This window comes from Vibrio methylphosphonaticus, assembly GCF_023634655.1.
Taxonomy (GTDB): domain Bacteria; phylum Pseudomonadota; class Gammaproteobacteria; order Enterobacterales; family Vibrionaceae; genus Vibrio; species Vibrio methylphosphonaticus.
Map to the genome: position 1 here is coordinate 57,672 of NZ_JAMKMS010000004.1, position 115,343 is coordinate 173,014.

Sequence of the window (115,343 nt, forward strand, 5' to 3'; positions counted from 1 at the left end):
ATTACGATCTTGCTGCAGATGTTCAGCTCCCGTTATCTTGTAATCTATCGCACCGGTCTGTTTCATCAAGCGGCAAAAAAGGTGGAATGAGCGTTGAATGAGCGCCTGAACACGGTATTCCCTGATCGCGGGTTCAGATGTGACTCGACTGATAATTGGGATGAGAATAAAACTAAGAATGAGCCCGCCGAAGCCAAATACACTAAAGCAAAACCCGGTGGCGAAAATACGCCAAACTTGATTTATTTTTAGATAGAGCGGTTTCAATTCCATGAGTGCTGCGGGTCCTTGTTACTATTAAAGTCGCTAGTGAAGTTGTTATTTAGCTCGCTATAGCGTTTTTTATGTTGTCGTAGAAGTTAACCAATGCTGCAAGAAAGATAATGCCTGTGGCAAATCACAATGTGTCTGGTTGGCGTTTAGAGGCGGAATTGATAACGCATCGCCATGAGTGAGCACCAGTCCCAAGCTGTAACTGCAAAATTGTTTATCTTCATATTGTTGATAAATTTCGGGTACTGGCTCATCAAAATCGACCAATAGTACTCGATGGCTTGGGTATTCTGCGAGGTAACTCCACGCCTCAATCATAGCACTGTGAAAGGTGTTGCTTGACGCCGCTATCGAAGTGACAGGGATGGGCTGCTTCGTCGCAATGGTCGTTAAACCCGCTGCAGTGTTGTGCACAGATTGAGAAAATGCCATCGGCGAGGCGTCATCACCACGAATAATATCTTTGATGAGTTCAGAACTGCGTAGTAACTCACCATGTCGGCTGGAAAAAACAATATAATCGATAGATTGATGTTCCATCAATTCAATAGCGCATTGCACCGCAAGCTTGCTCAATGAGCTCATTCTGCGGCGCATCATCGCGGGAATTCGATTGACTTCTAAGGAGCCTTCTACAGGCCACTGACCAGTATGGGACCAAGCTAACCAGTCTGCTTGGGTATGGAGACCTTTAGACTTAGCACACCAAGTCTCGATATTAACAGAAATTATAGGCAGTGGATGAGGCATAAGATATTGATTTATTGGCAGGCGACTGGATAATCATATCGTTTTACAAGAAAAAATGTAAGGGAATAGTATGAAAGCATTAAAGTTCGTGGTAGCAACCGTTATAACCTTAGTACTTGTTGGTTGTGGGCGAGTACATCCAGTATTGAATTTTGAAAATGAGCCTGTCGCTTATGATTTAACAGCAACGCAGGTTAAGTCAGTAATCACCGCAGCCGCTGAAAATCGTGGTTGGGTGGTTTCAGAGTCAAAAGCAGGCGTGTTAAACGCGACGATTTCAGTTCGCAGCCATGAAGCTGAAATAGATATCCCTTATACAAAAAAATATTATTCAATCACTTACGTTGATTCAAAAAACTTAAAAGCGGCAGATGGTGAAATTCATCGTAATTACAACCGCTGGATCAATAATTTGAATACTGATATAAAAACGCAACTCGCCGCGACAGCAGCATCAAAATAATTAATTAAATAGTAATCGGGATTTTACGTGTCAGAACAAAATATTGATCCATACAATGCGTTTGAAGCAAAGACCGCCGCTCAAGAGCTGTCTTTTGCTCCGATTGTGTTTCAAGCCGCTCGTACCCTAAGAGACTTAGGCATTTTAGCTGAACTCGATAAAGCGGGTGATAAAGGTCTTTGTGCCGAGGACATCGCTCAAGCGACGGGTGTTTCGGAGTACGGGGTAAAAGTACTGCTCGATATGGCAATCAGCGCGCATATTGTGTTGTGGAATAAACCAAACTACTCATTGGCTAATATGGGGCACTTCTTGCTTCATGACGGCATGACACAAGCGAACATGGATTTTACCGCAGACGTTTGTTACGCCGCGATGATGCATTTAACTGAATCCATCAAAGAAGGTAAGCCAGCAGGGTTGAAGGAGCTGGGAGAGTGGGAAACCATTTATCAAGGCTTATCTCAACTCCCTGAAAAAGCGAAAGAGAGTTGGTTTAAATTTGACCACTTTTATTCTGACCGCTCATTCCCGATATTGCTAAAAGAAGTGTTTAGTCTTGAGCCGAAACATATCGTAGATATTGGCGGTAATACGGGTAAGTGGGCGTTGCAGTGTTGCGGTTACAATGATGACGTTGAAGTGACCATTGTTGATTTACCCCAGCAACTTAACGTCGCGATGAAGAATGTCGCTGATAACGGCTTTGCTGAGCGCGTTCATCCATTCCCTGCCAATATGCTAGATAAATCTCAGGCATTACCCGCACATGCCGATGTGTGGTGGATGAGTCAATTCCTTGATTGTTTTTCGCCGATGGAGATCCTGACCATTTTGAAAAACGTCCGAGCTCAGCTTGCGCCCGGTTCAACGGTGTATATCTTAGAATTATTCTGGGATGCACAAAAATACGATGCCGCCTCGTTTAGTCTAAACGCCACATCATTGTATTTTACTTGCCTTGCCAACGGGAATAGCCGTTTCTACCGCAGTGAAGATTTCCTAGAAATCGTTGAAGCTGCAGGCCTAGAGGTGACAGAGCGTACCGATAATATTGGTTTGGGTCATACCTTGTTGAAGCTAAAGGCGTGCGATTAACTTACAACGCCTAAATGTGAGCTTTCAGCTTTGGAGGAACTCAGTGATTTGTTAATAGGTTAGGTTTGCTAATTGATCACTGAATTATTATAGTCCCCCCGAAATTTTGTTATAGCTAGGCTTGAAATGTTTAAAGTTGTTTGTACTGCGCTCTTAGCGCTTACCACCATTGTCACTACTGGATGTGTTACTCGAAAAATACCGGTTGACCCTGAAGCTGCTAAAGTGATGGCGTTATCTGAATTTACTAAGAAGAATATGAATTGTGAGCAGGTAGAAATGTTCACATTTGAAGATGGACACCCGAATAATTTTTATCCGTACATAAAAAACACAACTTACATGTTGGGTGGGACTCATTTTCATGTAGATGACATTATTAAAACGCGCAGAGATCGACCAGCCGGGGCTGACGTTTCGGTTTATTATTGCCAAGATAAATAGTGTTGTATTGAGTTAAAAAACCCGGTATTGGTGATTCAATACCGGGTTTTTTATTTGAGCTGTTGTTTTAAACTTATTGGCTTAAATGATCAATGATCGCGTCAAAAGCATTGATGTTGTAACCATCAAAATAATCGTTTGCTGATACCGGTTGTGAGGATTGCTTAATAATAGCGATGTTACGTTCGCGATCGATATAGATCCATTGTCCGTGAACACCAATGGCGTTAAATGACTCTTTACCTGCCGTATGACGAACCCACCATTGCGCTCGATAACTCCAATCACCATTTGCCATAGGGCCATGGGCTTCAGTACCGTTACTAAAGGCATCGATGTTTCCGCCTTTGGCGAGCGTATCAACGATAGATTTTGCCACGACTTGCTCACCATTGAATTGACCGTTGTTCAGCATCATTGTGGCAAAGCGTGCGAGATCAGTGGGTGTGGCGTTTAATCCACCTCCTGCAAATAAAGTCCCGTTTTTATCAAGCAATACATAAGTTTCGCCATCCGTTCCTAGTTTTGACCAAAGCTTATCGCTGAGGCTTTTTTGGAAAGATTGGCCAGTAACGCGATTAGTGTACCAATTGACGACGTCAGTTTTTGGTGTTTGATAATGAAAAATATCGCCATGGTTGTGGTTCATGTCACGTGGCAGACTGGGTAAAAATTCGTAAATGCTATTTGCGTACGTTTTCCCTTCTTCTGGTTCCATTAGCCCTAAGACGATTCCGTATTGCACAATCCCTGAGTTGGGGTCTGCATAATCCTCAGAAAAATCCATCGCGTTCGTCATATTCAGAACTTGACCAAACGTCGCGTCTTTAAATGCGCCAGATGTTTTTAGCTCAGGAAGTTGTGACGATACTTTGTCTTCTTCCGTTGCTTGCCCGTTCTCAACGGCCATCAATCCAAGCAGTCCAGCAAATGATTTCGTGACCGACATCATTAGGTGAGGGTGATTTGCATCCATTCCGTTGTCATAGTGTTCAAAGACAATTTGGTTGCCTTTTACCACGACAAAAGCGTCGGTGTAGGTTTCTTTGAAATAAGTATTCATATCAACCGACTGTTCGGTCATCTTGCCTGCTTCATCTACCTTCTGCACGCGTAGTTCGTTAATGGCTGTATCGAGATGGCGGGGCATCGCTATCGCAACGTCGGCGTTATCTATCCCTGTTGTAGGATAAATGGTGCGCATGTTGAGATAAGACCAACGGTTGTAGGGGCCACTAAATAGTGCGTTAGACTTATCAACTCGTTTTTCAATCGCTGGAGGGAAGCCTTCCATTAATCCAAGCGCTTTGGCCGTGACGTATTGGTCGTCTGCAAATGAGCTAAAGGTGGTAAAAGAGGCGAGTGTTGCGATGGCGCTAACGGCAATTTTAAAGTGTCGTGGACTGAAAGAAATGAGCATATGCGAATACCTAATTGGTGGATATAGGGCAATTATACTTATCCCGTTGTGGCGCTCGAATTAGCAGGTGTAAGTATAACTTACAGGTAGCAGGAGGATGTGAGGCTCACTCAGTGACACTTAAAAATGACAGTGCGACTGAGTGAGTGGGACGATACCGTAGTGTAGGGTGCTTATTAAGTGATGCAGAACTACGCGAGTGATTGTTTTGCTTGAACAATTAACGCGGCAAGTTCAGCAAACCCGTACCCTCCGTTATTCACGGTGACATAACTTGGCTTTGCACTGAGCTCTGGCAGCCATCGAGTGATATTGTTGACGCCAAATGTCATAGGAAGCCATTCGAACATCGATTCGTCATTGAGGGAGTCCCCAATATAGGTAATGTGTTCGATAGGTAAGGAGTCCAGTGATAGCTGTTGGCGAAGTAACTGCTCACTTGTTGCTCGCTTACTATGTTCGCCTATCCAGACATTAATATGAATCGAACTTTGTGTGGCTTTGACGTTATGACCTTCAATCGACAGTTGACGGATACGCGCCAGTAATTCTTGGCACGTGTCGCTATCAACTGCATCACGATCTTGGCCAATATTAATCGCCACATCGCAGTATCGGAATGCTTGATCATTAGCAAAATCAATATCGGGGTAGTCACGTAGAAGCTGTTTTAACGCCTGCAGTAATTCCCCTTGCTGATGTTTCATTACGGATATGGGCAAAGCGGACTGAATATGAAACCCATGATCGTCCTTTTGCATTGAAAAAGCCCCATTTTCACCGATAACACCATGAACAGGCCATAATTTAGCGATTTGATCACACCAACCGGCACAGGCCCCGGTGACGGCAATAACATGAACCCCCACTTCTTTTAGTTGCGTAAGTGCTTCAAGGGTTTGCGTGGGTAGCGTGCCTTGCCATGTTAACGTGTCATCAACATCGGTGAGTAACCATTGAATACGTTTCAGTGCCTCAGGTGGTGCCGCGGCCAATGGCTGCGGGTGTTTCAGCGATTGAGGCGTATTAGCGGGTGCTGATGACAACATGTCGTACGCGTTGCTAGGCATTGATAACCTCTGGGTTATTTGCGGCATGAGCATCGAATTCAATGCGTTTTTCAGTCTTAGAATCAAATAAGTGGACATGATTGAGGTCGATATCCAAACCAAGAATATCACCGATGTTGATGTGACTGTGTCCTTCAACTCGCACGACCAGCTTCTGTGCTTGGTTGTCTTGAGTTTGGCAGTAAAGAAGTAAATCAGCGCCAAGTGACTCAACCAATTCTACTTCCACTTCAAACCATGGGTTGTCTAAAGCAATGGTGAGGTGTTCAGGGCGTAAGCCCAACTTGATCTCTCCTAGGTCGAGTGATTGAGTTTGGCTTGGCAGCAACGCGTGTCCAAGCTGTAGGCCCTCTGCGGTGACGTTGGCATCGAGTATGTTCATTGATGGTGAACCGATGAACGTGGCCACAAACATGGAGGCGGGGTTGTCATAAATCTCCAGCGGCGTACCAACTTGTTCGACGTTACCTTTGTTGAGCACCACTAGCTTGTCAGCAAGCGTCATGGCTTCAACTTGATCGTGAGTCACGTAAACCGATGTCGTTGCCAGTCGGCGCTGCAGTTTTTTAATCTCAAGGCGCATTTGCACACGTAGCTTGGCATCAAGGTTTGATAAAGGTTCATCAAATAAGAATACCTTAGGTTCTCGTACGATAGCTCGACCCATAGCCACTCGCTGCCTTTGCCCACCGGAAAGCTCTTTGGGCTTGCGATCTAATAGATGTGATAGCTCGAGCATTTCCGCTGCTTCATCCACCAAACGCTGGATGTCGGCTTTTGGGGTTTTACGATTGCGAAGCCCATATGCCATATTATTGAACACCGACATATGAGGGTAGAGCGCATAGTTTTGGAACACCATGGCAATGTCTCTTTCACCCGGTTCAAGATGATTGACAACGTTATTATCGATGGTGAGCTCACCAGAGGTAATTTCTTCCAATCCCGCGATCATGCGCAGCAGCGTCGATTTTCCGCAACCACTAGGGCCAACAAGTACAACCATTTCGCCATCATTGATATCTAGGTTTAGTTTTTGGACGGCTTGGTAACCATTTGGGTACGATTTCGCAATGTTTTTAAGAGTGAGCGTTGACATTTATTTCTCCGAATCCACTAGGCCTTTGACGAATGCTTTTTGCATGCCAATAACAACGATGACAGGGGGTAGCATGGCGATAATGGTGGTTGCCATGATTTTGTTCCATTCGACGACGCCATCAACGACGCCTAGCATTTGTTTGATACCCATAACGATGGTGAAGTATTGAGTATCGGTGGTGATCAATAATGGCCAAAGGTATTGGTTCCAGCCATAGATAAAGGTAATAACAAATAGTGCAGCGATATTGGTTCGCGACAGCGGCAGCAAGATGTCGATAAAGAACTTAATAGGTCCTGCGCCATCGATGCGGGCTGCTTCAACTAACTCATGCGGTACGGTCAAAAAGAACTGACGAAACAAGAAAGTCGCAGTAGCACTGGCAATTAACGGAATCGTTAAGCCTGAAAATGAATTAAGCATATTGAGATTAGTAATAACCTCAAATGTCGGCATGATGCGTACTTCAACGGGCAGCATTAGCGTGAAGAAAATCATCCAAAACGCCAACATACGACCGGGAAATCGGAAAAACACCACAGCATAGGCGGATAAAATGGAAATGGTGAGCTTGCCGATTGTAATGCATAGCGCCATGATGAATGAATTAAACAGCATGTGCGTAATGGGTAATGCTGAGTTGTTGTAAGTACTTTCGTTGCTCCACAATTCTCTAAATACACTAAACCCTAGATCGCCGAACCAGAGCGGAGTACCCGTGGCAAAGGCGGTGTTGTCGTGAGTGGTCGCAACTAGCGCCACCCAGACTGGCAGGGCAATAGAAAGAATGCCAAGGATTAAGATGACATGACAAAAAATTGCAAACAGGGGTCTTCGTTCAACCATTAGTACGCCACCTTTTTTTCAACATATTTAAATTGGAACACGGTGAGCAGCGCGACTAATACCATTAAAATAACGGATTGCGCCGCGGATGAGCCGAGATCAAGCCCGATGAAACCATCGTTATACACTTTATAAACTAGGGTAGAGGTACTGTTGCTTGGTCCACCCTGTGTCATTGCATGGATGACCGCAAACGTATCAAAAAAGGCGTAGACAAAGTTTACGACTAATAGGAAAAAACTGGTGGGTGAAATTAAAGGGAAGCTGATGGTCATAAAGCGTTTAATTGGACCGCTTCCGTCAATCGCTGCGGCTTCGTGCAAGGATTTAGGCACCGACTGCAACGCCGCGAGGAAAAATAGAAAGTTGTAGCTGATTTGTTTCCATGTCGAGGTGATGATAACCATCCACATCGCATGACTACCATTCAATGTCGGGTTCCAGTCGACACCAAACCAGCCTAACATTTCCGTTACGACACCAATGGTTGGGTCAAAGAGAAAGAGCCATAGCGAGCCAGCAACAACGGGCGCAACGGCATATGGCCAGATAAGGAAAGTGCGGTAAAAAGTTGAACCACGCACGATTTGCTCTGCAAATGCCGACAGAATCAGCGCGCTAATCAAAGCGAGAAATGCCACGCTGATACTAAATTGTAACGTGGTAAGAAACGCATCAAGGTAATAGCTGTCGTTGAAGAGAGTGATGAAGTTTTCTAGCCCAACGAATTCTTTGCTCAACCCAAACGCGTCTTCAAGTTGCGAGGATTGGAAAATAGCCTGACCTGCAGGCCAGATAAAAAAGACTAATGTGATAAATAACTGAGGCGCGATCAGCGCAACAGGTAACCACTTATTTTTAAATACAACAGGAGATGACATACAAGTGTTCCAAGGTACTACGGCAAAGCAAAATATCGCCACCGATAACGGTGGCGACTAATTATGTTTTGTTATTTTTGCGTACGTTCAAAGCGACGAAGTTGTTCGTCACCGCGACGAACGGCGTTGTTAAGCGCTGATTTGGCCGATGCTTTTCCTGCCCAAACGGCTTCGAGTTCTTCATTGATAATGTCACGAGTTTGCAAGAAGTTACCAAAACGGATCCCTTTAGAATTCGCCGTTGGCGTCGTTGACGTCATCTGAACAACCGCCGTATCAGTGCCCGGGTTAGACTGATAAAAGCCTTGTTGCTTGGTCAATTCGTAGGCTTCTTTAGTGATCGGAAGATAACCTGTGAACTGGTGCCAGTCGGCTTGTACTTCAGGGCTTGAAAGGTAGCTAAAGAACTTGGCAACCCCTTTGTATTCTTCATTGGAGTGACCACGAAGTACCCAAAGCGACGCACCACCAATGATAGTGTTTTGTGGCTTTTCAATCAGAGTATCGTCATAGGGTAGCTGGGCGACGCCGACATCAATACCTTTCATGTTCTCTTGGATACCAGCAAGACCCGCTGAAGAACCCATTGTCATACCACACTCTTGCGTATAGAACAGAGGCATACCGTCGGACTGACGGCCACCATATTTAAAAATGCCCGCTTTTGACCATTCGCCCATCTGTTCGATGTGCTTAACAAATGGTGCTGCGTTGAATTCGAACTGAGTATCTACGCCGCTAAAACCATTGTTGTTGTTGGCAACGGCAATATTGTTTCGAGCGCCAAAGTTTTCGATTTGTGTCCAAGACTGCCATGTGGTCGTAAATCCACACTGCGCGCCAGATTCCATGAGCTTACGTGAAACGGATTCCATCTCTTTCCATGTTTTTGGCGCGGCGTTAATGCCCGCCTTTTTAAACATGTCTTTGTTGTAGTACATAACAGGCGTTGAGCTGTTAAACGGCATGGAGAGCATTTCACCGTCATTTGTCGTGTAGTAACCCGTAACTGCAGCTAGATAGTCGTCCGTATCAAAGGGTTCTTTGGTATCTTCCATAAGCTCGTAGACAGGATAGATTGCCTGCTTCGCCCCCATCATAGTGGCCGTACCCACTTCAAAGACTTGCACGATCGCAGGTTGTTCGTTTGCTCTAAATGCAGCAATAGCGCTTGTCATTGTTTCTGCGTAGCTGCCTTTATAAACGGGTTTTATCTCGTATTCTGATTGGCTGGCATTAAAGTCTGCGGCAATTTCATTAACCTTTTGACCTAGCGCACCGCCCATTGCGTGCCACCATTCTACTTCTGTTTTAGCGTGAACTTGTGTGCTTAATAGTGCTGTTGTTAGTGCTAAACCAGTAAATGTCTTAATTGACATGAGATCTTCCTTATCTGAGGACATCGATATTGTGGTAATAGGAATTGATGGGAATAATATATCGCCACCAAAATGTTCACTTGAAAGTTAAATGAACTTAATGACGCTTTAGTGACAATAAAATGAAGTTAATTTTTCGGTTATGTTCACTATTGCTCATTTTTATGAAATAAAATCGTAACGTTAATCTGAGATTCTTCGATTAAATTATTGAGCCAGAGAAGAGTATTCATGAAGTTAACCGCACATCGAGGCGTGTCCAGTATGGCACCAGAAAATACATTGGCAGCGTTTAATTTAGCCAAGCAATATAATTGCGATTGGGTTGAACTTGATGTTCAGCTGAGCGCGGATAATATTCCCATGGTCATCCATGATAAAACGGTTGATCGGTGCAGTGATGGAAGCGGATTAGTATCCCAAATGACACGACAAGAACTTCAACAATTAGACGTGGGATCTTGGTTCGATAGTCAATATAATAATGAGAAAATTCCAACACTTAGTGAAGTGTTAACGTTGGCTAAAGAAAATGGTACTAAGGTCAATATTGAAATAAAGCGCTACCCTGGTGATGAAGTGTTTGAACTTTGCGACCAAATAAAAAACGTTATAGATTCGCATGAAATCGCTTTGTCGGATCTACTTTTTTCTAGTTTTGATAATAGTATATTAAAGTATCTTGGTGTCATATTACCAGACATCAAACGTGGTCAATTGTGGCAGAGTATTCCTGATAATGCCGTTGATCAGTTATTAGAAATAGAAGCGTATAGTGTACATTGCGATTATAGATATTTATCAAAAGAACAAGCGGTAGATATTAAGCGTTTAGGTTACGAGTTATATTGCTATACACCAAATATACCATCTGAGGTGGCTGAATATTGGGGGTGGGGTGTCGATATGATGATTACTGATAAACCACAGACTTACTGTTCCTCCATTATTAATACACCGAATACTGCCGAATGTGAGATCTTATAATAATGCATAAATTAAGCCTTCGTCAGCAATCTATTGTAGATAAAGTTCATCTTCAGGAATATTGTTCCATTGATGATTTAGCGCGCTGCTTTGACGTAACCACTCAAACAATCAGGCGAGATATAAATGAGTTGTGTCGCCTAGGTTTAGCCTGTCGCCACCATGGGGGGGTAGGATTACCCGCGATGTTGGCCAATCGTAGTTATGTGTCGCGTCAAACGACCAATAAAGATGAAAAGTTGAGCATTGCTAAGCAAGTCGCTCAAGATATCCCGAATGGTAGCACCATTTTCTTGGGGATTGGGACTACCATCGCAATGATTGCAGAGCAACTAGTGACTCATCAAGAGCTAAGAGTGGTTACAAATAATTTTGAAGCAGCGCATGTTCTGTCTCAGTGTGAACACATTGAAACCTGGGTGCCTGGTGGACGGGTTCGCACCAATGATAGGGATGTGGTCGGTGATCACGTGGTGCCGTTTTTCGATCAGTTTTCCGCCGATATTGGGATTGTGAGTTGCGCTTCTATTCGTGCCGTCGATGTGTCGGCGGCGTCGCTGTCTAACACCGTTATGACAACGTCTGGCCAGCAACAAGATTATGCTTTTGAGCATGAACTTAGGGAGGCTGCAGTCAGTCAGCAAATTATCGCTGGTGCACGTGAGAAATGGTTGGTGGCAAATAGTTCTAAATGGCAAGGTAAGGCTAACGCTAAAATCGCATCACTGAGTTATTTTGATCGTATATTTAGGGGAGAACACTCTGCGCAACTCAAACCAGCTATGTCATTGAATACGGATAATCTTACGTATAGTTAACCGCGATAAATATGTTGGCAATAAAATAGTTTTAATGATTCTAATGGTAGATAAAATATGAATTAAGTGGCGTATTTTTCTTGCGGCACTTAACGTACTGGAATAAGAAAGTTAACTTGTTGATTATAAATGAATCGGTTGAATAACCTTTGGGTATGATATGATTTGTTTCAAGTTTTCGCTCAAAAACCCTACGATTATATTCAATTCACATGCGAATTAGCGTAATATCCCAACAATTGTAAGTGCGTTATTGAACGCATAAATTGGTTTATTGAGCTAACTTGTTGTAGTAATGATTAAAAATATTATCTCCCCGCTATGGATATTTACGTTCATAGCTATTTTAGTAGTTTCATATAATGCACGCAGTGAAACGGAATTATCACCATATCAGGCTCAAAAAAAGTTAGAGGCTCCCACAACATTGGTTGAGCGTATCTATGACAGAGCAGCACTCGATGGTGTGGTGGATTTTCAACTATTTAAAAATGCCTATATTGCTTATAGCAAAACACCGGAAAAAAAGAAGCCGCTGCTGACTATTATTGATTATTCAAAGCCTTCAACAGACAAGCGTTTTTATGTGATTGATTTGGCTAAAAAGTCTTTGGTGTATAACACCTATGTTTCTCATGGTGTGAATAGTGGTGCTAAGCAAGCGACTGCATTTTCCAATGTGATTAATTCTAGAAAAACATCGTTAGGGACGTTTGTGACCGATACAACTTACTACGGCTCTAACGGCTATTCGTTAAGGTTAGATGGTTTGAGTCGCGGTGTTAACGATAATGCGAGAGAGCGTTATATTGTCGTCCACGGTGCGGATTACGCGAATGAGTCTTTTATTAAAAAGAATGGCTATCTTGGCCGCAGTTGGGGCTGTCCAGCACTACCGCAGTCCGTATCTAAAGAGATTATTGACACCATCAAAGGTGGCAGCGTGATTTATGCAAGTTCCTAACGCATAAATTGCTCACATCGGGCTATGAAGCTCAATAAAAATACCGAGACTAATACACGCTTCGTGATTAGCTCGGTATTTTTTATCTATTATTTCTAATGGATATCTTTTAATTCAATAGATTACGCGTATTACCTCACACTATGGATTGAGTTTAAAGCGATACGCTTGCTTTCAATCTATGCGCTAAGTTTAAAGGCAGACACTTCGTTTACTAGCTCCGACATTCTCGACTTCACAGTACTCATTTCGTTGTGAAGGTTAGCAACGGTTTGATTGCTACTTTCCACAAGAGACAATAAATTATCGATATCAGAATCAACCGATAGCGTAGTTTGTGATTGCTCTTCTGACGCGGTGGCAATACTGGTGTTGAAATCGGTGATTTCTTTTACTGTCACCGTGAGTGCGTCCATCATCTCGTTGGTTTCAGATACCATCGTTTGCGTGGTGTAACTGGCATCTCGGCTACGCTGCATATTGCCAAAAGAGGTTTTGGCATTGTCACTGATGTTATCAAGTAAGTGTCTAATGTCTTCTGTAGACTGTTTACTGCGCTGTGCTAGCGTTCTCACTTCGTCGGCAACCACGGCAAAGCCTCGTCCTTGCTCACCGGCTCTGGCTGCTTCAATCGCGGCGTTTAGGGCAAGAAGGTTAGTTTGCTCTGAAATGGCATTGATACTGTCGAGAATTTCAGTGACATTTGCCATTTGCTGCTCAAGGCTTTCTAAGCAGGTATAAGTGTCGTTGACACTTTCAATAAGACCCGTTGTCGTCGCGAGCGATTGTTCTCCATGTCGGTGGCATTCTATGGCTTTATCTTTAACACTATCGGCACTGTGTTGCGCGTCCACAGTGATACTCGCGACTTCTTGGCTAGTTTGTGCCATTTCAGTCATTGCAGTAGCGATGTTGTCACAGCGAAGATGCGTTTGCTGGCTGGCTTCTTGTGCTTGGCTAACTAGGTCTGTCATGGTCTTCATTTCTTGTTCGGTGCGATTGGCTACATCCAGTGACTTGCGCAGCGCTTGGCTTAGACTGTCGGTCAGATGATTAAAATGAAGGGCAATCTCACCCAACTCATCATTTTTGTTGCTTGTGAGTTTGACGGTTAGATCTTTGTTTTTCGCCATGTGGTCAAGTTGCTGACTAAATTGGCGTACACGTTGACGAATAGTACGTACGGAGTAGATGGCAAGCAAAGTCAGTGGCACAACGACAAAGAGTGCAAGAGCAATATAAGAAAAGCGAGCACGGCTTGCTTGCGCTTTAAGTTCAGCGGCGGACTGAGAAATATCGAGAGTAAACGTGTCACGCAGAGCTTTGACTAAGCCAATTCGTTTGGTGGCTAACGAGAACCAAATTTGAGGCGTAGGACCCGTTAACGTGGCAAGGCTGTCTTTTTGGCTAAGGTACTGTTGTTGGATGTTGTTAACGTCTTTCCAAGTTTGAGTGCGAGTAATCGCTAGGAGTTGTTGTTTTATCTCTCCTTGCAGTAAAAGCTCGGCTTGTCTTAACGCTTGCTGTTCTGTGGCGATATAGGTGCTGATGTTGCTGAAAGCGTCTAACGAAGAGCGCTGCGCTGCAAAGGCGCCATTGAGTGCCCCACGCGCTTTCCCAGCTTCCTCTTTAATCACCAATAATTCCAGCAAGCCCTGCATTTTTAATTTGAGCTGTGAGTCGCTAATTTGAGTGAGTAGTACGGACAGGTTATCAAGGGCGAGGCTATTGATGTTGGTGTAGAAAGCAAACGGTGAATCCTTAATAGCGAGACTGTCGACTTGGGCGCGTATTTCAGCTCGTCGCTCGAGCTGTGGCTTAATATCCCTCATCAGGTTGCTAAATAGCGCTGAGTCGATATGCATAGGCTGGAAGGCAATGAGGTTTTGATACGCGAGGTCAGCATTTTTGCGCTGCTTTTTAAGCGCAGCAACTTGTGTACCTTGCCCTTTTGTTGCGATGACACCCGCAGTGAGTCCTCGCTCGACCGCAAATTGGTGTGCCACTTCGTCATAAAGGTGGAATAACTGAACCGATTCCTCAGAGGTGTCAGCGGCAGAGACTTGCTGGCTGGTTTGGTTTATTTGCATTCCAATTAAAAAGATTAACAATGATGTGGGAATTAGAAACACAATGAGAATGGTATTTTTAATATTGAGCGAACGTAGCGACCTGAGCATGAATATAACCCTATGCAATATGTTTGCGATGAAGTTAACAAAATTTGTTGCAGAGTGAAAAGAGGTTGCATAGTTATTTTATAGAATAATGATGTGGCGCAAGCGTTGTCAAAACATTGACTTAGTGTCAAAAAACGATCTAACCATTAAGTGGTATTTTGGCGTGAGTCTCGGCAGTGCTGTTAGTGCCAATAAAAAAGCCATCTTGCGATGGCTTTTGCGATTTAACTTTTCTAATCAATAACAAACCGTGTCTAATACCGCTTGGTTATTGTGACTTAGCAACCGTATTGGTTGGTTTTGGCTTACGTCTTCTAGGCGCATTACCTGAACGAGTATTTGCTTTGCTGCCATTTTTGTTTTTTGAGTCTGTACTACCAGAGTCAGATTTACCAAACTGTCTCTGCTTGGTTTTTTGATGGCTGTTTGTTGGGCGCTGACCGTCAGCATGCTCTGTTTTTGGTTTCTTAGGCTTTTTAGGTTTAGCTGCACGAGTGTCTGTTCTTGAGGCAGGCAGTGCATGAACAGGCTTGAAGCCTTCCATTTCATGTCGCGTTAGCACTTCGCCAATCAGTCTTTCGATAGAGAACAGCTCTTTCGCTTCGTCTGCACACACGAGTGAGTACGCTTTACCGGTTTCACCAGCACGACCAGTACGGCCGATACGGTGCACATAATCTTCAGAGACATGCGGCAAGTCAAAGTTGACCACCTGTGGCAACTGAGGAATATCTAAACCACGAGCAGCGATGTCGGTAGCTACTAACACGCGGATTTGCCCAGTTTTAAATTGTTCCAGAGCCTTGGTTCTTGCGCCTTGGCTCTTGTTACCGTGGATCGCCATCGCAGAGATGTTTTTGCCTTCTAGAAAGCGAGCCAAGCGGTTGGCACCGTGTTTGGTTTTGCTAAATACCAGTACTTGTTTCCAGTCACCTTGCTCGATGAGTTTCGCCAAGATCGCTGACTTTTGGTTTTTGTCGGAAACATAGATGCTTTGCTCAACCAATTTAGTGGTTGAGTTAGGCGGGTTTACCGAGATTTCGACAGGATTGTGCACTAAGCCTTTTGCTAAAGAGCGAATTTCTGGCGAGAAGGTTGCTGAGAAAAGCAGGTTTTGACGCTCTTTTGGTAATAGGTCGAGGATCTTTTTAATATCACGGAAGAAGCCCATATCAAGCATACGATCGGCTTCATCAAGTACCAGTACTTCAAGTTGTGAGAATTTCACTGCATTCTGGCTGTAAAGATCAAGCAGACGCCCCGGTGTTGCTACAAGGACATCGCAACCTTTACGAAGCTTTTGCATTTGTGGGTTTGCTTTTACGCCACCAAATATAACATTCGACGTGGTCGGTAAATGAGCGCCATACTTAACCACACTATCATGAACCTGAGCGGCAAGTTCACGGGTTGGCGTAAGGATAAGGGCGCGTACGTGATTGCTTTTTGCTCTTTGCCCAGAGCTCAACTTCTCAAGTAGTGGTAGCGTGAATCCTGCAGTTTTGCCTGTTCCTGTTTGAGCGGCAGCCATGACGTCTTTGCCTTCGATAATGGCAGGAATGGCTTTTTCTTGAATTGGCGATGCTTTGGTGTAGCCAAGCTCGTCGATAGCGCGAAGAAGTGGAACAGATAATCCTAAGGATTCAAAACTCATAGTGGTACTCAGTAAGTGGGATAGGAGAGTGGGATCTCAAAGTGGATACTACCGGGGTAGGTGTATCCTTTTTTGCACCCATATACCCTAAGATAGGGCAAGGCGCGCTATTTTGCGTGCTTTCGAGTCGAACATCAATACAATTCTCAGTTATTGGTGGCTTGAAATTGACCATGATGACGTTTATATTGTCGCCGCCCACAGGGCACACCCTAAAATGCACACCGCCATCCCGCCATTATTGGTGCATTTATATTGGTGTTTTGAACCCCCATGCAAACTACAGTTCGTCCTTTTTTACCTCGTTTTACCCGCGAATCGGGAGCGTTAATGACGTTGTCGACGCCAATTATTTTGACTCAACTTGCTACCCAAGCGATGGGTTTCGTTGATACGACAATGGCTGGGCAGGTGAGCCCTGCTGATCTCGCCGCTATCGCACTGGGGACCAGTCTTTGGATCCCGGTTTTGTTATTACTGCGCGGCATTATTATGGCGTTAACGCCAGTGGTGGCTTTTCACCGTGGCGCCCGTGATTTCGACAGTATTTCTGTTGAATTTGTGCAAATGCTTTGGCTAGCTCTTGCCTCAAGTGTATTGCTGATTGGCTATTTATTAAGTGCAAAACCTATCTTGCAGTGGATTGGTGTCGCCGCTGAAATCATCCCAATTGCCAGTGACTATGCGTATGCGCTAGCCTTTGGTGTGCCGGGAATTGCTCTGTTTTACACCTTAAACGGTTTTTGCGAGGGGATGAATAACACCAAAGCGCCGATGATCATTTCGGTTTTGGGGTTGTTGGTAAATATTCCAGTGAACTATGTCCTTATTTACGGCAAGTTTGGCTTGCCAGAAATGGGCGCAGTAGGCTGTGGTTGGGCGACAAGTCTTGTATATTGGATGATGTCGGCGCTGTTGTACTCTTATATTAAAGGGCACCATCATTTTAAAACGATTTTGCGTTTTAAAGACACTAAGCCGCGAGCAAAAGAAATTGGTCATTTAGTTAAGTTGGGGCTACCGATTGGGATGAATATTGCCGTGTGTGGCAGTATTTTTGCTGTGATCGCGTTGTTGATTGCACGGATTGGTGCAGAAAACGTGGCAGCTGCGCAGATTGCCTTGAATATCTCCAGCATGACGTACGTGATTCCAATGAGTATCTCATTTGGTATTACGATTCGAGTGGGTCATGCTCTCGGGGCGAAAGATCATGCGGGCGCTGTTGAGCGTAGCCAGTTCGGCATTTTAGTGGCAGCACTAATGTCATTGTTGTCGGTGGCGATGTTTTTATTGTTCCCAGAAGTGATCATTAGGCTCTACACGACAGACCCTGCAATTAGTGCGACCGCCGCAACGCTATTAATCTTTACTGCCATGTATCAATTTAGTGATGCCCTGCAAACATCGGCAAACGGCGCATTGCGTGGCTATAAAGATACGAAAGTACCGATGTTTCTTGCCATTGCGTCTTACTGGGGACTCGCGCTGCCTATAGGTGTGGTATTGGGATTAACTGACCATATTGTTCCGGCAATGGGGGAGGAAGGTTTCTGGATTGGTATATTGACAGGACTCACCGTTGCCGCGTCCTTGATGTTGTTTCGCCTACGAATTGTTATTCGTAGGCACCGTCACTTAGACGACAGCAGTGCTTCAACCGTATAATTGTCTAAGTGAGGACTTCCTCTTCAGTAAGCACTGCTTGTCAGTGATAACTGATGTTTAAATGATGATTTAGGCAGTTCGAACATTGATGCTCGTACTGCCTTCTCATTCATTGCTGCACTCTCTATCACAACATAATTGCGCCATTTCGGTACGTCAATTTATCCGCTGTGTCACAGCTAAAAAAACGGGTCTATCCATCAAGATATCAGTTTGACTCTTGGGTTTAAAACGTGGACGGAACCCACTCTCATTAAGTGCTTTTTAAAGTGCATACCGTGACGGTTGTTCCTATCCCGACGCTTAGCCGTTCATCGTAGAGCGGATGACTAGCTCGGAAAGAGCAAGGCAAGCATGAATATAATAACGAAGAGAATGGCGATAAGTTTGAGCAACTTACCTATTTGATTTGTGCCACCGTTGGGTGGACGATTGCAGCAACCCATGACTTGACCTTAGTGTTAGTGTGTTTAGATAAAACTAAGGCTTGACCCATGGGTAAGGTCAAGCCTTAATGACGATTAATTCCGGCTTATTAACTCGAGCATTTTACATAAAACAGCGCCATAAGATGCTTGCCCACACTAGCAAGGCTAAGCCAATTGCGACAAACACGGCAGCAGAACCCAGGTCTTTCGCACGCCCAGACAGTTCGTGACGCTCTAGGCCAATTCTATCGACAACGGCTTCAACGGCTGAGTTCATCAACTCAACGGTGATGACAAACAGTACACTACCAACTAAAGCGGCTTTTTCTACGAGAGAAATATCCAGCAATAAAGCGACGGCGACCGCGATCACGAGACCAACGATTTCTTGTCTAAATGCGGCTTCGTGCTTCCAAGCCGCCATTAAGCCAAACCAAGAGTATTTAGCGGCGAGGAGTATACGTTTGATACCGGTGTTTTTTTGCATCTCAGTCATGGCTATTGTTCAACTTCATCGATAATGCGTCATTGCGGTTATTTTCGTGCTTATCGTCTTCGGCTTTCGTGACATCGGCAAGCGATTGGAAATCACTCGCAGTCCATATTTCTTTTGACTTCAAAGCGACGGGGAGTATATCAAACGATTCGATATTGTCAGCTTTTACTAGTTGAAATTCGGCGTATTTCTCTAGCTCTGAAAACTCGCTGAGTGCTAACTGTGTGCCGTTTTCTACGCCATTGGGCAACAACGCTAGGCTAAAATGGTAGTCGCGAGTTTTTACGACCCACTTATTAGGTAGACGATTATTGCTATCCCACCAAATCCCATCTAATTCTTTAAGTTGTGCAACCGTAATATCTTCGTCTTGTGCATCCAATTGTTTTAGGTGTTTTCGGAAGTATTGTGGGAACAGCAGCACAAAGTTCTTTTGAGAAATGTCAGGGTTAATTTTGAACATTTCTAACGCGATCAGAGCACCTAGCATATTGGAATAAAGATCCTCTGGTGAAAATGCCGAAGCGTACTCTTTGAAACCCCCGACAGAAACTAATCCATACCATTGGGCGACCTCGTGCCATTGGGCTAATCGGAATGCCAATAGAGCGGCTAATTTTGCTTCTTCGAGTTTTTCTGAATTGAGTGCATCAAGGTTTGTCATCTCAATACGGCGCTCGCGCAGCTCCGCAGTGAGGTGAATTGACAATGAATCTTCTTTACGGTTTTTGATAGCACGATAGAGATAAAACGCAAAATCGGCGGTATCTCGCACGTGCGCCGTATCTATGAATCCCCCTTTATTAGTGAAAATCAGACCATTCGTTTCTTCCGATGTACCAAATAAGCTGCTGACAACATTAGAAGATCCATCATTAAATACGTGTGTTTGAACATCTTCAGGGCTTAAAACATTATCAATGGAGAAAAAAGGCACCGGTACGCTTCCTAGCTCTGCTTTTAAGCCCGTTCCAAAGGCGCAACATGGTCGAATTCCAACGGGTACGGTATCGGTTGATGCAAAACTCGGTTGTAGTGATGCAAACAGTAGGCTGATGAACAAGAAAGCAACTTTCATAGGAAACCAAATGTTGAGGGTAAAAAATAAAGCCGCGTAGTGTGGGGGTTACGCAGGCCAGAAATGTCAGGGAAATGCAAAAACATAGGCGTCAATAATGACAATATATGCTATTGATACTTACCATTTTATGCCTTTGTCGGCGAATTTCCCAGATCATAAATTGATTAGTCGTTTTTCTGTAAATATGGGTCGACAGGATTACTGAGTAGATCAATGGCGTTAAAGTCGATGTCTTGCCACTGCTTATCTAACAATAGGCGATAAAGGGGGGTGTCAGGTTCAATTAAATGAAATAGCGTGAATTTGGTGCGTTGTGGCCATGCGCGTCCAATATTGCGTTGATGTATCTTGACTAAAGCCAGACCAATCGCCGTAAAATGGCCACCGCCGAGAATGGAAATGTCGCCTTGTTTGAGTTGCTTGAGTGCGCGCTCAGAAGTGTTTATCGTGCTGATAAAGACATTCTCGCCTATGACTTTTTTGCCTTCTTGCAGTGCACGTTGGGCGCCATACGCCATATGGTCGTTTGCCGTCCATATATAACGAATATTGGGATAGTAAGAAAGCAGCTTATGGGCTTCGGCATAAGCACGCTCTTCTTGCCACTGACCAACGCTATGATGGACGCCGTACTGTCCATCGACTTGTTCGATGAAGGCGAGCGCCCCTGCTTTACGCTGCAGAGAGGCGGGCGTAGTCTGATCGCCAGACAGCAATAAGGCATCCGCGTAGTGATGGTTTCCTTGACGATATAATGCTTGAGCGGTGAGGTAACCGATTCGAAAGTTATTTGGGAAAACGCCAGGGAGCAAACGTTGCTGCCATTCGGTGTCCTGTTGGATGTCAACTTTTTCATCAGGAGTAAGATCGTTCAGCGCAAATAAAACGCGTGATGATGTGCCGGCAACAATATCCAATAGGGCACGGCCACTTTGAGCTTCGTTAACGAGGATTATATAATCTGGTATCGGTTGATTCTGTATTCTGTCTGATAGTCGCTGCAGGGTAAGGTCGACGTCACGCTCTCCGTAAATAATATCTAAGTCAATATTGAGCGTCTTAGCGGCGGCCTTTGCGTAAAGATCGACATCGTGCCAAAAGCTTTCTTCTGCATGACCTGGATTGACAAACAATACCTGTGAGTTAGGGCTCGAGCTGGCAAAGAGTCCCGAGTGGAAAACCCCGCTCCCTATTAAAAGAGCAGTAGCGAATAGCGATGTCCATTTCATTCTACTCTCCTTAGGCTTTTTGAAATTATGTAAAGTGTTTGCGCCTATGTCGATAGTGAATGGGGGGAAATGGCTTGTTTCGTTTGTCCGTCTCAGTTCTAAAACGTTGTCTCTCTTATAAGAGCATTTAAGCCTTCGGCTTGCGGGTCTTTCGAACCAAGCGCTCGGATAGAGAAGCTAGAGCATGGTAATGCTCTAGCTTGGCAGAGTCAGTAGGGAGAGGGCGGGTTAGTTTTCTTCGCTCAACGGATCAGCCAAATAACGGGCGTGATTTCTTGATTCGTCGAATCCATGTTCGGCTAGGATGGATACCAGAAAGTAAGTCCACGGGCATTGGGAGTGGGTCTCCACAAATTTGCGATACTAATACTTCTCCAATCAGTGGAGCAGAGCTTAAACCACGAGAACCCAAACCTAGCATACAAAATAAGTTGTGGTGTTCAGGCACTGAAGATATCGCCTTAGGTGATGTCTCATGCAAAGTGCGAAGTTGCTCATAGTCAGTGACCTGACCGACAAACGGTAAATGGTCGCGACTGACACTACGTACCCCTTGTCTTGCTTGGTTCGTGGAGGTGTCAACGTCATTGACCCATGAGGTATCGGGTAAGCAACGTTTTAACTTGTCTTGATTATCAAGCTGCGCAGCAGCATCAAATTCGTTATTAATATTGTCTTTGTCGTAGCTCGCTCCAATACAATGCGTATCCGTGTTGCTGTTGCAGGGCGTGAGATACCCGTCGTAACACAACACGGTATTAAGCTTTGTTAGTTGCTGTGTGGTAGGGATGTGACTGACTTGTCCTTTGACGGCAGACAAATGCAGGTGCTGAGTTTGCTCTAATTGAGTAAACTCATGACCATTGGCGATGATGACAACATCAAATACTTGCTCGCTATTACTGGTGTTTGTCGTTGAACTCGTCATAGTTGAACTAGACGTAGGTGAACTACAAATACGCCATTTTCCATTGCTGTCTGGTGCGATGGCCGAGACGATGGTGGAGAAGTGACAAGTTAGATGTCCCTCTCGCTCCGCTTTTTGGATAAGTCCTTGAGTTAACTGTGCTGGGCATAACCAACCACCAAGTGGGTAGCTAACACTCGCAAACGGTGAGCTAAGACCAAGGGTATTTGAGGTTTCTTGGGCGGATAAGCCGTGTACCAATTCTGCAGGAAATTGACCATGAAGCATTTTATCAAGTTTGACGCTTGATTTTTCATCCCACTTTAATTGAGTCACACCACACCAACCATGATCATAATGAAAGTATGTTGCGGCCTGTTCAGCAAATTGTCGAGCGTATAAAAAAGAGGGGGCAAAGACTCTTGATACTCCTTTATGCTCACCGTTAAGCAGTGGGTAGACAGCGCCTTGGCGGTTACCTGATGCGCCTTCCGCGGCTTGTGCATCCTTACAAAACAGCGTGGACGAGATACCGCGTCGAGATAGCGCGGTGATCAAGCTTGCACTGGCAATACCGCCCCCCACAACCGCAATACGGCCGATTGAGGATGGGGTCGCACGCTGATAGAACGAATCAAAATTACTGTAGGACTGTTTGTGACTAACATGACCGGCAATCATTTCTCGCTTGGTGCCGAACCCTTTGGTTTTTTTCATATCAAAACCAGCGTCATTAAGCCCCCGTCTAACAAATCCTGCGGCAGTAAAAGTCGCACATGTTGCGTCTTGTTTCGCAAGTTTAACCATGTTATCGAATAAGGTTTGATTCCACATTTCAGGATTTTTGCTTGGCGCAAATCCATCTAAAAACCAGCAATCTACAATGCCTTGCTCGGGTGTGGGCACTAAAGGCATGCAATCTTTTATGTCACCAAACCAAAGGTCTAAGGTAATCATGCCATTCGCCAGCACAATTCGATGACATTCAGGCACAGCTATGGGATAGTGCGCTTGCAGTTGTTCAGCGTACTTTTTGAGTTCAGGCCACGCTTGATGGGCTTTTTCAAGGTCGTGTTTTGTTAGCGGGTACTTTTCAAAGCTAATAAAGTGCAGCTCTTGCATCGCAGCAGCAGGATTTTGCTCTCGAAATTGCTCGAATTGTTGCCAAGCTGCGAGGAAGTTTAGCCCAGTGCCAAAGCCAGTTTCAGCAATAACAAAGCGTCGGTTTGTTAGTTCATGCCAGCGTTGAGGAAGGCGGTTTTTCTCTAAAAAAACGTAGCGCGTTTCTTCAAGACCATTGACGTTTGAAAAGTAAACGTCATCAAATTGGTCCGAAACTGGCGTTCCCGCTTCGTTCCAATCGAGTTGAGCGTGAGTGATAGAAGTCATAATATTGACACTTAACTTGTGTTATACCCATGCTACGGCCGTTATCATGGCTACAGTTATGGGGCATCAGTTGCAGTAATTGATGTGAATTGTACGAATTTATAGGAAAGCTGACCACTTTTATCCAGTAACTTCGTTATTATTTAGCAGTTTTGAAATTTATAGGAATGTCACATGAAACGAGTCGTAATTACCGGTATGGGTATTGTTTCGAGCATCGGTAACAACGTTGAAGAAGTTTTAGCGTCTCTAAAAGCAGGCCGTTCTGGTATTAACGCCTCTGAGCAGTTCAAAGAAATGGGCCTTCGTTCTCAAGTATGGGGTGATCTAAAAATTAAACCTGCGGAACACATTGATCGTAAAAAAATGCGTTTTATGGGTGATGCTGCCGCGTACGCATACCTTTCAATGGAGCAGGCCATTGCCGATGCTGGGTTGTCAGAAGAACACGTTTCAAATGATCGCACTGGTATTGTTGCAGGTTCTGGTGGTGCATCAGCACTGAACCAAACAGTCGCAGTGGATACTATCCGTGAGAAAGGCGTTAAGCGCGTTGGTCCATATATGGTGCCTCGTACTATGTCTTCAACGGTTTCAGCTTGTTTGGCTACACCATTCAAGATTCGTGGCGTTAACTACACAATGAGTTCAGCATGTGCGACATCAGCACACTGTATCGGTCACGCGATGGAGCTGATTCAACTAGGCAAACAAGACATCGTATTTGCTGGTGGCGGTGAAGAGCTTGATTGGACGCAAACCATGATGTTTGACGCAATGGGCGCGCTATCTACGAAATACAACGACGATCCAACGAAAGCATCACGTACTTATGATGCCAATCGTGATGGCTTTGTTATTTCTGGTGGCGGCGGCATGGTTGTTGTCGAAGAGCTTGAGCACGCATTGGCGCGTGGCGCAACTATCTACGGTGAAGTGGTAGGTTACGGTGCAACATCCGATGGCTACGACATGGTAGCGCCATCAGGTGAAGGCGCAGTGCGTTGTATGAAAATGGCAATGCAAGATGTTGATAGCATCGATTATGTTAATACTCACGGTACGTCTACGCCAGTAGGTGATGTGAAAGAGCTTGGCGCTATTCAAGAAGTCTTCGGTGGCAACAGCCCAGCGATTTCAGCGACTAAAGCGATGACTGGTCACGCACTGGGCGCGGCAGGTGTTCATGAAGCCATTTACTCAATGCTTATGCTTCACCATAGCTTTATTGCACCGAGCATTAACGTTGATACCCTTGATGAAGCGGCTGAAGGTCTAGACATCGTGAAAGAAACTCGCGAACAAGAGCTGAACACCGTCATGTCAAACAGCTTCGGCTTTGGTGGCACAAACGCGACGTTGGTCATCAAAAAATACCAAGCGTAAGCGTTGAATCTCGTATCATGGATAGATGCCAGGGTAGATTAACTCGCTGGCATTGAATGTAACGAGAGACAATTTAGAAGTTTCCAGAGCTGACTGACGAGAATGTCAGTCGCAGACGCAAATTTTGATCCCTGGAGAGCGGGTCAGAATCCTTTTGTTCTGGATTATTGCCCGGCCTTTTTTAGGACGGGCATTTTTCTATCTAGCGCGCGGGAAATTGTTGTGATGCAGAGGGCAACAAGCCAGTGAGGCTATCGCGGGTAAATCGGAGCCAAACCTTTCTCGACAGCCTGCCGTTTATCTTGCACAATTCAGACATATTTGAAAGATCCCACCAGGAACTAGGTAATGAAGATTATTGTAGATGAGGCGATGCCTTATGCCGTTGAGCTATTTCAACAACTTGGTGAGGTTGTTGCCATGCCGGGTCGAGAGTTGAGCGCAGCGGACCTCGTTGATGTTGATGCTTTAATGATTCGCTCTATCACTAAAGTAAACGCGACATTGTTAGAGAAAGCGAATCGCTTGAAATTTGTTGGCACAGCCACGGCGGGCATGGACCATGTTGACCAAGCATTGCTGAAAGAGAAAGGCATCTTTTTTACCGCAGCTCCTGGGTGCAACAAAGTTGGCGTTGCTGAATATGTGATGAGTAGCCTAATGGTGATTGGTCAACAACAAGGCTTCTCTATCTTTGATAAAACGGTGGGAATTGTTGGCTGTGGTCAGGTGGGCAGTTACCTACAAAAATGTTTAGAAGGTATCGGGGTTAACGTTTTAATTAATGACCCTCTCAAGCAGCAAGAAGGGGATGAGCGTACATTCACTGAATTGGATACTTTGTTAGAACAAGCCGACGTGATTACGACTCATACGCCAATTACGACTGATGGCCAGTTTCCAACCCATCACTTGATCAATGAACAGCGTTTAGCGCTCTTGCGCGCCGATCAAATATTGATTAACGCCGCTCGAGGTCCAGTGGTCGATAACCAGGCGTTGAAGCGTCGTCTACAGAAAAATGATGGTTTTACCGCCGTGCTTGATGTGTTTGAATTTGAACCTAAGGTTGATTTCGAACTGCTTCCTCTGCTAACGTTTGCGACCCCTCATATTGCAGGCTATGGTCTAGAAGGGAAAGCACGTGGAACGACGATGATTTTTAATCGTTTCTGTGAGTTTATGGAATTGGAAAATCGTGCCAATCCAGATGCATTATTACCGGTTGCGCCGATCCCTGAGATCACACTAGATCGAGAGTGGGATGAGGCGGTACTGCACAGTTTAACGCAAGTGATCTATGACGTCCGTAAGGATGACGCCGTTTTCCGTCGTGAAATTCGCACAGAAAATGGTTTTGACAGTATGCGCAAACATTATTGGGACAGACGCGAATACGGCGCTGTTCGAGTCAAAGGTCGTGCCGATTGTAATTTGGCACCTTTGGCTGAGTTAGGATTTAAAATAGAGGTAAACCAATGAGCCAACAATTTAATATCGCTGTATTCGGAGCCACCGGTGCTGTAGGTGAAACTATGGTTGAGGTGCTTCAAGAGCGTGAGTTTCCTATGGGCGATGTTTACCTTCTAGCAAGTGAGCGCAGTGAAGGAAAAACGTATCGTGTAAATGGTAAAACGGTACGAGTACAAAATGTTGAGGACTTCGATTGGTCTCAAGTTCACATCGCATTATTTTCTGCTGGTGGTGAGCTATCTGAAAAGTATGCGCCAATCGCTGCAGATGAAGGTGTGGTAGTTATCGACAACTCGTCGCACTTTCGTTACGACTTTGATGTGCCTTTAGTGGTACCAGAAGTTAACCCAGAGGCGATTGCTGAGTTCCGCAACCGCAATATCATTGCTAACCCAAACTGTTCAACTATCCAAATGCTAGTGGCGTTAAAACCAATCCACGATGCGGTAGGGATTGAGCGTATTAACGTGTCCACCTATCAGTCTGTTTCAGGTGCTGGTAAAGCGGGTATTGATGAGTTAGCGGGACAAACGGCATCACTTCTAAATGGTCGACCGGCAGAAACGAGTACTTTTGATCAACAGATCGCGTTTAACTGTATCCCACAAATTGATCAATTTATGGATAACGGCTACACCAAAGAAGAAATGAAAATGGTGTGGGAAACGCAAAAGATTTTTAACGACCCTAGCATTATGGTCAACGCAACATGTGTGCGTGTCCCTGTCTTCTATGGCCACGCCGAGTCGGTCAGCGTCGAAACTCGTGCCCCGATTGATGCGGACGAAGTGACTCGCTTGCTTGAGCAAACTGATGGTATTGAAGTCTTCCATGGTCAAGAAATGCCAACGCAAGTTCGTGATGCTGGCGGTAAAGATCACGTCTTGGTTGGACGTATCCGTAATGATATTAGCCACCATAGTGGTATCAATATGTGGGTTGTTGCTGACAACGTGCGTAAAGGGGCTGCAACAAACGCAGTTCAAATTGCTGAAGTACTGATTCGAGATTACTTCTAAATCCGCGTCATTTTTAACCAAAGGCCTCTTTATGAGGCCTTTGTGCTATCTAAGCATGTGAACTTGATGCGATTATCTTGCTTGATTCGAGTTTTTTCCCACAGAACCTATAGTTTTGGAGCAAATATCCGATATAGTAAAGAGATAAGTATTGTATTTGTAATCGCAGACAGCTGAGCCTTCCATGCATCATTTTTTCAAGCGTCTACTAGTGGCCTTAGCACTAGTTGGAGCCACAACGTCATCATCATTTAGCGCTGATACTATTCGCCTCTCTGGTCCGAATGGGGAATTATTGGATGCTCCTCAGTATTCTGAGCAGATTCGACGCCCGATATTAGCCTCTGTAGGAGATGAGCCTTCTCAATACTATGGTCCGACCCAGCGCGCAGAGACATTATGGTCTATAGCTTCTAAATTCAAGCCAGCAGGTACGACCGTACAACAAACCATCTACGCTTTTTACGAACTCAATCCGGGTGTGTTTGAAAACGAAAATATTCATCAACTGATCCCAGGTAATCGCCTACGCGTTCCTTCGCCAACACAAATTAATCAAGTTGATCGTCAAGAAGCGCTATCGGTATTAGCTTCGCACCAGCAGCGGCTAACCTCGAATAAATCGACGGTTGAACCTAAAAGCGCCGCAACACCAGCGGCAAAAGTTACGCCTGTAGTTGAAAAACCTGTAATTGAAAAACCTAAAGTCAAAACACCGGTAGTACCACTACCGGCTAGCGATGTTATTGAGAATAAGAATGCTATAGAGAATAAGATCGCGGATACGCCGGCCGCAGATAAAAAAGCCATTGCAGATGTCGTGGAGACATCACTGACCAATAAACTGAAGCAAGAGCTTACGCGTTCAGAAGACGAACTTATTTCACTAGAGGAACGCAATCATCAATTGCGGCTTATGCTGTCTGAAGTTCAGCAGCAGGTGAATACGTTACAAGACGAAGTGAGCAACGAAGAGCGAATTCGTAGTGAAGTCGAGCGTCAACTGCTTGATGAAAAACGCAAACAAGAAGAATTACAACGTTTAGCGCCAACAACCATGGATACTTGGTTATCTAATCCTTGGATTGTGGGTCTTCTTGCCTTTGTACCAGCATTATTAGTGGGTCTTATTGTGATGCTCGTGATGAGAACACGCAAGAACAAGACCCGCGACGAAACGTCGCCAGCCGATAGCAATGAGAGTAATGATGCAGCAAGTGTCGCAGCGATGGGAGCAGCAGGTGCAGCTGCATTGGCGGCGGACACGGCAGACGCTATGCAAGACGATGACGACTTGTTCTCTGATGAGTTGTTTGGCGACTTCGAAACCGCAGATACGGAAGACGCAACCGCTACGCAAGAAAAAGAGGCAGATAATGATATCTTTGCCGACCTTAATGAAGGTGAGTTAGATTTTAATCTAGATGATGAGGATGACCCTTTTGCGAGCATCGGCGACGATGGTGAATTGGATATTGGCTTTGTTGATCTCGATGCAAGTAATAATGGCATTAGTGTTAAAGATGGAGAGAAAGCGCTAGGTCTTGAGGAAATGGAACGTGCGCTTAATGACGTTACTGCGCCAGAGTCTGATTTAGATGAGCTCGACTTAAACTTATCGGATGACGAGGACGAAACGGATCCGGTTTCTCAGCAAGACTTGGACGACTTGTTTGCTGAAATAAACATGAAGGCCCCGAGCGTTGATGAACAATTTGAAATAGATGAGCCGCGAGAGTCTGATGAAGGTGCGATCAACCAAGCACAGATGGATGAGCTGTTGTCTAGTGGGTTTGATCTTGACGAGTCAGAAGCTGATGCTCTGGACGATATCTTTGCTGAGGAAGCGCCAACGAGTGATATATCGTCACAAGCCGCAGCTGAAACCAATACCAATGTCGAGGTTGGGAATGATGATATTGACGATCTTTTTGCACAATTTTCGCAGATAGACACACCGAGTGATGCTTCGACGCAAGCTAAGCCTGAAGAGCCGGAATCGTCAGATGATGTTGCTTTGCTTGATGAAATGCTCGGCGATGATTTTGAGCTATCGGATATCTCTGACTCAGATTTGATGTTAGATGAGATGGTCGATAGCGATCCGGTAAACGAAGATACCCAGCCTCAAGAAAATACTCTAGATGATGATATTGACCTTGATGAGAATAGTACCGATTTACTGGATGATCTTTTGTTTGAGCGTGCCTTTGATGCTCAAGAGGGGGAGAGTCACGAGTCTTTAGCGCTTGATCCTTTTGAATCGGGCCAACTGTTATCTGAAGATGAAACGCACTCCGAGCTCTCAGAAGAGCAAGATGCGTTCGCCAATCTCTTTAACGCTGGTGATGAGGATGCAGAAGCTCAAGAGCCCGCTGTTAAAGTCGGTCAAACTGCTGTTAACGTCGATGAAGCGGCACAAACCCACGTTCAAGACGCTACTCGTTTCGATGAGTCTGATGAATTGGATGAACTAGATGATATCGATGCTTTATTGGCTCAACATGGTAGCCAAGAACTGCTGCAAGATACTGATAGCGGGTTGGATGATGAGGCCGTATTAAGCGATGTAGCAATTCAGCCGCCTGAATTGCCCGAACAAGACAATGTACTGCCAAGTGATGCTATTACCACTGATATCGACGCAAGCGGGGCCGATGCGGATAGTGACTTTGATTCACTACTGGAGCAGCATTCAGCTCAGGATGAAAGTGACGATACCGCAGAAACCAGAAATGATGATGTTACTGATGTTACTGATGTTACTGATGTTACTGATGTTACTGATGTAAATGATGGCTTCCAAGCGGCTCTGGATAATGCGATCGAAGCGACGACGCCTTCTGAGGTGCGTTCTTCCGAATCTGAGCTTTCAGAATCTTTAGAACCAGAACCAGAATCTTTAGCGCATGAGCTAGCAGAAGCGACTTCCCCTCAGCCATCGATGACTGATCTGGCGGATGAAGAGGCATTGGCGAGTAAACAAGTGAACCATCCCGCGGCAGCTGCTCGTGATGATGAGTTTGACTTTTCCCCACAGATTGAAGGTGGCGTTGATGCCCCAGATGATGATTTTGACGCCGAGCGAGAGCAAGCCGAGCTTAATGCGCTGCTAGAAAATGAGTTTGGTATTCCACACGATGATGATTGGAATGTAGACAGTACAACGCCTGTTGAATCAAACCTTGTTGAATCTAATCCTATTAGCAATGAAACCGCAGAGTCGGACGTTGCGGTTCAGCCTACAGTGGCTTCGCCGCTAAATGATGGCGAATCGACGATGACTGATGAGGCCACTGACGATGAATTTTTGGATTCAGCCTTAAGCAGTGAATACAACGAAGCCCAAGCTTTAGCGGATTCAGAAGATGATTATCAATTTGACGGTGATGAGGTTGTGGGTGAAGACCAAGCCTTTGCTGTAGATGACACTGATCTACCTGAATACAGTGAAGAAGACGCATTGGCTGATGTTTTGGCAATGGGCGCACTTCAAGACGAATTGCCAGCAGATACTCATCATAATCGTGAACAAGACGTTCACGAAAAAAACGGTTCTGAGGCAGAACTTACCTCAGAACCGGTTGCACTTGATGATGTTGACGTACTGGATACGAATGAATCGGTAGAGGCGAATAGCCGTGATGACATTGTATTCCCAGAATATACCGAAGAAGACGCATTAACGGATTCAGAAGAGGTGGATGGTAGTGAACAAGAGCCTCAATCTAGAACATCGGCCTTAGACGAGCCAGCGCACACATTTTCAACCAATGAAGAATTAGTTGGTGAGACGCTGGACCATTCTGAAATTGATGCGCTGGCTGATGCATTTTCAATGGTCGATACCCAAGCGTTGGAGCAAGAAGGTCAACTGGGTGAGTTACTTAGCGATGGCAAGCAAGGCTTTAGTAATATTAATCCAGTGGATCAGACAACGGCAGATAGCGCTGGGCTCGATCTAGCAACCATGCTCGAAGATGATACATCAATCGATGGTGGTGAAGATTGGAATGGCTTTACCCTAACGGATGCACAAAAAAGTGCTATTGATGAATCTATTCCTGACGAAGAGCAAGCGATATGGTCTCAGGATGCTGGCTCACTAAAAAGTGCGAAGAACGAAGATTGGTCTTCTCAAGATCCAGTAGAGAACTTTGAAAACAACAGCGCCCAGTTTATGACGATTGACGAGTTAATGGCTCAGGTTAACGACGAACCTCAGTCTGAGATTGATGAGGAAGAAGCGCTACAACTTGACGTTGGACTTGACGAATTTCCAGATGTTATTGGCGAGGTCACGGATGTCGATGTTGATAATGAGTCTGAGGCGTCGGGCAATCTAGACTTGGCGAAAATCTATATTGAAATGAATGATTTTGATGGCGCGAAGAAGTTACTGCAAAAGGTACTCGACGAGGGGTCTGCGTCTCTAAAGGACGAAGCTCGAGGCGTGTTGGATAAAATGTCCGCCTGATTGTTTTAATACGTATAGATCGGCTTAATGCGTACAGCTCGGTCACTATCGTTGATTAGTCAATAACGGGCTATGAAAAATAAAAGAACGGCGAAGTCGCCGTTTTTTTATTGTCGCTATATCGAGGTATAGCCTAGAGGATGCAAGGGTGGTTCGATCGTGACGGAAGGGCACTAGGCTAAGGCGCCGTGTGTGGCACGCCTTTTGTTAGTATTGTGTAAGCTCTAGCCTGCGCCTGGCGGCAAATTGGTAATCTCGTCATTTGAGTATATACTTTGCCACCCAGTAGGAATGACGAATGTTCAGAGAGATTTATGAGAGTAGCATTAGGTATCGAGTATAACGGTGCCAATTACTATGGTTGGCAAAGACAGCGTGATGTGAACAGTGTCCAAGCCGAATTGGAAAAGGCACTATCCGTTGTAGCGAATCAGCCAATTGAAGTGATGTGCGCAGGACGCACAGATGCCGGTGTTCACGGTACAGGTCAAGTGGTTCATTTTGATTCCCCGGTCACGCGCAAGCCTGCCGCATGGACAATGGGTGTTAATGCTAATCTCCCAAAAGATATTACGGTTCGCTGGGCAACTGAAGTCTCTGAGTCTTTTCATGCACGTTTTTCTGCAACGGCACGACGTTACCGATATGTGATCTTCAACCACGCTTTGCGACCTGGGATTTTATCGACAGGCGTTAGCCATTATCATGGTGAGTTAGATGCTGACAAAATGCATCAAGCGGGTCAGTTTTTATTGGGCGAAAATGATTTCACTTCATTTAGAGCCGTGCATTGTCAGTCACGAAGCCCTTGGCGTAATTTGATGCATCTTAACGTCACTCGTCATGGTCCGTATGTTGTGATTGATATTAAGGCTAATGCGTTTGTCCATCACATGGTGAGAAATATTACTGGTAGCTTGATTGTGGTGGGTCGCGGGGAGCAGCCTGCAGAGTGGATTGAATGGTTACTGGCGCAAAAAGACAGAAAACTGGCTGGTGCGACGGCAAAGGCAGCAGGGCTGTATTTGGTTGATGTCGATTACCCAGATGAGTATTCGCTCCCAAATGTGCCAATTGGTCCATTATTTTTCCCTGATGATTTGAACTCAGGCTGGTAAAGCGACTCAAATGAAAGAGTTGGTAGGTGTCTGACTACAAGGTACAACCAGTTTTTTATCTACAGTGGCGCAGTTATGTGGTTTAATCCTCATGCATATTTGAATTCAATACTCTCGCTATGACAGCGGGAGTCACAAAATAAAAGGTCTTCCATGAGTTGGCTTGAAAAGATTTTAGAAAAAAGCAACATCGTTACCTCACGTAAAGCCTCGATCCCTGAAGGGGTTTGGACAAAATGTACGTCTTGCGAGCAGGTGTTATATCATGCTGAACTAGAGCGTAACCTAGAAGTGTGTCCGAAATGTGACCATCACATGCGTATGCGCTCACGTCGTCGTTTGGAAACGTTCCTAGATAAAGATAACCGTACTGAGCTTGCTACGGAATTTGAACCAAAGGATAAGCTGAAGTTCAAAGACTCAAAACGTTACAAAGAGCGTATCTCAGCGGCACAGAAAAATAGCGGTGAGAAAGACGCACTTGTGGTCATGCAAGGCGAAGTTCTTGGTGTCCCTGTTGTTGCTTGTGCGTTTGAGTTTGCGTTCATGGGCGGCTCAATGGGTTCTGTTGTGGGTGCACGTTTTGTCGCGGCTGTTGACGCGGCTATCGAAAACAACTGCGGTCTAGTGTGTTTTTCTGCAAGTGGCGGCGCCCGCATGCAAGAAGCATTAATGTCTTTGATGCAGATGGCGAAAACGAGTGCAGCACTAGAGCGTTTGTCTCAGAAAGGACTGCCGTACATTTCAGTGATGACGGATCCAACGATGGGCGGCGTATCTGCAAGTCTTGCAATGCTTGGTGACATTAACATTGGTGAGCCTAAAGCACTGATTGGCTTTGCTGGCCGTCGTGTTATTGAGCAAACTGTACGTGAAGACTTACCAGAAGGCTTCCAACGCAGTGAGTTCTTATTAGAGCATGGTGCGATTGATATGATTGTTGATCGTCGTGAAATGCGTCAACGTGTCGGCAGCCTACTGGCTAAAATGACTCGCGCAACTTCACCTTTAGTGGTTTCTGTTGAAGATTCTCCGGCAGAACCATCATATGAAGTACCAGAAGCGGACGAAAAAGGGTAAAGTACTCACTAAGTTATCATTATTTAGATATTGACTGCTAAATGAGTTCACAATCCATTCCACAAGCCACATCTTCACTTCAGATGTGGCTTGATTATTTACAAAGTATCCACAGCAGCGCTATCGACCTCGGTCTAGAGCGAGTAGCCGTGGTGGCCAACAAGGGCAAGTTAACCAAACCTGCTCCCACCGTTATCACCGTCGCCGGGACGAATGGTAAAGGTTCTACATGTGCATTAATGGAAGCCATCCTATTGGATGCGGGTTATTCTGTTGGTGTCTACAGTTCTCCTCATCTTATTCGCTATAACGAACGCGTTCGTATTAATGGCCAAGAACTTCCAGACCAATCTCATGTTACTGCCTTCGACTACATCGAGACGCTTCGTGGTGACGTAAGTCTTAGTTTCTTTGAGTACGCGACGTTAGCGGCACTTAAACAGTTTCAAGAAAACAACGTTGAAGTCGTGCTACTTGAGGTAGGACTTGGTGGTCGTTTAGATGCCACCAATGTGGTTGACCATGATGTGTCAGTGATTACCAGCTTAGCGGTTGATCATGTTGATTGGCTAGGTGATGACATTAATGTCATTGGGTTTGAAAAAGCGGGCATTTTCCGCTCTGGCAAGCCAGCAATCTGTGGTCAACCCAAGCCCCCGGCAACCGTCCCTGCTCATGCCGATGATATTGGCGCCGATTTTTACCAAACCGGTATTCAGTTTCACTACGAAATGACATCTGATACGACTTGGTCATGGCAGCATGGTACCTTTGCCCTAGACGCACTACCGATACCTGCATTACCTTTGATGAATGCCAATACGGCGATTATGGCTCTAGGCGCGGCAAAGCTTGATATTTCCGATGTGAATATTGTGAATGGCTTAGAGCAAGCGACGCTGCCTGGTCGCATGCAGGTGTTGCCCGGGAAGCCAGTCACCATTTTGGATGTGGCGCACAACCCACATTCAGCAGAATACTTGGTTGAACAACTAACCAAGCGTTATCCTGAACAGACGTTTAAGGTCGTGATCGGCATGTTGCATGATAAAGATGTGGCAGAAACGATGCGTGCATTACAGCCTTTAGCTCGCGACTGGTATTTAGCATCGTTGACTGGGCCGCGAGCTGCAAGTGCTCAGGAGCTGTCGGAGTGTCTAGAGAGTGACGTTGCGTCATTGTTATATGATAACCCTGTCTCAGCGTATGATGCAGCGATCCAATCTGCAAAAGATAATGACATTGTCTTGGTGCTTGGTTCTTTCCATACTGTAGGTGAAGTCCTTGAATACACCGAAAGCAACACTCGCGGGTGTGACCGTTAAATCATAAGGAGAAGAGATGGCGAGTAAATTTCAAAGTCGTCTGATTGGCACCATTGTTTTGGTTGCTGTCGGTGTCATTATTTTACCCGATCTTTTAGATGGTAAAAAACTGCACTACAAAGAAGAGTTTGCCAGTATCCCACTTAAGCCTGAGCTAAGCTCGGACGTTGAAAGCTTTGAGATCTTGGAACCAGAAGATGCCTCTGAGGTATTGCCAGACTCCCCAGTAATGGCAACCGTTGGTGAGACAATGGAAGAAGAGGCGCAATCAGACGTGGTAGATGTTTCGATACAAGAAGTGCCAGAGCGAAATGACTATGCAGATAGTGCCTGGATTATTCAGCTTATGGCACTTAAGAATGCGGAAAACGCACGCGGACTGGTTGCAGATTTACAAAAACGGGGTTATCAAGCACATGTGAAGCAGGAATCGAACTTTACTCGCGTAATCATCGGTCCCGATGTTTCAAAAAGTAAACTTGAGACGCAATTGGTTGAATTAGAGAAAATTACTGGCTCAAGAGGTCAATTGCTCAAATTTAAACCACTAAATCCATAAGAAAACGTTTGCGTCGCGTTTTTTTCTGTTAAAATGCGCGCCAACTTGAGATGAATAATTAATGAATTGGTTAGATTTTGTCATTTTGGGTGTGATTGGGCTGTCAGCTTTAATCAGCTTAGTTCGCGGATTCGCTAAAGAAGCAATGTCGTTGGTAATATGGTTTGGTGCATTTTTTATCGCCAGTCAGTACTTCGCTAAACTAGCGGTGTACTTTACTAATATTGAAGACGAGATGTTTCGTAATGGCGCCGCAATTGCTGCTCTATTTGTCGCAACTCTGATTGTTGGGGCATTGATCAATTATGTTCTAGGGCAGTTAGTTCAGAAAACGGGATTGTCAGGTACAGATCGCGTATTGGGTGTGGTGTTTGGTGCACTACGAGGTGTACTAATCGTGTCAGCCGTGCTGTTTTTTGTGGACACTTTTACCACATTGAATAGCAGCGAATGGTGGGAAAACTCACAACTCATGCCGCATTTTAAGCTGGTGATTCAGCCGTTTTTTGAACATATCGAAGCAACTTCTAGTTTCCTGTCTGGCGCATAATTGCGCCAGCTAAATGTCGCAAATCGAGGATTAGGACATGTGTGGTATTGTTGGAATCGTTGGCTCTACGCCTGTGAATCAGTCTATCTATGACGCTTTGACCGTTTTACAGCATCGTGGCCAAGATGCCGCTGGTATTGTTACCATAGAAAGCAATCGTTTTCGTCTGCGTAAGGCGAATGGTCTCGTTAAAGATGTTTTTGAAGCGAAACACATGCAACGCCTTCAGGGCTGTGTGGGTATTGGTCACGTACGTTACCCAACGGCGGGTAGCTCTAGTGCCTCAGAAGCTCAACCTTTCTATGTAAACTCACCGTTTGGTATTACGTTGGCTCACAACGGCAACTTAACCAATGCGAATGAAGTGCGTGAAAAGTTGTTCGAGAAAGACCGCCGTCATGTCAACACCACTTCTGACTCTGAAGTGCTTCTTAATGTACTTGCGCATGAGATTGATACGGTTAAAGGAAACGTGACCTCAGACGACGTATTCCGTGCAGTGACCAACGTGCACCGTGCTATTAAAGGCGCGTATGCAGTGGCAGCAATGATTATCGGACACGGTATGATTGCCTTCCGTGACCCACATGGTATTCGACCGCTATGCTTAGGTAAGCGAGAAGTGAATGGCAAAACGGAATACATGGTGGCATCAGAATCAGTAGCGCTTGACGCCGTTGGCTTTGATTTCATTCGTGATGTTGCGCCAGGTGAAGGTATTTACGCGACATTTGATGGTGAATTGCACACGCGTCAATGTGCCGATAATCCAGCACTGAACCCATGTATCTTTGAATTCGTTTACTTTGCTCGACCAGACTCTTTTATCGATAAAATTTCGGTTTACAGTGCACGTGTAGAAATGGGTAAAAAGTTGGGTGAACGCATCCAGCAAGAATATAGCGACCTCGACATTGATGTTGTTATTCCAATCCCAGAAACGTCTTGTGATATTGCTTTGCAGATAGCGCAAGCAATTGATAAGCCGTACCGCCAAGGGTTTGTTAAGAACCGCTATGTTGGTCGTACATTCATCATGCCTGGTCAACAACAGCGTAAGAAATCAGTACGTCGTAAACTGAATGCGATTCGCTCTGAATTTAAAGGCAAGAACGTCCTACTTGTTGATGATTCAATTGTACGTGGTACCACATCGGAACAAATCATAGAGATGGCTCGTGACTCAGGTGCGAACAAGGTTTATATGGTATCGGCAGCTCCGGAAGTGCGCTTCCCGAACGTATACGGTATCGATATGCCAAGCGCGAACGAACTTATTGCACATGGCCGTGATAACGACTCTATTTGTCAACAGATTGGTGCAGATGCGCTTATCTTCCAAACGTTGCCAGATTTGATTGAAGCAGTAGGTTTGGGCAACCCTGACATTAGCTGTTTTGATACTTCGGTTTTCAACGGTGAGTACGTGACGGGAGATATTGATCAAGAGTATCTTGATTTCCTAGACTCACTGCGTAACGACGACTCGAAAGTACAACGTGAAATCCAGCAAGACCTTGCCAACTTAGAGCTTCATAACGAAGGCGCGTAATATTACTCGAACTTCTACAGAAGTAAAAAAACCAGAGTGATATTTCACTCTGGTTTTTTTGTCACTGACGGATTTTGTATTGGCTAGCTACTTGTATTGGCGAGCTAATAGATGGCTAGTGAATTGAGTAAGCGATAACAAAATCAATAAATAATCGTACTTTCTCTGGCAGATGATCTTTATGGTTGTAGAGCATATAAATGTCGCGTGGGTTAGCACTCCAATCAGGAAGAATACGTACTAACTCGCCATTGTCTATGTACTCTTTTACCATGACATCCGGCATTAGTGTAATGCCTAAGCCCGCAGAACATGCTCGTCTTACCACATTGAGGCTATTAGCTTCGAAGCGTGCTTTTGAATTGTTAATCACCGATTCGCCGCTGTTGTTTTTAAGCTGCCATTTTATCAGTGGTGCGCCTTTAAGAAGACGGTGCGTGGTGAGCTCTTCTGCATGGGAAGGCTCGCCATTTTGTGCAAGATAGCTTGGTGTCGCTATCAATACATCTTTAACCGTACTGATTTTTCGAGCAATTAGGCTGGAATCTCGCTGTGGGCCAACGCGGAAAATGACGTCCCACTCCGTTGGATCAAGTTGGTCTGCATGATTGCTCGTGGTTAACTCCAAGCTGATATCGGGATACTGCACCATGAAGTCATTGAACATCGGCATGATCATGCGTTTAGTCAGATTTGAAGGTGAGGATATTTTTAGTTTTCCTGACGCGCCCTTACATTCATCGGCAATTTCTTCTGACGTCGAAGTAAGTCGATGCAGCAACGGTGAGCATTCATTGTAAAAACGTTCCCCTGCCTCTGTTAAAGAGAGCTTTCGGGCGTGGCGATTTAACAAACGTAGATTAAGAGAGTCTTCAAGCGCTTGAATTCGTCGCGTTATGGTTGCAACAGGAATCATGGTTTTGCGTGAAGTTGCAGTATAACTTCCATTTTCAACAACAAGCCGGAATAGATTTAAATCATCGAGTTTCATATGGTCAACTATTTGTATTAATTCGTTTTGTTATGGCTTAGCCCAAAGGCTTAACTCGGAGGCAGTATGAGTGTAGACACTATATTGGTGAAAACAACGATTGAGAATAGCCTAATATCAATAAGTTGAAAAAATTATCATGACGTTGGTTATATCTCAGACACCCACATATTGTATTAGATATTGAAGCAAAGGGGTACATTTGTATAAAAGACTATTTATGCCTACAGTTAAAGTACTCAAGAGCGGTTGGCTTGAGGGTGGATTATTCAATTAAGTGCATTATTGTAGCGTTTCCTTGCGACACGAAGTTTGATGCAAACCAATAAAAACGATAACGAAACGCGCAATGAAAAATTTGTGAGGCGTAATTTTATGTCTAAAACTGACAGTCAAGTTGCTGAGGTGCAGGTACATCAGTCGAATCACTCTAAGATAATGGTGGTTGATGATGACCCTATATTTCGTACGGTGACCAAAAATTATTTGGAAGCGATAGGGCATCGTGTCTTTGAGGCTCAAGATGGGTTAGAAGCCTTGAAAATGCTCGATTCGACACAGCCAGAGCTCGTGCTGTGCGATTTGTCCATGCCATTGCTTACCGGAATGGAGTTTGCTGAAGAGGTAAGAATGGAATACCCGTCCCTACCTGTTATCGTGATCTCCGCAACGGGAGATATGGGCGATGTGGCCAAAGCGCTACGCTTTGGGGTCAAAGACTTTCTGACAAAACCCATTGCCGATTATCGCTATTTAAATGAAGCGATAGATAAGGTACTCGAAGACAGTGCCGATGTTTGTAACCAAAGTGACTTTGTTAGCCGCTGGTTTAGGCTGGAGGATAATGACAGCTCTCAAGATGAGCAAGAATTGCATTGGCACCTCAAGTTTTTGCAAGAAAACCCCAATGCGGCACGTGAGCTGTTGACTGCATTACTACCTGAAAAAGACTGCTCGTTAGGGGCTTGGCATAGTAGCTATCGAATGCTCCAGTCGACGACAAATTTACCATTGGTATTCGACTTTTCATGGTTGATGAGCGGACAATTGGCTTTTTATCTGGTCGATGCATCGTCGAGTGACGAGGGTGGGATTGCCAGCACTTTGCTAGTCCGAGCATTATTTGATGACTATATTCGTAGGGTTCAGCATAACAGTGTTGACCTAAAAGACTTAGCGACCAACATGGAGAAAGGATTAGAGTGCTCAAAAGGGGCGTATCCTGTTGATGCTCTTTTGGGTGTGATTGATTTGTCCGACCGCTCGCTGTCGATATTGCCGGCAGGCTTGGATTGCCGTTGGCAAAATGGCGATGCTCATTATCAGGTCGCAGGTGGTCAGAAATTAGGTGAAAACTGTATTCGAAATTTCATGACCAAAGATCTTCCGGTTCATGAGTTAAGTAAGCTATCTATGAGTCAGGTAGGCGCATCAAGCTTTAGCTGGGATATCCGCTTGTCTCAGGGGGAGTAAGAATAATAACCATACAGTTACTCTGTTTTTGATGGATTGTAATTACTATATAGTGCGGATGTTAATGAAATGGGAGTGGAACTTCGATTTCATTAATTAGCCAATGTGTAACGACGACGATAACGTCGGCACGGCTTACTATCATTACAAGCCATCAAATTAAGAGCAAAGTTATGTCTGACACCGAATTCAAAGAACCGTACAATATTTTCTATTTCCTAGGCTTTATTGCCGTATTGCTTATTCCAACGCTTCCCGCTACTCTGACGTTATTCCGTATCATGAATGGATATGCAACCTTTTGATAAGTAAGTTAACATGACGCTGCGACAGGCCTTATGGAGTGTCGCAGGCATAAGCTCAGTAACCCTTGGGGTGATTGGGATATTCCTACCGTTACTGCCCACAACCCCTTTTTTGTTACTTGCCAGCGCGTGTCTTTTGAAAGGCAGTCCGCACCTTCATCAGCGCTTGCTCGCTCATCCTAAACTCGGCCCAGTTATTTCAACATGGGAAAGTGAACGCGCCGTATCTCGCACAACGCGCAATAAAGGCATCGTGTTTATTTTGGCCAGTTTCCTGATCTCCATCATTGTTGTCCCGCTCGTGTGGTTAAAGGCTGCACTCTTTTGCTTATGTGGGGTCATTTTAGGCTTTTTTTTGCGACTTCCTGTGAAAGAGTCGGTTGCTGATAAGTCTGAAAGTCACTAACATTAGAGGATTGTTCGCTCGCGTTTTGCGAGTGTTTATTTTTAGGCCAACAGAATGAAAGTATGGTTTTGCGTTGTGAAATCATTACTCACGTCATTGAGCGCAGATTGACCTCTCCAGAGACAAAAATTATGAGCATCGACAGAATTTCACAAATCAAAGCCAGCATCAAAAGCATCCCTGATTACCCAAAACCAGGCATACTTTTTCGCGATGTCACCAGCTTAATGGAAGATCCTGAAGCCTATAGAGCCACTATTGCTCTGTTGGTAGAGAAATATAAAGATCAAGGCTTTACAAAAATTGTGGGCACAGAAGCTCGTGGTTTTTTGTTTGGTGCGCCATTGGCTTTAGAGCTCGGTGTTGGATTTGTTCCAGTGCGTAAGCCAGGTAAACTGCCACGTGAAACCGTGTCACAGTCTTACGAACTAGAATACGGTACCGACGTATTAGAAATTCACACGGATGCTATTGTGGAAGGTGACAAAGTGCTTATGGTCGATGACTTATTGGCAACGGGTGGCACTATTGAAGCAACAACAAAACTGATTCGTCGACTAGGCGGTTCGGTGGCACATGCAGCATTTGTGATTAATTTGCCAGAAATTGGCGGTGATAAGCGTCTGCAAGCGCTCGATTTGGACGTTTATAGCATTTGTGAATTCGAAGGTCACTAATCGGGAACTATTAATGAGTTATCTTGCTTTAGCCCGTAAATGGCGCCCAAAACAGTTTTCAGAAGTCGTGGGACAAGCACATGTCCTTACTGCTTTAGAAAATGCATTAAGTCAAAACCGTTTACATCATGCCTATTTATTTAGTGGTACTCGAGGTGTGGGTAAAACCACAATAGGGCGTCTGTTTGCTAAAGGGTTGAACTGTGAAACGGGCATTACTTCTAATCCGTGCGGTAAATGTGCGACGTGCGTTGAAATTGATGAAGGGCGAAGTGTCGACTTACTAGAAATCGATGCTGCCTCTCGGACTAAAGTTGAAGACACTCGTGAGTTACTTGATAACGTTCAATACAAGCCGGCGCGTAATCGTTTCAAGGTTTACTTGATCGATGAAGTGCATATGTTGTCACGCCACAGTTTTAATGCCTTACTGAAAACATTGGAAGAGCCACCAGAATACGTCAAATTCTTGCTGGCGACGACCGATCCACAAAAGCTGCCCGTGACCATCTTGTCACGTTGTTTGCAATTCCACTTGAAACCCATCACGGTCGATACCATTCAACAGCAGTTGGTCGATATCCTTGTGCATGAGAAGGTGGACGCGGAACATCAAGCACTGGCATTAATCTCTCATGCCGCCGATGGCAGCATGCGGGATGCGTTGAGTTTAACCGACCAAGCGATAGCATTAGGCAGCGGGCACATTACTAAGCCCACCGTTAGCATGATGCTGGGCACATTAGATACGTCTCTTGCTGTTAAGATCATTCAAGCCATTACTACCGGCGATGCGGCTCAAGTCATGAGTACGGTAGAGCAATTGGCTGATAACGGCGTTGATTGGGATTCGTTACTGCTGGAAATTGGCGCTCAATTGCATCGTATTGCGATGTATCAAGCCCTACCAGGAAGCCTTGATGTGAGTATTCCTGATAACGAAAAAGTCGCCACGCTGGGTGCAAAACTTCAGCCAACTGATGTGCAGCTCTACTATCAAATTGCAATAAAAGGTCGCCAAGATCTCGTCGCTTCTCCATCCCAGCGAGTCGCGGTAGAAATGACATTGTTACGAATGTTAGCCTTCAGGCCCGCGACAGCACTTAGCAGTAATGACATTGTTGTTACTGGCTCAGCACAAACACAGACCGCTCCTAGTGCCGCGAATATCAGTCCATCAGTACCTGTTACGCCGGCTTCACAACCGCCAGTCCAGGGCTATTCTGCACCTGTAGAATCGTCAATACCTTATGATGCGCCGCCACAAGAGCATTATGGCATGCCGTCAGACAATAGTAGTGAGGCAGTGTATTCCGCCCCACAGAGCTCTGACTCAGTTCCCCCAAGTTATGATTCAGCGACCCAAGGCTATTATCCTGATTCGGTGCCACAGCATGGTTCGCCATCATCGGTGTCGCAACCAACGCTCAATCAACGTTCGGCGAATCAACAGTCGGTGCACGCATCTCAGCAACCGATGACGCAAGAACCGGTGTCTCAGCCTAAGACGGCGCCTGTTGGCGGTTTGCGACATCAATTGCGTTCCAAAAGGCAGACAACGGCGTCGAATGTCACTCGTTCTGGAGCACCAACCACAAAAAAGACTGATGCGTCACCCGAGCCTGCATCAGCAATAGAAAGAGTTGCGCAGCGAAGTAATCCTCGTCGTGCCGTTTCTGCTATTTCCGGTGACGCGAGTCGTATCAATGCTCCTGAGCAAGTAGATGAGAATGAGCCTTATCGTTGGCGTGCGATGAATAAAGCTGTCGTGGAAACTAACGTAGCCCCATCTGTTAAGCCTTCAACGTTAAGGAAGGCTCTTGAACATATAAAAACGCCAGAAATGGCGCAGCGATTAACAGTTGAAGCTGCACAGCAAGATTCATGGGCGGCGTTAATTGAGAAACTAAATACGAGTAAGCTGGTCCAACAATTAGCGTTGAACTCCGCTTACAGTAAAGATGGCTCTTCTATCTCTCTTGGTTTGCGGGCTACGCACGCACATTTGAATACGGACAGAAACCAATCTGAGTTGTTGGCAAGTTTAAATTCAGCGCTTGGCGAATCGTGTCACTTGTCTGTAGAAGTGTCAGAGCAGGGGACAACTCCCCTCGAATTAAGAGAAAAGATCTACCAAGATAAACTGGCGCAAGCAGCGGGAGCTTTACAATCTGATGCTAATGTACAGTTTATTGTTACAAGATTTTCTGCAGAGCTGGACGAAGAGAGTATTCGTCCGCTATAAGTCTATAATGCAAAGTATGTTAAGGGGTTGCATTTTTTAGCTGTGCCCCCATGTTATTAATAATCTGAATCAACCGAGAGAAACCTATGTTTGGTAAAGGCGGAATGGGCAACATGATGAAGCAAGCCCAGCAAATGCAAGAGCGTATGCAAAAGCTTCAGGAAGAAATCGCAAACATGGAAGTGACAGGTGAATCTGGTGCGGGCCTTGTTAAGGTAACGATCACTGGTAGCCATAGCACACGTCGTGTCGAGATCGATGAGAGCTTGATGGAAGACGATAAAGAAATGCTAGAAGATTTGATTGCCGCTGCATTTAACGATGCTGCGCGTCGTGTCGAAGAAACACAAAAAGAGAAAATGGCTTCAGTGACTGGCGGTATGCAATTACCACCAGGTATGAAAATGCCATTCTAATTGAAAAATTAGAGAACAATAAATGCGAACTAGCCAAATGCTGGAGCATTTGATGGAGGCCTTGCGATGTCTACCTGGGGTTGGTCCCAAGTCAGCACAACGCATGGCCTTTCATTTGTTACAGCGAGACAGAAAAGGTGGGCTGCAGCTCGCTGATCTTTTGTCTCAAGCCATGACCGATATCGGTCACTGTCAGGAATGTCGGACGTTTACGGAAGAAGAAACCTGTCATATTTGTACTAACCCAAAACGGAAAGAAAACGGCCAATTGTGCGTAGTAGAAAGCCCGGCAGATATCGCTGCGGTGGAAGCAACCGGACAATATTCAGGGCGCTACTTTGTGTTGATGGGGCATCTCTCACCACTCGATGGCATCGGGCCAAGTGATATTGGTTTAGATACGTTGGACTACCGATTAAGACAGCGTGATATTAGCGAAGTTATTCTTGCCACTAACCCGACAGTTGAAGGTGAGGCCACCGCTCACTATATTGCTGAGTTGTGTCACGAGCATGAAGTAACCGCGAGCCGTATTGCTCATGGTGTCCCTGTTGGGGGAGAGCTTGAACTGGTAGATGGTACAACCTTGTCTCATTCCTTGCTGGGACGACACAAGATTTAAAAAGGCGCGTTTATCGCGCCTTTTTTGATCTTCTCATGTCAATTTCTATTATTCTCTAATCACTATTACTCTCTAATCACTATTACTCCCAAGCAAAGAGCGATAGATCCATGCCCCAATCACAGCGCCAATGATGGGGGCAACCCAAAATAGCCACAACTGAGCGGTTGCCCACTCGCCTACATACAGTGCTACACCAGTACTACGGGCCGGGTTAACGGAAGTATTAGTGACAGGAATACTGATAAGGTGAATGAGGGTAAGACATAAACCAATGGCAATAGGGGCGAAGCCCTGTGGTGCTCTTGAATCGGTAGCGCCCATGATGACAATAAGGAACATGGCGGTCATTACAATTTCACAAACTAGCGCAGCCGTTAGCGTATAACCGCCAGGAGAGTGCTCGCCATAACCATTAGACGCGAAACCAGAGGCAGTAGCATCAAACCCTGCTTGCCCAGAAGCAATAAGGTAGAGTACGCCACCGGCTAACACCCCACCAACGACCTGAGCAATGATGTAGGGCAAAAGCTCTTTGGCTTCAAATCGCCCGCCGGCCCATAAACCAATACTGACCGCCGGATTCAGGTGGCAGCCCGAGATATGTCCGATGGCAAAGGCCATGGTTAATACGGTCAAGCCAAACGCCAGCGCAACACCTAAAAAACCAATCCCGAGTTCAGGAAAACCAGCGGCGAGTACAGCTGACCCACATCCTCCTAAAACCAACCAAAATGTACCAAATAGCTCAGCTAAATAACGATTCATAAGAAATCCCACTCCTATAATTGTGGCTCCTTTGAAACATAGCTGATTATATTGATACCGCCAGTACTGATGAGGAAGTACTCACCTTCAGTCTCAGCATAAGGAAGAGATTTATTGAGAAAGGAGTGTGAGTTCAGCTGCGGAATAGTGCTCAGCTTCTTTACCTTTTGAAATCAGATCGATAACGTCAAACTGGCTCATATCAGTAAATTCTTTCGCTAGATAATCGCGAAATGCTTTTTCGTTTGGCCACTTGCCACGAACGGTATACCCATCGTCCTTATCAAAATCCTCTGTTTCGAAGAAAGAAAAATCAGTCATACCGATATTGTGACAGTACAAGACGAGATACATGGTAAATCCTTAATTGGGCTTGTTGGCTTTGGGGTCATGGATTAGCGAAATAGGGTACCGAGGGAGGTAAGGCAGTGTGTTACTGATATCCTTACCTTAACCCACGTTATCTAAGTCGTCGACCGATGGTCGAGCGCCAACCCGAAAAACAATGACTAAAAAATGGCTTTTTGTTTGTCCTTAAAATAAAACGCCGCACTGATTACGATGAATAGCGCTGTGAAATAATAGAAAAACGAAGAAAGTGAAGCTAGGAAGTCGAGGTGTTGCTCAATCTGCTGCTCGCTATAATTCTGCGACAACAATTTGTAGTAGTAAGCGTATAAAATACCAATCGAGCCATATCCTATATTAAACATTAATCCTTTAAAGCTTAGTACCGTCGCTCGGTTGTGCGATTCGGTATTCTTATTGAGGTGGTAACTAATGAAAATATTCATCGTCATAATGATAAAGATTAACAGCAGCGCGGGTATGACACCATAAATCGACCAACCAAGGCTAATCCAATAATAGGTTGCCATGGTTGCTAATCCCATGATAAAAATAAATTTTTTTGGCTCCATACTTTCCGCTAATCTACGACTTTTTCCAGCTAATAGAATTTGTAGGACACTTATACCCGCCCCAATTAATCCGAAGTAGATAATGGGGATATCAATAGCACGATAATACTGGCTGTTCATGGTCAAAAACATACGAGATGTATGTTCGAATAAACTGTAATAAAGCAATATGAAGAGGACATAAGGCGTAGACATTACCCATTTAGCGGTAACTTGTGTCAGCTTGAGGCTTGCCAACGTGGTGGCAATCTTTCCGCCATGTTCAGGCAATGTTTTTTTCGCTTCTCTCATACTAAGCGCTGCGTATATAGCGATCATCGCAACCAGCAGTGTGGCATAGACGGGTATGCGCATGATGTCTTGGGTGCTTTCTGGTTCGACGAGTCCAAGAAGATGGTAGACCTTAGCCATAAAACTAACATCATACATAGCGGCGCCTAAGAGGGTGACGAAAATGCCGACACTTGACGCGATTCGAAGTTGGATTTGTAACACCCGTGGCCATGCTTCTTCTTTGCCTTGCTCCTTTAAGGTGTCATAAGCTAGGGCTTCATCAGCGCCGCTTGCTAGCGCCATAGCCAGGCCGCTTAGTACTCGGTTGACCAAAAAAACACCGAATACTAAATTGGAGTTGCCGGTGGGAACAAATGCGATCATTGCGATTTCAACAAACATGATGATCGACGATAACACGACGAGTTTTTTACGCCCTAAAGTATCGGCAAAGGCACCCGATGGGACTTCGGCGAGTACGATCGTTGCCGCCCAAACCACATTTAGCATGGCAAATTGAGAGAGAGTTAATCCGTAATCTAAATAGAGAAGCGTAAACACAGGGTAATAAAAGCGTGCGAAATAGCTGCTTCGGAACATTAGGAAGTAGCGGACATTACGGACTTGAAGGACTTCTCTGAGCGTCATAAAATATTCAGTCGTATGAATTACATAGAGTATGTATAACCCTTTTTCCGCTAAATAGGAAAGGTTTGATCTCTATATCATAATGATTTTACTCAATCCATTCGCGGGTTATGACTCTAAATGCGACTTATTACTTTAAACACGACTTAGATAGGTATCCGCTAAGTAAGGCTATCTAACTCTAACAGGTTACTCAGTGCTTGTTGATTGGTATTGCTACACACATCTGGGCATGGTTTAAAGTCATGGCAGACTTTTGGTCGTTCTGGTTTGCCAAAAAGTTTACAAAGATTGTCGTCATTAAGTTGGATACAGCGTACACCAGAAGGTTTTCCATTGGGCATACCTGGAATAGCGGAGGAGATACTTGGTGCAATACAGCAGGCGCCGCAGCCTAATCGACAGTCCATCTTAATAACCTCAGAGTAATGGGGCGCAGAGTGTACCAAAACCTAGTCACTTGTACACAATTGAATCACGTTTGTCGTAGGGAATGACTTGAAGTTTGCCTTAACTAGCGGTATAAAACGCCTCCACAGAACGTAAAGGTAGTCAACATGAGCAAGCCATTTTGGGAAACAACGCCGTTAGAGGCAATGTCGGAAGAGCAATGGGAGTCTCTTTGTGACGGCTGTGGGAAATGTTGTCTTCACAAGCTCATGGATGAAGATTCAGATGACGTCTACTACACCAATGTAGCGTGCAGCTGGTTAAACAGTGACACCTGTTCATGCAAAGATTATATGAACCGCTTTGAATCGGGTGAAGAATGCTTAAAACTCACCAGAGATAAAATTTCCGAGTTCAATTGGTTACCAGAAACCTGCGCATACCGCTTGCTATCTCAAGGCGATACGTTGCCGCAATGGCACCCTTTAATCACCGGGTCGAAGTCTGCGATGCATGCCGCAGGGGAAAGTGTAAGAAATAAAGTAGTGTATGAGATTGATGTGATTGATTGGGAAGATCACATTCTTAATCATCCGAATAGAGTCTAAATGATTAATTTTTTCAAATGGTTAGGTTTATTTTTTTAACCTGTATATCGTCTAAAAGCCTTCAGCTAATGAAGGCTTTTAGACATCTTGTGGACACTTCAGCTGGCTACTTAGGAAGTAATAAAAACCACCTGAACCTACTTTTACAGCAATAATGTAAGGGTGCACAGGTGATTTCGTTGACGATTCAATAGCGCATGAAATCCTTCAACGTCGTGGTCTTTTAGGTCCTCTTATGCCTATTCTAGACTTATGATTTAAGCGGAGGAGCAGCATGCCATTAGCGGCCTTTGTAGTGATATTGCTACCGATGCATCATTGAAAAAGGCTAACTCCAAAGCTTTCCCCCTCTAGTATTTGTACTCTCTTCCCCGGACTGGCATTCTATAATATTAAAAATGTAGTGCATGGTAACAATAGGCAAATAACGGCAGGTGGTTACTGTGTTTAGCCGATAGCCAGTTGCACATCCGGCTTGATCCTTGAGCATGTGCTGACAAACTTTTCTAACGCACTACTGGCACCACTTCGTTTATAGTAAATATAAAGAGGAAGTACTAAATCCACATTATTAATTGGTATACAAACACAATTATTATCAGCGATGAACTTTATGCACTGCGGGGTAATTGAAACCCCAAGCCCTGAAGACACGGACGTCACAAGATGTCTCATGTTCTCAGGATGAAAAGTGACATTGGGTGTGAAGCCATTCTCTTGAGCCAACGAAAAAATATGTTCATACATCTCTATCCATTCAGACCGATGAAACAAGATAAAAGGCTCGTCTTCAAGATCAGACATCGTGACCTCAGTCTGGCTAGCAAGTGGGTGCTGCGTTGGCACAATCGCGACCATTTTGTCGGCGTAAATTTCTTCTACAGAAAATACACTCTCATCGAGTTTTGGTTGTCGCCTTGAAAAGGCCACATCGATTTTGTCTTGTGTTAGTGCCTCAAATTGTTCTTTTCCGGTCATTTCATGAAGACTAGTCGTGACATCTGCATGCTTGAGTGAAAACTGACCAACAAGATTTGGTAAAAAAAAGGAACATGCTGTCGCTAAATAGCCGATCTTAAGGTGGTTCTTCTCTTCTTGTTGTGTGTTTTTCACTAAAGTTTTAACGCGCTTATCATTGGCTAATATTGCTTGCGCTTCAGGTAGTAACACCGTGCCAGCTTGTGTTAGTTCAACTTGATGAGTCGTGCGTAAAAAGAGTTTTAGGCCTAGCTCGCTTTCCAGTTCCAATATGTGCCTTGAAACCGTTGGTTGCACGCTATGCAGTTCTCTTGCCGCCGCCGAAAAGTTCTTATGCTTAGCAACAGACACGAAAGTTGTCAGTGTTTTTATGTCCATTTATCCAGTCATTCTTATTTTGTATTATTGTTATACATTATTATCATTTCCAGCTATATGTAAGCGCGAGTATAGTGAAACTTGCATCAAGTCTCATACTTTTTAAGTAATGCCATCGCTGTATAAAAGTGACCAATAAGGCGAGATATGGCACGTACTCTACAACTACAGGAATGCATATGGATATCGATATTATCGTTGTACTCGTTTACTTTTTATTTTTAATTAGTCTAGGTTGGGTTTTTCGCTCAGCTGCGTCGAATACCAGTGAATATTTTCGGGGCGGCGGCCGCATGCTTTGGTGGATGGTGGGTTCAAGCGCCTTCATGATGGCTTTGAGTGCCATGACCTTTACTGGGTTAATGGGTAAGGCACTTACGAGCGGTATGTCGGTTGCCATCGTCTTTTTTGCGAACGCACTCGGTTACTTTTGTAACTACCTTTTCTTTGCCGCGAAAGCACGTCAAATGCGAGTGATCAGTCCTTTACAAGGGGTGAGAATGCGTTTGGGCAAGGTGAACGAACAAGTGTTCACATGGGCAAATGTTCCTCTTAGCGTATTACAAGCCGCGATTTGGTTGAATGGCCTTGCGGTTTTTACCAGCGCAGTGGTAGGGGTGCCATTAGAACAGACTATTATTGGTGCTGGCCTGGTGGTGTTATTTATGTCGTTAGTTGGCGGAAGTTGGGCAGTGATTGCCTCTGACTTTATGCAGATGATCATTATTACCGTCATGACATTTGTGGCGGCAATGGTGGCGATTTGGAAATCGGGTGGCGTGGGTAACCTACTTGAAGTTGGTTTGCCAACCGAACAATTGATCGGTGACGGATATAGCTACAGCTACCTATTTTTTGGTTGGTTTATCTGTATCTTTGTTAAACAGTTTTTTAGTACTAACAACATGGTCGATTCTTATCGTTTTATTGCATCTAAAGATACTAAAAATGCTCGTAAAGCCGCTTTGCTTGCGTGTTCTTTGATGATTATTGGCCCACTGATTTGGTTCTTACCCGCTTGGTACGTTGCGGGCAATTACCCTGATGTGACGACGTGGGGCCTGGATGGTTTGGGCGATAAAGTTGCTGATGCGACGTACTACATCTTTGTTAGTCGAGAAATGCCTGTGGGCATGGTTGGTCTAATGCTCGCGGCCATGTTTGCTGCCACCATGTCTTCGATGGACTCTGCTTTAAACCGTAACGCTGGCATCATCTTGAAAAGTGTTTACGAACCGTATTTTTGTAAAAATTTCTCTGAACAACATCTGATGATGGCCAGCAAAGTACTGACAGCGGTATTTGGAATCGTGATTATCATTACAGGTTTGTTTCTAACCTCTTTGAAAAACTTTGGTTTGTTTGACCTCATGATGCTTGTGGGCACATTGGTTGGCTTCCCTGTATTGATTCCTTCAATTATGTGCTTCTTCATTCGTAAAACACCAGATTGGGCTGGCTGGGGAACCATTCTTGTTGGTATGGGTGTATCCGCATTCATTGCGTTTGGGGTGACACCACAACTTATCGAATCTGTGTTAGGTCTAGATACGCCATTGAGTGCTCGTGAGTTCTCTGAAATGAAGTCGGTGACACTTGGTGTAATCGGTCACATGGGTATTACCTTACCATTCTTCGTACTATCTCAGTTCTTTTATAAAGAGCCGTCTGCAGAGCGTGCTGCCGAGATCAATAAATTCTTCAGCAATGTTGATACAGAGGTTGTGGTTGAAGAGACAGAAAGCAGCATTTTAGCGGATAACAAGCAACACGATATGCTCGGGAAAATGCTTATCACTGCATCGGTCTTCTTAGCATCTCTTGCTTTGGTACCTAACCCAATGTGGGGTCGTTCATTGTTCCTCATCGTTGCAGGTGTCGTTGGGTTGATTGGCTATATTTTACTTAGAACCAAGAAGCGAGCCCAACAGCCACAGACTGTAAACGCGGCGGCTTAACACCTGTATTTTGCCAAAATTTAGATTTGAATAATTTTACGGGACAGGGAAGTTTCCTGTCCCCGTTTGTGAGGATACTTATGTCGGTACAACAAAAATTTGGTGGTGAATTAACGGATGAAGAGTTCAGGAAATTCACGCTTTATACGGCTAAGAGCAATAACTTTGAAGATGATACGGCGCGTGCCAGTATTCTAGGGTTTGAGGGTGACAATGTAAGAATTGCACCGGGCGCGATTGTAAGAATCAATGACAATCAAATTGGCAATCATTCTTATATTGGGTTGTATAGCTACATCAACGGTGACGTTGTTATTGGAGAGCATGTGTTGATTGGTCCTCATGTTTCGATCGTGGCAAGCAATCACCTTTATGACCCACAGACGGAGACGTTTGGGCTCAGGACGTGTCCTGTAAAAGGCCGAGTCATTATCAAAAATGGGGTGTGGTTGACTTCTGGTGTTGTTGTTACACCTGGTGTCACTATTGGTAAATGTGCGCTGATTTGTGCCAATGCAGTTGTCACCCAGGACGTCGAGCCATATGCGATTGTCGCTGGGTCACCAGCCAAGCCGATTGGGAAAATAGATGCTAAAACAGGTGAATATACTTGGTTTAAAAAGGAGCGCAATGATGTTGAACCTCGAGCGTAACCATGACTTTCAAGTTTTTCTTTCTCCTCAAGATAAAACCATCAGCATGTTGAACCCGCCAAGTTTTAATTGGCCACAATCTGATTACCACCATACGTATACGATTGAACTAGAACACGTAGAAAAATCTTTGCAATGGCGCTGGAAAGACGTCCGCTCTCCTTTTCGTTTGCCATTCTTGTTGGATGATGGTGGTTATAGATGGCGTATATCAAAAGACACGGGTGCTTTATCGGAGTGGTTTTCGTTCACTATTGATCAGGCATCAACCAGTTATCTTCCGCCTAGCGCTCAAGATATCTTTAAGCTGTGCGAGCATCGTGACCAGTTTTTAATGTATTTTGATGAAGATATTAACTCAGTTCGAATCGCTTCATGGACGGCCTTTGATAAGCTACAGGCAACAGTAGAAAAGGTTGATATCGACTCTGTTACCTATCCCGATCATTATCGAAGAGGAAAAGAAGAAGGTAAACGCACAGCCATTGCTAATGTAAGAAATTGGATTGACCGAGATCTTATGTCATTGACTTTGCTTTATAAGATTTGGGGTCATGAGCAAAGCGGTGAAAAAGCACGGTGCTTGTTGTTGAAATTAGCGCAGTGGAGTCCAGAAGGTCCAGCTTCTTTAGTACGCCCGTTGACGTGGGGAGACGAGGTCGGGCTCTCCCTCGCCAGAAATTTGTATCTTGCTTACCATTGGCTAAGTCCGTTAATGACGGAGAGTGAAAAAGCATTTGTACGTCCAATGTTAGTACGTATCGCTTTTCAAATGGAAGAACGTCTAGAACAAGATCAGTTTCAACAATTTCCAGGGCATTCTCATACGTCACGATTGCCTTCATACCTTGGTGTGGCTGCGATGGTGCTGCACAAAGAGTTCGACCAAGCAATTTGTGAACGTTGGCTAAACTACGCGCTAATGATCTACCAAAGCGTTTTACCGTTCTATGGTGGTGAAGATGGTAGCTGGGCAGAAGGGCCATTTTACTCTTCCTCTTATACAAAGTGGCATCACCCATTCTTCTTATCGATAGAGCGTGTTAGCGGGTTTTCTTTCTATAACCATCCTTTCTATAAGAACTACAGCAAATTCGCTAAGGACTTTGTCGCAACCGATGATGTAATTCATCCATTTGGCGATGGTTTTTGGTGCAAGCGAGACGGAGCAGAATGGCCAGGATTCTTTGCTCAAAACCCACTTCGGATCTATGCCGATCGATTTGGTGATACGAGAACTCGTGAAATGAGTCGAAAGTTGGAGTTAGAGATAGAGACCTATGCGCTGCATTTGCTCGACGTGATCCCAACAGTAAGTCAGATCAATCACGCCAATCGACCACTAAATACCACAGAGATTGACTTGGAATGCGAAAAAACGGTATGTAGCCAATTTTATGGTTTTGCTGGTTTAGGTAAAATGATGAGTCCCAGCATGAGTGTGTTTTACCGAGCGAGCCAGTTTGGCAATAGCTCTCACCGACATGCCGACCAGGGTAATTTTGCTCTGATGGATAATGGACTGAATGTCTTAACGCCAAGTGGCAGTTACGGCTATCGCTTTGGTAGCGGTCATCATAGTGAATGGACACAAACAACCCAAGCGCATAATTTGCCGTTAATAGCGGGTATTGGTCAAACCTTAGATGACGAAGCAGCAACTGCGAATGTTATCAATCAACAGTCTGGATTCGGGTGGAGTGTTGTGCAATTAGACTTGTCCAATGCTTATGAAGCGGTGAGTCGATTCATTCGAACTTTGGTGTATGTTGCTGATAAGGGCGTATTGGTCTGCGACACACTGGATTTGCACCAAGCGGTTCCTGTTCAATGGAGGCTGCATAGTGCTTTATCAAGCGAGTGTGTGGAGAACAGCATTCGACTAATAGGCAAAGGATACAACTACAATATCAATATGTTGTCACATGAAAATGTGGTTCCACTACTCACTCACGGTTATGACTTGGATAGTTCCCATACGGAGGTTGTGGTCTCTGACGCGAGTGAAGACATATGTCATGTGCAGTGGACATTAGAATCTAAACAACGGCATCAAGTACTAACGTGTTGCAGTAAAGAGGCTATCTCAATATCACATGATGTGTCTGGGCGTATTCAGGTTCATTGTAATCAAGATACTCTTGAGCTGAATCACCAGACTCATGAACTGCATATTATGCGGCCATTTGAGAAAGTAGGGTAACTTTAGGTGCTTAGGTGCTTAGGTGCTTAGGTGCTTAGGTGCTTAGGTGCTTACGTGCTTAGGTACTTAGGTATAGTGGAGCCTCTCTGTCCGTGACAGAGTTTGATACTATTGAGTTAGCGTCTTGAGCGTTAAGACACAAGTTTAATTACTTAAGCAAAACGGAGGCTACGAAGCCTCCGTTTTGTCTTTTTAGCTAGCAGTACAGATGTCAGTAAAGCGTACTCTTGCGTCTTGAGCAGCTTGTGATGATTGCTCTTTCGAGTGTTGAGCATCGCTTAGTGCTTGAAGTTTCGCTTCAAGCTCGTCAAGGAGATCTTGCGGGATAGCGTGGTTCTCATCAGCAGCGTGTTCGAGAGCATAAGCGCGGATGGCCTTTTTAGTCTTAAATAAGTCGTGCATGGCCGCGCGTTCTTCATCGGCTGCATGTTGTGCGATATCGCGACATTTTTCAAAGTGAGCCAATGCCACACCTTCGGTTGACCATGGATCAAATTCCGGTAGGTCTTCAATATTAATGGTTGGCTCGACATAGTCGTCCTGATGACGGATATCTAGTGTCGCGGCTTTCACTGCAGAAATCATTAACATGACCGCAATGATCAGCAAAGGCAGACCACCGACAATCGCAGCGGTTTGCAGCGTACTTAATCCCCCTAAGAACATTAATACTGCCGGCATGAAGCTGAGAGTAAAGGCCCAGAACATGCGGTTCCAACGCATCGGTTCTTGAGTCACGTCGTTTTGTACCACGGACGCTAAGATATAAGAAATCGAATCAAAGGTTGTTGCCGTGAAAATAATACAAAGAACGGTAAAAAGCAGAATAATGAACCAGGCAAATGGCAATTCAGATAGCATGGAGAAAATAGCTTTGGTTGGACCAAACGTATTCAAGATTCCTACGATGTCTAACTGCCCGGATAGTTGCAGGGATAAACCAAAGTTACCTAGAATAATAAAGAATAGGAAACAGCCGCTAGAACCAAAAAACAGTGAGCCGGCGACCATTTGCTTAATGGTACGGCCTCTGGAAATACGAGCGACAAAGAGTCCCATGCTTGGTGCGAATACCAACCACCAGGCCCAGTAGAAGATCGTCCAGTCTTGTGGGAAATGCGTATTGTCAAAAGTGCCGTAACCACCGAAAGGTTCTGCCCATGTTGCCATTACAAAGAAGTTCGACATCATGCGACCAATCGAATCTAACCCTGTTTCTAAAATGAACACGGTAGGGCCTAAAATTAACACCAGCGCCAATAAAATCATCGCACCCCAGAAGTTAATGTTACTCAGAACTTTAATGCCTTTTTCCATTCCAGCGAAAGAAGAGTAGGCAAAAATACCGGTACAAACGGCAAGCACACCAATCTGTGAGTAGGTATTTTGTGGTAAGCCAAACAGAACATTCAAACCTTCACTAATCAGCGGTGCAGCAAGGCCGAGTGTTGTTGCTGCGCCGCCTAATAGACCGAAGATAAACAGAACGTCAATGAGCTTTCCAAGCGCGCCATGAGTGTGCTTTTCGCCAAGCACAGGAATTAGGGCACTCGACACCTTTAACGCTGGTTGCTTACGCACGTAGTAGAAGTAGGCAATAGGTAACGCAGGGATAAGGTAGATTGACCATGCAATCGGTCCCCAGTGGAAAAGACCATAAGTTGCGGCCCAACGCACAGCTTCTTCGCTACCAGGTTCTAGCTGAAAGGGAGGTGCTTGGTAGTAGTAGGCCCATTCAATGCAGCCCCAGTACAAGATACTTGCTCCTATACCGCCACAAAATAGCATCGCTGCCCATGAAGAGGTTTGGAATTCCGGTGCTTCGTCTGGTTCTCCTAGCTTGATCTGTCCGATATCGCTGAAAATGATGAAAATCATGAAAAAGAAAGCGGCGAGACCGAGTGATAAGTATAGGAAGCCAAATTTGTCCGTCATGATCAATTTAGCTTGAGCGATGACTTCTGCGCCTTGTTGTGGAAACAAGATCAACGGAATAATGACGGAGAAAAGTAGTGCAATCGCACCAAAAAAGGTGGGTTTATCTATAAGTTTGAAGTAGCGTTCCATGTTAGCCAGTTACTTAATAAAAGAAGTCGATTATCTAAGTAGAAGGGCAGTAGCGACAAACACGATTGTTTGTCGTCAGGATAGAAATGAGTGGCCTACGTTGTACGCTAGGCTAGTGCCAGAATCAAAGCCCCTACGGTAACGGCTGCAGAGACATATTGACCAGCAGAATAGGAGTCATCTTCTTGTTCTTTAAGGTCATCAGGATGATCCATTCCTAAAGCGCCATGGGCAAACGACTGGACAGTTTTACTCATGGATTCGTCGTCTTCAGTTTTGGTTTTATCTTCTTGCTCTAGTGCTGCTTTTGCTTGAGCAGATATCTGAACAGTGTCGGATTCAGGTATTGGCAATGTTTTGCCGCTGTTCGCTCCGTTTGTTGTCGCCGGTATATTGGCGTTAGGTTGGGTTGCTAGCATTGCTGTTGTTTGACTTAGGTTTGAATTGACACTTTGCATACCGGTTCTCCGTCACCACTATCACTATCTGTATCGCCACTATGGTTCAAAACTTTAACGTTTTATATTAGTGGCGTGAATGGAATGTCTTCTGATAACCATCAAGAAGCAATATTTACGCCAAATTAATAAGTCACTATCTCAGTTCGGGCATTCATCCGACTTAGGGTTGAATGCGCTATCCAATCAAGTGACTGAGTACAGATAGAGCAGGCGTTATGGCGTGCATTTCAATCCGTCATTTCGTTTTCCTAGGTGCTTATATGCGCTCATACGTTTGGCTTCTTGGACGTAACGAGTAGGGGGAGGCAACACCAATAACTGCATATCTGCACTTGTTGCAGGAGTATCAGCGTTGGTGATTTCGACGACAGGGCTTATCACTAAGACGTTGAGTTTTGGTTCCAGTTTAAGTATTTGCGAGGCGGTTCCTAGTCCGTTATCGGTATGAAACTTACCGGCGATGTGCATGACTTGAGTGTCGGGGTGAGCACGGAGAAAGTGAACAATACTTTCCGCCATAGTGGCATCCCACGTTAGCTGCGCTGCAAATTGTTTAGCGGTTTGATCCGGAGAACCGTGGTGCATAGAACTCATGAATTTGTCTTTGTATGGGCTCGTGGATGTATCTATGGTTTGCGCGACATAGCCACGTTCAGCCGGTTCAAGAGTATCGAGGTAGCTAAGTCCGGTACGGCCAATACAGCGAACGGTCGATTTCGGCGCATTACTTGCGATAATAGGTAACTGGTTTTGTTTGGCAAATTCAACCAAAGCACGGTAGTCACTCTGATAGTTAGGCCATGCGTTGGCTTCAGACATCAGAGTTTGTTCACCAATGTTGCCCTTGAGATAGTCATCCACAATCGTTTGTGATGGACGTGAGAATTGCTCCATCGAAAGGGCAAGCTTGTCGCTCTTGGTGGATAATGATCTAAGTAGATCTGTCTGAAAACGATGAATAGCCGAATGCGTGTGCCACTCTCCGACTAGGATAACATCAGCGTTGATGATGGCTTCAGATAGCGCTGATACCGCGATAGGGTCGCCTGTAGCGGTATAAAGTTGATAGTCGTAAAAGGTGTCAATCGGTTGAGGTTGAATTTGAGCAGCAGAGGAAGGGGCTGTCGTTATTGACGATGCACAGCCCGTAATGAGTGACGCTAGTAGAGCGATGGGTAGTAATTTCATTTGATTAGCGAGCTCCTAAACAAAAATAGCCGACGAGAACGAAGGCTATTAGGGAAGAACGATGATAATCGAGTCAGTGAAAGGATTCAATCGAATTGATAATTATTTGCATCAAGTGCGCTTGAATACCCTGATCATAAAGTCGGCTTGGCACTGAAACTGCTCATAGGCTTTAATTTTTGCTCGAACATCATCGGTCGCTTTCCATGCGAATGGCGTCATTTGCAATAGGTCATGCGCTTGGTCACCTGTTAGCTTCATCACGTAGTTTAGCTTATTTTCAGCCACTAATTGGAATTGAGGGAGCACTTCCACCTCTTCGTCATGAAGGTGCACCTCATCATAGATGCGCTCTCGCAGTTCAAAAAGGTGATGGGCCCCTGGTGTGACGGTGACGACAATACCATCTTGTTGAAGGCATCGAGATAACTCTTCGGGCTTGCATGGCGCATAAATTCGGATGGCGGCCGAGAGCGACGCGTCGGCAAAAGGCAGTCGATGGCTAGAGGCGACGGTGAAAGCGACGTTGGAATAGCGTTTGGCGGCATAGCGAACGGCGACTTTGGAAATATCCAGACCATAACAGTCGATGGGTTGGTGTTGGTCATCACCTAAGTGTTCATTTAGAAAATCGGCAAAGTAGTGCGTGTAGTAGCCTTCACCACAGCCAATATCTAGCGCTTGGACAGACACCAGCGGATGATGCTGGACGAGGGATTGTGCGACGGCGTTTCGCATTGGTGCATAAAAGTCATGGGCGAGGAACGTACGTCTTGCTTGCATCATCTCTTTATTGTCGCCGGGATCCTTTGATTGCTTATGCTGAACAGGCATCAAATTGACATAGCCTTCTTTTGCCATATCGAATTGATGGCGGTTTTCACAGGCGAAATGACGTTCATGCTGTTGGAGAGGAAGCTGACAAAGTGGGCATTGATAAGACATACGGTTAGACTCGCGGGAAAATTTTGCTAAGTCTAACCATATCATTGCCACTGCGCAATTAAGCGAAGGCGTTTTTATTGGATTCCAATGACGGTGGAAAGCACAGCGGTTTCACCCGGTGAGACTTGCTTGCCTTGTTCTAGTGTTGAAGCATGCAGAGTGGACTCGACACATAGGAATGTTTGGTAGCCGTCGTCATTCATATCACCCATCGCTTTTGCTCCGGCAGCCCAAGGGTTCCAAAGTACGGCTGAGTTATGTCCGTGGTTCGTCACCGAAATTGAACGATTGAGCACAGTATCTTTGATAATAATGTCATGCTCTGGCGCGGTATAGACACGGTCAATGGTATCAGTAAGAACAAGCGTATTGTCGCCTTCACAGCGTTGTCCTTCGCGTAAGCCATCGATGTAACTTTGTCCCATACCCGTTACTTCGGTCGTGGTGATATCACCGACGTTGAAGTAGCTATGTAACGCACCGGAGTATGACCATGGCTTATCATCCGTGTTAGTCATCGTTAACGTCACAGTGAGTTGGTCACTGATTTCCACATTGAGAACAAGAGAAAATAAATGTGGCCAAATTTCACGTGTTGCGTCTGAGTCATTTAAACCAAGGCTGATTATGACACCCTGTTCGCTTTCACGATGTTCGATTAGAGACCATTCGCTGGTACGTGCAAACCCATGGGCTGGTGCGGCAATGCGGCCAAACCAAGGCCAGCAGATAGGGATACCGCCACGTAATGCGGCTGCGCTATCATACACTGCTTCTTGACTCATCCAGATAAGGTCATCCTGCTCAGCGGGTTGATAAGAGAGAACGTGCCCACCGTGAAGTGAGATAGCAGCTGAAGCTTTTGGGTGAATGACTCGAACAATTTTATTTTCACCACATTGAGCAATGGTGACAAAATCAGAAAGTACGGTTAGTGCAGGTAGGGAATTAAAGTCCATATTTGATACCTCAGACTAGGAATACACACTTTTCAGATACAAAAAAGGCGACCCTAAGAGTCGCCTTTTTAAAAGTTGGAACTAGCTGCTTACATTACTTAGAGATGTGAGCTACTAGGTCTAGAACTTTGTTTGAGTAACCGATTTCGTTGTCGTACCAAGATACAACTTTAACGAATTTGTCAGTTAGAGCAACACCAGCTTTAGCATCGAATACTGAAGTTTGAACTTCACCGATGAAATCTTGTGATACTACTTGGTCTTCAGTGTAACCTAGAACACCTTTAAGCTCGCCTTCAGATGCTTCTTTCATAGCAGCACAGATTGCTTCGTAAGATGCAGCAGTCTTAAGGTTAACAGTTAGGTCAACTACAGATACGTTAGCAGTTGGTACACGGAAAGCCATACCAGTTAGAAGGCCGTTTAGTTCTGGAAGAACTACGCCTACCGCTTTAGCAGCACCAGTTGAAGATGGGATGATGTTTTGAGAAGCACCACGGCCACCGCGCCAGTCTTTAGCAGAAGGACCATCTACAGTTTTTTGAGTTGCTGTAGTTGCGTGAACTGTTGTCATAAGACCAGATTCGATACCGAACTTGTCGTTAAGAACTTTAGCTACAGGAGCTAGACAGTTAGTAGTACAAGAAGCGTTAGAAACGATGTCTTGGCCTGCGTAAGTTGAATCGTTCACACCCATAACGAACATTGGAGTTGCGTCTTTAGAAGGGCCAGTTAGAACAACTTTCTTAGCACCAGCAGTGATGTGCTTACGTGCAGTCTCGTCTGTTAGGAAAAGACCTGTTGCTTCAGCAACTACGTCAACTTCGATTGCATCCCATTTAAGATCTTCAGGGTTACGCTCAGCTGTTACACGTACAGTTTTGCCGTTAACGATTAGGTTACCGCCTTCAACTTCAACAGTACCGTTGAAACGACCGTGAGTTGAATCGTACTTAAGCATGTATGCCATGTACTCAACGTCGATTAGATCGTTAATACCTACTACTTCGATGTCGTTGCGCTCTTGCGCTGCACGAAATACGAAACGACCGATACGGCCAAAACCGTTAATACCTACTTTGATAGTCATTATGTTGCTCCACAACTTAATTTCTGTTTTAAGATAACTGGTAGTAAAATTACAGAATCCAGTCACTAACTTCAATAGATAATCGGAATTAATTTGTTTAAAGTCAAAAAAAAGTGTCGGATTTTTTAACGTTTGGAATTAAGTGATTGTTTTTTGAACTTTAGTCGGGTTTCTGTAATGTTAAAATGATGTGTTTAACCTTTGTGGCGAGCTGGGTTAACATATTTGAAACAGCTTGGGTTCTACAGTTAAACAGCGTGCTACAGCAAAGTTTACTCTAGAGGAATTTCAGAGTGAATAAAATGTAGTCAATAAAAAAGGGAGTGTAAAGGTTGTGAGCCATGAAAATAAAAAGGTCACTAAGACAGACGAGAGCTGGCGTGAGGCTTTAACGGACGAACAATACCGAGTATGCCGCCAACAAGGTACGGAAGCCCCTTTTTCTGGGACGCTGCTGCATAATAAAGAGACAGGACGGTATTGTTGTACTTGCTGCGGTTCAGCGTTGTTTGAATCAGAAAATAAGTATGATTCAGGGTGCGGCTGGCCAAGCTTTGATGCCCCGTTAAACAGCGATGCCATTCGCTATTTAGATGACACAAGTCACGGAATGCAAAGAATAGAAATACGTTGTAGCACATGTGATAGTCATTTAGGGCATGTATTTGAAGATGGTCCGAAAACAACGGGTGAAAGGTATTGTGTGAATTCTGTGTCGTTAATTTTCAACAAAACTGAAAGTTAAGACAAATTTTTTGATGTGGGATGTATCATTATTACAGGTAGATGGAAGCTATGAAAAATAGGCAAACGCGAATTTCTCATAGCATTCGGTGGTCGTTTAAAGATTGATTGTCGCGAGTTGACGAGTAAATTCACCCGCTCTTAATGATGAGGTAATAGACTGTGCCTGTGCATCTAATCGCTTGTATTCATCGTTGTTAAAGGCAAACATTCGTTTTAACTCTGTATTGGTAACGACAGGAACCCCTTGTTGCTTACCCACCATTGTCCACAGGTATGATTCATGTGTCTTTGATAACGCATAACTGACGCTAGCAAGCGACTTGATAGCGTCGTTATTAATATGGCCATCGCTAGAGAGCTCTAAAGAATGCAATAGTAACTCGTAGGTTTTGGGCTTGTCTCTTGATATGTAGTGAGTAGCGAGCGCATATTGCATCGCAGAGGTTTCAAGTGAAGGCTGACCTTCCATCGCTAAAAACCGTCGCTTCGCGGTGGAGTCGCCAGTTTCACTCCATAAAAAGTACAATGTTTCAGGCGCTTGTGATGGAGCGAGCTCTGTATTTATACGCTCCTGTTCGTTTATTGCATACATGAGAGCATTGAAGCGCTTTTCTTTTAATGCCGCCTGCTCGATAGGCTGTATTTGTGATGCCAATTCAAGGCACTTACGGTATTCCTTAATTAAGTAATACTCTTGTATTTGAGAAGCGTCACTTTGGGGAGCATCTAACGCCTCATAACGATGCCAGATCAAGTCTGTGCGAATGATGCGGCATTGCCCGTCATTGACATTTAATGAAGAACATTGCAACGAGGGTTCAGATAAACATACCTGATCAGTGTTTTTGCGAGATTCAAAGCAACCGGTCAATAGACTGCTAGATGTTAGTAAGAGTATAGCGTAATGTAATTTCATTAATTTACTTGTGATCAGAGGCACTGATTTATTGAGCTCAACTTGACTCAGTGTAACATCAGGTTATGGTTCGAGTAAGGAATTAACCTCGCAGAACGGTGCTTTTGCGAGATAGAGATAAAGAATAAATAAGAAGGTTCAGGATGGATGTAGAGCAACTTTTAAGTGCGATGACGCCAGATGTTTACGATCGACTTCTTTATGCGTGTGAAACCGGTCGCTGGCCTGAAGGAAGCGTATTATCGCAAGAACAGAAAGATTCATGTATGCAGGCTGTCATGCTGTATCAGTCAAAATATAATGTTGATCCCCAACACATGTCGGTAGCAGCGGGCGGAGAGATCGCATTCAAATCTAAGACGGAACTAAAGAAACAGTTTTCAGCGCAACAGGAAGATATTGTACGCGTTAAAGTTGCTGAGGATTAAGTTGCCGAGGATTAAGTCGCTGAGGATTAAGCCGCAGCGGATTAAACAATAGAAAACTGGTGTTCATACAGCGCTAGCCAGTAAGTACAAAAAAGGGACCGAATGGTCCCTTTTTTAAATTTGTGATAAGACGATTAAGCGAGCTTAGCCAGCGAGAAGGTCCGTCGCCACTTTGTAGCTTGGGTCTTCTTTTACGTTAATTTCAACTAAGCTACCTGCTTTATCCAACAAGGCACGACAATCGGGACTTAGGTGTCGTAGATGCAACGTTTTGCCTACTGTTGTGTAGCGCTCGGCAAGAGTTTCAATTGCTTCGATAGCAGAGTGGTCCGCTACACGAGATTGAGCAAAATCAACGATTACATCTTGTGGATCATTTTTCGCGTCAAACAACTCTAAGAAATTAGCGGCTGAACCAAAGAAAATAGGGCCGTTAATCTTGTATTCCTTTGAGCCTTCTTCGTTGATATGGCTGCTTGCATAGATATGCTTTGCGTGTTCCCACGCAAACATCAGAGCAGACACAACCACACCAATTGCCACGGCTACCGCAAGATCCGTTAATACGGTTACAACGGTTACAAGCACAATAACAAAGAAGTCTTGTTTAGGTACGCGACGTGCAAGTTTGAACGTTGCCCACTCAAAGGTACCAATCACCACCATGAACATTACCCCCACTAGCGCCGCTAGAGGAATCATTTCAATCATGGCAGAAGCAAAGAGAATGAAGAACAGCAGTGCACTTGCGGCTACGATGCCAGATAGACGACCGCGACCACCAGAGTTTACGTTGATCATTGATTGACCGATCATCGCACAGCCACCCATCGCACCAAACACAGAACATGTAACGTTAGCTAGACCTTGACCCACACATTCACGGTTAGATTGACCACGAGTATTAGTCATTTCATCGAGAACCGTTAGCGTTAGTAGTGACTCAATTAAGCCAATTGCTGCCAAGATAATCGCGTATGGAAGGATAATATTGAACGTTTCTAATGTGAACGGAACCGAAGGAATCGAGAACGTCGGCAGCGAGCCAGCCAATGTAGCTGTGACATCTCCAGACATCGTTCTTAGGAAATCCACAACCGTGCGAGTTTCAAGGCCTAATAGATGAACTAATGCGGTTACCGCAACAATCGCGACTAACGATGAAGGTACCGCAGTGGTCAGTTTTGGTAGGAAATGAATGATAGCCATGGTAAGAGCGACAAGACCCAACATGATAATCATTTGGCCTTGCGGTAACCATGTCATCGCGCCAGTTAAGTCGGGTGCTTTAAATTGTCCCATTTGAGCGAGGAAAATCACAATGGCAAGACCATTTACAAACCCAATCATTACTGGATGTGGCACCATTCGAATGAATTTGCCCAGTTTGAATAGACCTGCAGTGATTTGCAAAAAACCAGCAAACATGACGGCGGCAAAGAGATACTGAACGCCGTGAGTCGCCACTAGGCTCACCATCACAACGGCCATTGCACCAGTAGCACCGGAAATCATGCCAGGGCGACCACCAAAGATTGAGGTGATTAGACCGACAATAAAGGCGGCGTAAAGACCTACCATTGGATCAACACCCGCTACGAAGGCAAATGCAACCGCTTCAGGAACTAACGCTAAGGCTACAGTGAGTCCCGATAACACATCGTTTTTAACCGAGTGTTTTGAAAATTGTGGAAATTCAAACATATGATTCAATTCAATAGTTGTGTTGGATTAACATCCATTCCAAACAGCGCAAGTGACGATATGATTAAAAAGGGGTATTGCAGCAAGAAACACGGCAATTCAAAGCTAATTACAATCATTATCGGTATGTCATAAGACAGCGATAGGGCGTATTGGTAATGAAACGTACGAAGTTCCGCATGCTACAGAAATGTGAGGAGAAGTTCAATAATGAAAGGAAATGTGTATGAATTAAACGAGTCAAAAAAATGGGTTGCCAAGGCAACCCATTTTATTTATTTCTACTCACACTCTAATGCTGACGCATGATGAGTGTTTAACCGATTGGTTATTAATAGTTAGGTTTAGTCGTTGCTGCACCTGCAGAACTTCTCGCTACCTGACTACCAGCACCTTTCGGTGTGTAACGTTCTGTTCTGAAAGCTGCTGCTTTAACTTCAATGTCACCTAACTCAGCAACGCCCGGTGCTTTTGCCATCGCTGCAGTAGCGTGACCTTTAAAGCTCGATTTTGTTATAGCTTGCTTAGGTGCTTGAGCCGGTGCTTGTGCAGGTTTCTTAACGACAGGAGTAACGTCGACAGTGACTTTTTCTGCTTGTGTAACCGCTGGTTCGTTAACCACAGGGGCTTCCGTTACCTTGTTTTCAGCAGCTTTAGTTTCAGTAACCTTATTTTCAACAACGCGAGTCTCAGTTGCTGTCACTTCAGCTACTGGAGCCTCAGCTACTGGAGTCTCAACTACTGGAGTTTCGACAACTGGCGTTTCTAGGATTACGGCTTGGTTTGTCACTGTTGCTTCAACGACAGCAGAACTTAGGATAATGACTTTGCCCATCGCCATTTCTGGACGAGCAACACCTGAAGTAATGATTGACGCTGTAACAGAGCTTGCCGCTTCCTGTTGAGCTTTCTTAGGGGCTGGCTTAATGATGCCATAGCTTGGCATTACTTTACCCATGGCCATCTCTGGAGATGCCACACCACCTTTTCTTAGTCTAAACGGGTTAGGACGACGATCACGACCACGACGACGGCGTTGACCACTGGCGCGCAAGTGACGAGGTGAACGGCGGTTACGACGTTGCTTACCCTCTTCTTTTGCTGCGGGTGTATCAGTAGTTTGTGTATCAACAACGGCATCAACGGTTTTCGCAACTTGTGTCGCTTTCTCGTTCTGAGCTTTTAAGTTTTCCGTTTCTTGAGCAATCACTTCAACGTCTTGTTGAGCGTTTTGATCTTTAGTGCGGATTTGTTTAGTCAGTTTACGACGTTGACGGCGTTCTTTGATCTTCGCTGTCTTTTCTTCAGTACGTGGTGCTTTTTCTTGCGTACGAGGCGCTGCTTTCTCAGCTTGCACATCAGCCGCTATTTGTTGACCTTGCTCTGCAACCTTCGATTTGCCATTAGACTCATCACTCTTTTTGTTGCGACGGTCTTGAGGTTTGTTACGACGATTTTGCGACTTGCGCGGCTCTTGAGCTGTTTCGTTTTGCTCTTTTGCTGCGTCGTTGTCTTGTGGTTTATTGCGACGATTTTTGTTGCGATCGTTATCACGTGAATCGCGGTCATTGCGATTATCACGGTTATTACGACGACGCTGATCATTGCGATTGTTACGACGGGGCTTATCACCACGTGGCTTTTCTTCTTTCTTTGGTTCAGCCGTCTCTTTCTTCGGTTCTTCTGAACTAGCAAAGAATGCACTAATAGCAGAGAAGAAGCGTGAAACTAGACCAGGTTTGTTGCTTTCAGGCGCTACTTCAGCTTTTGCTGCAGGTTTAGGTGCAACAGGTGCGGGTGTAGCGAAGCCTTGAACGGCTGGCTGCTCAATCTTACGAGGTTTAATTTCAGATTCTGGCGCTTCTTTACTTTCTGCTTCTTTAAGCGCATCAATCTTCTTAGGAAGTAAGTAAGAAAGTAGGTCGTGTTCTTCACCATCACGGACACGGATTACCTCAAAGTGAGGGGTTTCCATATCTGAATCTGGCACGACAGTAATTTTAACTTCTTGAACGCGTTCAATGTGATTAACAGAGCGACGCTTTTCATTAAGAAGGTAGGAAGCAATAGGGACGGGAACAATTGCCAGAACTTGGCAAGTATTGTCTTTAAGTGCTTCTTCTTCAATTAAACGAAGAACAGACAGCGCGAGAGATTCATTGTCACGAACGACACCAGTACCTGTACAACGTGGACAAATATGGTGGCTTGCTTCAGCGAGTGACGGGCTCAAGCGTTGACGAGACATTTCTAATAGACCGAAACGCGAGATACGACCAATCTGAACACGAGCGCGGTCAATACGAACGGCTTCACGTAGTCGGTTTTCAACTTCTCGTTGGTGACGAACTGGCGTCATATCGATAAAGTCGATAACGACTAGACCACCAAGGTCTCGTAGACGAAGTTGGCGAGCAATTTCATCTGCGGCTTCTAAGTTAGTATTCAGCGCGGTTTCTTCGATGTCACTGCCTTTTGTTGCACGAGCAGAGTTGATATCGATAGAAGTTAAGGCTTCTGTTGGGTCAATAACGATTGAGCCGCCAGATGGTAGACGAACTTCGCGTTGGAACGCTGATTCGATTTGGCTTTCAATTTGGTAATGGCTAAACAGCGGAACTTCACCATCGTATTTTTTAACACGGCTAACAAAATCTGGGCGTACATGCTCAATGTGTTGCTTTGCGCGTTCGTAAATGGTGTTGCTATCAATCAAGATTTCACCAATATCACGACGTAAGTAATCGCGTAGAGCACGGACAATGACGTTGCTCTCTTGGTGAATTAGGAACGGTGCTGGGTTAGCGTCTGCGGCGTTTTTAATATTGCCCCAGTTGTTTAGAAGGAATTTCAAATCCCACTCTAGTTCTTCAGCACTTTTGCCTACGCCAGCAGTACGGACGATAAGACCCATACCTTGTGGTAGTTCAAGTGTGCTTAGTGCTGCTTTCAGTTCTGTGCGTTCTTCACCTTCGATACGACGAGAAATACCGCCGGCTCTTGGGTTGTTTGGCATCAATACTAAGTAGCTACCTGCTAGAGAGATAAATGTCGTTAATGCTGCGCCTTTGCTGCCACGCTCTTCTTTTTCTACTTGCACGATCACTTCTTGGCCTTCGCTCAAGACATCTTTGATGCTTGGACGACCTTGGTAGGTATAACCGGCTGGGAAGTATTCGCGTGCAATTTCTTTAAGAGGGAGAAAGCCATGGCGATCGGCACCGTAGTCTACGAATGCAGCCTCTAGGCTTGGTTCAACTCGTGTAATACGACCTTTATAGATGTTTGCTTTTTTTGATTCGTGACCTGGACTTTCAATATCTAAGTCAAATAGTCGCTGGCCATCGACCAGAGCGACACGCAACTCTTCTTTTTGAGTTGCGTTGATTAACATTCTTTTCATTACGGAAATTCTCGTTTATTTTCTTTGTTTTCGTCATTGCTCTTGTCACGATAGTCGTAAATCGTGGTGCCTGATCCCATGGCTAATATTGTTGCAGCCTCCCGGCTGGAAGGGATGCTCTGGGGCACTACAGTCATCACACAAGTCAAACTTGGGTGATCCGCATATGGCGGTAATACTCAAAACACGAATACGTGAGTAGATGACAAGGCTGCCTTAATTATCAACGTCTTATGCCGTACGCAGCGTCTCAATATTAAGGGCTCTACTCATGGTGTAGTTTACGTATGGATAATAGTGATAAATAGTTAAATCCAATCTAATCATCCTACGCAGCTGTGAACTATAGCAGCGCAGCGAAATATCAGCAATCAGCTTTACGACAAACCACAGAAAAAAACATGTTTCTAACTATGGATTTGTAGTTAATTGTTTGAATTTTAGTCTTATTTTTTAAGGTGTGATCTCAGAATTGGGAAAGTGCGCGAAATTTATCCACAGCTTGTCCCTGCAGTATAACTTAGGGGTGATTGAAACAGGTTGTGTGGGCTTCGCTTCGCTGTTGTGAATAGAAAGCGTTATTTTCTTAGTGCTTTGGGTGTTATAATCACCAAATGAGTGAAATAAGAACTAAAGTCCAATTTGTCGATATTGACGACGATATGGCTGGTCAGCGCATTGATAACTTCTTGCGCAACCAATTAAAAAGCGTACCCAAAAGTGTGGTGTATCGAATCGTCCGCAAGGGTGAAGTTCGCGTTAATAAAAAGCGAGTAAAGGCAGAGTATAAACTACAAGCTGGCGATATTGTTCGTATACCGCCGGTGACGGTCGAAGAAAAAGAATCTGACGCGCCCGTGAGTACCAAACTCAATAAAGTGGCAGAGCTTGAGTCTCATATCATCTATGAAGATGACCATGTACTGATTTTGAATAAACCCTCGGGGACAGCGGTCCATGGCGGCAGTGGTTTGAAATTTGGTGCGATTGAGGCGTTAAGAGCGCTGCGCCCCGATGCTCGTTTTCTGGAGCTGGTACACCGTATTGACCGAGATACATCAGGCATTCTTCTGGTGGCAAAAAAACGATCTGCATTGAGGCATTTACAGGCTCAATTCAGAGAGAAAACGGTACAGAAGTACTACTTTGCCTTGGTGATGGGAAAATGGAAGCCAAGTTGTAAGGTGGTCAAAGCGCCACTGCTTAAAAATGAAGTGAACAGTATTGTTCGTGTGAATCCAAATGGTAAAGCATCTGAAACGCGATTCAAAGTGTTGCAAGCTTTTGAAGAGGCAACATTAGTGCAGGCTAGCCCTATAACCGGCCGTACTCATCAAATACGTGTACACGCTCAATATACGGGCCATCCAATAGCTTGGGATGATCGCTATGGCGATCGTCGTTTTGACGCATACACGGCAAAAGTGGGTTTAGATCGATTGTTTTTACATGCGGCCAACATTATTTTTGTTCACCCATCGACAGAAAAGCGTATGGAAATTCATGCGGAAATGGAGCCGAAGCTTAAAAAAGCCATTGCTCAATTAAAATAGGCCTCGACTCCCTTTAGGGTGGTAACCGAAAGGGAGTCACTGCTGACCCGCCAACGATAACTCTGAGCTATTATCGCGCTGTTGCCATCTTTCTCGCCCACGATTTCCACGTTCGGTTGGATTTATCCCGTCCCCCTTTCTATCGGATGGCTTAATTAAGAGGTGATATGCCGTGCGCATCAAGCATTGTGACCAAATCGATTAACGGTAAACCAACTAAGGTGTTGGGATCTTTGCCATCCAGTGACGAAAACAACGTAATGCCAAGTCCTTCACTCTTGAAACTGCCCGCACAATATAGTGGTTGTTCAATGTCTACGTAGCACTCGATTTGTCGCTGAGTGAGTGTTCTAAATGTCACGTCAAAGGTGTCAACTCGTACCTCTGACTGTTGTGTTGTTGTGTTGTACAGAGCAAGTCCGGTATAAAAACGGATGGTTTTACCGCTTTGTTGAGTGAGCTGAGTAATTGCGTTGGCCCGTGTTAGCGGTTTTCCGATGATAGCACCGTCAATCACACAGACTTGGTCACTGCCAATAATCAGCGCATTAGATTCAGCGCACAGAGCTTGTGCTTTGCCCAAGGCAAGCCGTTGAACTAGGGCTTCTGGGGTTTCATTTGGCAGGGCTGTTTCGTCGAAATGTGGAGCTTTAGCGGTAAAGTTTAGTCCCAGCTTGCTGAGTAACTCTGCGCGATAAGGGGAAGTGGATGCTAAAATTAGTTGAAATGATTCCATTTGTGCTGTCATTTTTTTATCATTCGTTCGGTTTTTAGAGTATTCTGAAGATTCTCAATCGTAAGGTGAAAAAAGTACAACTTTTTTGCCTTTTTCTTTGACTAAATTTGATTTGGAAGATAATATTCGCGCCCTATGCAGAAGGTAAAAATACCGCGAACGGTTGACCCGTCCAAGACAGCACAGAAAAGACTCGACTTAGATGGCATCATCCAAGTGAGTTTATTCAAGCGTCTTCACGAGTCAGTTGAGAGCGTCAAACGCGATGCGAACGTATCATTGTCCTTTGGGCATGATGAACAGCGATTAGTTGTTATCTCTGGTAAAGCTAACATCGAAGTCGACTTAGAGTGTCAACGTTGTAACGAGTCTTTCGCACATGAGTGCGAAGTTCAATTCACTTATACTCCTTATTTTAGTGAGAAAAGTGAAGAAGAAGCACCTGAAGATTATGATTTGGTAGATCTTAATGAATACGGTGAAGTGGACTTGATACGACTGGTTGAAGACGAGTTCATCTTAAACCTGCCTCAAATAGCAATGCATGACGACGCAGATTGTAGCGTTAACCCAAATAATATGGTGTTTGGTGAAATTCCAGAAGAACTTGTGGAAGATAAACCGAATCCATTCGACGTTTTAAAAAGCTTAAAGAAGTAATTTTTAAGCATTAACACAGGAGTAGGGTCAATGGCCGTACAAAAAAGCAAGAAGTCACGTTCTATGCGTGGCATGCGTCGTTCACATGATGCGCTAACTTCAGCTGCGCTATCTGTAGACGCAACTTCAGGTGAAACTCACCTACGTCACAATGTGACTGCTGACGGTTACTACCGTGGCAAAAAGGTTATCAACAAGTAAGGTTGACCTTTGCATAATATAACCGTTGCACTTGATGCAATGGGCGGGGATTTCGGTCCTTCCGTTACAGTGCCTGCCGCCGTGCAGGCACTGTCGCATTTCCCAGAGCTGAAAGTCATAATTGTCGGCGATCAAGCGTCGATACAAAACCAACTCAACGAATTGGGTCATCAGCGTAGCAGCCGTTTAACGGTGAGACACTGCGACCGAATCATCTCGAATTCAGAAAAGCCCTCACTCGCCCTAAGACATAGCCACGACACTTCTATGCGTGTCACGATTGATCTTGTCGAATCTGAGCAAGCTGATGCCTGTGTGAGCAGCGGAAATACTGGCGCACTCATGGCACTTTCTCGCTTCCGTCTTAAGTTACTCCCCGGCATTGACAGACCCGCACTTGTGACCGCATTGCCGACCGCACAGGGCAATAAAACCTGGATGTTGGACTTAGGCGCGAATGCATCAGTTGATGCCGATTCCTTATTTCAGTTTGCGGTGATGGGCAGCGCATTAGCTGAGCAACATTTGCAACGAAAGCCCAGAGTGGCGATTCTCAACATTGGCGCTGAAGAGATCAAAGGCAATGATTTAGTCAAACGTTGCGCCGAAATGTTGTCGCAAACACATTCCATCCATTATATTGGTTATATTGAAGGTAATGAGTTACTTCATGATGCCGCGGATGTGGTTGTGTGTGATGGTTTTGTAGGAAATACAGTACTCAAGGCTTGCGAAGGCACAGCTCAACTTTTTGTTGATAAGCTGAAAGATCGCTTGTCTTCCTCAACGATTAAAGGATGGATAGCAAGAATACTGTTCTCCGATCTTATAACTGAGGTGAAAACACTGAACCCCGACCAGTATAATGGGGCAAGTTTGTTAGGATTGCGCGGCATTGTCATTAAAAGCCATGGAAGTGCTGATGTCCCAGCACTTGTTAATGCTATAGGCGAAGCAGTCCATGAGGTGAGGCGTCAAGTGCCAAACCAAATAAGTGATCGTCTAGAAGCAGTGTTACTCGAGAGGCAATAATAGTCTTCATGTATAGCAAAATATTAGGTACAGGCAGCTACCTGCCGTCTCAGGTGCGTTCAAACGCAGACTTAGAGAAAATGGTAGATACGACAGATGAGTGGATCGTAACGCGTACAGGCATTAAAGAGCGCCGCATCGCTGCTGAAGATGAAACTGTTGCTGATATGGGGTATCACGCCTCAGTGAATGCCATAGAGATGGCCGGTATCGACAAGAATGATATCGACATGATCATCGTTGCGACCACCAGTAGTAGTCATGCATTCCCGTCTTCGGCGTGTCAAATTCAAGCGAAACTCGGCATTCAAGGATGCCCTGCGTTTGATATGGCCGCTGCGTGTACTGGTTTTGTGTACGCGCTGTCGGTTGCCGATCAACATATCAAAACGGGTATGTGTAAAAATGTACTGGTGATCGGCTCAGACTGTCTGTCAAAAACGGTTGAAGAAATTGACCGCTCAACGATCATTCTGTTTGGAGATGCGGCTGGTGCGGTTGTACTCGGCGCTAGCGAAGAGCCTGGAATTCTATCAACTCACACCTACGCGGATGGTCGATTCGGTGATTTATTAAGCCTTGAGATGCCTGTTCGCGGTGGTGAGCTTGATAAATGGTTGAATATGTCAGGTAATGAAGTCTTTAAAGTTGCGGTGACTCAACTGTCGAAACTGGTTAAAGACACCCTTGCTGCAAATGGTATGGACAAGTCCGATTTGGATTGGTTAGTGCCTCATCAAGCTAACTACCGAATTATTTCCGCGACAGCAAAGAAACTGGCTATGCCAATGGATCAAGTCGTAGTGACGCTTGATCGCCATGGCAACACGTCAGCTGCGACAGTCCCAACTGCGCTCGATGAAGCGGTACGTGATGGTCGAATTAAACGCGGTCAAAACCTACTACTCGAAGCTTTTGGTGGTGGATTTACTTGGGGGGCGGCGTTAGTCCGTTTCTAGCCCTAAGTGTTTAATAAACGAATTTAATATTGATTGCGTTGTTTAAGGAAATAGCGATGAGTAATTTTGCAATCGTGTTCCCAGGTCAGGGTTCACAAACTGTTGGTATGCTTGCCGAGCTTGGTGAGCAATTCGATGTTGTTAAGCAAACATTTTCCGAAGCGTCTGACGCGTTAGGCTATGACTTGTGGGCATTGGTTCAAGAGGGTCCAGCAGAGGATCTCAATCAAACGCATCGTACACAACCCGCTTTACTTGCGTCTTCTGTTGCAATTTGGCGAGTATGGCAAGAGCAAGGACTAGAACAACCTAGTGTGATTGCTGGACATAGCCTTGGCGAGTACTCTGCATTGGTGTGTGCAGGCGTGATTGATTTCAAAGAAGCGATTAAATTGGTTCAGTTGCGTGGGCAATTGATGCAAGAAGCCGTACCTGCGGGTGTCGGCGCTATGTACGCAATCATCGGCCTAGACGATACCGCTATCGCTAAAGCATGTGAAGACGCAGCTCAAGATGAAGTGGTCTCTCCTGTAAACTTTAACTCACCAGGCCAAGTTGTGATTGCAGGCAACAAAGCTGCCGTGGAACGTGCAGGTGCTTTGTGTAAAGAAGCAGGTGCGAAACGTGCATTGCCTTTACCTGTTTCAGTGCCTTCACACTGTGCGTTAATGAAACCAGCAGCTGAAAAATTAGCGATTGCGTTGCAAGATATCGAGTTTAATGCACCATCACTACCAGTGATTAACAATGTAGCGGTAGTGGCAGAAACGGATCCGGCTAAAATTAAAGAAGCGCTAGTAGCGCAGCTTTATAGCCCAGTTCGTTGGACTGAGGGTGTGACAAAAATGAGTGAAGAGGGTGTCGAGAAGTTATTTGAACTCGGCCCTGGCAAAGTATTAACCGGTCTAACGAAACGTATCGTTAAGACATTAAGTGCCGCTGCGGTTAATGATTCAGCGTCACTTGAAGCAGCAAAATAATAAGGAAAATTAACATGATGAACCTTGAAGGCAAAATTGCCTTAGTAACGGGTGCGAGTCGCGGTATTGGTCGTTCTATTGCTGAATTGCTTGTTGAGCGCGGCGCGACGGTAATCGGTACTGCAACGACGGAAAATGGTGCTGCTGCTATTAGCGAATATCTTGGTGAGAACGGTAAAGGTTTTGCGTTGAACGTAACCGATACTGCATCAATTGAAGCCTCTCTTAAGCAAATGACGGAAGAGTTCGGTGCGATTGATATCTTAGTAAATAACGCGGGTATTACTCGTGATAACCTACTTATGCGTATGAAAGACGACGAGTGGACAGATATTATGGACACCAACTTAACGTCAATATTCCGCCTTTCTAAAGCGGTATTACGTGGCATGATGAAAAAACGTCAAGGACGTATCATCAATGTGGGTTCTGTAGTTGGCACCATGGGTAATGCCGGTCAAGCAAACTATGCAGCTGCAAAAGCGGGCGTAATTGGCTTTACTAAGTCTATGGCACGTGAAGTTGCGTCTCGTGGCGTCACAGTTAACACAGTTGCACCAGGTTTTATTGAAACAGATATGACAAAAGCGCTGAATGATGAGCAACGAGCTGCTACACTAGCGAACGTACCTGCAGGTCGTTTAGGTGACCCTCGTGAAATAGCTTCAGCAGTTGTATTTCTTGCATCTCCAGAAGCGGCTTATATCACAGGTGAGACGCTTCACGTGAACGGCGGCATGTATATGGTTTAATCTGCGCAACATTTGTGCATGATTTAAGTCAAAAATGTACTGAATTTCGGTTAAATTCGCGAAAATTGTGGTTTGACCAGCAAGGACCCCCTTGCAACTTTCAACAGTTCGAATAAACTACGGAAACATCGCATTGAGCGAAATCTGTAAAGGAAAAGAAAAATGAGCAACATTGAAGAACGCGTAAGAAAAATCATTGTAGAACAGCTAGGTGTAGACGAAGCAGAAGTTAAGAACGAAGCTTCATTTGTTGACGATCTAGGTGCAGACTCTCTAGACACAGTTGAGCTAGTAATGGCTCTAGAAGAGGAATTCGATACCGAGATTCCTGATGAAGAAGCAGAGAAAATCACTACTGTTCAAGCGGCTATCGACTACGTAAATAGCGCTCAGTAATATCTCTCCCAGGCGGCCTTCTGGCCGCCTGTGTTTTTTTAACCTCTTCTATCCTTTCAAATAGAAACATTTCAATCCCCCGGAGAAAAATATCATGTCCAAGCGTCGTGTTGTTGTCACTGGCATGGGTATGTTGTCACCGGTAGGCAACACCGTAGAATCTTCATGGAAAGCCCTATTAGAAGGTCAAAGTGGCATCGTTAATATCGAGCACTTTGATGCAACTGAATACTCAACTCGCTTCGCTGGTTTAGTCAAAGACTTTGATTACAGCGAATACCTCACCAAAAAAGATGCTCGTAAAATGGATTTGTTTATCCAATACGGAATCGTGGCAGGTATGCAAGCTCTCAAAGACTCAGGCCTAGAAGTTAACCCAGAAAACGCGCACCGTTATGGTGTTGCGATTGGTTCGGGTATTGGTGGCCTAGACTTAATTGAAGCGGGATACAATGCGTTAGTAGGTAAAGGCCCACGTCGTGTAAGTCCTTTCTTTGTTCCATCAACCATCGTAAACATGGTTGCTGGTCAGTTATCTATTTTCGCAGGCTTACGTGGCCCGAATATCGCAATTTCTACAGCGTGTACTACTGGTTTGCATAACATCGGCCATGCCGCTCGCATGATCGCCTATGGCGATGCAGAAGCGATGGTTGCTGGTGGTTCTGAAAAAGCGTCAACGCCTCTTGGCATGGCGGGTTTTGGAGCTGCTAAAGCTTTGTCTACTCGTAACGATGAGCCACAAAAAGCGTCACGTCCTTGGGATGTTGATCGCGATGGCTTCGTGCTCGGTGACGGTGCCGGTATGATGGTTGTTGAAGAATATGAGCACGCTAAAGCTCGTGGCGCTAAAATTTATGCTGAAATCGTTGGTTTTGGTATGAGTGGTGACGCCTACCATATGACATCACCTAGTGCTGACGGCTCTGGTGGTGCGCTAGCTATGGAAGCGGCAATGCGTGATGCTGGCGTAACGGGTGAGCAAATCGGTTACGTAAATGCACATGGTACATCAACCCCTGCAGGTGATATTGCTGAGATTAATGGCATTAAACGTGCGTTGGGCGAAGCTGGCTCTAAGCAAGTATTGGTTTCTTCTACTAAGTCGATGACTGGTCACCTTCTTGGTGCAGCAGGCTCTGCAGAGGCGATCATTACGGTGATGTCTTTGGTCGATCAGATTGTTCCACCAACAATCAACTTAGATAACCAAGAACCAGAAATCGATATTGACCTTGTTCCGCATACAGCGCGCAAAGTTGATATGGAATATGCTCTGTGTAACTCATTTGGCTTTGGTGGAACGAATGGCTCGTTGATCTTCAAAAAGATTTAACCCTTTCGTTCAAAGAAGTCACTTGTAATCGAACGGCTTGATGCTTAGCATTAAGCCGTTTGTTTATTTAGGGAAGACACATGTTCTGGCGAGACGGAGAAATTATTGAAAAAGTGTCTGTGTCAGACAGAAGTTTTCAATATGGTGACGGTTGCTTTACAACGATATTGACCAAACATGGCAATATCTCGTTGTGGCAGCAACATGTTGCTCGAATGAACACCGCCCTCAAGGTGTTGCAGATCCCACAACCCAATTGGTCCGTTGTCTATGAACAACTCACTTCCGTCGCGCTAATGGCGCCACTTGCTGGGTTAAAAATTCATGTCAGTCGTGGGTGCGGTGGCAGGGGCTACAGTCCCTCGGTTGAGAGTGGACCAATCACTACGATCAGTTGCTTTCCCTATCCTGCACATTACTTGTCATGGCGTAAAGAAGGGTTATCTTTAATGTTGTGTCAGACAAGGTTAGGGCTAAACCCTTTGCTTGCGGGTATCAAGCACAATAACCGTTTAGAGCAAGTATTGATGAAAGCGGAAATAGAGAAAACTCGCTTTGATGATGGTCTCGCCCTTGATTTGAATGACAATGTGATTGAAACGAGTATGGCAAACGTATTTTGGGTGAGTGAAAACAAGGTTTATACGCCCACCCTTTTTAACTCAGGTGTGGCAGGGGTTATGAGAGCTGCGATCATTGAAGCGTTAAACCACTTGCAGATAGAGTGCTATGAAGGTGAGTACACGTTGTCAGCGCTCTTGGCAGCGGATGAAATATTTGTGAGCAATTGTATTCTAGGGGTTGCACCAGTAAAGGAAATTGAGGAAGCTGCTTTACCTATTGGTAAGGTTACTAGACGTATTCAGGAGTATTTAGGTCAGTGTTAAAGAAGCTGTTATTCATTATTATTGCGCTCGTTGTTTTGGCTCTCGGAGCGATGTTTTATGTGCAGAAGGGTGTTGAAACATTCCTTGGGCAATCTTTGCGTATTGAATCACCTCAGTTAGTGACGATAAAAAGAGGTAATAACCTCAATACTGTATTTTCACAACTCCAACAAAATGATTGGATTGACGAAAGTCCTTTTTCTCAACTTGTCCGTCGTTTTCACCCTGAGCTATCTCATCTTAAAGTGGGTACTTTCCAGCTCACACCAGATATGGATCTCACCCAAGCGATTGATGCATTAAACGAAGGTGTTGAGTATCAGCTAGCGATAACATTTATTGAAGGTTCAACCTTTAAAGAGTGGCGCAAGCAACTGTCCGTTGCGGAGCATTTAAATCAAGTTACGAGTGACATGTCGGAAGCCGATATAGCCGCGAAACTTGAAATTCCACAAACAAAACTAGAAGGGTTGTTTTTAGCGGAAACGTATCACTATGCTGTAGGAGATAGCGATCTTGATATTTTGCGTCGAGCTCACAATAAACTCAACCGTATCCTTACAACAAATTGGGATAATAAACAGCAAGATTTGCCTCTTAAAACACCCTACGAAGCGTTGATACTTGCCTCTATCATAGAGAAAGAAACCGCGGTAGCATCAGAACGTGAACGAGTCGCTTCGGTATTCGTTAATCGTCTAAATAGACCGATGCGCCTGCAAACCGATCCTACCGTGATTTACGGAATGGGAGAGCGGTATGATGGTAACATTCGTAAGAAGGATTTGCGTGAGAGAACACCATACAATACATATGTTATTGATGGGTTACCACCAACCCCGATTGCGATGCCAGGGGAAGCATCTATTCATGCTGCACTACACCCTGAAACAAGCCGCTACCTTTATTTTGTCGCCAGTGGTACTGGAGGGCATGTGTTTTCTAAAAACCTTAGAGATCATAATCGTGCGGTACAAAGTTATTTAAAAACGATAAGAAGTCAGAAATGAGCCAAGCTAAATTTATTGTTATTGAAGGGCTAGAAGGCGCAGGCAAAAGCACTGCTATTCAGACTCTTCGCTCGGAATTAGAACGTTCAGGTATTGAACGAATCACTAACACGCGAGAGCCTGGCGGTACCGCTCTGGCAGAAAAAATGCGAGCGTTAGTGAAAGAAGAGCACGCGGATGAAGCGTTGCAAGATCGTTCTGAGCTGCTTCTTATGTACGCCGCTCGTATTCAGCTTGTGGAAACGGTGATCAAACCAGCATTGGCAGAAGGTACATGGGTGATCGGTGATCGCCATGATATGTCATCTCAAGCTTATCAAGGCGGTGGTCGTCAAATTGATGAATCGGTCATGATGTCACTTAAGCAAATAGCCATTGGTGATTTTAAACCGGATTTCACGCTCTATCTTGATATTGACCCTAAGTTAGGTTTAGAAAGAGCTCGTGGTCGTGGTGAGTTGGATCGCATTGAAAAAATGGACTTGAGCTTCTTTGAAAGAACTCGAGCATCTTACCTGAAAATTGCTGAGTCTGACGATAGCGTAGCGATTGTAGATGCAAGCCAGTCTATTGACGGTGTGCAAAAAAGCATTCAAGCAGCAGTGCAAACGTGGTTGACAGGGCAGAAGGGGTAAGCGGTGAAAAGCTATCCTTGGCTTGAGGGGCTTTGGCTTCAACTCAAGCAGAGCCTTGACAATGATCGTATCCCGGGCGCATTGCTCATTCAGGCGCAGAAAGGCTTAGCCCCTGATGCACTGATACACCAATACGTGTCAGGGGTTATGTGCCAAAACGACCCTTCAGAGCCATGCGGGTTTTGTCATTCCTGTGATTTGTTAAAGAGTGAATCGCACCCGGATGTTCATTATTTGTTGCCGGAAAAAGATAAAAAGGCGTTGTCGGTTGATCAAATCCGTCAGGCTAATAAATGGGCCCAAGAGTCATCTCAGTTTGGTCGATACCGTATAATCGTGATACCGAATGCGGAAACCATGAATGTCTCGGCTTCCAATGCGTTGCTTAAGACACTTGAGGAGCCCGCTAAGCAGTGCCTATTCATATTATCGACCGAGAACGCAAAGCTTTTGCTTCCCACGATACGAAGTCGCTGTGAGGTGTGGCACATTGCTCTGCCTAATGCTCAAACTTGTTTGGAATGGGTTGGAGAGCAGACGGGTAAACCAGTATCTGAATCTGCAGGCTATTTGTGCAGTTATGAACCATTGACGGTATTGAATTTTATTAAGGAAAAACACGATAAATCTTACGATTTGATGATGGATGCATTCATCACCTTCCTACAGGGCACCCGTTTGGACACATCGAGTGTTTGGGCGGAAATGTCAAAAAGCAAGATTGATCTTAGCATCACCTTAGGCTGGTATTGGCATCTACTTTGTTCAGCTCAAAAATGGTCGTTAGGGCTGAGCGGCGAAAATTATTTGAAAGAGGCGGGACCGTTGGCAGAACTCTTTTCTTATGAGTGTTTATTTCAGCAAGGCAACCGAATTCAAGAGTTACGTAGCCAGTTGCGTTCAAATCCAGGGCTAAATGGCGAAGTGTTATTTGCCAGTTGGTTGTATGAATTTGGCTAAGCCCTATGCGACAAGTATACCGCTTCTTAACATAGCGAAAAGCCTAATAATTAGCTTAGCCAGAAAGAGGCGTGACGCTTAGCGTGTTTACTTTAGAATATAGGCTGATTTCAGCCTATATTTTTCTATTGTCGATGCCGCCCCTTTACTTCAATCATCCGCTATATTGTTTAATCATATACGCTATTTAGTATCGTCATTTATATTTCACAAAAGTACCTATCTTATGTTTGTAGATTCTCATTGCCATCTCGATAAGCTTAACCTAGACGACCACCCGACTGGGATTGAAGCCATTATTAATCAAGCCAAAGCCGCTAATGTAAAAAAGCTACTCTCGGTTGGTGTTACCCTAGAAGCTTTTCCGGGAATGATGGCGCTCATCGAGCCTTACCCAGAAGTCATGGCGTCTTGTGGTGTTCATCCATTAGATGTTGAAAGTGCATTTTCACTTGAGACATTTAAAGAGTATGTGGCGCATCCAAAAGTGGTCGCGGTTGGTGAAACCGGCTTGGACTACCACTACCAGCCAGAAACAGCAGCGCTGCAAAAAGAGCGATTTGAACAGCAAGTGAGTGTTGCGGTGGACGTGAACAAACCACTTATCATTCATACGCGCGATGCACGTGAAGATACACTCTCTATTCTACGTAATGGTGGCGCGGAGCGCTGCGGCGGTGTGATTCATTGCTTCACTGAAGACCTTCCATTTGCCGAAGCTGCGATGGAGCTGGGTTTTTATATTTCAATCTCAGGCATCGTCACTTTTCGTCAGGCAAAAGAGTTGAAAGAAGTTGTCAAACAACTCCCATTAGATCGACTTTTAATTGAAACCGACTCGCCGTATTTAGCCCCAGTTCCCCATAGAGGTAAGCAGAACCAACCCGCTTATGTTGTTGAAGTCGCCGCGTATATTGCGCAATTAAGAGGCATTTCTTTATCTGAAGTGGCAGAAAAGACGTCAGAAAACTACCAGTCTCTTTTTTTGCGATAACAATTAAGTTGGCGTGTTATTTGAGCGGAAAGGGTGCTTTGGGCATCCTTTTTTTCAATTGCAAGTCGAATAGTTAACAAAATGTTAGTGTTAACTAAAAATGTTGAACCAAAGTGGACGCTACAGCACGGTGTGTAATTACGTTACGTAAAATAACTTATAGAGCGATTTTATTTAGTGGGTAAAATTAATTGACACAAATATAATTTATTTATTTTTCAGTCGCTTAGGTTGATTTTTTAGTGCGTTTGAGTACTTTTTTGACTGTGATCTACTCTGAGTTTTGAAACTTAACTTTGTAACACTGTAGAAAGTATTAGGGTCATCAAGCTATATTTGTCAGCAGAAAATACAAATCATAATGTGGTTACATTTTCATTGGGTGCTAACATTTAAGGCTGCGGGGGTGTGCCGTTAGTACCCATTAATCTAATAACTTTATCAGGAGCATAAACATGTTTAAGAACCTTTTTGCTAACCTGCAAAAAGTTGGTAAGTCACTGATGCTACCAGTATCAGTTTTACCAGTTGCAGGTATTCTATTAGGGGTAGGCGCGGCCGACCTTAGCTTTATTCCAGACGTAGTATCAAACTTAATGGAACAAGCTGGTGGTTCAGTATTCGGTCAAATGGCATTGCTATTTGCAGTGGGTGTTGCACTAGGCTTTACTAACAACGACGGTGTTGCAGGTCTTGCTGCAATCGTGGGTTACGGCATCATGACAGCAACGCTAAGCGTTATGGCTGATGTTATGGGTGTTGAAGGCATCGATACTGGCGTACTAGGTGGTATCCTAGTCGGTGGTGTTGCAGCTTGGGCATTTAACCGCTTCTTCAAAATTCAATTACCGGAATACCTTGGCTTCTTCGCTGGTAAGCGTGCTGTGCCAATCATTACAGGTTTCACGGCAATTGGTCTTGGTATCCTGCTTTCTATCATTTGGCCACCAATTGGCGGCGCTATCGGTGCGTTCTCTGATTGGGCTGCACACCAAAACCCAACCGTTGCATTCGGTATCTACGGTATCGTTGAGCGTTCTCTGATTCCATTTGGTCTTCACCACGTATGGAACGTACCATTCTTCTTCGAAGCGGGTACATGTATCAATGCAGCAGGCGAAACTCAAAACGGCGTTCTAACTTGTTACCTAGTTGCTGATGAAGCATCTCGTGCAGCGGGCAATGGCTTCGGTCAACTAGCTGGCGGTTACATGTTTAAGATGTTCGGTCTACCAGCAGCGGCAATTGCTATCGCACATTGTGCTAAACCTGAAAACCGTGCGAAAGTAATGGGCATCATGGCTTCTGCAGCTCTGACTTCATTCCTAACGGGTATTACTGAACCAATCGAATTCTCTTTCCTATTCGTTGCTCCAGTACTTTACGCAATCCACGCTCTACTAGCGGGTTCTGCTTACGTTGTTGCTAACATGCTTGGCTTTGTACACGGTACTTCGTTCTCGCACGGTCTTATCGACTTCCTAGTTCTTTCTGGTAACTCTCAGAAGATCGGCCTAATGGTTGCTGTTGGTCTGGTTTACGCGGCTATTTACTACTTCGTATTCCGCACTGTTATCACAGCGATGGATCTTAAGACTCCAGGTCGTGAAGATGAGTCTGAAGAAGCAACTACAGTTCAATCTGGTAGCGAAATGGCTGGTGAACTTGTTGCAGCGTTCGGCGGTAAAGCAAACATCACTGGTCTAGACGCATGTATCACTCGTCTACGTGTTGCAGTAGCAGACGTAGAACAAGTTGACCAAGATAAGCTTAAGAAGCTTGGTGCAGCTGGTGTTGTTGTTGTTGCGGGTGGCGTACAAGCTATCTTCGGTACTAAGTCTGATAACTTGAAAACAGATATGGACGAGTGGATTCGTAACCACGGTTAATATCTAAGTCATTAAGTTAAGTATTAAGGGAAGCATTTGCTTCCCTTTTTTCTATCTGAACCTTGTCTTACCTCTTTCCTTGTCATGACATAACGATTACTTCATTCACTAAAATCTCTGCAATTTTGTTATACCCATTAAGGCTCTCATTAATTAGAAGAGCGGCAGCATTAAGCAGAGAACAAACACATGAAATCAAAATTCTATTTCGGCATCAGTTTAATTAGCCTGATGTTCGTTTCTACCTTGTCATTTGCAGCAGGCAATACTGCGGGTGCGGAAGAAGAGTGGCAGATCGTTGAAGAAGGTAGTAGCAACGCAGCAACGGCGAAACCTACAACAAGCACCAATCGCAGCGCTTCTTCGAATAGCAGCGCCTCATCGAGCCAACCCCAATCAAAGTCCAACAGTCAACGTTCTTCCAGTCGGAGCAGCGGTGGTAATGGTGGGTTTAAAATTGGTATGGGGTTAGATCAAGGCCTTAGCGTAGTTGGCCAAATCAACAATCAGGTTAACTTTGCGATTGGTAATGATGGCATTGCCGCCGATTACATTTTTAATCGTGGCCGTTTTGGTGGTGATGTGCCGTTTACTTGGTTTGCTGGTGTCGGTGGTCAAATTAAACGTTCTGATAACTTCGGCCCGCGAATCGCTCTGGGTGTCGAACTTGATATCTCGAATGGTTGGGATGCTTATGCGCAGCTAACACCCAATATGATGTTCCACAAGAGTGATTTGAAATTAGGGATTGGAGCGGGTATCGGTATTCGTTACAGCTTTTAAAAGTAAAGACTGAATACAGCATTAATAAGAAAGCCAGCATAACGATGCTGGCTTTTATTCTGTTGCCTTAACGACTCAGTAGAATGGTGTTAAAGCCGATTGAAAGTAGCAGGTTACTTGTGGTTTTTGTCCATGGCTTTTTTGATGCAGTATGATGCACCACCCCATGTAATACCTAGCCCTAGAACCATCATGATGATAGCGCTTGTTGTCATTTTAAGCGTCCTTCTTACTTGTTACATTGACGGCAACACCGACGACGACGAGCAGCCCCATGAGTCCCCAGCCAAGTAGCATGAGATCAAATTGTGCATAGCCGCCATAACCTTCAGTGATTAGAGTTTGGAACTTTGTTGCTACAATAACCGCGAGAATCACTGGCGTGATAAAGCGTAAGCAGATATCGAACCAAGCGCCGATTGAAAAATCAGAGACTTTGTTAACATACTCGCGAACATCGGCAATTTTAAGTAGCCATGCCATAAGTATTATCTCAATGAAGCAGCTCACAACAATACCCACGTTATTTGCGAAGTGGTCGACTAAATCTAAGAGTAGCAGACCGCCATTGGTTGCAAACGCCATCGAAATAATGAGCCCAGAACCGCAAATAATAGTGGCCGCTTTTTTACGACTCCAGTTCAGTTTGTCGATGACTGCTGAGGTGACCGCTTCCATGATAGAAATATGAGAACTTAAACCTGCAATCACGAGTGCAAAGAAGAATAGAGGTCCCAAAATGTATGGTGCCGGTAGCAGGTTGATCGCTGCAGGAAGTGTGACAAATGCTAAACCTACACCTGCAGTCACAACCTCAGTCAGTGGTTTCCCTTGTTCCTGAGCCATGTAGCCAAGTACGGAGAAAATCATGATACCCGCTAGGATAGAGAAGCCACAGTTAATTAATACAGTCATGAAAGCATTGTTAGTAATGTCTGACTTTTCAGGCAAATAACTTGAATACGCGAGCATGATGGCGAAACCAATACTTAACGTGAAAAAGATTTGGCCATAAGCGGCTGCCCAAACTTTCATATCCCATATTTTACTGAAATCTGGCTCGAAGAGGTAGTTAACACCATTGAGTGCGCCTGGAAGAAACACCATACGTCCAATAAGTAGGATGACCATGATGAACAAGATAGGCATCATGATTTTTGCTGCTCGCTCAATGCCTGCTTTTACACCACCGGCTATAGCGGAGTAGGTGATCGCCCAAGCAATAAGCATGGAACCAGCAATTTTCCATTGAATTGAACCAAGGCTCGTTGGTGAGTTATCGCCTAATTGCAGATATTCACTAAAGAAGAAGGCATTGGTATCGCTTCCCCAGCTTTGAGTAAATGACATACCAAAATAAGAAATTGCCCAGCCTATAACGGCGACGTAATAGACGGCGATTGTTGCCGCAACACCAACCTGAAACCAGCCGAGCCATTCAAATTTGGCGTTGATTTTGCTGAGTGTTTTGGGCGCAGAACCTCGGTATTTTTGACCCATACTGAATTCTAATATCATGAATGGGATACCGGCGGTGATCATGGCAAAAAGATAAGGAATAAAGAATGCACCCCCACCGTTTTCATAAGCCATATAAGGGAATCGCCAAATGTTGCCGAGGCCGATTGCTGATCCGACTGCTGCAAGAATAAATCCTGCTCGGGATCCCCATTGTTCGCGTTTCATAGTTAACTCCTTTTAAACATCATCTGCGACATAAAATGCTACTCAATAAGTAGCGAGCTTCATCAATTATTAAAATAGAATGTCGATGATGAGCTAATGATCGGTTGTGCTGCGTTGTGTTTGTGGGTTTTTATTCTAATTAAGAGTATCTTAAGTAGTGATATGTACCGAATTGATTGTATCTCAGTGTGAAGGATTGATACTTTAAACTGATCGTAAGGTTAAGATTACCCATGTTGCCGGGCATTGGCAATAGATTGCGTTTTTATAAGGGGTGGGTGTGCTTAGGTTATTGTGCTTCTAAAATAATATTAGTTGGTGATTTACTCTAATTGTAATGTGCATCCCAATTGGATCGATAGTTAGTGGTTTCATAAGTAGTGTAAATAACTAAATTATGATTCAGAGAAAGTATCTAAAATATGTGCTACAAACCAATATAAATTTCTAAGCTTTATTCGTCATAGAGTTAGTCACTAAAACTTAATGCTTACGCCAATATTTGTTTGGAACTGATTCATCCACTGTGTATTAAAACCTATAAAGCAACTTTGATCGTTGGTAGGCAAATTACATACAGAGATGCTTTCGTTACTCACAACGGTCCCCTGCCACCTTGCTTGACCATTGAGAAATAAATGGGGCACCAATTGGTATTCAATTCCCCCAAAAATACTCGCCGCAAAGCCAGTTTGAGACTTCGTCCAGTCTGCTGATATGTGAGAAGCACCTAGTCCAGCACCAATATACGCTACCGTTTTATTTGCTACTTGATATTCAGCGCTGCTTTGGAGTTGTAAATACTGTATCTGCGAGTCCAGATTTAGCGTATCAAGAGAAGAGTTCTGCTGTGAATAGAACGCCCCGATACGGCCATTTAAAATTGGGAATTCAACCGCTAGAGCGAGATTACTGGAAGGAGAGATGTCGTAGGTTTTGTTTTCTCCATCAGCGGCAGTCCCGCCAATACTGTAACCAATGAAGGGGGTAACAATAATATTAGAGGAACAGAGTGGGGACGCCGTAATTAAAACAACAAAAGTCGCTATTAATCGCCCGATCGAGTTGGACATGTAGCACTCCTTAGCTGACATAGACAGGGTTTGCGTTAGTAGCGTTATTACACTGTTTGTACTAACTTTTAAACATAGTGTGACAGTAACATCATAATTTTGAAGTCGTTATTTCCGTATTGGTATACTGTGTCACAATAGTAAATACAATGTTACATTTGGAGGTTGTATGGACTTTAATTTGAAAATGGCGCTTGGTGTTACCGCGATAGCGTTTACAATTATTCTTGGGTTTGGCTTCACAGCAATTTTGGCTGCCTAGCTTACGATATGGCAAATACTGGTGTGGTAACGGATTCCCAGGCTGTTATTGACCCTAAACGTTTTGGTCAATACGTAGGCGGAAAAACGGCGCTGGTAGCACAGGGAGGAGGGCAACGAGGTATTTTTACTTCAGGGGTCCTTGACTCTTTTTTGCTTTCCAATTTTGATCCTTTTGATGAGTTTTATGGCACGTCTGCAGGCGCGCTGAACTTGTGTGCGTATTTGGCGCGACAACCCGGTTTAGGACGTGCGTTTCTACTGGATTTAACCACGGATCCGCAATTTTTTAATGTGTTTAGTTTTATCCGTAAAAAGCAATCACTTAACCTAAAGTGGGCACTGGATAAATTATATGATTACCCTTATAAGCTTGATATTGATATGGGACGACGGTCCATGGGCCATCGTCGAGCTTTTGCGGCAGTAACCGATACGTTAACCCTCAAAGATCATTATTTGCCTATGTTACAAGAAGATTGGTATTGGGTAATGATGGCGACCAGTGCAATACCAAATTTGTTTGATGGCTCGGTGTCGATAAATGGTCGTGAATATATTGATGGGGGAGTCTCTGCATCGATTCCGGTTCAAGAAGCGTGGCGACAGGAAAATCGAATGTTGGTGGTGATACGCACTGAAGAGCAATTTACCGAAGAGGAAGCTATCATTCCCGATCAACCTTTGGTTACTGAGCCTCCAACTTGGTTTCGCGAGTCACTAAATAGTGTTCAGTTGCAATGGCAAGATAAGCTAGAGCAATGGTCTAAAGATTGGAATGGTTTTTTTGATCTGCAGTTAAGCAAAGCTGAAGCCCAAAAACATTCGCAGCACCTCAATATGATCAATGGTGGTCGCTGGCTATTTGGCGGTGCTGATATCTATCGCCTTAGTCATTTGTTTGGTGAGAAATTTGATGCCGGGCTGGCAGATATGCTGATGGTACACTATCAAACTTATTCGTTGACCAGCACCTTCCTCTCTCTCCCTCCGGATGATTGTTTTATCCTGCAAATAGCACCGAGCCAACCTTTAAAAACGTCGTCATTGATGAGCAAAAAAGAAGACATCTTGCACGACTATCAATTAGGCTTAGAAGCTGGTTTTCGGTTTGTTGAGCACTATCAAGAGCTGGCTAAAACGCCTCAAAACTCACGTCGATTCTTTATCTAAAAAAAATAAAAACCGCTTACTTTTTACAATTGACCATCACTTATTTTAGTTGGATTAATAAGTGTGATTTTACGTGTGTTTTTGATGTCTTGCTTTGGCTCAGATGTCATATTCTTTCATTCTTTCCGTTGTGTTTTTGGTGAGTAACATGACTTGCACCCCAAACTTTGCCCTATATGCGTGATGTTTGTCACGGCGATTCACCAAACTGCTTCACAATTACTTCGCAAAGTAAAAAAATTGCTAGGTTGTTGTTTTTTGGAGTGCAAGATGTACATGGCTCAACCTGGGCATATCGACCATATCAAGCAGGTCAATGCTGGTCGTGTGTATAAATTAATAGACCAATTTGGGCCTATATCGCGTATCGATTTGTCGAAATTAAGTGGCTTAGCGCCAGCGAGTATTACGAAGATCACACGGGAACTTATCGCTGCACACCTTATTCATGAAACAGTGGTTCAGGAAGCGATCAGCCGCGGCCGTCCTGCTGTCGGTTTACAAGTGAATAATCAAGGATGGCAATTCTTATCGATGCGTTTGGGGCGAGGTTATTTGACTATCGCGCTTCATGAGCTTGGTGGGGATGTCCTCATTGATACAAAAATAGAGATTCATGAAGTCGATCAAGATGACGTAATCGCTCGTCTCTTATATGAAATCGAAGAGTTTTTTGAAACTTACACTAATGAATTAGACCGTGTTACCAGTATCGCGTTAACACTGCCCGGTTTAGTGAATACTGAGCAGGGTATCGTGTTGCAAATGCCACACTACAATGTGGCCAACTTTCCAATTGGTGCTGAGATATTTAATGCTACAGGTTTGCCTGTGTTTGTCGCGAATGATACTCGAGCCTGGGCGTTGGCTGAAAATTTATTTGGTCACTCTCAAGATTGTGATAATTCGGTTCTTATTTCCATTCACCATGGTTTAGGGGCGGGCATTATTCTTGATGGTCGTGTGTTGCAAGGTCGTCATGGCAATATTGGTGAGCTTGGGCATATTCAGATAGATCGTAATGGACTGGATTGCCACTGTGGTAATAAGGGCTGTCTAGAGACTGTCGCAAGCTCCCAAGCGATTCGACGCGAAGTGTCACAACGCATAGCTAATGGTGAAAAATCCGTATTAGCAGAGCAAGAAGAAATTAGCGTTGAGGCTATTTGTGAAGCCGCCGCTAATGGTGACCCGTTAGCGGTGAATGTGATTGAAAAACTAGGGGATAATCTAGGTTCTGCGATTGCGATAGTGATTAATTTGTTTAACCCCGAAAAAGTGTTAATTGGCGGGGTGATTAATCAGGCTAAGGACATTTTGTACCCAGCTATTCAGCGGTGTATAGAACAGCAAAGCCTACCCGTTTATACCCAAGACCTTAAGTTAGTTGAGTCTCGGTTTTATAAACAGGCGACAATGCCTGGCGCTGCACTGATTAAACAAGCTCTTTATGATGGCGTATTACTGATGAAAGTCATAGAAGGCTAATTTGGACGACTTTACCTTAGATACAGCTGGTGTTTGCCGAATATCATAGTTTTTGATGTTTTGTAGCAAAACTTCTTGTCCAAAGTGTTAATTGCATGAGATAAGAATTCTAGTCACTGTTTTTCAAGGAAGTTTCATGTCTAGTGTATTAAGTTCGGTTGATCAACGAACGCAGTTAGTGGGCGAAAATCGACTAGAATTATTAATGTTTAATCTCAATAGTCGCCAGACATTCGCTATCAACGTATTTAAAGTCAAGGAAGTGTTAAAGCTTCCATCTCTTACTCAGCTTCCTGGATCGCATCCTAGCATTTGCGGTGTTGCTTCCCTTAGAGGCGTTTCAGTCCCTGTTATCGATCTTAGGAGAGCGGTTGGCTTTCCTAGGCTTGCCGAAGGTGGCGATCAAAACCTTATTGTCACGGAATATAACCGTACTGTTCAGGGCTTCCTCGTCGGAGAAGTGAAGAATATTGTCAATACCACCTGGACTGAAATTCAACCTCCTCCGAGAACCGTTGGTCGTGCAAACTATCTAACAGCTATAACCAAGGTAGAAGAAGAACAGCATGTCCATTTGGTTGAAATCATCGACGTTGAGAAAGTGCTGGCAGAGATCATTGACTACGATGTGTCTATTTCAGAAGAAACATTAGATAAAGCACTACTGCCACACTTGGCGGGCAAAAAGATTTTGATAGTCGATGATTCTTCAACAGCCAGAAATCAAGTGAAGGGAACTCTGGCTCAATTGGGTGTTGAAATTATTGAGTGCTTTAATGGTGCGATGGCATTGAGATTATTAAAGCAGTGGTGTGACGAAGGCATTGATGTGTGTTCTGAATTATTAATGATGATAACGGATGCTGAAATGCCTGAAATGGATGGGTACAAGCTGACGCATGAGGTACGAAGTGATCCCAGGATGAGTCAACTTTATATCACATTGAATACGTCGCTAAGTGGCAGCTTTAACGATGCTATGGTGGAAAAAGTAGGGTGTGATCGCTTTATTTCAAAGTTTCAGCCGGATCTATTGGTTGATGTGGTTCAGCAAAGAATAAGCCAAACCCTATAAAGTTAGATTAAGTGCTCTAATTTTATAGCTGCAACCCGAACCGATAGAGTGCTATAGTTTCTATGTATCAATCTTTAATTTTAGATTGATACACCACAACTATAATTCTACTGACGAAAGGTTGTTCCATCAGAATGATTTGGCTAACTTCAAAAGTTGTAATGACTTTAAGTTTACTAGTATTCAGGGAATGGAAAAAAAGACGTACGGAAGCGCCAGTTGAAATAGAGCAGTAATGTAGTGGCTTGATAGCCTCATAATACTGTGATGTATTGTATTAAAAAGGGAGTGTGTACTCCCTTTTTTATTGTCTATTGAAAGTAGATTATTCAATGGAATTCACGAGATTGGACTTTTAACGTCGCCAACTGCTCGGTGAGATCCGTTAATTTACCTGCAATGATATGTGTGACGTTTCCTTCTTTTTCCAAGATGCCACTCACTTTTAAAATTTTTGCCGTTAAGTAGGCTTTTTTTTGTGCTTTCGCCGTTGCACTCCATACCACGACATTAATATTTCCAGTGTCATCTTCTAAGGTAATAAAGGTGACGCCTGCAGCCGTTCCTGGCGATTGTTTTCCTGTGACTAACCCAACAACGTGTACAACGGATTGGTGTGGATGGTGTTGAAGAGACTGACTTCTTGTAAACTTTCCTAATACGCCAGCCTGATCAAGTAGTTGAATGGGGTGCTGATGAAGTGACATATTCATCGAAGAAAAGTCTTCGAGTACATTGTCTATTTCGCTCGGCTGGTGGGGAAGAGGGGCTGCGTCATAAGGTAATGTTTGAAAGAGTGGTAAGTCTTGTAGATTGTCCATCATAGCCCAGCGAGTGGCGTAGCGATCACCTGAAATAACCTGTAGCGCATTGGCTGATGCGAGCAGTTCCAATTCTTTTTTGTTCAATCCTAATTGTTTGATTTGTGTAGGCGTAGTAAACCCAGTATCAGGACGGTGCTGGAGGATGCGTTGTACACTTTCATACCGTAATCCCTTGATCTGTTTAAAACCAAGACGGATAGCAAGGGAGGGAGCAGAATTCGGTTTTTCTGGTGTCCATGAGTAGGGGCGGCGTGCCTTCGCTCCTATTGAGTTTACATTTAAGCTTGAATGATGAGTGTTAGCTTGGTTGCTAATTGGCACTAAATCGTGATGATAACTGGAGTGGTTAATACACACTGGTAATATGGTGACACCATGCCTTTTTGCGTCCTGTATCAATTGTGAGGCGCTATAGAACCCCATAGGTAAACTATTGAGCAAAGCGGTATAGAAAGCATGTGGGTAATAATACTTTAGCCAAGCGGAGCTGTATGCCAAAACCGCAAAGGAAGCGGAATGGCTTTCTGGAAAACCATATTCACCAAAGCCGCAAATTTGCTCAAATAAACGTTCTGCAAACGCCAGTTCGTAGCCTCTTTGCAGCATCCCCTCAATGAGCTTAGCGCGAAATTTGAAAATATTGCCGCTTTTCTTCCATGCCGCCATCGCTCGACGCAGCTTGTCAGCTTCACCGCCGCTGAAGCCTGCTGCGACCATCGCCAATTTGATCACTTGCTCTTGAAAAATAGGTACACCTAAAGTCCGTGATAATACCGCTTCCACTTCTTTTGAGGGGTAAGAGATGGCTTCATCGCCGTTCCGCCGTTTAAGAAAAGGATGCACCATATCTCCTTGGATAGGACCCGGTCTGACAATGGCAATTTGTATAACGAGATCGTAATAACTTGCGGGCTTTAAGCGGGGTAGCATGCTCATTTGTGCCCGAGATTCAATCTGAAATACCCCAACAGTATCGGCAGCTTGAATCATTTTATAGACATTAGCATCGTCTTTTTGACGGCTAATATCTGCGATCGTTAACTCTACATCGTAGTGGTGCTTTACTAGCTGAAAGCATTTGCGAATGGCGGTTAACATCCCTAACGCTAAGACATCAACTTTTAGTAACCCTAGGCTTTCTAAATCATCTTTATCCCATTGAATGACGGTTCGTTCATCCATAGCGGCGTTTTCAACGGGTACCAATTCATATAACGGACCTGATGAAATGACAAAGCCACCAACGTGTTGCGATAGATGCCTAGGGAATCCCATAATTTCATTGACCAGTTCAATAAATTGTTGGCCTTTTAAAGAATCAGGCTGCAAACCAAGCTCAACGATTTGTGCTTGCCATCCCTGACTGCGATCACGGCGATTAATATTTTTAATAAAAAAATCGAGTTGAGTTTCACTGATCCCCAACACTTTTCCAACATCTCTGATAGCGCTTTTAAAACGATAGGAGATAACGGTAGCGGCAAGCGCGGCTCTCTCTCTTCCGTATTTTCGATAGATGTATTGAATGATTTCTTCGCGTCTTTCGTGTTCAAAATCGACATCGATATCGGGTGGCTCTTCACGTTCTTTGCTAATAAAACGTTCAAATAACACTGAAATATGTCTAGGATCGACGGAAGTGATCTCTAAGCAATAACACACTACAGAGTTCGCTGCGGATCCTCGACCTTGATAGAGGATCCCTTGTTGCTTAGCGAACATCACGACATCATGGATCGTAAGGAAGAAAAACGGGTAATCAAGTTGTTGAATTAAATTGAGCTCTTTCTCAATGATCTGTTCGATCTCGAATGAGACACCTTCAGGGAAGCGTATTGTCTTACCGTGTTCAACCAGTTTTCGTAGGTGGCTCATTGGGCTCTCTCCTTCTGGGAGGAGCTCACCAGGGTATTCATAGCGCAGTGAACTAAGTTTAAAGTCGCAGCATTGTGCAATACGAACACTTTCTGTCAGCCACTCTGGTTCGTAAATTTTTTCAAGTTTGCTCTTTGACCTTAGGCTGCGCTCAGTGTTGACTAATAGCTGACCGCAGACTTGGTCTATAGGGGTATTAAGGCGGATAGCGGTTAGAGTGTGTTGCAGAGGTAAGCGAGTTGCCGTATGCATAAGCACCCCGCCACAGGCCGTGATAGGAATGTGTAGTTGCTGGGAAAGTCGTTTGCAGTGCTGTAGATATTGGTGTTCATTAGAAGTTAAATGACGTTGCAGACCAACCCAGACTCTATTGCCGTGGTGTTTAGTTAACCATTGCCCCCATTTACTATCGTCATCACGCCCTGTTGGTAGCCAGATGATTAAGCAATGACGCAGTGACATGATGTCCCATTCTGATAATCGATATTGCCCTTTTTCACAGCGACGTCTTGCATTTGTTATGGTGCGGCAAAGCTCGGCATAAGCTTCTCTATTGGGGCAGAGTAAGACAAATTGACAATCTGAGTTGAGCCAAAACATACTCCCGATGATCTGTTTGATATGAAGATTGTGTTGTTTGATCGCAGTGTGCGCTCGTACCACGCCTGCCAGTGAGCATTCGTCAGTGATGGCTAAAGCCGAATATTGGAGAAATTCTGCTTGAAGCATGATTTCTTCAGCATGAGAGGCTCCGACAAGAAAAGAAAAGTTACTTTGACAAAACAGTTCTGCGTATTTCATTGCACTTCCTAACTAAATTGGCCATGCACAAACCACTGGTGCTCTTCAGTTCGAAATATCCATAACCATTGACCCGACGTATTTCGAGCAACGAAGTAATCTCGTTTAACTGGGTTACCGTCCCACCAACCGCTGACAATACGTTCAGGTCCAAGCGTAACCTTAACTTGAGTTGTGAGAGGAATAGGGTGTGGGTATAAAAGACTAGGTCTGAATAGCGTCGACGTTATGGTCGGCGGGCAAACTCGTGTGCACGGTTCGGTACTTATAGTAAAAGGAACGATTTGAGTTGCCATTTCAGGTCTTGGATCATCGCAAAGTAAAAGAGAGACCACCGCTTGCTGGCCAAGCTTGGCTTGTAGCGTAGAAGCCAGTTCTAATGCGGTTTGATTACCCTTTACTCCTTCAAATAAGTCATATTCATCACTGTTGTTTTCGCCTAATCTGGCCACTGAAAGTGTCAGGCCAGTGACGGCGCTGTCTAGACGAATATTTTCTAGCGTAAGAGCCGATAGGGCTTGCCACTTTGTTGCGAGATAGTCGCCTTGCGCGGAATGAAATTGGATGGTTTTATCTTGGTGTTCGCGTTGATGGAGCACAAGGTTAAGCTCATAAGCGATGCTGTCTCGCAATTTTAAAAATAACTCAAGTCTTTGGAACAAAGTGTTAAGAGGCTTTTCTAACCATGCGATGTTTTCAATATCGAACAACAGCTCAAGGAAATAACAAAAGAGCTCTGGTGGATGATAAAAATCGATAGGGTGCTTAAATTGCCCAGTAAGCTTACCAATGTAATTAACCAAATCAATATCGAATCGTTTAGCTACTTCAGGTAAAGGAAGGGCTAACAGGTCATTAATATGATGAATACCAACCCGTTGTAATTGGTTCACTTGTTGAGTAGGCAATCCACTCAATGAAATAGGGTAGCGGCGTACTGCATCCTTCAACTGTTGCGTATCCGTCGTCACCCAGTTTTTGCTTTGTTTCGCCATGAGGGTGGCTGCATAAGGAGAAAGTCCGGTTGAATAGGACGTATGAACCTGTAAATGTGCTAAGTGTTGGGACAACGTTTGCCAGTAATTCTCCATGTTGCTGTATAGCGATAGCATGTTGGTCACTTTGATTAAAATGCCATTAGGGGGGCAGAGGCTAATATCTGAGGTAATCAAATAGAGCCATTGAGCAATCTCAGTTAAACGCCGCTCTTCAATTTTAGGCTCGTAGGGGTGCACTTGTAAGTCTTGGCAAAGCGCCGCAGCACTACCAAGCCCCATCCCTAGTTGTAAACCTTGCTTTTCTGCTTCTTGATTGAGCTGCACAATCGTATGTTTACGCCCATCAACAATCGCCAAAGCAAGATTGCTATCTTCGTCTTGGCGAAATAACGTGTCCATTTGTAGTGTGGGAAAGTGTAGATATAACCAAAGCAACATTACGATGACTACCCTTGCTGCTGCATAGGAAATGAAATCACGGTGGAAGCATTGGGCTCCGGCGCGACAGTGAGCTCTGGCCAACATGTTGTCATGTTGACGATAAAAGGGCGGCGAGAAAATCCACCTTTTTGCTTGGTAATACGGACTTCAAGTCCGGAGTCGTGAGGGGCAAGTGTTAAGCCTAACGAAGCGGGCAAAGAGAAAATATGAGGTTGAACTGGACGGAATAAAAACTGCAAGCATTGCCCTGTCTCACTAGCGACTTGAAGGCGCTTAGCATGATGGATTTCAATGTCATTTTGCCATAAGCAAACACAGCCACTAGCTCCACTCTTTAGACTTTGTTCTGCAGCCCACAATGCATGTTTTGTTGAGGTTGGGTAGAGTATGAGTACTTGTGAAGGTTGAATTCCTTGGCTTAGAAGATAATCGGCACACACATTACCAGGTGGATTGATCAATACGAAAAGTCGCTTTTGCGTACATGTAGTAATATGAGGGAGCAACAGTCGCAATTCTCCAATGCCACCGATGGATTGAATATCAACAACACCGTGGTGAGGAAACCCCCCATTTAAGCGCTGATCAAGCTCATCAAAGCCTGTGGAGCGATGATCTTTAGCGTTGGAGAAGGAATGGCTTCCTTTCCAAATTAATTGCTTATTTTGGAGCTCTGTGATTAAAGTATGCATAATAATTTACCTGTATATACATACAGTATAGTGCGTGAGGGATTGCGCTGCAAACAGTAATCACAGCGAGAGAATGAAATCGTTGTAGATGAACAGCAAAGTGACATAGTGTAATGAGTAGTTACGACGTCGTGATGAATTACGTTGACAAGGGCATTTGAATTAGAGTAATTGTTTTAAAAAACCATAAGATAACAGATGGTACAGCGGTCATGAGGAGAGTGATGTGTTCACTGAAGATCAACAGTATTCTTTGATAGTGCAGGGCGGCGGGCAGAAAGGGGCGTTTGCTTCAGGCGTGTTGGATAAGTTTATAAGTGCAAAGTTTGACCCATTCTCTTTGTATATTGGCACCTCTGCGGGTGCACTGAATGTCTCTTCTTTTGTCACAAAGCAAGAAGGGCTAGGGTTAGATTTTATCTTAAACTACACCACTCGTGGACGGTTTTTTGATGTCAACAAGTTGCTACAAAAGCAGCAGCCTATGGACTTAGATTGGGCTTTTGAGTTCGTCAATACGGGTGAATTTCCTTTAAATATACCGAAAGGAAAAGTGCAACTTGGCGAAGATAAAGTCGCATTGGCTTGTATTACCGATGTGGAAGACCTGAAAGATTACTATTACCCTATTTTCGCGGATAACTGGTTTGATGTCCTTCGGGCAACCTGTGCGATTCCGATGCTTTATTACCATGATATTGAATTTGATGGTAAGAAGTGGATAGACGGTGGAGTTTCGGCAACCATTCCTGTTGAAGAATCTCACCGCCGCGGTATTAATAATATGGTGGTGATCAGTACCATCCCGGAAAGCGACGATAAAGTCGTGCATTCTCCAGCGATGGAGTCGTTAGATCGTTGGAAGAAAGAGTTAGAGTCTGGCCTGACAGCGCACCTAAATCACCTTAAAATATCGGGAACAAAAGAAAAACTAAGTGAGTTTCATCGACACTTTTCTGAGAAATTACACACCATAAAAATGGACTATAAGCAATTTACAGCCAGTCAAGCAGAGTTATACAAAATAGCGCCGAGTGAAAAGCGTAAATTATCAACGTGGATCCATGACAATGAAAAGCTATCGCGACTGATTGATATTCAAAATAAGCGTATTCCATTTAGCCGAAGTGGAACCAGTCATCTTGATATGCTGGTGGCGCATTACACCAATCATACTCAAATTGAGCAGTTTTTAGATTCGCCTCCAGAGGGTGTAAATTTATGGCATGTTCAGCCTAAGCATGAGCTAGCGTCTAAAGGGCTAATGAGCCAAAAAGATCAAATACTTGAAGACTATCAACATGGGGTGGCTGTTGCTGGTGAATTTTTACAGCAACATCATGTTGAATAAGGCACTGAAGTTATAGATAAGATGTAGAAGTGATGGTTGTGATTACGTAAAACTTATAGATAAGCGACAGGTTTTTGCCGCTTATCTGCCTAACCCTAATCAGATAAAACGAGTACTAGAACAGTTAATTAGGGAGATAACTGGGAATTACTTAGGCTGAGCGTCGATACACTGCCCATTGATATTCGTCACCGCTGGATCCATTAGATGCAAATAAAGCGGCATCAAATCTTTTGGCGATTTTAGTGCATTGGCATTTTCGCCAGGATAGGCTTTAGCGCGCATACGAGTGCGTGTTGCACCAGGGTTAATGGCATTCACTCGAATCGCAGTGTCGCTCAGTTCGTCAGCCAATATTTGCATCATACCTTCTGTAGCAAATTTTGAAATGGCATAAGTGCCCCAAAAAGTGCGCCCAATATGCCCAACGGTCGAAGACGTGAAAATAATGCGTCCAGCCTCTGACTTTTTCACAATCGGCAGTAAAGCTTGGGTCATTAGAAATTCCGCTTTGACGTTGATCTGCATAACATCATCAAAGGTTTCTTCATCAATTTGTTCAAACGGGCTAAGGGTACCTAAGACACCTGCGTTATGAACAATCCCATCGAGTCGTCCAAATTGGCCTTCAATCGTTTCCGCCATATCCACGTAATTCTGCTTAGTCGCACCTTTAAGATCGAGCGGTACAATCGCCGCTTGAGGGTAGCCCGCTTTTTCAATCTCGTCGTAAATCAGCTCTAAGTTAGCAACATTACGACCGAGCAAAATGACCGTTGCGCCATGCTCAGCATAACTGAGTGCGGTTTGACGGCCGATACCAGCACCAGCACCAGTGATGAGAATGATTTTATCTGCTAGCGCCTTAGGAGCGGTTGAATATTCCACAGAACACTTCCTTAGTTTGAATAATTCTTGGTAATCGTGACAAGTTGGTTACAATACACTAATTCGTAGGATTGGGGATAAGACATTGGAATTTTTATTAGATTACGGGCTTTTTCTAGCCAAAATCGTGACAGTATTAGCGGCAATTGTGGCGCTAATTGTAGTGGTGAAGTCGGTCGGTGGTCGAACGGGAAACGCAAAGGGTGAACTCGAAATTACCAACCTTACTGAACAAAGAAAGCAAACGGTTGAACAACTAGAGCATCACCTACATGACGACGCTTTTATTAAGGCTCGTGATAAGGCTGAGAAAAAAGCGGAAAAAGAGAAATCAAAATCACGTGAAAAAGAGATCAAGAAAGCCTCAAAAGGTGGCGATCTTGATAGTAAGCGTGAGCCTCATCTATTTGTATTGGACTTTATTGGCAGCATTGATGCTAAAGAAGTGGCATCGTTAAGAGAAGAGGTGAGTGCCATTTTAGCGGTAGCTCGTGTGGGCGATGAAGTTTTGGTTCGCTTAGAATCTGGCGGTGGTATGGTGCATGCTTATGGTCTTGCATCCTCTCAATTAGACCGAATCAAAGGCGCTAATCTGCCATTAACAATAGCCGTTGATAAAGTCGCGGCAAGTGGTGGTTATATGATGGCCTGTATTGCCGATAAGATTGTCTCAGCACCGTTTGCCGTCGTCGGGTCGATTGGCGTGATTGCTCAGCTACCAAACTTCCATAAATTACTGAAAAAGAATGACATCGAATTTGAACAGCTGACGGCGGGCGAATACAAACGAACGTTGACGATGTTTGGTGAAAATACCGATAAAGCTCGTGATAAGTTTAAAGAAGAGCTCGAAGAGACGCATGGCTTATTCAAAGATTTTATTCGAGATCACCGTCCTGCACTTGAGCTTGAAAAAGTCGCAACAGGTGAGCACTGGTTTGGCACTCAAGCGAAAACGCTTGGTTTAGTCGACGATATTCAAACATCAGATGATGTCGTGACGGCAGCGTGTAAAGAAAAAACAGTGTTGTCTATTCGTTACGTACAAAAGAAAAAACTGAGTGATAAATTTGCAGGTGCTGCGGGTCAAGCCGCCGATAATGTACTCATGAAATGGATTGATCGCGGTCAGCGTCCAATACTTTAATTGTGCTTGACTGGATTCACTAGGTAGATTTTAAATGAAGAACCCAACACAAGTGTTGGGTTCTTATTGTTTAGGGTATCCTAAATGCCATTTACATGGACAAGTTGTTAGGATTATTGAATAAGTTCTAACTGATAGAAGCTTGCTTGAGTGTAGTCACCTGCTTCCATGCCACGCCATTGACAGTCCGAGCTACTCTTTTTGGTATTACATTGGTTGTAAGCACCTGCTTTATAATACATCCAGTCATTGCCATAACCTTGGTCAACGCTGTTACCTTGGTAATTGCCTTTTTTCAGGTCAATGTCGTAAGTTTTGACGACTGCTTGAGATGTACCGGGGTGTTTAGTAAACGTAAGGTGCATAATGTCGCCCTCTACGTTAACTTCATACGAGAAAATTTCGCCTAGTTTAATACCATCTTGTGGATCTGAAGCACCCTCGCGCAGATTGTATTTACCGAAGACATCGTGACGAATATCTTTTCTCAGCTTCTTGCCATTTTCATCTTTTGCATCTTGTAGATCTTTCGTTGGATTCAGTTCGTAGTTCCAAGCTAGTGAACCATGTTCATGTCCAGGAAGTTTACGATAAGAAATCTTCAATGGTTCGTTTTTCGAAGCATGGATCTGACCAATCACAACAGCAAAGGCACCATTTTTTTTATAATTACCGCTCTCACTGACTTGATCGACAGAAAGTGTTGCTTTTAGCGTACCACCAATAGCGCCGTACTCAGAGGCGTTTGGGTGTGATGCAATAACAAAGTTATTTTTTGGCTCGCCGTAGCTTTTCGCGAGCATAGCGCGAAGTTCACTACGAGTGTTTTTACTATTTGGTGTTGTTGGGGCTTCATTTGGAGCAACAAAAACGAGGGCACCCGTTTCTTTATCCGTGTAAAACCATTCAGGATGAACATATGGAGTCGTGGTGCTTGCGAGTTCATCTTTCATTATCTCAAGCGCTTTGCCTTTACGCTTACCCTCAGTAGTGAGTTCAGGTAAGGTCACTTTCCAATTAGTTAAATCGAAGTTTTGTGCTGGTGCTTTTTGAGGATCAAGATTAAACGATGTGATATCCAATGTTTGAGATGAATCTGCTAGAGCGGACCCTGCCAAGATGCTCAGAGCGAGTACACTTAATTGAACCTTCTTCATTTCTATTTCCTTTAATAATACGCCTACGATTTTGTAAGATTACAATATTATTGTATGACAAAATGTGACGTATTTTAAAAAATGGAAGATAAGGCCGCGCCAGTAGATGACTTAAATGAATCATAAAGAAAATGGTATGTTGGATGGATAGGGTATATAATTTTGCGCCGTAAAAATGAAGAATAATAAAGATACTTAGCCAAACAATACAACGTGGAGTAAAACATGTCCTTAATGACACCCGTGATTACTGTAGATGGACCAAGTGGTGCTGGTAAAGGCACACTGTGTATGTTGTTGGCTGAAAAGCTAGGTTACCATTTGCTTGATTCTGGTGCGATTTACCGCGTACTGGCGTTAGCAGCGATTCACCATGGCATAGATTTAGAATCAGAGGATGCACTCGTCCCTATCGCTATGCATCTTGACGTGCAGTTTATTGCCGAAGGTGACTTAGTGAAAGTTATCTTAGAAGGTGAAGACGTATCAGGTGAGCTTCGTAAAGAAGAGACAGGCAATGCTGCGTCAAAAATAGCCGCTTTACCTCGTGTTAGAGAGGCATTATTACGACGTCAGCGAGCATTTAACATTGAACCAGGGCTTGTCGCGGATGGCCGTGATATGGGGACGGTTGTTTTCCCACAAGCTCCAGTGAAAATTTTCTTAGATGCAAGTGCAGAAGAAAGGGCGCATCGCCGCTTTAAGCAGTTGCAACTAAAGGGTTTAGATGTTAGATTTGACGACCTTTTGAGCGAGATCGAGGAGCGAGACTTCCGAGACCGCAACCGAGCGGTTGCACCTCTACGTCCTGCTGATGACGCTCTAGTGCTCGATTCTACCTCGTTAAATATTACGCAGGTTGTCGAAAAAGCGCTAAAATATATCGAATCTAATCTCACTAAGTAGCTGTACTCCGGTACCAAACTTGGTGAGTTTCGAACGTTGGTCGCAAGGATGATGACTGGCGAAATTATCAACCCCATGCGGTAGGATACCCGTGGACGTTTACTAATTGAAGATTAAATAATGACTGAATCTTTTGCTCAACTCTTTGAAGAGTTTCTAAATGAAACTGAATTCCAACAAGGTAGTATCGTTAAAGGTACTGTAGTAGCTATCGAGAACGGTTTCGTTCTTGTAGATGCTGGCCTTAAGTCTGAGTCTGCTATCCCTGCTGAACAATTCAAGAACGCTGCTGGCGAACTTGAAGTTGAAGTTGGTGCTGAAGTAGATGTTGCTCTAGACGCTGTTGAAGATGGTTTCGGTGAAACTCAACTTTCTCGTGAGAAAGCGAAGCGTCATGAAGCTTGGATCGTTCTTGAGAAAGCTTACGAAGAAGCTGAAACTGTTGTTGGTATCATCAACGGTAAAGTTAAAGGCGGTTTCACTGTTGAACTAAACGGTATCCGTGCTTTCCTTCCAGGTTCTCTTGTTGACGTACGTCCAATCCGTGACACTGCTCACCTTGAAAACAAAGAGCTAGAGTTCAAAGTTATCAAGCTAGACCAGAAGCGTAACAACGTTGTTGTTTCTCGTCGTGCTGTTATCGAATCTGAAAACAGCGTTGAGCGTGACGAACTTCTTGAAACTCTACAAGAAGGTACTGAAGTGAAAGGTATCGTTAAGAACCTTACTGACTACGGTGCATTCGTTGACCTTGGCGGTGTTGACGGTCTTCTACACATCACTGATATGGCGTGGAAGCGTGTTAAGCACCCATCTGAGATCGTTAACGTTGGTGACGAAATCCTAGTTAAAGTTCTTAAGTTCGATCGTGACCGCACTCGCGTTTCACTAGGTCTTAAGCAACTAGGCGAAGATCCATGGGTAGCAATCGCTAAGCGTTACCCAGAAGGTCACAAGCTAACTGGTCGTGTTACTAACCTTACTGACTACGGCTGCTTCGTTGAAATCGAAGAAGGCGTTGAAGGTCTTGTACACGTTTCTGAAATGGATTGGACTAACAAGAACATCCACCCTTCTAAAGTTGTTAATGTTGGCGACGAAGTTGAGGTTATGGTTCTTGATATCGACGAAGAACGTCGTCGTATCTCTCTAGGTCTGAAACAGTGTAAAGCTAACCCATGGCAATCATTTGCAGAAATGCAAGCTAAGGGCGACAAAGTTACTGGTAAGATCAAGTCTATCACTGACTTTGGTATCTTCATCGGTCTAGAAGGCGGCATCGACGGTCTAGTACACCTATCTGACATTTCTTGGAACGCAACTGGCGAAGACGCTGTTCGTGAATACAAGAAAGGTGACGAGATCTCAGCTGTAGTTCTAGCTGTAGATGCAGAGCGCGAGCGTATCTCTCTAGGCGTTAAGCAAATGGAAAATGACCCATTCAATGCTTACGTTGCTGATAACAAGAAAGGCATGCTAGTTAACGGTACAGTTACAGCAGTAGACGCGAAAGGCGCTACTATTGAACTAGAAGAAGGCGTAGAAGGTTACCTTCGCGCATCTGAAGTTTCACGTGACCGTATCGAAGACGCATCTCTAATCCTAAGCGTTGGTGACAGCGTTGAAGCGAAGTTCACTGGTGTAGACCGTAAGAACCGCGTAATCAACCTATCTATCAAAGCTAAAGATGAAGCTGATGAGCAAGAAGCAATGGCTTCACTGAACAAGCAAGAAGACGGCGGGTTCGGTAGTGCTATGGCAGACGCATTTAAAGCTGCTAAAGGCGAGTAATTTACTCAGCTAAGAAAAAAGGAGCCGTAAGGCTCCTTTTTTTTGTTTTTAACTTTGCGATTTATAGACTATTATCTGTTTATACAGGCAGTTAGTGAACTGATGTTATATAATGATAAAAGCCAGTTTCAACTGAACATGAAGAGTAATGAGGATAACCACCTATGACTAAGTCTGAATTAATTGAAAGACTCTGCGCAGAGCAAACTCACTTATCAGCAAAAGAAATTGAAGATGCGGTAAAAGACATTTTAGAACATATGGCGAATACGCTTGAAAGCGGTGACCGTATTGAAATTCGTGGATTTGGTAGTTTTTCACTTCATTACCGTGAGCCTCGCGTAGGACGTAATCCTAAAACGGGCGATAAGGTTGAACTAGAGGGTAAATATGTCCCTCACTTTAAACCAGGTAAAGAGTTGCGTGAACGCGTAAACGAAAGTCTATAAGCACTCTCTTTAAATCAGTTGAACGGCATACAGATAGTGTGCCGTTTTTGTATTTCTGACGTTAACGAGAACTAATAAGATTTTGTGAAGGTCCAAATATTGGAACCACTCGACATAAGGCGCGAATTTAGCAATGATTCGTAAGATTATGGTGAGTAGGCATGGTGTGTGATTACTATTTGCTGCATAATCTTAGCTATCCAATGACTGTGGTGAAAACACATGAAGATTATAAAAATAATTTTACTAATTGTACTTTTCTTAGTCACTCTAGCACTTGGTTCACAGAATCAGGCCGTCGTGACATTTAATTACCTCTTAGCCCAAGGTGAGTTTCATTTATCTACGCTACTGGGCGTCGTCTTTGTTACCGGTTTTGTTATCTCGTGGATTATTTTTGGAAGCTTGCATCTAAAGTCTCAATTGACGGTGCGAAAATTGAGAAAGAAATTGGCTAAACAAGCTTCGCCTCAGTCAAAAGATGTGGCAACGACTAGCCCTAACAGCTGATTTGAATATTAGAGTCTATTTAGTACATGCTTGAGCTACTATTTCTGCTTTTACCGATAGCCGCAGCCTATGGTTGGTATATGGGGCAGCGGAGTGTAAAACATGACAGACAAGAGCAATCTCATCAGATATCTCGTCAGTATATGACGGGCCTTAACCTATTGCTCTCAGATCAGTCCGATAAAGCGGTAGACCACTTTATCGAACTGCTTCAAGTCGATGATGAAGCGATAGATACGCATCTAGCGTTGGGCAATTTGTTCCGTTCTAGGGGCGAAGTGGACCGCGCTATACGCATTCACCAAAATCTGATCTCTCGCTCAGGCCTTACCATCGAGCAAAAAAATATCGCTCTACAGCAACTTGCCAAAGACTACATGGTTTCTGGTTTTCTTGATCGTGCTGAAAAAATATTTGTTCAACTTGTTGAAGAGCCTGAGCATAGAGAAGCAGCATTGACCCAGCTAGTTTCTATCTACGAGCAAACTCAAGAGTGGCATAAAGCGATTGAGTACGCTTCTGCATTGCAAAAACTCGGTAAGAAACGAGTTAAGAATAATATCGCACACTTCTGGTGTGAGCTGGCAATGATAGAGCAGGCCAGTAGTAATACCCCCAAAGCTAATCAGTATTTTCGTAAAGCGCTCACTGTTGATCCTAAATGCGCACGAGCTAATATTGCCTTAGGGCGTTTGTATCTCGACAATGAAGAATATACAAAAACGATCCAATGCTTAGAATCGGTTCTTGAGCAAGATAAAGACTTTGTCAGTGAGGTGCTGCCGACGTTAGCTGAGTGCTACCATCACCTAGGTCAAGAACAAGAGCTTGTCGAATTCTTAAGAGCGAGTATCCAAAAGGGGGCTGGAGTATCCGCTGAATTGATGTTAACGCAACTCGTCGCTCATCATGAAGGAACCGAGTCAGCTCAAGCGCTATTGACTCGTCAGCTAGTGAAAAGTCCGACAATGAAGGGCTTCTATCGTTTGATGGATTATCACTTGGCGAATGCTGAAGAAGGACGAGCAAGAGAAAGTTTAACCACGCTGCAATCTTTGGTGGGTGAGCAGTTAAAATTAAAGCCGCACTATCGTTGTAGAAAATGTGGTTTTTCAACACATTCATTGTATTGGCATTGTCCATCTTGTAAAGGATGGGGTACGATCAAGCCGATCAGAGGGTTGGATGGCGAATAGTCCAACGCAAGTTTTTATGGCAGCACTTATGTGCTGCTTTTTTTGAGTTAGCACTCAGTATTAGTAAGGAGCAAAAATGATTGACCAAAAAGTGATAGTGGCACTGGATTATGACAATCAAGCCGACGCATTAGCTTTTGTTGATAGAATTGACCCAACTTCTTGTCGACTAAAAGTAGGCAAGGAAATGTTTACACTATTTGGTCCTAGTTTTGTTCGCGAGCTTCATAAGCGTGGTTTTTCGGTTTTTCTTGACCTTAAATTTCATGATATTCCGAATACATGCTCTAAAGCAGTAAGAGCCGCTGCTGAGCTGGGTGTTTGGATGGTGAACGTTCATGCCGGAGGCGGGGAACGTATGATGGCTGCATCTCGAGAGATTTTAGAACCTTATGGCAAGGATCGTCCTCTTCTTATCGGTGTGACAGTACTCACGAGTATGGAACAGACCGATCTCGCAGGGATTGGCATTGACGTTGCTCCTCAAGAGCAAGTATTGCGTTTGGCTAACCTGACAAAACGTGCTGGCCTTGACGGTGTAGTGTGTTCAGCTCAAGAGTCGAGCATGCTAAAAACAGAGTTGGGCAACGAGTTTAAATTAGTGACTCCGGGTATTCGTCCTGCAGGCGCTGCCGTAGGTGACCAAAAACGTATTATGACACCAGATATGGCGATTCAAGCAGGTTCTGATTATCTTGTTATAGGCCGCCCGATCACCCAAGCTGCAGACCCTGCTCAGGTGCTCACTGACATTAATGCTTCACTTCGCTAGTATCGAAAGACGTCAGTAGATATTAAAAATGCCAGACCGAATAGGTCTGGCATTTTTGTTTTTGAGTACAACGTTTTTTAGCGCAGCGATCGTTTGGAACGATAGTAATCTTGCACTTTGGTGTCTTACGCTTACCTGGCTAGCTAATGACACTCGCTCGCAATTACATACCTGACAGAGCCTATAGCGGTACACCACTGTGGAACTTAAAATCACTATCTGGAGATGTAATTAAATCGGCTTCAATTTTCCCAAAATAAGCGACTCTTTCCGTAATGTCATCCCCAGAAATCTGTTCAGCAAGCTTTAAGTAATCTTGGTAATGACGAGCTTCAGAGCGCAATAAAGAGACATAAAATTTTGAAATGTCATCATCCATATATGGGGCAAGTTTTGCAAATCGTTCACACGAACGGGCTTCGATGTATGCCCCAATAATGAGTTTATCAATCAATGTATTTGGTTCGTGAGTGGTCGCTTTAGACAACAAGCCTTTTGCGTATCGACCTGCAGGAATAGGGTGATAGGGAATGTTTCTTCCTTCAAGGATTTCTAATACCTGATAGAAATGATGCAATTCTTCTTTGATTAGTAGCATCATTTTGTCGATCAAATCTTGGCTGTATGGTGAAGCAGACTTTGCCATTATGGATTTAGAAATATTGCTTTTGCCCCGCAGAGAATCAGAATTACCTTGCTTACGATAGGCAAATTGTTCATAAGGCTTGAACCACTCCTGCAAGATTTCGCTGCTCTTTGCATCAACCGCGTATTTGCGGAGTAGGTACATGGCCGATTGACCCGCTTTCAACTCGCATAAGAGATGATCAATCAAAATAACAGGAAGGTTTTCGATTTTCTTTGCTTCCGCTACCCAGGAATCAGGTGTCGGACAATGGAGAAACTGGTTTATGGGAGCTAAAATTTGTTCCATTTGAGTCTGGCTAGTCATGTTATCTTATTTCTTTGGGCAATTGAAAAAGGTCGCTACAGCGACCCTTTTTGAATAGTGTAGCCCTTTCGAATTCGGGTGCTCAATACTACCATTTTTTCTTTTCACCAAACAATGCATCCATATCGTTGTCACGTTCGCGACTGGCTTGCTGTTGTTGCTGTTCATCGGCTTTTGCTTGACGTGAATTTTGTAGTTGCTCAAGGATTTCGGTAAGTTTTTCTTTGGCCTGAATAGAGTAGTTGTCATTTTTTGAACTTAACGCATCAATTCCCTTCTTGAGAAGTTGCATTGCAGTCCCAGGTTGTCCTTTAGCAATGGACTCGTGAGCTCTTTTAACGACATTTTCTATATTGATTCTAATTTGGATCGTTTCTAAGCGCCCATTTTCAACCATGTAAGCTTGAGTCTCAATACGGCCTTTATTGTGCTCAGTGCGAATTGTATCACGCAGTCGTTTAACCAATTTAAGCATCACAATGGCTTGTTTGTCGCTGGTGGGAACTTTGAATGCGGTGGCCTCATTGCCTTCGTAGTTTTCATTTAATTGTTGGATTTGTGCTTGAGCGGATTCTACACGTTGTGCAAGGTGCTTATTTTTTGGATCAAGATCATGCATATTCTTTAATGCATCCAAGATACGGTTATGTAGGCAAATCATCAGCTCTTTACTATAAGGAAGGTAGCTTGCTCCACCGATCAGTTCCTCAGTAGCATCAATAAGCGCAACATAGCGAGCGGACTCTTGTCTGCGTGTCGCTTCTGCTTTTAATTTGTATTGCAACATGATGTTGTACCCGAGAACGAGAACAAGCAGAAGCGCGACCAGCGCGATGATCAAACCAATATTCATAACTTTTTGTATCTACTGTGAGTTTCCTTACAACGAGAGTAGAAAGAATACACCAAAGCTAAGGTCATCTACACAGCTAAGTCGTCGTTTCGGTCATAAACTAGAAAAATAGCGTGTTATTTGCTTGTTATGGGAAATATGGCTAATAGATACGCAAAATACTATTAATCTTTCTAGGAATTCGTTATAACTATTAATTATATGCTTTGCTGTTAGATTTTCTTGGATAAACAGCATTAAAAGACAAGGATGACGAGGGCACAATGAAGTTACAGCAGTTAAGATACATCGTTGAAGTATTGAATCATAATTTGAATGTTTCAGCGACTGCAGAAAGCTTATATACCTCACAGCCCGGTATTAGTAAGCAAGTGCGTTTGTTAGAAGACGAGTTAGGTATTCAAATCTTTGAGAGAAGTGGTAAGCACCTTACTCAAGTTACGCCTGCAGGCGACGACATTATTCGTATTTCACAAGAGATACTGTCGCGAGTGGAAAGCATCAAAGCGGTCGCTGGTGAACATACTCATCCTGAAATGGGCACATTGAATATTTCAACTACCCATACTCAAGCGCGTTATGCGCTTCCTGAGGTGATTAAAGGCTTTACCGCTCGCTATCCTAAAGTTTCTCTTCACATGCACCAAGGCACGCCATCGCAGATGTCAGAAGCGATCGCAAAAGGCACTGCCAATTTTGCTATAGCCACCGAAGCACTTCATTTGTATCAAGATGCCGTCATGTTGCCTTGTTATCATTGGAACCGCTCAATTGTCGTTCGAAAAGATCACCCATTGGCGCAAAAGCCGAGGGTAACGATTGAAGATCTCGCCGCGTATTCGCTCGTAACTTATGTGTTTGGCTTTACTGGACGCTCAGAGCTTGATACAGCGTTTAATAAAGTAGGCTTAACACCTAAAGTCGTTTTCACGGCAACCGATGCGGACGTGATTAAAACTTACGTGAGAATGGGCATTGGCGTGGGTGTTATCGCGAGTATGGCGATGGATAATAGCCAAGATAACGACTTAGTCGCAATTGATGCGAGTCATATCTTTGAGGCGAGTACGACCAGTATTGGATTTCGCCGAGGAACGTTCTTACGGACTTATATGTATGATTTCATGGAGCGTTTCGCCCCTCACTTGACGAGACCGGTCGTTGAGCAAGCGATTTCATTGAAATCAAATGTCGAAATCGAAGCCATGTTTAAGGATATCGATTTACCTGTGAGGTAATCTCTTTCATGGTTTTAACACTATCACCGGCACAAAACACTTCCGTTGTGCCTTGCTTCCCCCTACAATCGCACCAGAAAAGTAGGGGAAGCTAATCATCGTGAACCGTCAACAATTTCAACTGATCACCCGACTGCTTAAGCAATATCAAAGCTACTGGCGTCAAGACCCGTTTACTCAGGTCATTAGTGGTCAAATTCCATGGAAAAGTGAGAACCCAGAGCTCTTAACTTGGCTACAATCCCTGAGCCGAGACACGATTTCTACCTACAAAAAAAATCCGCTGCTTTTCGCTTCAATAGTCAGTGAATGGTTACCTGACTCTGAGTTGTTATGCACTATCACTGTCCCTCATCGGCTGTTTAAAGAAAACGCTGCGAAACTCCCACGTGGTCTAGATAGTGGTATTCCAGGAAGAAAGCTGCAACAAATCTCTTCGCTTAGTGACGTTTGTATTTCTGATCATCACGGCAGTCAGTGGTTAGAATGGTGTGCAGGTAAAGGCTACCTTGGGCGACTGCTTTCTTCACAATCACAACAGCCGGTCACGAGTTTTGAATTTCAGGCTACATTATGTGAATCGGGGCAGAGTGACGCGGATAAATTGTCGTTGCCGATGACATTTGTCCAAGGGGATGCGTTTAGTGAAGAATCAGAACATGTGTTTTCTCATCACCAACATGCCGTAGCCTTACACGCTTGTGGTGATTTACATGTGACCCTAATTAAACACACAGTAAGAGGAAAGCTGCCTGCCGTTACATTATCACCATGTTGCTATCATCTAATTCATGACACTCACTATCAACCCATGTCAAACGAAGGACATGAAGCGGAGCTAATGCTTAGTAAGCAAGAGCTTCGGATACCATTGCAAGAGACAGTGACAGGTGGAGAGCGAGTGAAACGTCACCGTGAACAAGAGATGACGTTTAGATTAGGTTTTGATGCGTTGTGCACTGAAATGGGTCTGAGCCAGGCGTACATTCCGGTCCCAAGTATTAAGAAATCCCAATTGGCTGAAGGATTTGAAGCGTTTTGTCGGTGGGCGGCGAATCAAAAACAACTGACGTTACCTGAAGCCGACTATGTACACTTTGAGCGTATTGGTAAGGTCCGGTATTGGGGAATGGAGGCACTTAGCCTGATTCAAGGTATGTTCCGTAGACCACTAGAGCTTTGGTTAGCGCTAGATAAAGCTTTGTATTTACAACAGCAAGGTTATCATGTGGACGTGTTCACATTTTGTGATACCGCGATTACACCAAGAAATTTGGTCATCCACGCAGTACGGACATAAAAAACGGGCAGTAAAGCCCGTTTTTTATAAAATTACGATGTGCAGTCAACGCATCTCGAGTTAACGATGATGTGAATTAATTAAACATCGCCATCGCAGCAACAGGCTCAACATATTCAAGGTCGAAGCTTTCAGCCACTTCCTTGCAAGTGACTTTACCGTGAATGACGTTGAGTCCATCTAAGAATCCTTTGTCTTCAGTAAGTGCTTGCTGATAGCCTTTATTGGCAAGTTTGATGATATACGGCAATGTTGCGTTATTTAGCGCAAACGTTGATGTACGAGCAACCGCACCAGGCATGTTTGCAACACAATAGTGAACCACGTCATCGATGATGTACGTCGGATCAGCGTGCGTGGTGGCGTGAGATGTTTCAAAACAGCCACCTTGGTCGATGGCGACATCAACGACAGCAGCGCCTGGCTTCATTTTCGCGATATGTGCTTTTGTCACCAATTTTGGTGCTGCTGCACCAGGAATCAAAACCGCACCGATCACGAGGTCTGCTTCTAGGATATGCTTCTCTAATGCATCTTCTGTAGAATAAACCACTTTTGCACGACCCTGGAATTCTTCATCCAAAGCGCGTAATGTATCAATACTACGATCTAAGATTGTGACGTCTGCACGCATGCCAACTGCCATGCGAGCGGCGTTTGAACCAACAACGCCACCACCGATAACCACAACTTTCGCAGGTTCTACACCAGGTACACCACCTAGTAGAAGACCGCGTCCGCCATTGGATTTTTCGAGTGTTTGCGCACCAGCTTGTATAGACATTCGCCCAGCGACTTCTGACATTGGTGCTAATAGTGGTAAGCGACCCATATTATCTGTTACAGTCTCATAGGCAATGCAGACAGCTTTGCTTTTAATTAGCTCTTCAGTTTGTGGAAAATCTGGTGCTAGGTGAAGATAAGTGAATAAAACTTGTCCTTCACGTAACATAGCACGCTCGACAGCTTGGGGTTCTTTGACCTTTACAATCATCTCTGCTTGCGCAAAAACGTCGGCAGCGGTAGGAAGAATGGATGCGCCTACAGCGATGTAATCATCGTCTGAAAAACCAACACCAGTGCCAGCATTAGTTTCAACAAAAACTTGATGGCCGTTTGAGATAAGTTCTCTTACGCTTGCTGGGATCATACCAACACGGTATTCATGGTTTTTTATCTCTTTAGGTACGCCAATGATCATCCTGACTCCTCATTATTATATGGTTGTATTAACTGTGTGTAGGGTGTTATTGTCGAATTACTGACTAGTATAGAAGCTAATTAACAAAATTTGATACTGAATATTACAGAGTTGTAGTATATTTTTTTGCAAGGAAGTAACAAGGTGGAATAAAAAATGGCAGACAACTATAAGAAGCCGTCCAAGGAACTAGACCGTATTGATCGCAATATTCTTAATGAGTTGCAGAAAGACGGTAGGATCTCAAATGTCGAATTGTCAAAACGCGTAGGTCTTTCGCCTACACCGTGTTTAGAACGTGTTCGTCGACTTGAGCGTCAGGGATATATTACGGGCTATACAGCTCTACTTAATCCACAATATTTAGATGCGTCACTACTGGTTTTTGTGGAAATCACATTAAACCGCGGTGCGCCAGATGTGTTTGAACAATTTAACTCGGCAGTACAACGATTGGATGACATCCAAGAATGTCACCTCGTTTCTGGAGATTTCGACTATCTTTTGAAAACAAGGGTGTCGGATATGGGAGCGTACCGTAAGTTGCTTGGTGATACATTACTGCGTTTGCCGGGAGTGAATGACACTCGCACCTACGTAGTAATGGAAGAAGTGAAACAAAGCAACCAACTGGTGATTAAAACGCGATAAATCTATTCTAACAAGGAGCTGACTAATGCTATGAAAATCCATGCTTTATTCATCTCCTAGATTGGGTTTTAATCCCTGATGTGGTTAAATTAATAAATACTCCGAGCGGCTTTTGCCGCTCGGGCTGTTTCTACTAAGTTAGATGTTGGATATGTTCAAACAGGACAAGAAAAGAGTCGAAACGATCATCAAGACGAGTGAAGAACAAGAAGCTTCACGTCTCAACGGATTTCAGCGATTAAGAGAATGCTGCTTCATACTAGCAGTATTGACGTCAATTTTATTGGCGGTTGCATTATTTACCTTCAGCCCAGCGGATCCCTCTTGGTCGCAAACGTCGTGGGGGGGAGATATTCAAAATGCAGGCGGCATCGTCGGTGCCTGGCTTGCAGATACGCTATTTTTCGTTTTTGGTTCTTTGGCATACCCCATTCCTTTTGTTGTGGCGTTTAGCGCTTGGGTGTTCTTCCGTACTCGCGACAAAGACGATGAAATCGATTTTATGATTTGGGGTACGCGCACGCTTGGTTTGACGGTCATCATCTTGACGAGCTGCGGTTTGGCTGACATCAACTTTGATGATATTTGGTACTTTTCATCCGGTGGTGTGATTGGCGATGTATTGACTAGCCTATCTTTGCCTACCTTAAATGTGCTGGGTACCACCATTGTCTTGCTATTTTTATTGGGGGCTGGGTTTACACTATTCACTGGGATTTCATGGCTAAGCATTGTGGAATGGATTGGTAACAGTGTCCTGACATTCATTGCAGCGCTAACCAATAAAGCTCGTGGCAGCAAAGAGCAAGTATACGAGCCTGTTCTCTCTCAGCCAGAACGTATTGATGATGAAGACGTGATGCCACACTTCTCCGCGAAAGATGAGGCAGTGTTATCTGACGAGCAAACAGTATCGTCTGCTAAGCGACGTCATTATAATATTCATATGCCAGATACAGCGGATCTAGAATCATCTGTAGACGAAATAGATGCCAACGATCCATTGTTTGCGAACACTGCTTCTGCGGCTATAGATGAAGAACCTATTAATCTGAGCTCTTCTTCTATCTCTCACACCATACCAACCTCTCACACTATACCGACACAGCAAGAGGCTGAGGTCTCTGCTCACCATGTGAATGTTGAAGCGAGAACAGAGCCGATTATCAGTGAAAACGCTCCTGAGTTCTCTCACGATGAAACAAGAGTGATATCGCCATCAATGGGTGAGCAAGCGCCTGCTGTGACGTCAACTCCAATGGTTGCGCCAGAAGAGGATCGCAGTCATTTACTCGGTGCGACGATAGAAGATCTTGAAATTGCAGCAAGAACGTATGATGACTTTGCCGATCAGTCTACCCATGCGGATACGACACATGAAGAGTCTATATACGTAGATTCAATACCCACAGATACTCAGCGGGTTGATACGCAGCAGGCTGACGCCAATTATACAGATCCGAACGTCACTAGTGACGCAGCGCATCGTGATGTTAACACCTCACATCTCGCAACCGCAGCAATGACAACAGCGATCGCTAGCGCCCCGTCAGCAGCGCAAAACATTGATAACTTGCCATGGAGCTCAGAAACCATTGATGCGACGGAGGATATCAATGCACCGGTTAGTTCTACTGAGCCTGTTCGTGTTAATGCAGATGAACCTTGGGTGCAAGAGAATTCTTCTTCGTTTGAAGCCGAGCACACAGCGTCAACTGAGCCGCATGTTGAGCCGGAAGCGGTTTGGGTTGAAGAGCCCAATGTCCAGCCAGTTGCTCAACCTCAAGAGGATGAGTATGTAGACGCCGATTCACAGGCGTTCCAATCTTTGGTTGCAGAAGCGCAGAAAACGGCTGTCGCGAAGGTAAACCCATTCTTGGTACAAAAGGATGCAAATTTACCGAAGCCAGCAGAACCAATGCCAACGCTTGAACTGCTTTATCAT

At 44.4% G+C, this 115,343-nt stretch carries 103 protein-coding genes (2 of these 103 cut by a window edge); 62 read left to right on the plus strand and 41 right to left on the minus strand.

Annotated features, from left to right (window positions below; genetic code table 11):
• Together M9196_RS05845 and M9196_RS05850 are read right to left on the minus strand one after the other, a co-directional pair.
• Positions 1-273: the 5' end (the start) of a lysophospholipid acyltransferase family protein gene (locus M9196_RS05845; RefSeq protein ID WP_250616593.1), read on the minus strand. Its footprint begins 519 nt before the window's first position; the window shows 273 of its 792 coding nt (coding positions 1-273); its start codon is at positions 271-273; its stop codon lies off the left edge, out of view.
• 69 nt (positions 274-342) lie between these two features.
• Positions 343-1,023: a beta-ketoacyl synthase chain length factor gene (locus M9196_RS05850; protein ID WP_250616594.1), complete on the minus strand. Its 681-nt coding sequence runs from the start codon at positions 1,021-1,023 to the stop codon at positions 343-345.
• Positions 1,024-1,093: 70 nt separating this feature from the next.
• Here M9196_RS05850 and M9196_RS05855 point away from each other — a divergent pair, with 70 nt between their 5' ends.
• The 3 genes from M9196_RS05855 (at position 1,094) to M9196_RS05865 (ending at position 3,028) form a co-directional block, all read left to right on the plus strand.
• Positions 1,094-1,486 carry a hypothetical protein gene (locus M9196_RS05855; protein ID WP_250616595.1) on the plus strand — a complete coding sequence of 131 codons (393 nt, stop codon included), beginning with the start codon at positions 1,094-1,096 and terminating at the stop codon, positions 1,484-1,486.
• Between the two features lie 27 nt (positions 1,487-1,513).
• Positions 1,514-2,584 carry a methyltransferase gene (locus M9196_RS05860; RefSeq protein ID WP_250616596.1) on the plus strand — a complete coding sequence of 357 codons (1,071 nt, stop codon included), beginning with the start codon at positions 1,514-1,516 and terminating at the stop codon, positions 2,582-2,584.
• Positions 2,585-2,710: 126 nt separating this feature from the next.
• Complete coding sequence (locus M9196_RS05865; protein WP_250616597.1) at positions 2,711-3,028, plus strand: hypothetical protein; 318 nt, start codon at positions 2,711-2,713, stop codon at positions 3,026-3,028.
• A gap of 73 nt (positions 3,029-3,101) precedes the next feature.
• Here M9196_RS05865 and M9196_RS05870 read toward each other — a convergent pair whose 3' ends face one another.
• The 6 genes from M9196_RS05870 to ugpB form a co-directional block, all read right to left on the minus strand.
• On the minus strand, positions 3,102-4,448 hold the full coding sequence (locus M9196_RS05870) for a serine hydrolase domain-containing protein (protein WP_250616598.1): 1,347 nt from the start codon (positions 4,446-4,448) through the stop codon (positions 3,102-3,104).
• A 191-nt stretch (positions 4,449-4,639) separates the two neighbouring features.
• Positions 4,640-5,497 (minus strand): HAD-IIB family hydrolase, encoded by an 858-nt coding sequence (locus tag M9196_RS05875; protein ID WP_406707631.1) that lies wholly within the window; start codon positions 5,495-5,497, stop codon positions 4,640-4,642.
• 13 nt (positions 5,498-5,510) lie between these two features.
• Positions 5,511-6,617 carry a sn-glycerol-3-phosphate import ATP-binding protein UgpC gene (locus M9196_RS05880; RefSeq protein ID WP_250616600.1) on the minus strand — a complete coding sequence of 369 codons (1,107 nt, stop codon included), beginning with the start codon at positions 6,615-6,617 and terminating at the stop codon, positions 5,511-5,513.
• Positions 6,618-7,466, minus strand: coding sequence for a sn-glycerol-3-phosphate ABC transporter permease UgpE (ugpE, locus tag M9196_RS05885; RefSeq protein ID WP_250616601.1), 849 nt, complete (start codon positions 7,464-7,466; stop codon positions 6,618-6,620).
• Positions 7,466-8,347, minus strand: a complete 882-nt coding sequence (gene ugpA, locus M9196_RS05890; RefSeq protein WP_250616602.1) for a sn-glycerol-3-phosphate ABC transporter permease UgpA — start codon at positions 8,345-8,347, stop codon at positions 7,466-7,468. The genes ugpE and ugpA overlap by 1 nt, the downstream gene beginning before the upstream one ends.
• A gap of 71 nt (positions 8,348-8,418) precedes the next feature.
• Entirely contained in the window at positions 8,419-9,726 is a 1,308-nt protein-coding gene (gene ugpB / locus M9196_RS05895; RefSeq protein ID WP_250616603.1) for a sn-glycerol-3-phosphate ABC transporter substrate-binding protein UgpB, read from the minus strand.
• 231 nt (positions 9,727-9,957) lie between these two features.
• Between ugpB and M9196_RS05900 the strand changes: the two genes are divergently transcribed.
• The 3 genes from M9196_RS05900 to M9196_RS05910 all read left to right on the plus strand — a co-directional run bounded on the left by M9196_RS05900 (position 9,958) and on the right by M9196_RS05910 (position 12,495).
• On the plus strand, positions 9,958-10,713 hold the full coding sequence (locus M9196_RS05900) for a glycerophosphoryl diester phosphodiesterase (RefSeq protein WP_250616604.1): 756 nt from the start codon (positions 9,958-9,960) through the stop codon (positions 10,711-10,713).
• Positions 10,714-10,715: 2 nt separating this feature from the next.
• Entirely contained in the window at positions 10,716-11,531 is an 816-nt protein-coding gene (locus M9196_RS05905) for a DeoR/GlpR family DNA-binding transcription regulator (protein ID WP_250616605.1), read from the plus strand.
• 295 nt (positions 11,532-11,826) lie between these two features.
• Positions 11,827-12,495 carry a murein L,D-transpeptidase catalytic domain family protein gene (locus M9196_RS05910; protein ID WP_250616606.1) on the plus strand — a complete coding sequence of 223 codons (669 nt, stop codon included), beginning with the start codon at positions 11,827-11,829 and terminating at the stop codon, positions 12,493-12,495.
• 179 nt (positions 12,496-12,674) lie between these two features.
• On the opposite strand, the gene M9196_RS05915 is transcribed toward M9196_RS05910, so the two are convergent.
• Together M9196_RS05915 and M9196_RS05920 are read right to left on the minus strand one after the other, a co-directional pair.
• On the minus strand, positions 12,675-14,675 hold the full coding sequence (locus M9196_RS05915; protein WP_250616607.1) for a methyl-accepting chemotaxis protein: 2,001 nt from the start codon (positions 14,673-14,675) through the stop codon (positions 12,675-12,677).
• A gap of 268 nt (positions 14,676-14,943) precedes the next feature.
• Positions 14,944-16,329 (minus strand): DEAD/DEAH box helicase, encoded by a 1,386-nt coding sequence (locus M9196_RS05920; RefSeq protein WP_250616608.1) that lies wholly within the window; start codon positions 16,327-16,329, stop codon positions 14,944-14,946.
• A gap of 273 nt (positions 16,330-16,602) precedes the next feature.
• On the opposite strand from M9196_RS05920, the gene M9196_RS05925 reads away from it, so the two are divergent.
• A complete protein-coding gene (locus M9196_RS05925; protein ID WP_250616609.1) occupies positions 16,603-17,997 on the plus strand; it encodes an MATE family efflux transporter in 1,395 nt (464 codons plus the stop codon).
• Between the two features lie 549 nt (positions 17,998-18,546).
• Here the strand turns inward: M9196_RS05925 and M9196_RS05930 are convergent.
• The 4 genes from M9196_RS05930 to mnmC all read right to left on the minus strand — a co-directional run bounded on the left by M9196_RS05930 (position 18,547) and on the right by mnmC (position 23,527).
• The gene (locus M9196_RS05930) at positions 18,547-18,921 is read right to left on the minus strand and encodes a diacylglycerol kinase (RefSeq protein WP_284677109.1); all 375 of its coding nucleotides are present in this window, start codon (positions 18,919-18,921) and stop codon (positions 18,547-18,549) included.
• Positions 18,914-19,999, minus strand: a complete 1,086-nt coding sequence (locus M9196_RS05935; RefSeq protein ID WP_250616610.1) for a DUF4056 domain-containing protein — start codon at positions 19,997-19,999, stop codon at positions 18,914-18,916. Before M9196_RS05935 ends, M9196_RS05930 begins: the two co-directional genes overlap by 8 nt.
• A 167-nt stretch (positions 20,000-20,166) precedes the next feature.
• Positions 20,167-21,231, minus strand: a complete 1,065-nt coding sequence (locus tag M9196_RS05940) for an ABC transporter substrate-binding protein (RefSeq protein ID WP_250616611.1) — start codon at positions 21,229-21,231, stop codon at positions 20,167-20,169.
• 250 nt (positions 21,232-21,481) lie between these two features.
• Entirely contained in the window at positions 21,482-23,527 is a 2,046-nt protein-coding gene (gene mnmC, locus M9196_RS05945) for a bifunctional tRNA (5-methylaminomethyl-2-thiouridine)(34)-methyltransferase MnmD/FAD-dependent 5-carboxymethylaminomethyl-2-thiouridine(34) oxidoreductase MnmC (protein ID WP_250616612.1), read from the minus strand.
• A 174-nt stretch (positions 23,528-23,701) separates the two neighbouring features.
• Between mnmC and fabB the strand changes: the two genes are divergently transcribed.
• The 10 genes from fabB (at position 23,702) to purF (ending at position 38,066) form a co-directional block, all read left to right on the plus strand.
• Positions 23,702-24,913 (plus strand): beta-ketoacyl-ACP synthase I, encoded by a 1,212-nt coding sequence (gene fabB / locus M9196_RS05950; RefSeq protein ID WP_250616613.1) that lies wholly within the window; start codon positions 23,702-23,704, stop codon positions 24,911-24,913.
• Between the two features lie 348 nt (positions 24,914-25,261).
• Positions 25,262-26,395, plus strand: coding sequence for a 4-phosphoerythronate dehydrogenase (locus tag M9196_RS05955; RefSeq protein WP_250616614.1), 1,134 nt, complete (start codon positions 25,262-25,264; stop codon positions 26,393-26,395).
• On the plus strand, positions 26,392-27,405 hold the full coding sequence (locus M9196_RS05960; protein WP_250616615.1) for an aspartate-semialdehyde dehydrogenase: 1,014 nt from the start codon (positions 26,392-26,394) through the stop codon (positions 27,403-27,405). The genes M9196_RS05955 and M9196_RS05960 overlap by 4 nt, the downstream gene beginning before the upstream one ends.
• Before the next feature lie 184 nt (positions 27,406-27,589).
• Positions 27,590-31,882, plus strand: a complete 4,293-nt coding sequence (locus M9196_RS05965; RefSeq protein WP_250616616.1) for a FimV/HubP family polar landmark protein — start codon at positions 27,590-27,592, stop codon at positions 31,880-31,882.
• A gap of 314 nt (positions 31,883-32,196) precedes the next feature.
• Positions 32,197-33,000 carry a tRNA pseudouridine(38-40) synthase TruA gene (truA, locus tag M9196_RS05970; protein ID WP_250616617.1) on the plus strand — a complete coding sequence of 268 codons (804 nt, stop codon included), beginning with the start codon at positions 32,197-32,199 and terminating at the stop codon, positions 32,998-33,000.
• Positions 33,001-33,153: 153 nt separating this feature from the next.
• Positions 33,154-34,080, plus strand: coding sequence for an acetyl-CoA carboxylase, carboxyltransferase subunit beta (accD, locus tag M9196_RS05975; protein ID WP_250616618.1), 927 nt, complete (start codon positions 33,154-33,156; stop codon positions 34,078-34,080).
• A gap of 41 nt (positions 34,081-34,121) precedes the next feature.
• Complete coding sequence (gene folC, locus M9196_RS05980; RefSeq protein WP_250616619.1) at positions 34,122-35,405, plus strand: bifunctional tetrahydrofolate synthase/dihydrofolate synthase; 1,284 nt, start codon at positions 34,122-34,124, stop codon at positions 35,403-35,405.
• A 16-nt stretch (positions 35,406-35,421) separates the two neighbouring features.
• Positions 35,422-35,964 carry an SPOR domain-containing protein gene (locus M9196_RS05985; RefSeq protein ID WP_250616620.1) on the plus strand — a complete coding sequence of 181 codons (543 nt, stop codon included), beginning with the start codon at positions 35,422-35,424 and terminating at the stop codon, positions 35,962-35,964.
• A gap of 61 nt (positions 35,965-36,025) precedes the next feature.
• Positions 36,026-36,514, plus strand: coding sequence for a CvpA family protein (locus M9196_RS05990; RefSeq protein ID WP_250616621.1), 489 nt, complete (start codon positions 36,026-36,028; stop codon positions 36,512-36,514).
• Positions 36,515-36,551: 37 nt separating this feature from the next.
• Positions 36,552-38,066 carry an amidophosphoribosyltransferase gene (gene purF, locus M9196_RS05995; RefSeq protein WP_250616622.1) on the plus strand — a complete coding sequence of 505 codons (1,515 nt, stop codon included), beginning with the start codon at positions 36,552-36,554 and terminating at the stop codon, positions 38,064-38,066.
• A 115-nt stretch (positions 38,067-38,181) separates the two neighbouring features.
• Here the strand turns inward: purF and M9196_RS06000 are convergent, their stop codons facing one another.
• Positions 38,182-39,057 (minus strand): LysR family transcriptional regulator, encoded by an 876-nt coding sequence (locus M9196_RS06000; protein ID WP_250616623.1) that lies wholly within the window; start codon positions 39,055-39,057, stop codon positions 38,182-38,184.
• A 375-nt stretch (positions 39,058-39,432) separates the two neighbouring features.
• Between M9196_RS06000 and M9196_RS06005 the strand changes: the two genes are divergently transcribed.
• From M9196_RS06005 to recR, 7 genes are all read left to right on the plus strand, one after another.
• Positions 39,433-40,530, plus strand: a complete 1,098-nt coding sequence (locus tag M9196_RS06005; protein WP_250616624.1) for a response regulator — start codon at positions 39,433-39,435, stop codon at positions 40,528-40,530.
• Positions 40,531-40,703: 173 nt separating this feature from the next.
• Complete coding sequence (locus tag M9196_RS23485) at positions 40,704-40,835, plus strand: hypothetical protein (protein ID WP_284677110.1); 132 nt, start codon at positions 40,704-40,706, stop codon at positions 40,833-40,835.
• Between the two features lie 13 nt (positions 40,836-40,848).
• On the plus strand, positions 40,849-41,241 hold the full coding sequence (locus tag M9196_RS06010; RefSeq protein ID WP_250616625.1) for a YbaN family protein: 393 nt from the start codon (positions 40,849-40,851) through the stop codon (positions 41,239-41,241).
• A 131-nt stretch (positions 41,242-41,372) separates the two neighbouring features.
• On the plus strand, positions 41,373-41,918 hold the full coding sequence (gene apt, locus M9196_RS06015; protein WP_250616626.1) for an adenine phosphoribosyltransferase: 546 nt from the start codon (positions 41,373-41,375) through the stop codon (positions 41,916-41,918).
• A 13-nt stretch (positions 41,919-41,931) separates the two neighbouring features.
• Positions 41,932-44,163 (plus strand): DNA polymerase III subunit gamma/tau, encoded by a 2,232-nt coding sequence (gene dnaX / locus M9196_RS06020; protein WP_250616627.1) that lies wholly within the window; start codon positions 41,932-41,934, stop codon positions 44,161-44,163.
• Positions 44,164-44,249: 86 nt separating this feature from the next.
• Entirely contained in the window at positions 44,250-44,579 is a 330-nt protein-coding gene (locus tag M9196_RS06025) for a YbaB/EbfC family nucleoid-associated protein (protein ID WP_102471711.1), read from the plus strand.
• Between the two features lie 22 nt (positions 44,580-44,601).
• Positions 44,602-45,201: a recombination mediator RecR gene (gene recR / locus M9196_RS06030; RefSeq protein ID WP_250616628.1), complete on the plus strand. Its 600-nt coding sequence runs from the start codon at positions 44,602-44,604 to the stop codon at positions 45,199-45,201.
• Between the two features lie 72 nt (positions 45,202-45,273).
• Here recR and aqpZ read toward each other — a convergent pair whose 3' ends face one another.
• The 4 genes from aqpZ to M9196_RS06050 form a co-directional block, all read right to left on the minus strand.
• Positions 45,274-45,969 (minus strand): aquaporin Z, encoded by a 696-nt coding sequence (gene aqpZ, locus M9196_RS06035; protein ID WP_250616629.1) that lies wholly within the window; start codon positions 45,967-45,969, stop codon positions 45,274-45,276.
• Between the two features lie 111 nt (positions 45,970-46,080).
• Positions 46,081-46,323 carry a hypothetical protein gene (locus M9196_RS06040; protein ID WP_250616630.1) on the minus strand — a complete coding sequence of 81 codons (243 nt, stop codon included), beginning with the start codon at positions 46,321-46,323 and terminating at the stop codon, positions 46,081-46,083.
• A 155-nt stretch (positions 46,324-46,478) separates the two neighbouring features.
• Positions 46,479-47,810 carry an MFS transporter gene (locus M9196_RS06045; RefSeq protein ID WP_250616631.1) on the minus strand — a complete coding sequence of 444 codons (1,332 nt, stop codon included), beginning with the start codon at positions 47,808-47,810 and terminating at the stop codon, positions 46,479-46,481.
• Between the two features lie 161 nt (positions 47,811-47,971).
• On the minus strand, positions 47,972-48,220 hold the full coding sequence (locus tag M9196_RS06050) for a YkgJ family cysteine cluster protein (protein ID WP_250616632.1): 249 nt from the start codon (positions 48,218-48,220) through the stop codon (positions 47,972-47,974).
• A gap of 147 nt (positions 48,221-48,367) precedes the next feature.
• Here M9196_RS06050 and M9196_RS06055 point away from each other — a divergent pair, with 147 nt between their 5' ends.
• The gene (locus tag M9196_RS06055; protein ID WP_250616633.1) at positions 48,368-48,808 is read left to right on the plus strand and encodes a YcgN family cysteine cluster protein; all 441 of its coding nucleotides are present in this window, start codon (positions 48,368-48,370) and stop codon (positions 48,806-48,808) included.
• 447 nt (positions 48,809-49,255) lie between these two features.
• Here M9196_RS06055 and M9196_RS06060 read toward each other — a convergent pair whose 3' ends face one another.
• Positions 49,256-50,164, minus strand: coding sequence for a LysR family transcriptional regulator (locus tag M9196_RS06060; RefSeq protein ID WP_250616634.1), 909 nt, complete (start codon positions 50,162-50,164; stop codon positions 49,256-49,258).
• Positions 50,165-50,343: 179 nt separating this feature from the next.
• Between M9196_RS06060 and M9196_RS06065 the strand changes: the two genes are divergently transcribed.
• From M9196_RS06065 to M9196_RS06075, 3 genes are all read left to right on the plus strand, one after another.
• Positions 50,344-52,122 carry a sodium:solute symporter family transporter gene (locus M9196_RS06065; protein WP_250616635.1) on the plus strand — a complete coding sequence of 593 codons (1,779 nt, stop codon included), beginning with the start codon at positions 50,344-50,346 and terminating at the stop codon, positions 52,120-52,122.
• An 80-nt stretch (positions 52,123-52,202) separates the two neighbouring features.
• Positions 52,203-52,775, plus strand: a complete 573-nt coding sequence (locus M9196_RS06070) for an acyltransferase (RefSeq protein ID WP_250616636.1) — start codon at positions 52,203-52,205, stop codon at positions 52,773-52,775.
• Complete coding sequence (locus M9196_RS06075; protein ID WP_250616637.1) at positions 52,753-54,978, plus strand: heparinase II/III domain-containing protein; 2,226 nt, start codon at positions 52,753-52,755, stop codon at positions 54,976-54,978. Before M9196_RS06070 ends, M9196_RS06075 begins: the two co-directional genes overlap by 23 nt.
• A gap of 192 nt (positions 54,979-55,170) precedes the next feature.
• Here the strand turns inward: M9196_RS06075 and M9196_RS06080 are convergent, their stop codons facing one another.
• The 6 genes from M9196_RS06080 to gap form a co-directional block, all read right to left on the minus strand.
• A complete protein-coding gene (locus M9196_RS06080; RefSeq protein WP_250616638.1) occupies positions 55,171-57,045 on the minus strand; it encodes a BCCT family transporter in 1,875 nt (624 codons plus the stop codon).
• A 107-nt stretch (positions 57,046-57,152) separates the two neighbouring features.
• Positions 57,153-57,503, minus strand: a complete 351-nt coding sequence (locus tag M9196_RS06085) for a hypothetical protein (protein WP_250616639.1) — start codon at positions 57,501-57,503, stop codon at positions 57,153-57,155.
• A gap of 216 nt (positions 57,504-57,719) precedes the next feature.
• A complete protein-coding gene (locus M9196_RS06090) occupies positions 57,720-58,694 on the minus strand; it encodes a ChaN family lipoprotein (RefSeq protein ID WP_250616640.1) in 975 nt (324 codons plus the stop codon).
• Between the two features lie 111 nt (positions 58,695-58,805).
• The gene (rlmA, locus tag M9196_RS06095) at positions 58,806-59,639 is read right to left on the minus strand and encodes a 23S rRNA (guanine(745)-N(1))-methyltransferase (RefSeq protein ID WP_250616820.1); all 834 of its coding nucleotides are present in this window, start codon (positions 59,637-59,639) and stop codon (positions 58,806-58,808) included.
• 74 nt (positions 59,640-59,713) lie between these two features.
• Positions 59,714-60,598, minus strand: a complete 885-nt coding sequence (locus tag M9196_RS06100) for a D-hexose-6-phosphate mutarotase (protein ID WP_250616641.1) — start codon at positions 60,596-60,598, stop codon at positions 59,714-59,716.
• A 94-nt stretch (positions 60,599-60,692) separates the two neighbouring features.
• Entirely contained in the window at positions 60,693-61,688 is a 996-nt protein-coding gene (gene gap, locus M9196_RS06105; protein WP_137374681.1) for a type I glyceraldehyde-3-phosphate dehydrogenase, read from the minus strand.
• Between the two features lie 334 nt (positions 61,689-62,022).
• Here gap and msrB point away from each other — a divergent pair, with 334 nt between their 5' ends.
• On the plus strand, positions 62,023-62,433 hold the full coding sequence (msrB, locus tag M9196_RS06110) for a peptide-methionine (R)-S-oxide reductase MsrB (RefSeq protein ID WP_250616642.1): 411 nt from the start codon (positions 62,023-62,025) through the stop codon (positions 62,431-62,433).
• A 96-nt stretch (positions 62,434-62,529) separates the two neighbouring features.
• Here the strand turns inward: msrB and M9196_RS06115 are convergent, their stop codons facing one another.
• Positions 62,530-63,351 carry a DUF2989 domain-containing protein gene (locus tag M9196_RS06115; protein ID WP_250616643.1) on the minus strand — a complete coding sequence of 274 codons (822 nt, stop codon included), beginning with the start codon at positions 63,349-63,351 and terminating at the stop codon, positions 62,530-62,532.
• Between the two features lie 143 nt (positions 63,352-63,494).
• On the opposite strand from M9196_RS06115, the gene M9196_RS06120 reads away from it, so the two are divergent.
• Complete coding sequence (locus tag M9196_RS06120) at positions 63,495-63,779, plus strand: YeaC family protein (protein ID WP_250616644.1); 285 nt, start codon at positions 63,495-63,497, stop codon at positions 63,777-63,779.
• Positions 63,780-63,923: 144 nt separating this feature from the next.
• Here M9196_RS06120 and M9196_RS06125 read toward each other — a convergent pair whose 3' ends face one another.
• Positions 63,924-65,483 (minus strand): SulP family inorganic anion transporter, encoded by a 1,560-nt coding sequence (locus M9196_RS06125; protein ID WP_250616645.1) that lies wholly within the window; start codon positions 65,481-65,483, stop codon positions 63,924-63,926.
• 331 nt (positions 65,484-65,814) lie between these two features.
• On the minus strand, positions 65,815-68,886 hold the full coding sequence (rne, locus tag M9196_RS06130) for a ribonuclease E (RefSeq protein ID WP_250616646.1): 3,072 nt from the start codon (positions 68,884-68,886) through the stop codon (positions 65,815-65,817).
• Positions 68,887-69,500: 614 nt separating this feature from the next.
• Here rne and rluC point away from each other — a divergent pair.
• Positions 69,501-70,439: a 23S rRNA pseudouridine(955/2504/2580) synthase RluC gene (gene rluC / locus M9196_RS06135; protein ID WP_250616647.1), complete on the plus strand. Its 939-nt coding sequence runs from the start codon at positions 69,501-69,503 to the stop codon at positions 70,437-70,439.
• A 151-nt stretch (positions 70,440-70,590) separates the two neighbouring features.
• Here the strand turns inward: rluC and M9196_RS06140 are convergent, their stop codons facing one another.
• Positions 70,591-71,175 carry a Maf family protein gene (locus M9196_RS06140; protein ID WP_250616648.1) on the minus strand — a complete coding sequence of 195 codons (585 nt, stop codon included), beginning with the start codon at positions 71,173-71,175 and terminating at the stop codon, positions 70,591-70,593.
• 135 nt (positions 71,176-71,310) lie between these two features.
• Between M9196_RS06140 and yceD the strand changes: the two genes are divergently transcribed.
• From yceD to M9196_RS06215, 15 genes are all read left to right on the plus strand, one after another.
• Positions 71,311-71,835 carry a 23S rRNA accumulation protein YceD gene (gene yceD / locus M9196_RS06145; RefSeq protein WP_250616649.1) on the plus strand — a complete coding sequence of 175 codons (525 nt, stop codon included), beginning with the start codon at positions 71,311-71,313 and terminating at the stop codon, positions 71,833-71,835.
• A 30-nt stretch (positions 71,836-71,865) separates the two neighbouring features.
• Positions 71,866-72,036 (plus strand): 50S ribosomal protein L32, encoded by a 171-nt coding sequence (gene rpmF / locus M9196_RS06150; RefSeq protein WP_031493499.1) that lies wholly within the window; start codon positions 71,866-71,868, stop codon positions 72,034-72,036.
• A gap of 9 nt (positions 72,037-72,045) precedes the next feature.
• On the plus strand, positions 72,046-73,068 hold the full coding sequence (gene plsX / locus M9196_RS06155) for a phosphate acyltransferase PlsX (RefSeq protein WP_250616650.1): 1,023 nt from the start codon (positions 72,046-72,048) through the stop codon (positions 73,066-73,068).
• Between the two features lie 8 nt (positions 73,069-73,076).
• On the plus strand, positions 73,077-74,027 hold the full coding sequence (locus M9196_RS06160) for a beta-ketoacyl-ACP synthase III (RefSeq protein WP_250616651.1): 951 nt from the start codon (positions 73,077-73,079) through the stop codon (positions 74,025-74,027).
• A gap of 56 nt (positions 74,028-74,083) precedes the next feature.
• Entirely contained in the window at positions 74,084-75,007 is a 924-nt protein-coding gene (fabD, locus tag M9196_RS06165; RefSeq protein WP_250616652.1) for an ACP S-malonyltransferase, read from the plus strand.
• A 17-nt stretch (positions 75,008-75,024) separates the two neighbouring features.
• Positions 75,025-75,759: a 3-oxoacyl-ACP reductase FabG gene (gene fabG / locus M9196_RS06170; protein WP_250616821.1), complete on the plus strand. Its 735-nt coding sequence runs from the start codon at positions 75,025-75,027 to the stop codon at positions 75,757-75,759.
• A 162-nt stretch (positions 75,760-75,921) separates the two neighbouring features.
• A complete protein-coding gene (gene acpP / locus M9196_RS06175; RefSeq protein WP_027697107.1) occupies positions 75,922-76,155 on the plus strand; it encodes an acyl carrier protein in 234 nt (77 codons plus the stop codon).
• A gap of 94 nt (positions 76,156-76,249) precedes the next feature.
• A complete protein-coding gene (gene fabF, locus M9196_RS06180) occupies positions 76,250-77,491 on the plus strand; it encodes a beta-ketoacyl-ACP synthase II (protein ID WP_250616653.1) in 1,242 nt (413 codons plus the stop codon).
• Between the two features lie 80 nt (positions 77,492-77,571).
• Complete coding sequence (gene pabC, locus M9196_RS06185) at positions 77,572-78,378, plus strand: aminodeoxychorismate lyase (protein ID WP_250616654.1); 807 nt, start codon at positions 77,572-77,574, stop codon at positions 78,376-78,378.
• Entirely contained in the window at positions 78,372-79,388 is a 1,017-nt protein-coding gene (gene mltG / locus M9196_RS06190; RefSeq protein ID WP_250616655.1) for an endolytic transglycosylase MltG, read from the plus strand. Before pabC ends, mltG begins: the two co-directional genes overlap by 7 nt.
• Entirely contained in the window at positions 79,385-80,023 is a 639-nt protein-coding gene (gene tmk / locus M9196_RS06195; protein WP_250616656.1) for a dTMP kinase, read from the plus strand. The genes mltG and tmk overlap by 4 nt, the downstream gene beginning before the upstream one ends.
• A gap of 3 nt (positions 80,024-80,026) precedes the next feature.
• Positions 80,027-80,983: a DNA polymerase III subunit delta' C-terminal domain-containing protein gene (locus M9196_RS23610; protein ID WP_250616657.1), complete on the plus strand. Its 957-nt coding sequence runs from the start codon at positions 80,027-80,029 to the stop codon at positions 80,981-80,983.
• A 226-nt stretch (positions 80,984-81,209) separates the two neighbouring features.
• Positions 81,210-81,977, plus strand: a complete 768-nt coding sequence (locus M9196_RS06205; RefSeq protein WP_250616658.1) for a TatD family hydrolase — start codon at positions 81,210-81,212, stop codon at positions 81,975-81,977.
• A 455-nt stretch (positions 81,978-82,432) separates the two neighbouring features.
• Positions 82,433-83,866, plus strand: a complete 1,434-nt coding sequence (ptsG, locus tag M9196_RS06210) for a PTS glucose transporter subunit IIBC (RefSeq protein ID WP_250616659.1) — start codon at positions 82,433-82,435, stop codon at positions 83,864-83,866.
• A gap of 189 nt (positions 83,867-84,055) precedes the next feature.
• Positions 84,056-84,649, plus strand: a complete 594-nt coding sequence (locus tag M9196_RS06215) for a hypothetical protein (RefSeq protein WP_250616660.1) — start codon at positions 84,056-84,058, stop codon at positions 84,647-84,649.
• 113 nt (positions 84,650-84,762) lie between these two features.
• On the opposite strand, the gene M9196_RS06220 is transcribed toward M9196_RS06215, so the two are convergent.
• The 3 genes from M9196_RS06220 to M9196_RS06230 all read right to left on the minus strand — a co-directional run bounded on the left by M9196_RS06220 (position 84,763) and on the right by M9196_RS06230 (position 87,408).
• Positions 84,763-84,864 (minus strand): MetS family NSS transporter small subunit, encoded by a 102-nt coding sequence (locus M9196_RS06220; RefSeq protein WP_106427128.1) that lies wholly within the window; start codon positions 84,862-84,864, stop codon positions 84,763-84,765.
• 1 nt (position 84,865) lies between these two features.
• Entirely contained in the window at positions 84,866-86,335 is a 1,470-nt protein-coding gene (locus M9196_RS06225) for a sodium-dependent transporter (RefSeq protein ID WP_250616661.1), read from the minus strand.
• A gap of 476 nt (positions 86,336-86,811) precedes the next feature.
• The gene (locus tag M9196_RS06230) at positions 86,812-87,408 is read right to left on the minus strand and encodes an outer membrane protein (protein WP_250616662.1); all 597 of its coding nucleotides are present in this window, start codon (positions 87,406-87,408) and stop codon (positions 86,812-86,814) included.
• 169 nt (positions 87,409-87,577) lie between these two features.
• Here M9196_RS06230 and cydH point away from each other — a divergent pair, with 169 nt between their 5' ends.
• From cydH to M9196_RS06250, 4 genes are all read left to right on the plus strand, one after another.
• The gene (gene cydH / locus M9196_RS06235; RefSeq protein ID WP_250616663.1) at positions 87,578-87,670 is read left to right on the plus strand and encodes a cytochrome bd-I oxidase subunit CydH; all 93 of its coding nucleotides are present in this window, start codon (positions 87,578-87,580) and stop codon (positions 87,668-87,670) included.
• Between the two features lie 8 nt (positions 87,671-87,678).
• A complete protein-coding gene (locus M9196_RS06240) occupies positions 87,679-88,842 on the plus strand; it encodes a patatin-like phospholipase family protein (protein ID WP_250616664.1) in 1,164 nt (387 codons plus the stop codon).
• 270 nt (positions 88,843-89,112) lie between these two features.
• Positions 89,113-90,330, plus strand: coding sequence for a sugar metabolism global transcriptional regulator Mlc (gene mlc / locus M9196_RS06245; protein WP_250616665.1), 1,218 nt, complete (start codon positions 89,113-89,115; stop codon positions 90,328-90,330).
• A 136-nt stretch (positions 90,331-90,466) separates the two neighbouring features.
• Positions 90,467-91,405 carry a chemotaxis protein CheV gene (locus M9196_RS06250; RefSeq protein ID WP_250616666.1) on the plus strand — a complete coding sequence of 313 codons (939 nt, stop codon included), beginning with the start codon at positions 90,467-90,469 and terminating at the stop codon, positions 91,403-91,405.
• Positions 91,406-91,734: 329 nt separating this feature from the next.
• Here M9196_RS06250 and M9196_RS06255 read toward each other — a convergent pair whose 3' ends face one another.
• The 3 genes from M9196_RS06255 to imuA are packed head-to-tail and all read right to left on the minus strand — an operon-like array spanning position 91,735 to position 97,036.
• On the minus strand, positions 91,735-94,905 hold the full coding sequence (locus M9196_RS06255) for an error-prone DNA polymerase (RefSeq protein WP_250616667.1): 3,171 nt from the start codon (positions 94,903-94,905) through the stop codon (positions 91,735-91,737).
• 8 nt (positions 94,906-94,913) lie between these two features.
• A complete protein-coding gene (locus tag M9196_RS06260; protein WP_250616822.1) occupies positions 94,914-96,338 on the minus strand; it encodes a Y-family DNA polymerase in 1,425 nt (474 codons plus the stop codon).
• Positions 96,339-96,349: 11 nt separating this feature from the next.
• Entirely contained in the window at positions 96,350-97,036 is a 687-nt protein-coding gene (gene imuA, locus M9196_RS06265) for a translesion DNA synthesis-associated protein ImuA (RefSeq protein WP_250616668.1), read from the minus strand.
• A 226-nt stretch (positions 97,037-97,262) separates the two neighbouring features.
• On the opposite strand from imuA, the gene M9196_RS06270 reads away from it, so the two are divergent.
• Positions 97,263-98,387: a patatin-like phospholipase family protein gene (locus tag M9196_RS06270; protein WP_250616669.1), complete on the plus strand. Its 1,125-nt coding sequence runs from the start codon at positions 97,263-97,265 to the stop codon at positions 98,385-98,387.
• Positions 98,388-98,534: 147 nt separating this feature from the next.
• Here M9196_RS06270 and M9196_RS06275 read toward each other — a convergent pair whose 3' ends face one another.
• Positions 98,535-99,275 (minus strand): YciK family oxidoreductase, encoded by a 741-nt coding sequence (locus tag M9196_RS06275; protein ID WP_250616670.1) that lies wholly within the window; start codon positions 99,273-99,275, stop codon positions 98,535-98,537.
• Between the two features lie 85 nt (positions 99,276-99,360).
• Between M9196_RS06275 and sohB the strand changes: the two genes are divergently transcribed.
• Positions 99,361-100,422: a protease SohB gene (sohB, locus tag M9196_RS06280; protein WP_250616671.1), complete on the plus strand. Its 1,062-nt coding sequence runs from the start codon at positions 99,361-99,363 to the stop codon at positions 100,420-100,422.
• Positions 100,423-100,535: 113 nt separating this feature from the next.
• On the opposite strand, the gene M9196_RS06285 is transcribed toward sohB, so the two are convergent.
• Positions 100,536-101,579: a polysaccharide lyase family 7 protein gene (locus M9196_RS06285; protein WP_250616672.1), complete on the minus strand. Its 1,044-nt coding sequence runs from the start codon at positions 101,577-101,579 to the stop codon at positions 100,536-100,538.
• A gap of 225 nt (positions 101,580-101,804) precedes the next feature.
• Between M9196_RS06285 and cmk the strand changes: the two genes are divergently transcribed.
• The 6 genes from cmk (at position 101,805) to pyrF (ending at position 107,203) form a co-directional block, all read left to right on the plus strand.
• Positions 101,805-102,485, plus strand: coding sequence for a (d)CMP kinase (gene cmk, locus M9196_RS06290; RefSeq protein WP_250616673.1), 681 nt, complete (start codon positions 101,805-101,807; stop codon positions 102,483-102,485).
• Positions 102,486-102,605: 120 nt separating this feature from the next.
• Positions 102,606-104,276: a 30S ribosomal protein S1 gene (gene rpsA, locus M9196_RS06295; protein ID WP_250616674.1), complete on the plus strand. Its 1,671-nt coding sequence runs from the start codon at positions 102,606-102,608 to the stop codon at positions 104,274-104,276.
• 164 nt (positions 104,277-104,440) lie between these two features.
• A complete protein-coding gene (gene ihfB, locus M9196_RS06300; RefSeq protein ID WP_250616675.1) occupies positions 104,441-104,725 on the plus strand; it encodes an integration host factor subunit beta in 285 nt (94 codons plus the stop codon).
• 222 nt (positions 104,726-104,947) lie between these two features.
• Positions 104,948-105,235 carry a LapA family protein gene (locus M9196_RS06305; RefSeq protein WP_250616676.1) on the plus strand — a complete coding sequence of 96 codons (288 nt, stop codon included), beginning with the start codon at positions 104,948-104,950 and terminating at the stop codon, positions 105,233-105,235.
• Positions 105,236-105,261: 26 nt separating this feature from the next.
• Positions 105,262-106,431 carry a lipopolysaccharide assembly protein LapB gene (lapB, locus tag M9196_RS06310; RefSeq protein WP_250616677.1) on the plus strand — a complete coding sequence of 390 codons (1,170 nt, stop codon included), beginning with the start codon at positions 105,262-105,264 and terminating at the stop codon, positions 106,429-106,431.
• Positions 106,432-106,507: 76 nt separating this feature from the next.
• A complete protein-coding gene (gene pyrF, locus M9196_RS06315) occupies positions 106,508-107,203 on the plus strand; it encodes an orotidine-5'-phosphate decarboxylase (protein WP_250616678.1) in 696 nt (231 codons plus the stop codon).
• A gap of 181 nt (positions 107,204-107,384) precedes the next feature.
• On the opposite strand, the gene miaE is transcribed toward pyrF, so the two are convergent.
• Together miaE and M9196_RS06325 are read right to left on the minus strand one after the other, a co-directional pair.
• Positions 107,385-108,155: a tRNA isopentenyl-2-thiomethyl-A-37 hydroxylase MiaE gene (gene miaE / locus M9196_RS06320; RefSeq protein WP_250616679.1), complete on the minus strand. Its 771-nt coding sequence runs from the start codon at positions 108,153-108,155 to the stop codon at positions 107,385-107,387.
• 88 nt (positions 108,156-108,243) lie between these two features.
• Positions 108,244-109,008, minus strand: coding sequence for a DNA repair protein (locus M9196_RS06325; RefSeq protein ID WP_250616680.1), 765 nt, complete (start codon positions 109,006-109,008; stop codon positions 108,244-108,246).
• 263 nt (positions 109,009-109,271) lie between these two features.
• On the opposite strand from M9196_RS06325, the gene cysB reads away from it, so the two are divergent.
• Positions 109,272-110,246, plus strand: a complete 975-nt coding sequence (cysB, locus tag M9196_RS06330) for an HTH-type transcriptional regulator CysB (protein ID WP_250616681.1) — start codon at positions 109,272-109,274, stop codon at positions 110,244-110,246.
• Between the two features lie 100 nt (positions 110,247-110,346).
• Positions 110,347-111,546 carry a methyltransferase gene (locus M9196_RS06335; protein WP_250616682.1) on the plus strand — a complete coding sequence of 400 codons (1,200 nt, stop codon included), beginning with the start codon at positions 110,347-110,349 and terminating at the stop codon, positions 111,544-111,546.
• Positions 111,547-111,622: 76 nt separating this feature from the next.
• Here the strand turns inward: M9196_RS06335 and ald are convergent, their stop codons facing one another.
• Positions 111,623-112,747, minus strand: a complete 1,125-nt coding sequence (gene ald, locus M9196_RS06340; protein WP_250616683.1) for an alanine dehydrogenase — start codon at positions 112,745-112,747, stop codon at positions 111,623-111,625.
• A 156-nt stretch (positions 112,748-112,903) separates the two neighbouring features.
• Here ald and lrp point away from each other — a divergent pair, with 156 nt between their 5' ends.
• Positions 112,904-113,398 (plus strand): leucine-responsive transcriptional regulator Lrp, encoded by a 495-nt coding sequence (gene lrp / locus M9196_RS06345; protein ID WP_102471652.1) that lies wholly within the window; start codon positions 112,904-112,906, stop codon positions 113,396-113,398.
• Positions 113,399-113,549: 151 nt separating this feature from the next.
• On the plus strand, positions 113,550-115,343 hold the 5' portion of the coding sequence (locus M9196_RS06350) for a DNA translocase FtsK 4TM domain-containing protein (protein WP_250616684.1). 1,458 nt of this gene lie beyond the right edge of the window; only the first 1,794 of its 3,252 coding nucleotides appear in the window; it begins with the start codon at positions 113,550-113,552; the stop codon falls past the right edge of the window.

Bases quoted from the DNA above. Each gene is read 5' to 3' on its own strand.
- M9196_RS05850 (WP_250616594.1), bottom strand. From the start codon at position 1,023: ATGCCTCATCCACTGCCTATAATTTCTGTTAATATCGAGACTTGGTGT.
- M9196_RS05855 (WP_250616595.1), top strand. From the start codon at position 1,094: ATGAAAGCATTAAAGTTCGTGGTAGCAACCGTTATAACCTTAGTACTT.
- M9196_RS05865 (WP_250616597.1), top strand. From the start codon at position 2,711: ATGTTTAAAGTTGTTTGTACTGCGCTCTTAGCGCTTACCACCATTGTC.
- M9196_RS05870 (WP_250616598.1), bottom strand. From the start codon at position 4,448: ATGCTCATTTCTTTCAGTCCACGACACTTTAAAATTGCCGTTAGCGCC.
- M9196_RS05875 (WP_406707631.1), bottom strand. From the start codon at position 5,497: ATGTTGTCATCAGCACCCGCTAATACGCCTCAATCGCTGAAACACCCG.
- M9196_RS05880 (WP_250616600.1), bottom strand. From the start codon at position 6,617: ATGTCAACGCTCACTCTTAAAAACATTGCGAAATCGTACCCAAATGGT.
- ugpE (WP_250616601.1), bottom strand. From the start codon at position 7,466: ATGGTTGAACGAAGACCCCTGTTTGCAATTTTTTGTCATGTCATCTTA.
- ugpA (WP_250616602.1), bottom strand. From the start codon at position 8,347: ATGTCATCTCCTGTTGTATTTAAAAATAAGTGGTTACCTGTTGCGCTG.
- ugpB (WP_250616603.1), bottom strand. From the start codon at position 9,726: ATGTCAATTAAGACATTTACTGGTTTAGCACTAACAACAGCACTATTA.
- M9196_RS05900 (WP_250616604.1), top strand. From the start codon at position 9,958: ATGAAGTTAACCGCACATCGAGGCGTGTCCAGTATGGCACCAGAAAAT.
- M9196_RS05905 (WP_250616605.1), top strand. From the start codon at position 10,716: ATGCATAAATTAAGCCTTCGTCAGCAATCTATTGTAGATAAAGTTCAT.
- M9196_RS05910 (WP_250616606.1), top strand. From the start codon at position 11,827: ATGATTAAAAATATTATCTCCCCGCTATGGATATTTACGTTCATAGCT.
- M9196_RS05915 (WP_250616607.1), bottom strand. From the start codon at position 14,675: ATGCTCAGGTCGCTACGTTCGCTCAATATTAAAAATACCATTCTCATT.
- M9196_RS05920 (WP_250616608.1), bottom strand. From the start codon at position 16,329: ATGAGTTTTGAATCCTTAGGATTATCTGTTCCACTTCTTCGCGCTATC.
- M9196_RS05925 (WP_250616609.1), top strand. From the start codon at position 16,603: ATGCAAACTACAGTTCGTCCTTTTTTACCTCGTTTTACCCGCGAATCG.
- M9196_RS05930 (WP_284677109.1), bottom strand. From the start codon at position 18,921: ATGACTGAGATGCAAAAAAACACCGGTATCAAACGTATACTCCTCGCC.
- M9196_RS05935 (WP_250616610.1), bottom strand. From the start codon at position 19,999: ATGAAAGTTGCTTTCTTGTTCATCAGCCTACTGTTTGCATCACTACAA.
- M9196_RS05940 (WP_250616611.1), bottom strand. From the start codon at position 21,231: ATGAAATGGACATCGCTATTCGCTACTGCTCTTTTAATAGGGAGCGGG.
- mnmC (WP_250616612.1), bottom strand. From the start codon at position 23,527: ATGACTTCTATCACTCACGCTCAACTCGATTGGAACGAAGCGGGAACG.
- fabB (WP_250616613.1), top strand. From the start codon at position 23,702: ATGAAACGAGTCGTAATTACCGGTATGGGTATTGTTTCGAGCATCGGT.
- M9196_RS05955 (WP_250616614.1), top strand. From the start codon at position 25,262: ATGAAGATTATTGTAGATGAGGCGATGCCTTATGCCGTTGAGCTATTT.
- M9196_RS05960 (WP_250616615.1), top strand. From the start codon at position 26,392: ATGAGCCAACAATTTAATATCGCTGTATTCGGAGCCACCGGTGCTGTA.
- M9196_RS05965 (WP_250616616.1), top strand. From the start codon at position 27,590: ATGCATCATTTTTTCAAGCGTCTACTAGTGGCCTTAGCACTAGTTGGA.
- truA (WP_250616617.1), top strand. From the start codon at position 32,197: ATGAGAGTAGCATTAGGTATCGAGTATAACGGTGCCAATTACTATGGT.
- accD (WP_250616618.1), top strand. From the start codon at position 33,154: ATGAGTTGGCTTGAAAAGATTTTAGAAAAAAGCAACATCGTTACCTCA.
- folC (WP_250616619.1), top strand. From the start codon at position 34,122: ATGAGTTCACAATCCATTCCACAAGCCACATCTTCACTTCAGATGTGG.
- M9196_RS05985 (WP_250616620.1), top strand. From the start codon at position 35,422: ATGGCGAGTAAATTTCAAAGTCGTCTGATTGGCACCATTGTTTTGGTT.
- M9196_RS05990 (WP_250616621.1), top strand. From the start codon at position 36,026: ATGAATTGGTTAGATTTTGTCATTTTGGGTGTGATTGGGCTGTCAGCT.
- purF (WP_250616622.1), top strand. From the start codon at position 36,552: ATGTGTGGTATTGTTGGAATCGTTGGCTCTACGCCTGTGAATCAGTCT.
- M9196_RS06000 (WP_250616623.1), bottom strand. From the start codon at position 39,057: ATGAAACTCGATGATTTAAATCTATTCCGGCTTGTTGTTGAAAATGGA.
- M9196_RS06005 (WP_250616624.1), top strand. From the start codon at position 39,433: ATGTCTAAAACTGACAGTCAAGTTGCTGAGGTGCAGGTACATCAGTCG.
- M9196_RS23485 (WP_284677110.1), top strand. From the start codon at position 40,704: ATGTCTGACACCGAATTCAAAGAACCGTACAATATTTTCTATTTCCTA.
- M9196_RS06010 (WP_250616625.1), top strand. From the start codon at position 40,849: ATGACGCTGCGACAGGCCTTATGGAGTGTCGCAGGCATAAGCTCAGTA.
- apt (WP_250616626.1), top strand. From the start codon at position 41,373: ATGAGCATCGACAGAATTTCACAAATCAAAGCCAGCATCAAAAGCATC.
- dnaX (WP_250616627.1), top strand. From the start codon at position 41,932: ATGAGTTATCTTGCTTTAGCCCGTAAATGGCGCCCAAAACAGTTTTCA.
- M9196_RS06025 (WP_102471711.1), top strand. From the start codon at position 44,250: ATGTTTGGTAAAGGCGGAATGGGCAACATGATGAAGCAAGCCCAGCAA.
- recR (WP_250616628.1), top strand. From the start codon at position 44,602: ATGCGAACTAGCCAAATGCTGGAGCATTTGATGGAGGCCTTGCGATGT.
- aqpZ (WP_250616629.1), bottom strand. From the start codon at position 45,969: ATGAATCGTTATTTAGCTGAGCTATTTGGTACATTTTGGTTGGTTTTA.
- M9196_RS06040 (WP_250616630.1), bottom strand. From the start codon at position 46,323: ATGTATCTCGTCTTGTACTGTCACAATATCGGTATGACTGATTTTTCT.
- M9196_RS06045 (WP_250616631.1), bottom strand. From the start codon at position 47,810: ATGACGCTCAGAGAAGTCCTTCAAGTCCGTAATGTCCGCTACTTCCTA.
- M9196_RS06050 (WP_250616632.1), bottom strand. From the start codon at position 48,220: ATGGACTGTCGATTAGGCTGCGGCGCCTGCTGTATTGCACCAAGTATC.
- M9196_RS06055 (WP_250616633.1), top strand. From the start codon at position 48,368: ATGAGCAAGCCATTTTGGGAAACAACGCCGTTAGAGGCAATGTCGGAA.
- M9196_RS06060 (WP_250616634.1), bottom strand. From the start codon at position 50,164: ATGGACATAAAAACACTGACAACTTTCGTGTCTGTTGCTAAGCATAAG.
- M9196_RS06065 (WP_250616635.1), top strand. From the start codon at position 50,344: ATGGATATCGATATTATCGTTGTACTCGTTTACTTTTTATTTTTAATT.
- M9196_RS06070 (WP_250616636.1), top strand. From the start codon at position 52,203: ATGTCGGTACAACAAAAATTTGGTGGTGAATTAACGGATGAAGAGTTC.
- M9196_RS06075 (WP_250616637.1), top strand. From the start codon at position 52,753: ATGATGTTGAACCTCGAGCGTAACCATGACTTTCAAGTTTTTCTTTCT.
- M9196_RS06080 (WP_250616638.1), bottom strand. From the start codon at position 57,045: ATGGAACGCTACTTCAAACTTATAGATAAACCCACCTTTTTTGGTGCG.
- M9196_RS06085 (WP_250616639.1), bottom strand. From the start codon at position 57,503: ATGCAAAGTGTCAATTCAAACCTAAGTCAAACAACAGCAATGCTAGCA.
- M9196_RS06090 (WP_250616640.1), bottom strand. From the start codon at position 58,694: ATGAAATTACTACCCATCGCTCTACTAGCGTCACTCATTACGGGCTGT.
- rlmA (WP_250616820.1), bottom strand. From the start codon at position 59,639: ATGTCTTATCAATGCCCACTTTGTCAGCTTCCTCTCCAACAGCATGAA.
- M9196_RS06100 (WP_250616641.1), bottom strand. From the start codon at position 60,598: ATGGACTTTAATTCCCTACCTGCACTAACCGTACTTTCTGATTTTGTC.
- gap (WP_137374681.1), bottom strand. From the start codon at position 61,688: ATGACTATCAAAGTAGGTATTAACGGTTTTGGCCGTATCGGTCGTTTC.
- M9196_RS06115 (WP_250616643.1), bottom strand. From the start codon at position 63,351: ATGAAATTACATTACGCTATACTCTTACTAACATCTAGCAGTCTATTG.
- M9196_RS06120 (WP_250616644.1), top strand. From the start codon at position 63,495: ATGGATGTAGAGCAACTTTTAAGTGCGATGACGCCAGATGTTTACGAT.
- M9196_RS06125 (WP_250616645.1), bottom strand. From the start codon at position 65,483: ATGTTTGAATTTCCACAATTTTCAAAACACTCGGTTAAAAACGATGTG.
- rne (WP_250616646.1), bottom strand. From the start codon at position 68,886: ATGAAAAGAATGTTAATCAACGCAACTCAAAAAGAAGAGTTGCGTGTC.
- rluC (WP_250616647.1), top strand. From the start codon at position 69,501: ATGAGTGAAATAAGAACTAAAGTCCAATTTGTCGATATTGACGACGAT.
- M9196_RS06140 (WP_250616648.1), bottom strand. From the start codon at position 71,175: ATGGAATCATTTCAACTAATTTTAGCATCCACTTCCCCTTATCGCGCA.
- yceD (WP_250616649.1), top strand. From the start codon at position 71,311: ATGCAGAAGGTAAAAATACCGCGAACGGTTGACCCGTCCAAGACAGCA.
- rpmF (WP_031493499.1), top strand. From the start codon at position 71,866: ATGGCCGTACAAAAAAGCAAGAAGTCACGTTCTATGCGTGGCATGCGT.
- M9196_RS06160 (WP_250616651.1), top strand. From the start codon at position 73,077: ATGTATAGCAAAATATTAGGTACAGGCAGCTACCTGCCGTCTCAGGTG.
- fabD (WP_250616652.1), top strand. From the start codon at position 74,084: ATGAGTAATTTTGCAATCGTGTTCCCAGGTCAGGGTTCACAAACTGTT.
- fabG (WP_250616821.1), top strand. From the start codon at position 75,025: ATGAACCTTGAAGGCAAAATTGCCTTAGTAACGGGTGCGAGTCGCGGT.
- acpP (WP_027697107.1), top strand. From the start codon at position 75,922: ATGAGCAACATTGAAGAACGCGTAAGAAAAATCATTGTAGAACAGCTA.
- fabF (WP_250616653.1), top strand. From the start codon at position 76,250: ATGTCCAAGCGTCGTGTTGTTGTCACTGGCATGGGTATGTTGTCACCG.
- pabC (WP_250616654.1), top strand. From the start codon at position 77,572: ATGTTCTGGCGAGACGGAGAAATTATTGAAAAAGTGTCTGTGTCAGAC.
- tmk (WP_250616656.1), top strand. From the start codon at position 79,385: ATGAGCCAAGCTAAATTTATTGTTATTGAAGGGCTAGAAGGCGCAGGC.
- M9196_RS06205 (WP_250616658.1), top strand. From the start codon at position 81,210: ATGTTTGTAGATTCTCATTGCCATCTCGATAAGCTTAACCTAGACGAC.
- ptsG (WP_250616659.1), top strand. From the start codon at position 82,433: ATGTTTAAGAACCTTTTTGCTAACCTGCAAAAAGTTGGTAAGTCACTG.
- M9196_RS06215 (WP_250616660.1), top strand. From the start codon at position 84,056: ATGAAATCAAAATTCTATTTCGGCATCAGTTTAATTAGCCTGATGTTC.
- M9196_RS06220 (WP_106427128.1), bottom strand. From the start codon at position 84,864: ATGACAACAAGCGCTATCATCATGATGGTTCTAGGGCTAGGTATTACA.
- M9196_RS06225 (WP_250616661.1), bottom strand. From the start codon at position 86,335: ATGAAACGCGAACAATGGGGATCCCGAGCAGGATTTATTCTTGCAGCA.
- M9196_RS06230 (WP_250616662.1), bottom strand. From the start codon at position 87,408: ATGTCCAACTCGATCGGGCGATTAATAGCGACTTTTGTTGTTTTAATT.
- cydH (WP_250616663.1), top strand. From the start codon at position 87,578: ATGGACTTTAATTTGAAAATGGCGCTTGGTGTTACCGCGATAGCGTTT.
- M9196_RS06240 (WP_250616664.1), top strand. From the start codon at position 87,679: ATGGCAAATACTGGTGTGGTAACGGATTCCCAGGCTGTTATTGACCCT.
- mlc (WP_250616665.1), top strand. From the start codon at position 89,113: ATGTACATGGCTCAACCTGGGCATATCGACCATATCAAGCAGGTCAAT.
- M9196_RS06250 (WP_250616666.1), top strand. From the start codon at position 90,467: ATGTCTAGTGTATTAAGTTCGGTTGATCAACGAACGCAGTTAGTGGGC.
- M9196_RS06255 (WP_250616667.1), bottom strand. From the start codon at position 94,905: ATGAAATACGCAGAACTGTTTTGTCAAAGTAACTTTTCTTTTCTTGTC.
- imuA (WP_250616668.1), bottom strand. From the start codon at position 97,036: ATGCATACTTTAATCACAGAGCTCCAAAATAAGCAATTAATTTGGAAA.
- M9196_RS06285 (WP_250616672.1), bottom strand. From the start codon at position 101,579: ATGAAGAAGGTTCAATTAAGTGTACTCGCTCTGAGCATCTTGGCAGGG.
- cmk (WP_250616673.1), top strand. From the start codon at position 101,805: ATGTCCTTAATGACACCCGTGATTACTGTAGATGGACCAAGTGGTGCT.
- rpsA (WP_250616674.1), top strand. From the start codon at position 102,606: ATGACTGAATCTTTTGCTCAACTCTTTGAAGAGTTTCTAAATGAAACT.
- ihfB (WP_250616675.1), top strand. From the start codon at position 104,441: ATGACTAAGTCTGAATTAATTGAAAGACTCTGCGCAGAGCAAACTCAC.
- M9196_RS06305 (WP_250616676.1), top strand. From the start codon at position 104,948: ATGAAGATTATAAAAATAATTTTACTAATTGTACTTTTCTTAGTCACT.
- lapB (WP_250616677.1), top strand. From the start codon at position 105,262: ATGCTTGAGCTACTATTTCTGCTTTTACCGATAGCCGCAGCCTATGGT.
- pyrF (WP_250616678.1), top strand. From the start codon at position 106,508: ATGATTGACCAAAAAGTGATAGTGGCACTGGATTATGACAATCAAGCC.
- miaE (WP_250616679.1), bottom strand. From the start codon at position 108,155: ATGACTAGCCAGACTCAAATGGAACAAATTTTAGCTCCCATAAACCAG.
- M9196_RS06325 (WP_250616680.1), bottom strand. From the start codon at position 109,008: ATGAATATTGGTTTGATCATCGCGCTGGTCGCGCTTCTGCTTGTTCTC.
- cysB (WP_250616681.1), top strand. From the start codon at position 109,272: ATGAAGTTACAGCAGTTAAGATACATCGTTGAAGTATTGAATCATAAT.
- ald (WP_250616683.1), bottom strand. From the start codon at position 112,747: ATGATCATTGGCGTACCTAAAGAGATAAAAAACCATGAATACCGTGTT.
- lrp (WP_102471652.1), top strand. From the start codon at position 112,904: ATGGCAGACAACTATAAGAAGCCGTCCAAGGAACTAGACCGTATTGAT.